Source organism: Providencia sp. 2024EL-00732, from assembly GCF_044006275.1.
Classification (GTDB): Bacteria; Pseudomonadota; Gammaproteobacteria; order Enterobacterales; family Enterobacteriaceae; genus Providencia; species Providencia huashanensis.
Genome location: NZ_JBIPDG010000008.1, coordinates 1 through 115,343 on the forward strand (window position 1 = coordinate 1; position 115,343 = coordinate 115,343).

General features: G+C 41.4%; 89 protein-coding genes (1 of these 89 running past the window's edge). 22 read left to right on the forward strand and 67 right to left on the reverse strand.

Annotated features, from left to right (window positions below; translation table 11 throughout):
• Positions 1-137: 137 nt before the first annotated feature.
• From fre to pepE, 3 genes are all read right to left on the reverse strand, one after another.
• A complete protein-coding gene (gene fre / locus ACHB7C_RS13310; protein ID WP_131680254.1) occupies positions 138-839 on the reverse strand; it encodes an NAD(P)H-flavin reductase in 702 nt (233 codons plus the stop codon).
• A 10-nt stretch (positions 840-849) separates the two neighbouring features.
• A complete protein-coding gene (gene ubiD, locus ACHB7C_RS13315; RefSeq protein ID WP_042848820.1) occupies positions 850-2,322 on the reverse strand; it encodes a 4-hydroxy-3-polyprenylbenzoate decarboxylase in 1,473 nt (490 codons plus the stop codon).
• Between the two features lie 112 nt (positions 2,323-2,434).
• Positions 2,435-3,160 carry a dipeptidase PepE gene (gene pepE, locus ACHB7C_RS13320; RefSeq protein ID WP_042848821.1) on the reverse strand — a complete coding sequence of 242 codons (726 nt, stop codon included), beginning with the start codon at positions 3,158-3,160 and terminating at the stop codon, positions 2,435-2,437.
• 164 nt (positions 3,161-3,324) lie between these two features.
• On the opposite strand from pepE, the gene rfaH reads away from it, so the two are divergent.
• Positions 3,325-3,819 carry a transcription/translation regulatory transformer protein RfaH gene (rfaH, locus tag ACHB7C_RS13325; RefSeq protein ID WP_042848822.1) on the forward strand — a complete coding sequence of 165 codons (495 nt, stop codon included), beginning with the start codon at positions 3,325-3,327 and terminating at the stop codon, positions 3,817-3,819.
• An 81-nt stretch (positions 3,820-3,900) separates the two neighbouring features.
• Here rfaH and tatC read toward each other — a convergent pair whose 3' ends face one another.
• The 17 genes from tatC to ltnD all read right to left on the reverse strand — a co-directional run bounded on the left by tatC (position 3,901) and on the right by ltnD (position 19,767).
• Complete coding sequence (gene tatC / locus ACHB7C_RS13330; RefSeq protein WP_042848823.1) at positions 3,901-4,662, reverse strand: Sec-independent protein translocase subunit TatC; 762 nt, start codon at positions 4,660-4,662, stop codon at positions 3,901-3,903.
• A 3-nt stretch (positions 4,663-4,665) separates the two neighbouring features.
• A complete protein-coding gene (gene tatB, locus ACHB7C_RS13335) occupies positions 4,666-5,208 on the reverse strand; it encodes a Sec-independent protein translocase protein TatB (protein ID WP_042848824.1) in 543 nt (180 codons plus the stop codon).
• A gap of 3 nt (positions 5,209-5,211) precedes the next feature.
• The gene (gene tatA, locus ACHB7C_RS13340) at positions 5,212-5,493 is read right to left on the reverse strand and encodes a twin-arginine translocase TatA/TatE family subunit (RefSeq protein WP_042848826.1); all 282 of its coding nucleotides are present in this window, start codon (positions 5,491-5,493) and stop codon (positions 5,212-5,214) included.
• 113 nt (positions 5,494-5,606) lie between these two features.
• On the reverse strand, positions 5,607-7,241 hold the full coding sequence (gene ubiB, locus ACHB7C_RS13345; RefSeq protein WP_042848827.1) for a ubiquinone biosynthesis regulatory protein kinase UbiB: 1,635 nt from the start codon (positions 7,239-7,241) through the stop codon (positions 5,607-5,609).
• On the reverse strand, positions 7,228-7,881 hold the full coding sequence (locus tag ACHB7C_RS13350; protein WP_042848828.1) for an SCP2 domain-containing protein: 654 nt from the start codon (positions 7,879-7,881) through the stop codon (positions 7,228-7,230). The genes ubiB and ACHB7C_RS13350 overlap by 14 nt, the downstream gene beginning before the upstream one ends.
• A gap of 1 nt (position 7,882) precedes the next feature.
• Positions 7,883-8,638, reverse strand: a complete 756-nt coding sequence (ubiE, locus tag ACHB7C_RS13355; protein WP_042848829.1) for a bifunctional demethylmenaquinone methyltransferase/2-methoxy-6-polyprenyl-1,4-benzoquinol methylase UbiE — start codon at positions 8,636-8,638, stop codon at positions 7,883-7,885.
• A gap of 75 nt (positions 8,639-8,713) precedes the next feature.
• Positions 8,714-10,069, reverse strand: a complete 1,356-nt coding sequence (gene rmuC, locus ACHB7C_RS13360) for a DNA recombination protein RmuC (protein WP_048608629.1) — start codon at positions 10,067-10,069, stop codon at positions 8,714-8,716.
• A gap of 112 nt (positions 10,070-10,181) precedes the next feature.
• Positions 10,182-10,712, reverse strand: a complete 531-nt coding sequence (locus ACHB7C_RS13365; RefSeq protein WP_042848830.1) for a DedA family protein — start codon at positions 10,710-10,712, stop codon at positions 10,182-10,184.
• Between the two features lie 149 nt (positions 10,713-10,861).
• Positions 10,862-11,644: a tyrosine-protein phosphatase gene (locus ACHB7C_RS13370; protein ID WP_166685925.1), complete on the reverse strand. Its 783-nt coding sequence runs from the start codon at positions 11,642-11,644 to the stop codon at positions 10,862-10,864.
• Positions 11,645-11,921: 277 nt separating this feature from the next.
• Positions 11,922-12,680, reverse strand: a complete 759-nt coding sequence (gene udp / locus ACHB7C_RS13375) for a uridine phosphorylase (protein ID WP_042848832.1) — start codon at positions 12,678-12,680, stop codon at positions 11,922-11,924.
• 290 nt (positions 12,681-12,970) lie between these two features.
• The gene (locus ACHB7C_RS13380; protein ID WP_042848833.1) at positions 12,971-14,347 is read right to left on the reverse strand and encodes a GntP family permease; all 1,377 of its coding nucleotides are present in this window, start codon (positions 14,345-14,347) and stop codon (positions 12,971-12,973) included.
• A gap of 10 nt (positions 14,348-14,357) precedes the next feature.
• Positions 14,358-15,317: a D-erythronate dehydrogenase gene (gene denD, locus ACHB7C_RS13385; RefSeq protein WP_042848834.1), complete on the reverse strand. Its 960-nt coding sequence runs from the start codon at positions 15,315-15,317 to the stop codon at positions 14,358-14,360.
• 63 nt (positions 15,318-15,380) lie between these two features.
• Positions 15,381-16,148, reverse strand: coding sequence for a DeoR/GlpR family DNA-binding transcription regulator (locus tag ACHB7C_RS13390; RefSeq protein WP_042848835.1), 768 nt, complete (start codon positions 16,146-16,148; stop codon positions 15,381-15,383).
• A 12-nt stretch (positions 16,149-16,160) separates the two neighbouring features.
• Entirely contained in the window at positions 16,161-16,940 is a 780-nt protein-coding gene (gene otnI / locus ACHB7C_RS13395) for a 2-oxo-tetronate isomerase (RefSeq protein WP_042848836.1), read from the reverse strand.
• Positions 16,941-16,950: 10 nt separating this feature from the next.
• Positions 16,951-17,592 (reverse strand): aldolase, encoded by a 642-nt coding sequence (locus tag ACHB7C_RS13400; RefSeq protein WP_042848837.1) that lies wholly within the window; start codon positions 17,590-17,592, stop codon positions 16,951-16,953.
• Entirely contained in the window at positions 17,585-18,862 is a 1,278-nt protein-coding gene (otnK, locus tag ACHB7C_RS13405; RefSeq protein ID WP_395347564.1) for a 3-oxo-tetronate kinase, read from the reverse strand. Before otnK ends, ACHB7C_RS13400 begins: the two co-directional genes overlap by 8 nt.
• A complete protein-coding gene (gene ltnD, locus ACHB7C_RS13410; RefSeq protein ID WP_395347566.1) occupies positions 18,859-19,767 on the reverse strand; it encodes an L-threonate dehydrogenase in 909 nt (302 codons plus the stop codon). The genes otnK and ltnD overlap by 4 nt, the downstream gene beginning before the upstream one ends.
• Positions 19,768-20,159: 392 nt before the next feature.
• Between ltnD and ACHB7C_RS13415 the strand changes: the two genes are divergently transcribed.
• Complete coding sequence (locus ACHB7C_RS13415; RefSeq protein ID WP_048608635.1) at positions 20,160-20,549, forward strand: YidB family protein; 390 nt, start codon at positions 20,160-20,162, stop codon at positions 20,547-20,549.
• 61 nt (positions 20,550-20,610) lie between these two features.
• On the opposite strand, the gene ACHB7C_RS13420 is transcribed toward ACHB7C_RS13415, so the two are convergent.
• Complete coding sequence (locus tag ACHB7C_RS13420; protein WP_349483869.1) at positions 20,611-22,302, reverse strand: carboxylesterase family protein; 1,692 nt, start codon at positions 22,300-22,302, stop codon at positions 20,611-20,613.
• Between the two features lie 172 nt (positions 22,303-22,474).
• A complete protein-coding gene (gene metE / locus ACHB7C_RS13425) occupies positions 22,475-24,748 on the reverse strand; it encodes a 5-methyltetrahydropteroyltriglutamate--homocysteine S-methyltransferase (protein WP_166687283.1) in 2,274 nt (757 codons plus the stop codon).
• A 108-nt stretch (positions 24,749-24,856) separates the two neighbouring features.
• On the opposite strand from metE, the gene metR reads away from it, so the two are divergent.
• On the forward strand, positions 24,857-25,813 hold the full coding sequence (gene metR / locus ACHB7C_RS13430) for an HTH-type transcriptional regulator MetR (protein ID WP_042848842.1): 957 nt from the start codon (positions 24,857-24,859) through the stop codon (positions 25,811-25,813).
• Here metR and ACHB7C_RS13435 read toward each other — a convergent pair.
• From ACHB7C_RS13435 to ACHB7C_RS13445, 3 genes are all read right to left on the reverse strand, one after another.
• A complete protein-coding gene (locus tag ACHB7C_RS13435) occupies positions 25,698-26,597 on the reverse strand; it encodes a carboxylate/amino acid/amine transporter (protein WP_166685921.1) in 900 nt (299 codons plus the stop codon). The two genes, metR and ACHB7C_RS13435, sit on opposite strands and share 116 nt — an antisense overlap.
• Positions 26,598-26,654: 57 nt before the next feature.
• Entirely contained in the window at positions 26,655-28,304 is a 1,650-nt protein-coding gene (locus ACHB7C_RS13440; protein ID WP_048608641.1) for a Na+/H+ antiporter, read from the reverse strand.
• A gap of 260 nt (positions 28,305-28,564) precedes the next feature.
• The gene (locus tag ACHB7C_RS13445) at positions 28,565-29,911 is read right to left on the reverse strand and encodes an NCS2 family permease (RefSeq protein WP_042848844.1); all 1,347 of its coding nucleotides are present in this window, start codon (positions 29,909-29,911) and stop codon (positions 28,565-28,567) included.
• A 662-nt stretch (positions 29,912-30,573) separates the two neighbouring features.
• On the opposite strand from ACHB7C_RS13445, the gene ACHB7C_RS13450 reads away from it, so the two are divergent.
• Positions 30,574-32,262, forward strand: coding sequence for an ArnT family glycosyltransferase (locus ACHB7C_RS13450; protein WP_395347569.1), 1,689 nt, complete (start codon positions 30,574-30,576; stop codon positions 32,260-32,262).
• 45 nt (positions 32,263-32,307) lie between these two features.
• Here ACHB7C_RS13450 and ACHB7C_RS13455 read toward each other — a convergent pair whose 3' ends face one another.
• Positions 32,308-33,504 (reverse strand): MFS transporter, encoded by a 1,197-nt coding sequence (locus ACHB7C_RS13455; RefSeq protein ID WP_048608645.1) that lies wholly within the window; start codon positions 33,502-33,504, stop codon positions 32,308-32,310.
• A 193-nt stretch (positions 33,505-33,697) separates the two neighbouring features.
• A complete protein-coding gene (locus ACHB7C_RS13460) occupies positions 33,698-34,450 on the reverse strand; it encodes a sulfite exporter TauE/SafE family protein (protein WP_042848847.1) in 753 nt (250 codons plus the stop codon).
• Positions 34,451-34,660: 210 nt separating this feature from the next.
• Between ACHB7C_RS13460 and ACHB7C_RS13465 the strand changes: the two genes are divergently transcribed.
• Positions 34,661-35,218 carry a helix-turn-helix transcriptional regulator gene (locus ACHB7C_RS13465; protein ID WP_042848848.1) on the forward strand — a complete coding sequence of 186 codons (558 nt, stop codon included), beginning with the start codon at positions 34,661-34,663 and terminating at the stop codon, positions 35,216-35,218.
• On the opposite strand, the gene ACHB7C_RS13470 is transcribed toward ACHB7C_RS13465, so the two are convergent.
• The 4 genes from ACHB7C_RS13470 to ivbL all read right to left on the reverse strand — a co-directional run bounded on the left by ACHB7C_RS13470 (position 35,215) and on the right by ivbL (position 38,254).
• Positions 35,215-35,877: an alanyl-tRNA synthetase gene (locus ACHB7C_RS13470; protein ID WP_042848849.1), complete on the reverse strand. Its 663-nt coding sequence runs from the start codon at positions 35,875-35,877 to the stop codon at positions 35,215-35,217. The genes ACHB7C_RS13465 and ACHB7C_RS13470 overlap by 4 nt on opposite strands.
• A 199-nt stretch (positions 35,878-36,076) precedes the next feature.
• The gene (ilvN, locus tag ACHB7C_RS13475) at positions 36,077-36,361 is read right to left on the reverse strand and encodes an acetolactate synthase small subunit (RefSeq protein WP_042848850.1); all 285 of its coding nucleotides are present in this window, start codon (positions 36,359-36,361) and stop codon (positions 36,077-36,079) included.
• A 2-nt stretch (positions 36,362-36,363) separates the two neighbouring features.
• Complete coding sequence (ilvB, locus tag ACHB7C_RS13480; protein ID WP_042848851.1) at positions 36,364-38,061, reverse strand: acetolactate synthase large subunit; 1,698 nt, start codon at positions 38,059-38,061, stop codon at positions 36,364-36,366.
• A 103-nt stretch (positions 38,062-38,164) separates the two neighbouring features.
• Positions 38,165-38,254, reverse strand: coding sequence for an ilvB operon leader peptide IvbL (gene ivbL, locus ACHB7C_RS13485; RefSeq protein WP_105880933.1), 90 nt, complete (start codon positions 38,252-38,254; stop codon positions 38,165-38,167).
• Positions 38,255-38,600: 346 nt separating this feature from the next.
• On the opposite strand from ivbL, the gene ACHB7C_RS13490 reads away from it, so the two are divergent.
• Together ACHB7C_RS13490 and ACHB7C_RS13495 are read left to right on the forward strand one after the other, a co-directional pair.
• Positions 38,601-39,773 carry an MFS transporter gene (locus tag ACHB7C_RS13490; RefSeq protein WP_349488765.1) on the forward strand — a complete coding sequence of 391 codons (1,173 nt, stop codon included), beginning with the start codon at positions 38,601-38,603 and terminating at the stop codon, positions 39,771-39,773.
• Positions 39,774-40,011: 238 nt separating this feature from the next.
• On the forward strand, positions 40,012-40,419 hold the full coding sequence (locus ACHB7C_RS13495; protein ID WP_198861122.1) for a helix-turn-helix domain-containing protein: 408 nt from the start codon (positions 40,012-40,014) through the stop codon (positions 40,417-40,419).
• Positions 40,420-40,664: 245 nt separating this feature from the next.
• On the opposite strand, the gene ACHB7C_RS13500 is transcribed toward ACHB7C_RS13495, so the two are convergent.
• Positions 40,665-41,189, reverse strand: a complete 525-nt coding sequence (locus ACHB7C_RS13500) for a single-stranded DNA-binding protein (protein WP_042848855.1) — start codon at positions 41,187-41,189, stop codon at positions 40,665-40,667.
• A 460-nt stretch (positions 41,190-41,649) separates the two neighbouring features.
• Between ACHB7C_RS13500 and uvrA the strand changes: the two genes are divergently transcribed.
• Together uvrA and ACHB7C_RS13510 are read left to right on the forward strand one after the other, a co-directional pair.
• A complete protein-coding gene (gene uvrA / locus ACHB7C_RS13505; RefSeq protein ID WP_042848856.1) occupies positions 41,650-44,484 on the forward strand; it encodes an excinuclease ABC subunit UvrA in 2,835 nt (944 codons plus the stop codon).
• Between the two features lie 412 nt (positions 44,485-44,896).
• Positions 44,897-46,099, forward strand: coding sequence for a hypothetical protein (locus ACHB7C_RS13510; RefSeq protein WP_166687583.1), 1,203 nt, complete (start codon positions 44,897-44,899; stop codon positions 46,097-46,099).
• Positions 46,100-46,163: 64 nt separating this feature from the next.
• Here the strand turns inward: ACHB7C_RS13510 and ACHB7C_RS13515 are convergent, their stop codons facing one another.
• The 10 genes from ACHB7C_RS13515 to dnaB form a co-directional block, all read right to left on the reverse strand.
• On the reverse strand, positions 46,164-48,725 hold the full coding sequence (locus tag ACHB7C_RS13515; RefSeq protein ID WP_349483872.1) for a fimbria/pilus outer membrane usher protein: 2,562 nt from the start codon (positions 48,723-48,725) through the stop codon (positions 46,164-46,166).
• 58 nt (positions 48,726-48,783) lie between these two features.
• On the reverse strand, positions 48,784-49,476 hold the full coding sequence (locus ACHB7C_RS13520; RefSeq protein WP_166685914.1) for a molecular chaperone: 693 nt from the start codon (positions 49,474-49,476) through the stop codon (positions 48,784-48,786).
• Positions 49,477-49,549: 73 nt separating this feature from the next.
• A complete protein-coding gene (locus ACHB7C_RS13525) occupies positions 49,550-50,260 on the reverse strand; it encodes a molecular chaperone (protein WP_349488763.1) in 711 nt (236 codons plus the stop codon).
• A gap of 10 nt (positions 50,261-50,270) precedes the next feature.
• Positions 50,271-50,804: a fimbrial protein gene (locus ACHB7C_RS13530; RefSeq protein ID WP_198861120.1), complete on the reverse strand. Its 534-nt coding sequence runs from the start codon at positions 50,802-50,804 to the stop codon at positions 50,271-50,273.
• Positions 50,805-50,812: 8 nt separating this feature from the next.
• Entirely contained in the window at positions 50,813-51,391 is a 579-nt protein-coding gene (locus ACHB7C_RS13535) for a fimbrial protein (RefSeq protein ID WP_166685911.1), read from the reverse strand.
• Positions 51,366-52,079 (reverse strand): molecular chaperone, encoded by a 714-nt coding sequence (locus ACHB7C_RS13540; protein WP_395347575.1) that lies wholly within the window; start codon positions 52,077-52,079, stop codon positions 51,366-51,368. The genes ACHB7C_RS13535 and ACHB7C_RS13540 overlap by 26 nt, the downstream gene beginning before the upstream one ends.
• 94 nt (positions 52,080-52,173) lie before the next feature.
• Positions 52,174-52,734, reverse strand: a complete 561-nt coding sequence (locus tag ACHB7C_RS13545; protein ID WP_166685909.1) for a fimbrial protein — start codon at positions 52,732-52,734, stop codon at positions 52,174-52,176.
• 427 nt (positions 52,735-53,161) lie between these two features.
• Complete coding sequence (locus tag ACHB7C_RS13550) at positions 53,162-54,358, reverse strand: amino acid aminotransferase (protein ID WP_042848857.1); 1,197 nt, start codon at positions 54,356-54,358, stop codon at positions 53,162-53,164.
• 65 nt (positions 54,359-54,423) lie between these two features.
• Entirely contained in the window at positions 54,424-55,506 is a 1,083-nt protein-coding gene (gene alr, locus ACHB7C_RS13555) for an alanine racemase (RefSeq protein ID WP_042848858.1), read from the reverse strand.
• Between the two features lie 423 nt (positions 55,507-55,929).
• Positions 55,930-57,342 (reverse strand): replicative DNA helicase, encoded by a 1,413-nt coding sequence (dnaB, locus tag ACHB7C_RS13560; protein WP_042848859.1) that lies wholly within the window; start codon positions 57,340-57,342, stop codon positions 55,930-55,932.
• 213 nt (positions 57,343-57,555) lie between these two features.
• On the opposite strand from dnaB, the gene ACHB7C_RS13565 reads away from it, so the two are divergent.
• Positions 57,556-58,539 carry a quinone oxidoreductase gene (locus ACHB7C_RS13565; RefSeq protein ID WP_042848860.1) on the forward strand — a complete coding sequence of 328 codons (984 nt, stop codon included), beginning with the start codon at positions 57,556-57,558 and terminating at the stop codon, positions 58,537-58,539.
• Positions 58,540-58,605: 66 nt separating this feature from the next.
• On the opposite strand, the gene dusA is transcribed toward ACHB7C_RS13565, so the two are convergent.
• On the reverse strand, positions 58,606-59,607 hold the full coding sequence (gene dusA / locus ACHB7C_RS13570; protein WP_395347579.1) for a tRNA dihydrouridine(20/20a) synthase DusA: 1,002 nt from the start codon (positions 59,605-59,607) through the stop codon (positions 58,606-58,608).
• A 266-nt stretch (positions 59,608-59,873) separates the two neighbouring features.
• Positions 59,874-60,083 carry a YdgH/BhsA/McbA-like domain containing protein gene (locus tag ACHB7C_RS13575; protein WP_042848863.1) on the reverse strand — a complete coding sequence of 70 codons (210 nt, stop codon included), beginning with the start codon at positions 60,081-60,083 and terminating at the stop codon, positions 59,874-59,876.
• Positions 60,084-60,329: 246 nt separating this feature from the next.
• Between ACHB7C_RS13575 and cbrC the strand changes: the two genes are divergently transcribed.
• A complete protein-coding gene (gene cbrC, locus ACHB7C_RS13580) occupies positions 60,330-60,917 on the forward strand; it encodes a PF03691 family colicin E2 tolerance protein CbrC (RefSeq protein ID WP_226693416.1) in 588 nt (195 codons plus the stop codon).
• 46 nt (positions 60,918-60,963) lie between these two features.
• Here the strand turns inward: cbrC and ACHB7C_RS13585 are convergent, their stop codons facing one another.
• The 5 genes from ACHB7C_RS13585 to ACHB7C_RS13605 all read right to left on the reverse strand — a co-directional run bounded on the left by ACHB7C_RS13585 (position 60,964) and on the right by ACHB7C_RS13605 (position 66,824).
• Positions 60,964-61,758 carry an inositol monophosphatase family protein gene (locus ACHB7C_RS13585; protein WP_395347582.1) on the reverse strand — a complete coding sequence of 265 codons (795 nt, stop codon included), beginning with the start codon at positions 61,756-61,758 and terminating at the stop codon, positions 60,964-60,966.
• 103 nt (positions 61,759-61,861) lie between these two features.
• Positions 61,862-62,335 carry a DUF6882 domain-containing protein gene (locus ACHB7C_RS13590; protein ID WP_048608753.1) on the reverse strand — a complete coding sequence of 158 codons (474 nt, stop codon included), beginning with the start codon at positions 62,333-62,335 and terminating at the stop codon, positions 61,862-61,864.
• 3 nt (positions 62,336-62,338) lie between these two features.
• Positions 62,339-63,274 (reverse strand): nucleoside hydrolase, encoded by a 936-nt coding sequence (locus tag ACHB7C_RS13595; RefSeq protein ID WP_042848868.1) that lies wholly within the window; start codon positions 63,272-63,274, stop codon positions 62,339-62,341.
• Positions 63,275-63,378: 104 nt separating this feature from the next.
• Entirely contained in the window at positions 63,379-65,538 is a 2,160-nt protein-coding gene (locus ACHB7C_RS13600) for an ornithine decarboxylase (RefSeq protein WP_042848869.1), read from the reverse strand.
• A gap of 272 nt (positions 65,539-65,810) precedes the next feature.
• A complete protein-coding gene (locus ACHB7C_RS13605) occupies positions 65,811-66,824 on the reverse strand; it encodes a mechanosensitive ion channel family protein (RefSeq protein WP_042848870.1) in 1,014 nt (337 codons plus the stop codon).
• Between the two features lie 153 nt (positions 66,825-66,977).
• Between ACHB7C_RS13605 and ACHB7C_RS13610 the strand changes: the two genes are divergently transcribed.
• Positions 66,978-67,385 carry a DUF2750 domain-containing protein gene (locus ACHB7C_RS13610; protein WP_048608818.1) on the forward strand — a complete coding sequence of 136 codons (408 nt, stop codon included), beginning with the start codon at positions 66,978-66,980 and terminating at the stop codon, positions 67,383-67,385.
• Between the two features lie 51 nt (positions 67,386-67,436).
• On the opposite strand, the gene ACHB7C_RS13615 is transcribed toward ACHB7C_RS13610, so the two are convergent.
• The 3 genes from ACHB7C_RS13615 to rbsK all read right to left on the reverse strand — a co-directional run bounded on the left by ACHB7C_RS13615 (position 67,437) and on the right by rbsK (position 70,867).
• On the reverse strand, positions 67,437-68,453 hold the full coding sequence (locus tag ACHB7C_RS13615; protein WP_042848880.1) for an aldose 1-epimerase family protein: 1,017 nt from the start codon (positions 68,451-68,453) through the stop codon (positions 67,437-67,439).
• A 69-nt stretch (positions 68,454-68,522) separates the two neighbouring features.
• Positions 68,523-69,830: an L-fucose:H+ symporter permease gene (gene fucP, locus ACHB7C_RS13620; RefSeq protein ID WP_042848871.1), complete on the reverse strand. Its 1,308-nt coding sequence runs from the start codon at positions 69,828-69,830 to the stop codon at positions 68,523-68,525.
• A 107-nt stretch (positions 69,831-69,937) separates the two neighbouring features.
• Positions 69,938-70,867: a ribokinase gene (rbsK, locus tag ACHB7C_RS13625; RefSeq protein WP_042848872.1), complete on the reverse strand. Its 930-nt coding sequence runs from the start codon at positions 70,865-70,867 to the stop codon at positions 69,938-69,940.
• Positions 70,868-71,035: 168 nt separating this feature from the next.
• Here rbsK and deoC point away from each other — a divergent pair, with 168 nt between their 5' ends.
• Positions 71,036-71,704, forward strand: a complete 669-nt coding sequence (deoC, locus tag ACHB7C_RS13630) for a deoxyribose-phosphate aldolase (protein ID WP_042848873.1) — start codon at positions 71,036-71,038, stop codon at positions 71,702-71,704.
• Between the two features lie 55 nt (positions 71,705-71,759).
• Positions 71,760-72,539, forward strand: a complete 780-nt coding sequence (deoR, locus tag ACHB7C_RS13635; RefSeq protein WP_042848874.1) for a DNA-binding transcriptional repressor DeoR — start codon at positions 71,760-71,762, stop codon at positions 72,537-72,539.
• Positions 72,540-72,579: 40 nt separating this feature from the next.
• Here the strand turns inward: deoR and rnz are convergent, their stop codons facing one another.
• Positions 72,580-73,494, reverse strand: coding sequence for a ribonuclease Z (gene rnz, locus ACHB7C_RS13640; protein ID WP_395347587.1), 915 nt, complete (start codon positions 73,492-73,494; stop codon positions 72,580-72,582).
• A gap of 235 nt (positions 73,495-73,729) precedes the next feature.
• Between rnz and ACHB7C_RS13645 the strand changes: the two genes are divergently transcribed.
• The 3 genes from ACHB7C_RS13645 to ACHB7C_RS13655 all read left to right on the forward strand — a co-directional run bounded on the left by ACHB7C_RS13645 (position 73,730) and on the right by ACHB7C_RS13655 (position 95,587).
• Positions 73,730-76,018, forward strand: a complete 2,289-nt coding sequence (locus tag ACHB7C_RS13645) for an inverse autotransporter beta domain-containing protein (protein ID WP_395347588.1) — start codon at positions 73,730-73,732, stop codon at positions 76,016-76,018.
• 186 nt (positions 76,019-76,204) lie between these two features.
• Positions 76,205-78,379, forward strand: a complete 2,175-nt coding sequence (locus ACHB7C_RS13650) for an inverse autotransporter beta domain-containing protein (RefSeq protein WP_395347590.1) — start codon at positions 76,205-76,207, stop codon at positions 78,377-78,379.
• A gap of 447 nt (positions 78,380-78,826) precedes the next feature.
• Positions 78,827-95,587 (forward strand): Ig-like domain-containing protein, encoded by a 16,761-nt coding sequence (locus ACHB7C_RS13655; protein ID WP_395347592.1) that lies wholly within the window; start codon positions 78,827-78,829, stop codon positions 95,585-95,587.
• 37 nt (positions 95,588-95,624) lie between these two features.
• On the opposite strand, the gene rtcR is transcribed toward ACHB7C_RS13655, so the two are convergent.
• The gene (gene rtcR, locus ACHB7C_RS13660) at positions 95,625-97,205 is read right to left on the reverse strand and encodes an RNA repair transcriptional activator RtcR (RefSeq protein WP_166685579.1); all 1,581 of its coding nucleotides are present in this window, start codon (positions 97,203-97,205) and stop codon (positions 95,625-95,627) included.
• Positions 97,206-97,691: 486 nt separating this feature from the next.
• Here rtcR and ACHB7C_RS13665 point away from each other — a divergent pair, with 486 nt between their 5' ends.
• Genes ACHB7C_RS13665 through ACHB7C_RS13675 form a run of 3 tightly spaced genes read left to right on the forward strand, consistent with a single transcriptional unit; the run spans position 97,692 to position 100,845 of the window.
• Entirely contained in the window at positions 97,692-98,810 is a 1,119-nt protein-coding gene (locus ACHB7C_RS13665; protein ID WP_166685580.1) for a slipin family protein, read from the forward strand.
• A gap of 2 nt (positions 98,811-98,812) precedes the next feature.
• Positions 98,813-100,039 (forward strand): RtcB family protein, encoded by a 1,227-nt coding sequence (locus ACHB7C_RS13670; RefSeq protein ID WP_042848433.1) that lies wholly within the window; start codon positions 98,813-98,815, stop codon positions 100,037-100,039.
• Positions 100,040-100,050: 11 nt separating this feature from the next.
• Positions 100,051-100,845: a nucleotidyltransferase domain-containing protein gene (locus ACHB7C_RS13675; RefSeq protein WP_042848434.1), complete on the forward strand. Its 795-nt coding sequence runs from the start codon at positions 100,051-100,053 to the stop codon at positions 100,843-100,845.
• An 87-nt stretch (positions 100,846-100,932) separates the two neighbouring features.
• Here the strand turns inward: ACHB7C_RS13675 and ACHB7C_RS13680 are convergent, their stop codons facing one another.
• The 5 genes from ACHB7C_RS13680 to ACHB7C_RS13700 all read right to left on the reverse strand — a co-directional run bounded on the left by ACHB7C_RS13680 (position 100,933) and on the right by ACHB7C_RS13700 (position 106,136).
• Complete coding sequence (locus ACHB7C_RS13680) at positions 100,933-101,388, reverse strand: DoxX family protein (protein WP_071547663.1); 456 nt, start codon at positions 101,386-101,388, stop codon at positions 100,933-100,935.
• Between the two features lie 192 nt (positions 101,389-101,580).
• Entirely contained in the window at positions 101,581-102,147 is a 567-nt protein-coding gene (locus tag ACHB7C_RS13685; protein WP_042848437.1) for a molecular chaperone TorD family protein, read from the reverse strand.
• 37 nt (positions 102,148-102,184) lie between these two features.
• Complete coding sequence (locus tag ACHB7C_RS13690) at positions 102,185-103,084, reverse strand: DmsC/YnfH family molybdoenzyme membrane anchor subunit (RefSeq protein WP_042848439.1); 900 nt, start codon at positions 103,082-103,084, stop codon at positions 102,185-102,187.
• Positions 103,081-103,719: a DMSO/selenate family reductase complex B subunit gene (locus ACHB7C_RS13695; protein ID WP_042848441.1), complete on the reverse strand. Its 639-nt coding sequence runs from the start codon at positions 103,717-103,719 to the stop codon at positions 103,081-103,083. The genes ACHB7C_RS13690 and ACHB7C_RS13695 overlap by 4 nt, the downstream gene beginning before the upstream one ends.
• A complete protein-coding gene (locus tag ACHB7C_RS13700; protein ID WP_166685581.1) occupies positions 103,716-106,136 on the reverse strand; it encodes a DMSO/selenate family reductase complex A subunit in 2,421 nt (806 codons plus the stop codon). Before ACHB7C_RS13700 ends, ACHB7C_RS13695 begins: the two co-directional genes overlap by 4 nt.
• Before the next feature lie 192 nt (positions 106,137-106,328).
• Here ACHB7C_RS13700 and ACHB7C_RS13705 point away from each other — a divergent pair, with 192 nt between their 5' ends.
• Together ACHB7C_RS13705 and ACHB7C_RS13710 are read left to right on the forward strand one after the other, a co-directional pair.
• A complete protein-coding gene (locus ACHB7C_RS13705; RefSeq protein WP_105880928.1) occupies positions 106,329-107,102 on the forward strand; it encodes a helix-turn-helix domain-containing protein in 774 nt (257 codons plus the stop codon).
• A 134-nt stretch (positions 107,103-107,236) separates the two neighbouring features.
• Positions 107,237-107,857 (forward strand): flavin reductase family protein, encoded by a 621-nt coding sequence (locus tag ACHB7C_RS13710; protein WP_129466998.1) that lies wholly within the window; start codon positions 107,237-107,239, stop codon positions 107,855-107,857.
• A 59-nt stretch (positions 107,858-107,916) separates the two neighbouring features.
• Here the strand turns inward: ACHB7C_RS13710 and ACHB7C_RS13715 are convergent, their stop codons facing one another.
• The 8 genes from ACHB7C_RS13715 to ACHB7C_RS13750 form a co-directional block, all read right to left on the reverse strand.
• Positions 107,917-108,426, reverse strand: coding sequence for an AAA family ATPase (locus ACHB7C_RS13715; protein ID WP_395347597.1), 510 nt, complete (start codon positions 108,424-108,426; stop codon positions 107,917-107,919).
• Between the two features lie 201 nt (positions 108,427-108,627).
• The gene (locus ACHB7C_RS13720) at positions 108,628-109,293 is read right to left on the reverse strand and encodes a hypothetical protein (RefSeq protein WP_395347599.1); all 666 of its coding nucleotides are present in this window, start codon (positions 109,291-109,293) and stop codon (positions 108,628-108,630) included.
• Between the two features lie 52 nt (positions 109,294-109,345).
• The gene (locus tag ACHB7C_RS13725) at positions 109,346-110,992 is read right to left on the reverse strand and encodes a Na+/H+ antiporter (RefSeq protein ID WP_131680239.1); all 1,647 of its coding nucleotides are present in this window, start codon (positions 110,990-110,992) and stop codon (positions 109,346-109,348) included.
• A 295-nt stretch (positions 110,993-111,287) separates the two neighbouring features.
• Positions 111,288-111,776, reverse strand: a complete 489-nt coding sequence (locus tag ACHB7C_RS13730) for a MarR family winged helix-turn-helix transcriptional regulator (protein WP_048608822.1) — start codon at positions 111,774-111,776, stop codon at positions 111,288-111,290.
• A gap of 73 nt (positions 111,777-111,849) precedes the next feature.
• Complete coding sequence (locus tag ACHB7C_RS13735) at positions 111,850-112,605, reverse strand: Asp/Glu racemase (protein ID WP_395347602.1); 756 nt, start codon at positions 112,603-112,605, stop codon at positions 111,850-111,852.
• Entirely contained in the window at positions 112,602-113,633 is a 1,032-nt protein-coding gene (locus tag ACHB7C_RS13740) for a carbon-nitrogen hydrolase family protein (RefSeq protein ID WP_048608766.1), read from the reverse strand. The genes ACHB7C_RS13735 and ACHB7C_RS13740 overlap by 4 nt, the downstream gene beginning before the upstream one ends.
• Before the next feature lie 9 nt (positions 113,634-113,642).
• On the reverse strand, positions 113,643-114,554 hold the full coding sequence (locus ACHB7C_RS13745; RefSeq protein WP_042848451.1) for a fumarylacetoacetate hydrolase family protein: 912 nt from the start codon (positions 114,552-114,554) through the stop codon (positions 113,643-113,645).
• Between the two features lie 96 nt (positions 114,555-114,650).
• Positions 114,651-115,343, reverse strand: the 3' portion of a protein-coding gene (locus ACHB7C_RS13750; protein ID WP_042848452.1) for a cupin domain-containing protein. Its footprint extends 435 nt past the window's final position; the window shows 693 of its 1,128 coding nt (coding positions 436-1,128); its start codon lies off the right edge, out of view — the gene reads right to left on this strand; its stop codon occupies positions 114,651-114,653.

Consider the following 115,343-nt stretch of genomic DNA (forward strand, 5'->3'; position numbering starts at 1 on the left):
AGATACCAGACGAGTTTAACCCTCATAGTTCAGATTGTAGGTAGGCGGCAAGTGAATGAGACCCTAGGAGCATACATAAGTATGTGACTAGGGCGAATGAGCGAAGCCAACACCCCTACAATTTGAACTAGGACGGGTTAAATGAATTCGTAAGCGTCACCGAACAACTGCTCGGCCCTAGCATTGCGTTCATTACAGAAACGATCCCTAGCAATTTTCGCCATTTCAAAACGCCCTGCAATATAGATATCATGACTGGATAAATCACCGAAATCTTCTAACACTGCGCTGAGAACAGTGCCTGTTCTACCACGCCATAATTCATCAGGTTGCTCTACAACAGGGGTGATTTTCAAATTAGGGTAGCTTTCACTCAGTGCTTGTAATTCACCAAGGTCATACAGGTGCTCCAACTGACGCCCTCCCCAATAGAAAGTAATGTCACGATTAGGATTTTCAGCTAATGCAGCAAGCAGTACTGAGTGGGTATAAGAGAACCCTGTCCCCCCTGCAATTAAAATCATGCCATTGCTGCTGTTTTCGCGAAACCAAGCTTTACCGTGAGGAATATCAATATCGATGCGTTTTTGTTCTAAAATCCTGTCCATAACAGCCATAGCATACAGGTTGATTTCAGAAGCTCCGATATGTAATTCAATCGTTTCTTTATTTTTTGGGGTAGAAGCCATTGAAAATGGCCGTTTGTCTCTTTCGTCCATTACGACCATTAAATATTGACCTGCTTTAAAATGAAAAGGACCATCTGGCAACAATATAACCCGATAAACCGTATCCGTAATCGATTCGACAGATGTAACTTTACAGCTTAGAGTTGCCATGGTTCCCCTCTTATTTTTCAAAAATATTTAATTGTTCCCAAATGTCATCAATACGGGATTTTACGTTATCTGTCATAACAATAGGACGTCCCCATTCGCGATCCGTTTCACCTGGCCACTTATTGGTTGCATCAAGCCCCATTTTTGAACCTAACCCTGATACAGGTGAAGCAAAATCTAAGTAGTCTATCGGCGTATTTTCCATCATAACGGTATCACGGGCAGGGTCCATTCGGGTTGTAATTGCCCAGATAACATCTTTCCAATCACGCGCATTAATATCATCATCACAAACAATAACAAATTTAGTGTACATGAATTGGCGCAGGTATGACCAGACTCCCATCATTACTCTTTTTGCATGCCCCGCATATTGTTTTTTCATTGTTACGACAGCAAGCCGGTATGAACAACCTTCAGGTGGAAGGTAAAAATCGACAATTTCTGGAAATTGCTTTTGTAGGATAGGTACTAAAACTTCATTTAAGGCTTCACCAAGTACCGCTGGTTCATCAGGTGGCCGCCCTGTATAAGTTGAATGATAAATTGCATCGCGGCGCTGAGTCACATGAGTAATAGTAAACACAGGGAAGTTATCTATCTCATTATAATAACCTGTGTGGTCACCATAAGGCCCTTCAGGTGCCATTTCACCCGGTTCAATATAGCCCTCAAGAATAATTTCGGCACCCGCCGGAACTTCGAGATCATTAGATATACATTTTACGACCTCTGATTTATTACCACGTAATAAGCCTGCAAATGCATATTCTGATAACGTGTCAGGCACAGGGGTTACCGCCCCTAAAATTGTTGCCGGGTCAGCCCCCAATGCTACGGCTACCGGAAATTTTTCACCTGGATGAGCTTGGCACCATTCTTGAAAATCAAGAGCACCACCGCGATGAGACAACCAACGCATGATAACTTTGTTTTTACCAAGTACTTGCTGGCGATAAATACCTAAGTTTTGCCTTTCTTTATATGGCCCTTTGGTGACAGTTAGCCCCCATGTTATTAACGGTGCCGCATCTTCTGGCCAACAATGCATAACGGGTATTTTGGTGATGTCTACGTCATCACCGGCCCAAATTTGTTCCTGACAAGGCGCTGAACTTAAGCGCTTTGCTGGCATATTCAATACTTGTTTGAATTTTGGTAGCTTATCAAAAAGGTCACGAAAACCTTTCGGAGGATCAGGCTCTTTTAAAAATGCGAGCAATTTACCTACATCATGTAAGGCTTTGATATCTTCTTGCCCCATCCCCATAGCAACGCGTTTTGTCGTCCCAAACAAGTTGCATAGGACAGGCATGTTATAACCTTTGGGATTTTCAAATAATAGGGCCGGTCCCCCTGCTCTTAGTGTACGATCTGCAATTTCAGTCATTTCCAAGTAGGGATCGACTTCCATTGTAATACGTTTTAGTTCGCCCTGCTTTTCAAGCTGCGCGATGAAATCTCTAAGGTCACGATATTTCATTATCTTCTTTTACTGTTACAGAGGGAGTCCCATTATAAGACGTCCGGCCAAGGTTACAAGTTACTGCCTAAAACACTTAATAATCAATCTTTTTCTGGTCAAGTATACCATTTTACTGGCAATCAAAAGGGACTAATTTTTCTAATAATAATGTATCAAACTGCTCTGAGAATGTTTTGTTGTGCTGAAATAGTTTAAAACCTTGATCTTTTCCACTGAAATAATGAAGTTCATTACCTTTGATCTGCATCCCACTCCCTTCTCGCAGAGCAACAACAACCTCATGAGGATTAATTACACAAAATTCTTGCAACCTTTCATCACGCGTTTCGCCCATGTGCCCAGAAATATGAGCATCAATATAATGGGGGTTGATTTGTAAAGGGAATAACCCTAGAGAAGGCATAATTACAGCATTACTTACGGGCATATCATTAGTAGTACGAATACTTGGAGTCGCAACGTTACACCCCGCACTCCAACCTATGTAAGGGACTCCTCGTTCTTTAACAGCGCGCTGAATAGCAACAACCAAGCCATTTTCATGTAAACACTTGTTGAGCCACCAAGTGTTGCCACCACTCACTAAGATACACTCAGCTTGTTCAATCGCCTCTACTGGGCTCGCAAAATGCTCAATGGAAGTAACATTTATCCCTAAAGCTTCCGATAGTTGCTCTGCTCTTTCATCATGTGAGCCACGAAGGATCGCATAAGGAACTAAAACAGCTGACTTTACATTTTTACGTGTAATCATTTCTTTGATACGAGGTAGAGCATAGCTTAGCCATACAGGGTTACCTGGCAGCTTACCATTACTCAACAAAAAGATATCCATCATGTCTCCTACTGATTTGCTTTTTATATTACAGTTACCTAAAGTCCATATTCGATTAATATAAGCTTCAGAATACCAATAATATTGTGCTGCTACTCAATAGTCACACTGTTATGTCGTAATTTGTTATCATAAACATAATTTTGTCATGCGAGATTCGAAAAATGGAAAAGTGGTATCTGCTTTATTGCAAACGAGGGCAAATTGAGCGTGCTATTGAGCATCTAAATAGGCAGAGTGTTATCTGTATGACGCCCATGACAGAAATGGAAAAAGTGGTCAGAGGAAAAAGAACTAAGGTGCAAGAAGCTTTATTCCCTAATTACTTGTTCGTAAAGTTTGATCACAACGAAATTCATACTACGACTATCCAATCAACTCGTGGGGTCAGCCATTTTATTCGGTTTGGCCAATTACCCGCTGAAGTCCCTGATGAAATCATTAAGTTATTACAACAAAACCCTATTAGTCATTCCATAGCCCCTGATATGCCAAAACATGGAGATCAAGTCACAATTACTGAGGGTGTTTTTGCGGGAGTTCAAGCTATCTTTGATGAGCCAAATGGAGAATATCGTTCAATTCTTCTACTGAATATATTGAACAAAAGTGTCCCTAAAATTGTTGATAATACTCAATTTAAAAAATCAACTGACTAAAAATCGTGCTCATAAAAAACCCTTCAACAATGAAGGGTTCTCTATGGGCTGTCATTAAGCCTAATATGACCTAAAACCTACTTACGACTCTTCTTCCTCAGTACCTTCTTCTTGTCGACCTCGACCTTTGCCGACATAAAAGTTAGACAGTAATACCCCCAACTCGAATAGCAAATACATTGGGACTGCTAGTAAAGTCTGAGAAAGGACATCTGGTGGGGTTAAAAACATCCCTACAACAAATGCCCCAACCAAAATATATGGACGTTTACGTTTTAATGATTCAGGTGTAGTTACCCCAGTCCAACACAGTAAAATAATTGCAATTGGTACCTCAAATGCAGCACCAAAAGCCATAAATAATGTCATGACAAAACTAAGATATTTACTGATGTCCGGAATAAAGTTAACGCTGTCTGGTGTTGTTTTTACAAAAAAGCCAAAAGCTAATGGGAAAACAACAAAGTAAGCAAATGCCATCCCTAAATAAAACAAAAAGCTACTTGAAACAAGCAAAGGCAACATGAGTTTGCGTTCATGCTTGTATAAGGCCGGCGCTATAAATGCCCAAATTTGATAGAGAATAACTGGTATCGATACAAAAACCGAAACCATCATCGTCAGTTTAATAGGGGTAAAGAAGGTTGACGCCACATCCGTCGCACTCATTTGAGAGCCCACTGGCAACTTATCAATCAAAGGGGCTGCTACCAGCCGGTAAATATCATTTGAAAAATAAGCGAGCGCAGCAAAAACGATCAAAACTGTAATTAAACAGTTCATTAGCCGTTTACGGAGTTCAATGAGGTGGCTAATAAGTGGTTGTGTATCATTTACAGCCATGTGTTATTTTTCACTTTCAGTTTGATTAGAGTTCTTTACTTTAGCATCGAGCGGCTCAGCCGTTTTCACTGTTGTAGGAGCTTCAGGTGTTTTATCCTCAACAACCGCTGCCATCTTAGCTGCATGCTCAGGGTCAGGATCTGATTCTTGGGCCTCTGGGGCCTTGTTTTCAGCATCCTTAACAGCACTATCATAACTGTCAGTGATCTCTTTTGCTTTATTTAACTCTGTTTCGATATCGCTGGTTGTTGCTTGATAGCCGCTTTTCAATGACTGTGCTGCTGTACGCAGCTCTTCCATGGACTGCTTAAGTTCCGGGGAAAGCGCTTCTAAGTTAGCTTTCTCTTCTACTTTCTTCAGAGTGTCTTGCAGCTCTTGTAATTTCAGCTCTTGTGATAACTCATTTTGTACATTCGCTGCCATTGAACGCATAGCACGTATCCACCCAGCGACAGTTCTCACTGCCACTGGTAAGCGCTCAGGACCTAAGACTACAAGACCAATAACTGTAACAAGCAACAGCTCACTAAAACCTATGTCAAACACGGTTTAACCCTGCTCTTTGTTTTTGCTCTCAACTGGGCTTTCTTTTTTTTCAGAAGCCTGTTGTTCAGTAATGTTCTTAGTCGCAAAGTCGGCATCTTGCTTATCTTGCTCAACTTTTGCCTTTTCATCATCACTCATCGCTTTCTTGAAACCTTTAAGTGATTCACCTAAATCAGAACCTAATGAACGTAATTTTTTGGTGCCGAAAATTAAAATAATAAGCAAAGCAATGATGATTAGTTGCCAAGGACTACCGAAAGCAGCCATTGCAATAGTTGATTCCATTGTTAATACCTCTATAGTTTTGGGATCAATTGTTGTTATATCTATTATATACAACCAACACTAAATACGGAAATGTTCACAGCCTTATAAACTTGTCGCAAAACAAAGTTTACTTAATTATCGCCCGCTTTACACCAACCAATTACCCAAGATAGGGCACCCGCCGCCATAAATACGACCGCAAGCCGTGTAAAATCAGAAATAAAAAATAAGCTACCACACAAAATAAAAGTCGCCCCCACACCTAGAAGATAATGGGATTTACGCTGTTTATTGCGCTGACTTTTCAACTGTTGTGTTAACTGGTCTATATTCGATTGTAAAAACTTATGTTGTCGCAATGCGCCATATATTAAATCAGGAATTTCAGGCATCTTTTCTGCCCAGTAAGGCGCTTTTTCTTTCAATGCCTGAGTAATGGCGGGTAGCCCCACTTGGCTGTGAACCCAATCTTCTAAGAATGGTTTTGCCGTTTTCCACAAGTCAAGCTGAGGGTATAACTGACGCCCAAGCCCTTCCACATACAGTAATGTTTTCTGTAATAATACCAACTGTGGTTGTACTTCCATATTGAAACGACGTGCAGTATTAAACAAGTTTAATAAAACATGCCCAAATGAAATTTCGGCCAATGGTTTTTCAAAAATAGGTTCACAAACTGTACGAATAGCAAACTCAAAATCTTCCACATTTGTATCAAGAGGCACCCATCCTGAATCAACATGTAGTTCAGCAACCTTGCGGTAGTCACGGTTGAAAAAGGCAATAAAGTTTTCTGCAAGATACCGTTTGTCTTCTTTATTTAGTGAACCCACTATCCCGCAATCGATACCAATGTACAGGGGGTCTTCAGGGTGCTCATAGCTAACGAAGATATTTCCGGGATGCATATCTGCATGGAAGAAACTGTCTCGAAAAACTTGGGTGAAAAAAACCTTTACCCCCCGCTCTGCTAGCAGCTTCATATTTGTACCCTGAGCTTTTAGCGCTGTAATATCTGATACGGGGATGCCATAAATACGTTCCATGACCATAACGTTTTCACGGCAATAGTCTGGGTAAACTTCGGGAATGTAAAGCATGGAGCTATTTTCAAAATTACGGCGTAGCTGGATCGCATTGGCCGATTCACGTAGTAGGTTTAGCTCATCAATTAACGTTTTTTCATATTCACGCACTACTTCTTTGGGCCGTAAACGCCTACCATCAGGTAGTAAAGGAACCCAGTTAGCAATACGGTACATCAACTTAATATCGGCTTTAATGATAGGCAGAATATCAGGGCGAATTACCTTGATAACAACATCTTTGCCATTTTCTTTTAGCGTCGCAGTGTGAACCTGAGCAATTGAAGCTGAAGCTAAGGCTTGCTCATCAAAGTCATCAAACCACTGTTCTAGCGGCCCACCAAGAGAGTCCTCAATGTAACCTCGAGCTAATTTCCCATCAAAACTAGCGACTTTATCTTGTAGCAATGAAAGTTGGTCTGCGATTGCTGGCGGGAAAAGGTCACGACGGGTTGATAACATTTGCCCAAACTTGATCCATACGGGCCCTAGCTCTTGTAATGCAAGGCGAAGCCTTTCGCCTAATGGCCTATCTTTGTGCTGATTTCTAATCCAAAAAAAGCCTAAACGCCCAATTCTTAGAGGTAACGTAAGCTTAATTTTGGGGATTAACTCATCTAGTCCATAAGAGAGAAAAACCCGAATAATGAAGTAAAGTCGTTTTATTTCACCGGGTGTCATTCTTCTCCTCCAACAGACTTAACCTTTGTTCGAGCGTATTAATTGAATGTTCTACTTCCTCAACTTTGTCATTAAAATGAGCAAGTTCGAGTTGGCTAGGTGCCATTTTCCATTCTTCAATTAATGCATCTTTCACATACGTTTTTTGCCTTTTAACTAAGTGAGATGCGAAGCAAACGCCTTTATTCAAGAGTTTACTAAGCCCTTCAGCAGCGACATCACCAATATAAGGTGAAAGATAATGTGCCGGGTTCCAAATTGCTAAATCGAGCAATGAGGACCAATGCTGAACAATCTGCATATCCCCTTCAATCACGATGTCACCACGATTGATTAGCTGAGATAACTGCTGTTTATCTTTCAATTTAATTAAAGTAAATAATGATGTTTTAATTGTACAGTCTGCGGGTTCAACCCATTCGCTTAATACATCAACATGATTTTCAGCAAAAATAAGTGTTAGCGTTTTATTGAGTTCTTTAAGCTCAATAGCCATCACTTTGCCTGCTAAACGCACCCTAGCAGGCTGTAATACTTTTTCTTTGAACAACATATGGTTAAGTGAGGTTTCCATCAATGCTGTTATCAAAGAGTACAAAACTGTATTTTGATTTTCGGTATGTGTTGATGGTGCTTCCATCTTAGAATTTAAACCCTTTATGCAATGCAACAATCCCACCAGTCATATTGGTATAAGAGACTTGCTCAAACCCGGCGTTTTCCATCATCCCTTTAAGTGTTTCTTGGTTAGGGTGCATACGAATGGATTCCGCTAAATAACGGTAGCTTTCTGGGTCGTTCACAATTGCCTGACCAATACGAGGCAATATGTGAAATGAATACGCATCATACGCTTTATTCAATGGCTCAATAATAGGCTTTGAAAATTCTAATACTAATAGACGCCCACCCGGTTTTAGAACACGAAACATCGAACGCAGTGCTTTGTCTTTATCCGTAACGTTACGCAAACCAAAAGAGATAGTAATGCAATCGAAGTGGTCATCTGGAAATGGAAGTTCTTCAGCATTAGCTTGAACATAATTTACATTACCAACAATGCCAAGATCACGTAATTTTTCGCGCCCCATCTTCAACATTGAGTCATTGATATCAGCAAGTATGACTTCACCTTTTTCGCCCACAAGACGCGAAAACTTAGCGGTTAAGTCACCTGTTCCACCAGCAAGGTCAAGTACACGCTGATTACGGCGGACACCACTTGCTTCAATAGTAAAACGTTTCCAGATACGATGAATACCAAATGACATTAAGTCATTCATTAAGTCATACTTTGATGCTACAGAGTGAAAAACATTCGCTACTAGACCGGCTTTATCTTCTTTGCCGACAGTACGGAAACCAAAATCAATGGTTTCTTTAGTTGGTTCAGTCATTTCTCTTATGCCTGCTGATAGTTCAAACTTTTGTTAGAAGTGTAACAGTCTTTGAGGTAAAACCCTATCAGAAGTCTAAGATTCCGCACAATTAGATGCCTCTGAGCGCTCAATAAGTTGAGGCGCGATAGGTTGTTTAATTTCTACCCCTAGCTCTTTAAAACTTTCCGCCTGACTAATTAAATTACCTCGCCCTTGTGCAAGACGTTTCATTGCCGACAGGTAAGTATTATTCGCTTTATCAAGACTGGAGCCTAAAACCTGCATATCATCCACAAACAAGCGTAGTTTGTCATACATTTTTGCAGCTCTTTCTGCAATTTCTTGGGCATTTTGCCCTTGTCGCTCATAGCGCCAAATATTATTGATAGTTCGCACAGCCACTAATAACGTGGACGGGCAAACCAACATGATATTCTGTTTTATTCCTTCATCAAGTAGTTCAGGAGCTTCCTTTAAAGCAAGCAAATACGCAGGTTCAATAGGAATAAACATTAGAACATAGTCTAAAGAGCGTATTCCGGGTAACTGATGGTAATCCTTTCGGCTCAACATACGCATATGGTTGCGTATGGATGCAACATGATTTTTTAGCGCTTGTTGTTGTTCGTGCGGGTCTTCGCTATTGAAATAATGTTCATAGGAAACCAATGACATTTTTGCATCAACAACCACATCTTTACCTTCAGGAAGATGAATAATAACATCGGGTTGATAGCGAGTATTATAACCTGTATTGACACTGACTTGGGTTTCAAACTCGCTTCCCTCCCGCAGACCGGAAACCTCAAGAATGCGAGTGAGGATAGTTTCCCCCCAATTACCTTGAATTTTATTATCCCCTTTAAGTGCCCGGGTTAAGTTAACAGCTTCTTTGGTCATCTGATTGTTAAGCTGCTGCAACTGCCTTATTTCATACGCTAAGGTATGCCTTTCTTTCGCTTCTTCACCAAAACTTTGTTGAACTTGTTGGCGAAAACCTTCTAGTTGTTCACGAAAAGGCGATAACATTGCCAATAAACTTTTTTGTTGCTGTTCCGACGCCCTACGTTCATTTTGTTCAAAAATACGGTTTGCTAAATTTTCAAACTGCGCAGTCAATCGTTGTTCACTGTTTTGTAAAATACGTTGTTTTTCTTCATTTGCGAGCTGATTTTGTTCAAAACGGGTAATGACTTCACGAAGTTCGGCTTCTTGTTCCCGATTGATATCCCGTTGTGTGCGCAATTCTTGGTCAAGCCTGTCGTACTCTGCTTTCCATTGAGCAAGATGAATACTTTTTTCGTCACTTGCCGCCAATTGCCGATTGATTTGTTGTAGCTCTTGATCTTTGTGAGCTATTTTTTGAGCAATAGAAAACCACGTTGCTAAGCCACCCACTAAAATGCCACTCAACACACCAATAACTGCATATAAAAGAGAGGTATCCACGATTACACCCTTACTTTACAAAACCCAGTGTAAGGTAATTGGATACTGTATAAGTGTCCAGAGGTAATTACATATACTGAGAAAATTTTGCGAAGCATTTCGCAAGCTTTGCTTAGCCTACCCAACTTGCAAACCACTTCAGACCGAGTGCACCCGGTGCCAAAATGCCAAATGCCCAGATCATCGCAGAAGCAATATTTGCCAGTTGAAAATGACGCTGTGGCATCGCGCAAATCCCTGCCACAAGGGGAACAACCGCACGTAGAGGGCCAAAAAATCGCCCAAAGAAAATCCCCCATACCCCCCAGCGGTCAAAAAAACGATGCCCTTTATCTATCATTTGCGGGTTACGGGAGATCGGCCACATTTTGCGAACATTCTCTTTATAATGAAAACCAAACCAATAAGAGAGCCAATCCCCAAAAAATGCCCCTAAAGCGGCAGCAAGCCATATTGGCCAAAATGTAATATTACTTTCACCAATTAAAGCGCCTAACCCTAATAAAATGACTGTTGCAGGTAAAAGTAGCGATAAAAATGCTAATGACTCACCAAACGCGAGAAAGAAAATAATAGGAAGAGCCCATATTTCATTTTCACGAGTAAAGTCGGTTACAAGGGTAACGATTTCATTAAGCGTCAAAGCAATCCCCTATCATCATTGATTTACTTTATTACAGTAACGAAAATGTGATAAATCAAGGTTAAACGAAGCAAAAAATCCTTATCAATTAACCGAGTTATGGAATTTATAAGGCGCAATTTCCACAACTCGTCGTCACTTAAGATAGATCAATCAAGAAAATGACTTTGCAGTGCTTCCCGCTGGCCAGCCCCCAATCCAAAATCTTTCTCTAGCCATTTATCAACATTGCCATAGTGACTTTCAATACTCTTTAAGGCAGTCATTAGAAAGTCTTCGCGCACGGAATAAACATACTCAAACTTTTTAACGATGTTTTCATTCATCGTTTTTGCATGCTCTGCTAAAAGATGTTTGCGATAAGGTGCTAGCGTTTCGTTGGTCAATAAATAATCTTCCATAACGGTTTCCAAATCGGCCCCGAGCGCAAAGAGGACTAATGCTGAACCGACGCCGGTACGGTCTTTCCCGACAGCACAATGTTGGACTATTCCACCTTTCTCTGGTTGTTGCAGTAAGTTCACCAGTTGATGATAAGCTGGGTTATTCAACGGTAATAATTCATACAGACGGAACATAAAAGCTTGTGGGTCAAATTGTTCTAATATTTCTGGGGTCAGTTTATCTAAGTTAGCCGAAACCTCCTTAGCTAAAGGATTCGCTGGCGCATGAATATAATGAGCCCCTTCCCAGATCACATCAGGCTTATCTAAAATTTCAGCTTCATCACGGTAATCAATAATTTGAAAAAGATTTTGTGAATGTAAAACGGATTCATCTTCTTGAGTTAAGCGGTCTAATGACCCCGAACGAAATAGCATACCAGGTTTAATTTTGCTGCCATTAGGAAGTTTTTTCCCGCCAAGATCGCGGAAGTTAATCCCCCCTTTAAGAGGAAGTACTGAAGGGTGAAGATAAGGTGTTGTCGACATAATAATTCCTTTTAGCCCCACAGCTTTTATTCAGTTCACAAAAATAAATGCATCCTGAATAATTTGAGGGCACATAATATTGATAATTGTTTTTATGACAATAACAGATCTACGAAATAAGGGGGATCAGATTATTCACTGTAAATTGTTAGCAATTACTAAATTTATAGGAAAAATATAAATGAGGGAATACAGGAAGAAAGTGCGGAGACTAAGCTCGCCTACTTTACATCCACAACCGAGTGAAATTTCAGTAAGCGAGCCAGTAAATTATTGACTATAGCAGACGACGAGCAGCCTCAACGACAATGCTTAGTACGTTACCTTCCGTTTTTTTCAGTAACGCTTCGTTTGGAATTTCTTGCTGGGTCCGGTTAACAATAACGCCTGCAACCATACCTGCACGTAAGCCTTTGCTACTGGAACACATAGTGAGCAATGTCGCCGATTCCATTTCATAGTTCATTACCCCCATGTCCTGCCACTCTTTCATTGAACCTCTGAAATGGCGCATAACACGGCCGGTATAAGTATCGTAACGCTCTTGGCCTGGGTAGAAGGTATCTGAAGAAGCCGTCACCCCAACATGTACTGTCGCACCTGCATCTTTTGCCGCAGCGTAAAGAGCATTAGTACAATTAAAATCTGCAACTGCTGGATATTCTAATGGCGCAAAGTGTTGGCTAGCACCGTCTAAGCGTACTGCACCTGTTGTGACTAATACATCACCAACATTAATATCTTCTTGGATTGCGCCTGTTGTACCAATACGTAAGAAAGTACGAATGCCTAGCTGAGCGAGTTCTTCAACCGCAATAGATGTTGACGGGCCGCCAATACCTGTTGAGCACACAATAACCGCTTTTCCATCGAGCTCACCACGCCAAGAGGTATATTCACGCAATGATGCAAGGTGTACAGGGTTATCCATCAGACGTGCAATTTTTTCAACACGGTTAGGGTCCCCAGGAACAATCGCTACAGTTGCACCCTGTAAGTCACTTTTCTTTAAACCTAAGTGGAAAACGTCAGACATTTCAAACTCCTTTACACAATGGCATCATTAAATCAGTCATCACTGATTAATCGTAACTAGTAATATAGCGAGAAAACCATTAACTTTTAGTGATAAGCGTCACTTTTAATGAAAACAATAAAAACTTGATTTCATTATTTAGTGATATCCATCACAAATTAACATTTGCGCTATGTCTATTTAAAATCCGTTGATACCAGTATAGATGAAAGTTTGTCATAACCACAAAAAGCGCCCCTAATAGCTGGGCGCTTTGATTATTTGGCAGAACTAAAAATAATAACGCTATGTTAGAGAACTACATCAAGGATAAGGACACCAACTAAACCTATACCCCACGCAATAGTGGTAGGGATAGACCAAACAATAATTTGTTGTTTAACGTCCTTTATTCCCATCATTCTGTTCACAACCCAATATAGGCTGTCGTTGAAATAACCGAAGAACAGAGACCCCATTGTTGCCGCTTGCGCCGCAACTAATAAGTTAATATCGGGTATTTGGCTAATGATCGGCGCAGAAATAGATGCTGCTGTGATCATTGCAACTGTACCAGAGCCTTGGATCAAACGAACCAATGTCGCGATAATAAACGGAATTAATACAGGTGTAATAGGCAAGTTAGCAACATGCTCAGCAAGAATGTTCCCTGTTCCGCTATCACGTAACACCGCACCTAATGCACCACCAGCACCAGTAACTAATAGGATGATCCCCGCCGATTGCAAGCCTTCTTCCATACGGTCAATGACTTCTTCTTTCGTTGCTTTTGGCATTAATGTGTATACAGAGATCAATACACTTATTGATAAAGCAATAATCGGCGCACCTAAGAATTCAAAAGTCTGGAAATACCAATTGCCTTCCATACCTTGGAATGGTGCTGTTTTCAAAATCAAGCCATTAATTGCATTAATAAAGATCAGCAAAATTGGCGTGATAATCGGTAATAATGATAAAAATAAGCTTGGTAATGGTTTATTTGCTTTTTCTTCCATGTAACGGGCATGAACTTCTTTTAAATCTTCGCTGCCCGTTTCATCTGGCATAAACTCAGGATATTTAGTGCCTAACCATTTTGCGTAAAAAACAATACCAATAACACAGGGGAGAGCAAGGCTCATCCCAGCAAGGATCATCGCCCCGACATCAACACCGAAAATACCTGCAACGCCTAAAGGACCTGGTGTTGGCGGAACAGTATGGTGTGTAACAACGAGCCCACCAGCAAGTGCAACTCCTAATGTTAAGATGCTGCGCTTACCGTTTTTTGCCAGTGCTTTTGCCAATGGATATAAGATGACGAAAGCAGAATCAACAAAGATAGGGATACTGACAATATAACCAGTAATTGCCAATGCCCACTCTTCGCGTTTTTTACCTAACCATTTGATAAAGCTATAGGCTATCTGTTCAGCGGCACCGGAAACTTCCAATACCCTTCCCATCATTACCCCGAGTCCGATAACAATACCAATGCTACCGAGTGTTGACCCAAAGCCTTTCGTAATTACTGTCACTGTCTCTGCTGCTGTCAATCCACCAGAAATACCTGCGATTGCAGCAGCAATTAGCATCGCTAACAGCGCATGAACACGCGTTCGTAATACTAAAAAGATCAGGACAAATATGGCCACCGCGAGGCCAATAACAGGAATATAGGACATAGTTTATCTCCTACTTGGATGCGCCATGGTGAGTGATAAACGAGCGTATCGCATCACTGAAAGAGCCATCTGCACGGAAGCCAAGTTCCAAAGCACGGCTGATATCAAATTTACCCGGCCAGCTAGCCACAATACGATTAATAGCTTCATCTGGTTCAAATCGGATAAGATCAACAGCGTCTTGCCCTGCAACTTCACGCAGTGCATCAATCATGCCTTGTACAGTAACGGTGATCCCCGGCAGATTGACTGTGCGCGATTTACCAAATTTTTCTGCTGGAATACTGACAGCATGGATAAAATTATTGATAACTGTTTCAGGGCTGGATAACCATAAAGCGAGATCAGGAGAGACAGGGCAAACACTTTCAATCCCATTTAATGGCTCACGAATAATGCCACTCGCGAATGAAGAAGCGGCTTTATTTGGCACACCTGGACGGATACTAATGGTTGGTAAACGCATAACACGCCCATCCACATAACCTTTACGTGAATAATCATTGACCATCAGCTCGCACATGGCTTTTTGGGCGCCATAAGAAGATTGAGGATTAACCACACATAAATCAGTGATCACCTCAGGTAATTCTCCGCCGAACACTGCTAGCGAACTGGTGAACATAAATTTGATTGCTGGGTTTTTGGCACGTGCAACTTCCAATAATTGGCGAGTTGCTTCGAAGTTAACCTTCATACCCAAGTCAAAATCACTTTCAGCGTGGCTACTGACGATAGCTGCTAGGTGGAAAACCACATCAGTTTGCGCATCAATCAGTTTATCGGCCGCACCTGGCTGTGTTAAATCTAACGCAACACAACTGACTCGTGCATCCTCAATGGGTGCTGTAGGGCACTGAATATCGGCTAAAACAAGGTGGTCAAAATTTAAGCCCTGAGTATTTTTAAGCAAAGCAGCGGCTAGCTGCTGGCCCAGAAAGCCTGCGCCACCAGTAATAATAACTTTCATTGTAATTCTCCTTGCTATAGCCTTTTAACTGGCTATGCAGTTCTAGGTAAGATTATTTATGTTTTATGTCTTGATTAAATGAAGTTTTATGTTTTGTTCTGTTATCCGTTGCACGACATCCGTTGGCAGTTGGTCATCGCAAATAATGTCGTGCAATTGATTCAATGGACAAACACGGAACATGCCATATTTGCCGAACTTACTACTATCTGAAACCAGCACGCAACGGCGAGCAACATCAAGTAGAGTCTGTTTTATCTGAACTTTTTCTTCATGTGGGGTCGAAACCCCATGCTGTATATCCCATGAACTCGTACTGATAAACGCAATGTCCACATTTAACGTTTGCAGCATCATTGCCGCGGTATTGCCTACGCAAGAATGGTTACGTTTATCTACCTGCCCCCCGGTGTGATACAGGTTTAACTGTGACTTATTCATCAGATACTGCATGATAGAAAAATCATTAGTGACAATAGTTAAATTAAAACGCTCACCGAGTACTCGTGCAATTTCAAAGGTCGTCGTCCCTGCATCGAGATACACAACTTGCCCATCTTCAACTAATGAGCTAGCAAACTGCCCAATTTCACGTTTATGACGGTGATGCAACCGTGCTTTTTCACTCCAAGGGAGCTCTTGGCGTAGTGCATCATTTAATTTAACGCCACCACTAACACTGGTTACTTTCCCTTTTTCTTCCAACATACGGATATCACGTCGTACTGTCATATGCGAAACATTCATTAGCTCAACTAAATCACTAATTGAAACAGTTTGGTGCTCATGCACATAACGATAAATAAAATCACGACGCTCAGAAGGAAGCATAGGTTTTCCTCATTATGAATTTGCTTGTTTTAACCAGCCTAACCCATCTTCGGTACGGCCAGCAGGGTGATATTCACATCCTAACCAACCTTCGTAACCCATTTCATCTAATTTTTTAAAAATCCATGGGTAATTAACTTCACCACTATCCGGTTCATGGCGATATGGCACTGACGCTATTTGAATATGACTAAACTTGCCCCATAAACGCTCAATCGTTTTCAATAAATCACCCTCCATAATTTGGCAGTGATATAAATCTAACTGGATAAAGACATTTTCACGGTTAATTTCAGGTAATAGCGCTTCGGCTTGCTTTTGAGTCGTTAAAAAATACCCCGGCATATCACGAGTATTAATCGGCTCGATCAGTACACGAATACCGTGTTCTGCCATAACATCCGCAGCATGTTGAATGTTTTTGATAAAACACGCTTTTTGCTGCTCAAGTGTGAAGTTTTCATCCACTTTACCCGCCATTGCATGCACTTGCTTGCAGCCCAACGCTTTCGCGTATTTCAATGCAGTTTGTACGCCTTCAGCAAACTCAGCCTCACGACCCGGAATAGAAGCCATACCGCGCTCTCCCGCTCCCCAGTCACCTGCTGGCATATTAAATAAAGCCTGAGTTAAATTGTATTTTTTGAGTTCACCGGCAATCGCATTAGCATCTTCTTCGTAAGGGAAAAGATACTCAACACCTTTGAACCCTGCGTTCGCTGCACTTGCAAAACGTTGCATAAAAGGCACTTCGTTAAACATCATGCTTAAATTTGCCGCAAATTTAGCCATTTCTGTTTCCTTACTTTTGTGGATAACGACTTTCGAGCTGCTCAACTTGCTCTTGCGTTAATGTTGTAAAGCCGTGTGGGCGTAAGGTGATGTACAGACGAGCAGTATCTTCTAATTCTTCAGTATTAAAGAATGCTTGTCTTAATGTTTTCCCTCCCACTACGGGGCCATGATTCGATAACAATACCGCGTTATGGGTCGGTGCCAATTTGGCAATTTCCTCACCAATACGGTCATCCCCCGGAGGTAGGTACTCAATTAATGGTAATTTACCTACTCGCATCACGTAATAAGGGGTGATTGGCGGTAAGCAGTTTTTAGTATCCAACCCCGGCAAACAAGATAATGCGGTCAACCAAGGGGAATGAAGATGGACAACCGCTTGGCAATCAGGGCGTTGTAAATACATCGCCATATGCATAGACACTTCTTTCGTTGGTTTATCACCGTCTATCCAGTTACCTTCGGCATCTAATTTGCTCAATCTGTTTGGGTCTAAATCGCCAAAGCTTGAATTTGTGGGTGTTACAATAATGCACCCATCAGGTAACCGAGCACTAATATTTCCTGCACCACCGCTGCTATATCCACGGTTAAACATTGACTTAGCCCAATCGACTAGTTCTTGGCGCAGCGCCTTTTCATCACTCATTAAACATCTCCTGTGCAAACTGGAAGAAATTTTCTTGGCCGAAATTACCTGATTTCAGCGCTAACCAGCTACCGCTTGCTAAATCTTGTACCCATGGAACACCAGGGGCGATTGGTGAACCAATACTTAATTGTTCTGTACCTAGGCTTTGAACTACTTTCCCTGAGGTTTCACCACCAGCAATAATAAAGGTGTCATACCCTTGTGATTGAAGTAACTTCACAACCTCTCCAAACACATTTTCAACTGCTGCGCTGGACTCTGCTGCACCGTATTTTTCTTGCGTTTTTTTCAGTAATTCAGGTGGTTGAGTGGCATATAATAAAGGTGCTAACCCTCCACCTTGCTGTTCTTGTACCCAAGTAGCTAAAAACTTTGCATACTCAGGATTAGCTAAACATTCACCAACATCTAAGGCCTTTGCTGGGGCAACTTTTTGATAAGCCTGTACTTGCTTATTAGTCATAACCGAGCAACTGCCTGATAAAATAACCGTTTTCCGAGTTGTTCCCGTTGGCTTTTCACCTCGAGCGCTGTTTTCACCCCATGCACATTGGCTATCAATGTTTGCTAATGCGGCGCCTAAACCGGACCCCCCGGTCAATAGAGGCATAGTCTTTACTGCCTGTGCGATAGGTAACAGATCATCCATCGTCAAGGTATCAACAATGGCGTAATTCACCCCTTGTTGGGCTAATTCAGTTAATTGTGACTTAACGGCTTCGCTACCTTGTTGGATGTCAGCAAGTTTGATTAAACCCGCCTTACCTTTTGACTGTTTTTCCATCACCCGTAATAAATTTGCATCAGTCATTGGTGTAACTGGATGGTGCTGCATACCGCTTTCATTGAGCAATTGACCATTAACAAACAAGTGGCCATGAACTACGGTTCGACCATTAACGGGCAGCGCAGGACAAACTAATGCGAGAGTCGTACCGAGTTGTTTCATCAATGCATCAGTGACTGGGCCGATATTTCCTTTTTCTGTCGAGTCAAATGTCGAGCAGTATTTAAAGAAAATTTGTTGGCACTGGGCTTTTTTCTTCAACCAATTGCATGCATTCACTGAGGCATTGACTGCTTCATCCACTGGGCAAGAACGACTTTTCAAGCTAACAACAATTGCATCAACACCTTGTGGTATCACTGTGTTTTCATCAGGTTCATTCAATAATTGAACTACCTTCCAACCGTTTTGCACCATAAAACCTGCAATATCAGTTGCACCGGTAAAATCATCGGCGATCACACCTAACTTCACTGTCATGCTTTTTTCTCCGGTAAAGTAATACCTTTAAATGTTTTGATCACAGCACTATCATCTTGCTGCCCAAACCCCTCACTGCTAGCTGAAATAAACATTTGGTGAGCTGTGGCTGCCAGTGGTAATGGGAAATTTAGCGCCTCCCCCGTTTCCATTACTAACCCTAAATCTTTCACAAAAATATCGACGGAGGATTTCGGGGTATAATCACCGTCTAATACATGTTGCATACGGTTTTCAAACATCCATGAATTCCCAGCCGCATGAGTCACAATGTCGTACATTACCGCTAGGTCAATACCCGCTTTGGATGCTAAGGCCATGCTTTCCGCAGCAACCGCAATATGCACTCCAGCCAATAGCTGGTGGATCGTTTTTACTGTTGAACCTAAACCGACTTCGTCACCCACACGATATAGACGTTCAGAAATTGCTTCGAACACGTGTGATAGTTTTTCAAATAATACAGGTGCTCCTGATGCCATAACGGTTAACTTGCCATCCGCTGCTTTAATGGAGCCCCCTGAAATCGGCGCATCGACCAGAGGTAACTGGTATTCAGCAAGGCGTTGAGCAATGCTTTTGGTTTGCTCAGCCGCTAAGGTGCTGTGTAAAACAATGATGGTGCCTGGACGTAGCTGCTCCACGAGTGGTTTTTCACCCGAAAATAAAATAGCCTCAACCTGACGACCATTAACAACGACCAGTAATAAAGCATCAATGAGATGAGCAAATTCTGCTGCATCTTGCCCAACGCCTTTTGCCCCTGTGCGAAGAAGGCGTTGGCAAGCATCTTGGTTTAAATCAAATCCATAGGTAGAAATATTATTTTTTATTAAAGATTGGGCTATCCCCATTCCCATGGAACCAAGGCCAATAACGCCAATATTATTAACGAAATTTCCCATAATGACCCCTGATGTTGTTAATCTTCGTGACTGTTGTGAATTTTCACACAATAAAATTCACAAACACATGACTAACGTCACATTAAGAATAATATAAAAAATAAACAAAATAGACGTAACAACTTGAATAACAATAAATTAATGATTTAACATCACTACAAAGACATTCACAGAATAATGTGATAAAAAATGTGATGCTGGTTGTGTTTATTTGTTCCACTACAATATGCTGAAAAATATATTTTTAGGCTAAGTTGTCCTCAGTACGTTATTTTTATTGACCTTAAGGCTAAATCGACCAAAATAACCCGCTACTTTTTTAGTGTCATGTTCCATACTAGGGTTATATCTATAGCTGTTAAGCATTAGCTGACATATTGTGAGGAGTTAAAATGGGTTTATTTGAACAAGTAATGGGAATGGTTGCTGGCGATAAAATGCAACAATTTCAATCAGTCATCGATTGGCTTGAAAACCAAGGGGGCTTAAGCGGTGTTGTTGAAAAGTTTAACGAGCAAGGGTTAGGCGGTGTTATTGCATCTTGGATTAGTGAAGGTGAGAACTTGCCTATCGATAATAACCAGCTAATGCAAGTATTTGGCAATGTTAATATCCAAGAACTCGCTCAAAGTGTCGGCCTTGATGCACAGTCAACTTCAGATTTAGTGGCAAAATACCTTCCGCAACTCGTCGATAATGCGACACCAAATGGAGAAATCCCAGAAAACTTGGATCTTGCCTCCATTGGTATGAACCTTCTGAAATCAAAACTCTTTGGTTAAGCGTTAGCTGGTTGATAAACCTTATTTTAGGCTTATCAACCATTTTATGGACAGCAAAACGCTATTGCGTTTCTTTGTGAGAAAACTGTTTATCTAAAGGCTCACTGAACCAACGCCCATTAAGTACTTGCGTTATTATTTGCTGTTTCTCTTCTGGGGTTACCGTATTATCTTGCTCAATCAAAGCAACAACATCATCGTATTGATATGGTTTATTACTCATATAAATAATTGATTTTATTTTATTTGCATTAATAACAAGTAATGATTCCCCTGCTTGTTCATTTTCTGGTGACCAAGGCTTCCATTCAATTTGGCCTTTATTCGATGGTACACCATTCAATAAAAAATTAGCTAAGTAGCCATTAAATTTCTGTCTGACATCTTTCGTCCCCTCTAATTTAACCAATTCTTGAGTGAACGGGCTAAACTTTGTTTTATCCCACAGTGCCAAAAAAATACCATGGAAAGAACCTAATGGGGCAAGTTGGCTGCCCGTCACAACTTCATCACTACCCAAACTAAATTCCACACCATAAATCGGTGCCTTGTAATGAGGGTACATCTTTTGGGCCGATTGATTCACATTAAACAGGCTATAAAACAAACTGCCATATTTATTCGCAAAATCATATTGATTCAAAAGGCGAGTATTCGTCGCTAATGAGCCATCTGCTATTGCCCCCGCAAAGCGCTTATCACCTCGAGCAAATAAAGAAAACTCCCCCTGCCCAGTGACCATGATAATGGGGACTGAGTGATATGCGTTTGTTTCAAAACCATTTTTAGGTAGCACAACCCCATCTCGATACAGGTGTGGAAACTGTGACATTCTAATGCCAGCATCGCCAAATAACGTCGCTAGGTCTGCGGCTGGGAGTTGATAAAGATACGCTTTAACATCTGATGAGCCGCTTAAAAGCCACTCTTTCGCTAAATCTAGTGTTGGTTTTTTATTATCTCGAACCACTAACTTGGCTAATCGGTCAGCAAAAATTTGTTCTGCTTGGTTTTTATTTGCCGTTGTCATTCCTCCGCTAAATACAATCGCTTTATTGAATGAGTTCTCAAATATTGGGGAGATCAGCATTGCCATAACATCTCGTCCCCCCGCAGAGAAACCGGAAACGGTAATGTTATTTGGATTTCCACCAAATGCAGCAATATTTTCTTTTACCCAATCCAGTGAAAGCTTAATGTCTAATAACGCGTAGTTTCCAGAGTCTTCTATCTTATCCCCTGTGTTAAGTGCTTGAAGAGGGTTAAAACCGAGTGCGCCAAGACGATAGTTGACGGTAACGATCACTGCATTTAGTTCCGTTGCAACCAACTGAGGGTTAAATTCGGCTGAAGTCCCTGTTTGGTTATTTCCACCATGTAGGTAAAACAAAACAGGGAGGTTTTTCTGATTATCGTCAGGCCTATAGATATTAAGATTCAAACAATCTTCAGTACCTATCGCCCCTGATTGGCTAGTTTGAATACAATTTTGAGCAGGCTTAGTCGCATCAAACGTTTCAGACCACTGGCTCACTGGTTCTGGTTTTTTCCAGCGCAACTCCCCTTGAGGAGCTTTACCATAAGGAATACCAGTCCATGTGACTAACGACTGTTGTGTACTACCTTGGACTTTTCCATTTGTTGTTTCAATAATGTGGTCAATAGCATAAGCCGATGAACTCCAAATAGAAATTAATAAAAATACCGCTGTACTTGTTTGTAACAATGATTTTTTCATTGGTATTTTAAACATATTGTTTTCCCTATTAATTTGGCAAAAAATCGCATTCACATTTAGTTTTATTATCAACAAAGAGTAACTGAAATATATAACCGCATTTTTAAATTATTAAAGTTAAATTTTGTGCTAATTTTATAAAAAAGGGCAGGTTCCCCCTGCCCTTTGTCACTTACTGACTTTATTTTTAGTGCTCACTTCTCAGTTGTTTTGCTGCTTGAACCATATTGGCTAAGGCTTGACGAGTCTCTGACCAACCGCGGGTTTTTAATCCGCAGTCAGGGTTAACCCATAAACGTTCAACAGGAACACGTTTTTCCGCTTTTCTCAGCAACGCGACAATCCATTCCACACTTGGCACATTTGGTGAGTGAATATCATACACCCCAGGCCCAATTTCATTTGGATAATGGAAAGTCTCAAATGCGTCTAGCAAGTCCATATCCGAACGTGATGTTTCAATGGTGATCACATCCGCATCCAATGCAGCAATGGAATCCATGATGTCATTAAACTCGCAATAACACATGTGGGTATGAATTTGAGTATTGTCTTGTGCAACTGCAGCACTGAGTTTGAATGCATCAACCGCCCATTTTAAGTAATCTGCCCACTCGTCTCTGCGCAGTGGTAAACCTTCTCGTAAGGCAGGCTCATCAATTTGAATAATGCCAATCCCCGCTTTTTGTAAATCATCAACCTCGTCACGTAATGCTAACGCAATCTGTTTCGCAATCGTTTCACGGCTAACATCTTCACGAGGGAAAGACCAACAGAGGATCGTCACAGGGCCTGTCAACATCCCCTTAACCGGTTTTTCTGTTAACGATTGAGCATACTTTGCCCATTCCACTGTAATCGCCTCTGGGCGGCTAATATCGCCAATAATGACAGGGGGTTTCACACAGCGCGAGCCATAGCTTTGCACCCAACCATTTTGGGTGAAAACATAGCCGTCAAAATGTTCACCAAAATATTCAACCATGTCATTACGTTCTGCTTCACCATGAACTAGCACGTCAATATCTAAAATTTCTTGTTCTTTAATCGCTTGTTTAATGTGCTCGCTAATATTGGTGCGGTAATAAGTTTTATCCACATTACCTTTTTTAAAATCTAAGCGTAATGTTCTAATTTCACTGGTTTGAGGGAAAGAGCCGATGGTTGTTGTTGGCCATAATGGCAGGTTAAAGCGCTCACGTTGACGCTGTGCACGCTGCGAATACGGGCTACTACGTTGTGTATCACCATCACGAATAGCCGCTAAACGTTGTGCTACCGCCGCGTTATTCACCCTAGTTGATGTTTTGCGAGCTCGGATTGGCGCACTATATGTTTCTAGTGTAGCAATATGATTTTCTGTTGGTTGATTTAGCGCTTTTGTCAGTAAAGCGAGTTCTTCACATTTTTGTATTGCAAAAGCAAACCAACTTTTCACTTCTGTATCTAAACGGGTTTCATCATTCAGGTCAATGGGGCTATGCAGTAATGAACATGAGGTGCCAACCCACAAATTACGCTGACCTAATAACGGTTTCACCCGTGAGAATTTTTCACCTAAATCGGCCTTCCATACGTTACGCCCATTGATAATACCGAGTGATAATACCCAATCTGCGGGTAGCGCTTTATGTAGCTCTTCAATATCATCAGCGCCTGCCACAACATCAACATGTAAGCCTTGAACAGGGAGGCTTTTAATTAAATCTAAATGGTGGCTAATACCATCAAAATAGGTGGTTAACAGCAATTTTGTGTTACCCGATAGCGCCTGATAAGCCTGTTGATACGCTTCTTGCCATTGCGCAGGTAAATCTAACACTAAAGCAGGTTCATCAATTTGTACCCATTCAATACCTTTTTCTGCGAGACGTGAAAGAATTTCCTGATAAACAGGCAATAATTCATTTAGCAATGATAAACGGTCAAAGGCTCCACCTTTAACTTTCCCTAACCATAGGTAAGTTATAGGGCCAATAATCACAGGTTTTGCTTTATGACCTAACGCTAATGCCTCATCCACTTCATCAAATAATTGCGTCCATGATAATGCGAACTTTTGCCCTTTTTGAAATTCTGGCACGATATAGTGGTAGTTGGTGTTAAACCATTTAGTCATTTCCCCTGCTGGGGCTGGTGTTCCCGTTGGTGCACGACCACGAGCGACACGAAATAGTGTATCTAAATCAATTGAACCATCTTCATTTTGGTGACGCGGAGGCACATTTCCTAATAGTAAGCTGGTTGTCAGTACTTGGTCATACCAAGCAAAATCACCAACAGGTAATAGCTCAACTCCCGCATTTTTTTGTTGTTCCCAATGGCGAACGCGTAATACGTGACCGACGTCTAATAGAGCAGCTTGGTCAATCTTGCCTGCCCAATAATCTTCTTGTGCACGTTTTAATTCTCTTTTTAGTCCAACACGTGGAAACCCAAGCGTATGATTTATAACAGACATATTGACCCCTTAAAATATTTAGCCGTCTAGATGTTTACACATCTATAATCAACAGGTACTGTATAAAGCACAAGCGCAAATTATTCATTATCACGGTGAAGGTTTTTCATGATCGAATTAAAACACTTAAAAACATTGCAAGCGCTCAGCCAATACGGTTCATTAGCTGCAACGGCGACCCACTTGCACCAGACACAGTCGGCCCTGTCTCACCAGTTTAGTGATTTAGAGCACAGACTAGGTTTTCGGCTATTTATTCGCAAAAGCCAACCATTACGTTTCACACCACAAGGCGAAGTTTTGCTGCAACTCGCACAGCAAGTCTTGCCATTAGTGAAAGATGCGATCCGCGTATGTAATGAACCTGGCGTTTGTGCATTACGTATTGCCATTGAGTGTCACAGCTGTATTCAGTGGTTAACCCCTGCTTTGCAACAATTTCGGCAAACTTGGCCACAAGTCAGCGTTGATTTTAAATCAGGTGTCACTTTCGACCCCCAGCCGGAGTTACTCTCAAGGGAATTAGATATCGTGATGACATCTGACATATTGGCAGAGCAAGGCCTACACTACACACCTATGTTTGACTATGAAGTGAAACTGATTGTCTCCAATGACCATCCGTTAGCCAAAAAGCCGTATATTGAGCCCCATGACTTGGCAGACGAAACCCTGCTCATCTACCCAGTACAACGGGATCGCTTTGATGTTTGGCGTCATTTTTTACAACCAGCTGGGGTCTCACCCAATGTAAAAAATGTAGATAACACATTAATTTTAATTCAAATGGTTGCAGCAAAAATGGGGATAGCAGCGCTCCCTCACTGGGCGGTTGATTCCTTTGAAAAACAAGGTCTGATTAAAACAAAAACACTGGGGAGTGGTTTATGGAGCCGACTGTACGCTGCTTGCCGTGAGGGGGAGCAGCGCCAGCCAGCCATTGAGGCTTTTACTGCGACCGCGACGGATCATGCTGTGGAGAACCTGTCTTATGTAAAGGGCGCGAAAGGATCCAACGCCTATGCACCCAAAGAGAAGCAATTATCAAGCTCGATCCTATGGTAAAGCTCAACCAATCAGGGTGCTGTTGCCAAATAGCAAAATTCACTAATAACCCTGCTGGAACCATCATGTTATTCATTATAGCAAGGGTTCCAGCATCAACTTTTGTGGCACCATAGTTCCACATAAAGTAGCCAATTCCTGACGCCACAATGCCAAGCCACAATAATACCCCCCATTGAAGCGTTGTCGTTGGCATCATTGATTTATTGCCAAATAACAACCAGCCAATCAGTGCAACTAGCGTAGCGCCCAGATAAAACCATGAAAATGCCTGATGTTGAGGAATAGGGTGTATTTCCATCAACCGCTTATAACCTACCTGCCCAATAGCAAAAAAGATATTTGCTAACTGCACGAAGAGTAAACCTAACCAAAAAGATTCACTTAAGTGATCATAACGTATGATAGCAGCACCAATTACAGCGAGTAGTGAGCTAAATAAGTAACCTTTACGGAGTGGTTGTCGTTCTAACAAATCATAAATCAACGTCACATATAACGGCGTTAATACCGTAAAAAGTAAAAACTCAGCTACCGTTAGGTATTGATAGGCATGGAATACAAAAAGATACATCACCCCAAGTTGGCAAGCACCTACCGCCATATACAGAGCAATCACCTTGAGGCTAAATTGACGCCAACGTAAGAAAGGTAAGAAAACTAACGAAGCAAGTGCAACACGCACCAATACCGAAAACCAACTGTCAACTTGGCCAGCAAGGTATTCGCCTATAAGACTAAAAGACGCTGCCCAAAGCAGCGTCGTAATAACAAGTAACCACATAATGCTGTATTTTGTCTCAAACTTAAGGGGTGTGAGTAGAATACTCGTTTTTTAGCCTTAATGCTCTTTTTCGATCAATACAGCTTCCAATAAATCCAAGTCAACCAGTAAAGATTGTAGCGTTTCGTTGCTGATTTTCTTCGTCGCACGTAAGTGATAGAGCTCACCGCGTTCCGCACGAAGCGCGGTTAAACGGAAACGACGCTCCAAGTCTTCAATCTGCAAGCTGTGTTCTATTTCATCCTGCCCAGCCGTTCGGCGCCTTAAATACCCCGTCACACGGGATGCCACCTCGCTAATATCTTCGGAATCTAGCTTTTCCTCGACATCCGCAGATAAACGCTCTTGCATTTTATTTAAGCTGACAATCGCGACTTCAGCCATTGCGGCTTTAGCCATACGAATTTCGTTAGCATCGGCATCCTTATCACCCACTTTAAAATTACGCAGTAATAAGGGTAAAGCGATAACCCCAGCAAAAATAGAGAATAGAATCACCCCCGCAGCAATAAAAATTAACTGGTAACGAGCAGGGAATGGAGAGCCATCGGTTAAAAATAGAGGGATTGAAAGCACACCCGCTAAAGTAATTGCCCCACGAACCCCTGCGAAGGAAGCAAGCCAGAGTTCACGCACAGTATAATTGGCAAATTGCAGTGGTTTTTTCTTTAAGAACAACCGGCTAAACCTTTTCATTAGCCACAGCCAGCAGAAACGGAGTAACAATAAAGCAAAGTAAATCACGGCTACCGCTGCAAATAGCATCCACGTTTCTACACTAGGGTCAAGTTCTGCTTGGATAACTGACGTTTCCCAGATACCCGGTAGCTGTAGCCCTAACATAATGAAAACTAAACCGTTAAAGACAAACTCAAGCATTGACCAAACGCTATCTGCACGTAACCTCATCGCTAATGGAGCGTTACGGATCACACCTGATTTTGTGATGGTCATCCCTGCTGCAACTGCCGCTAAAATACCTGAAAAACCAATATGCTCTGCAATCATATATGATGCGAATGGTAACAAGAGCATAAACACAATTTGTGTTGCTGGGTCGTCACCACTCCAACGGCTCATAAGGCGCAATGATTTACTGTATAGCCAAGTAACGATAATCCCCGACAGTAAACCACCCACAGCGACTTTGAAGAACTCAATGGTGACACCTGAAGTGCTAAACACCATCGTGCCCATCGCAATTGCGACGGCAAATTTTAATGCAACCAGACCGGAAGCATCGTTCATCAGAGCTTCACCTTCAAGTACGCTCATCATCCGCTTAGGAATTCGCCCTTTCCCAACAATGGAAGATAACGCTACGGCATCTGTAGGTGACAATACCGCGGCAAGCGCAAAAGCGGCAATTAAAGGTATACCCGGCATTAACCAGTAAATTAAATAGCCAATGCCGATTACAGTCACTAACACCAAAACCAACACTAAAATAAAAATTTCTCGGCCATTTTGGAAAAATTCACGTGTTGGTGTCTTCCAACCATCAACAAACAGCAAAGGTGGGATCAGTAGAACCATAAATAGTTCAGGGTCAAAAGTGACATGCAAGCCAAATTGAGGCCATGCAAGTAATGCACCGATAGCAATTTGAATGAGGGGAAGCGGAATTCGAATAGGTAAAACTTTAACGGCAACTCCAGAAATAGAGACCGCTAAAATCAGAATCAAAATAGTAAAGAAAATTTCCATGTTGCCCTTACTGATTAACCAGACGACCAAAGTCTAAAATTTGCCTGCCGCCGCATAGTAAGAGATAGCACCGTCCAGACCATGATTGTTCAAATCGAGCCAGTAACGAGTGGAAACTATGGACTTCCACTTGGTTCACCGCCTTATATCTATTTTATCCTTAGCAATTATTTTTCGGGGAAAAAATTACCATTTTGCGATTAATCGATATAAAACGTTAAATAAGGCGATAAGATCGCCTTATTTAAATATTATGAACCTTAAATAGCTAATCCTGAGGCATAAAATACCACTAAAAGCACCGCAATAATCACAGTTCCCACATTCAGTTTACGCCATTCACCCGCACAAATACGGCCAATCACCAATGCGGCGAAACCAAGCATAATACCAGTCACAATATTACAAGTTAAAACAATAAACACCGCACACAGTAAACCTGACATTGAATCAACAAAGTCATCAAAATCAAGTTTAGAGACATTACTTAGCATCAACAGGCCCACATACATCAATGCAGGTGCTGTCGCATAAGCAGGCACTAAATAAGATAATGGTGATAAAAATAAAATTAAGAGGAAGAGTACCCCAACAACCACAGCCGTTAACCCTGTACGACCACCCGCTGCGGTTCCTGCTGCTGATTCAATATAGACTGCGGCAGGAGATGCACCGATCGCACCAGCAAAAATACTACTCACTGAGTCGGCAGTTAGCGCCTTACCACCATCAATAATTTGCCCATCTTTATCTAAAAGGTTAGCTTGCCCCGCAACAGCACGAATTGTCCCTGTTGCATCAAAAACAGCTGTCATCACCAACGCAAGTAAGCTTGGTAATACCATGGGTTGTAAAGCCCCCATAATATCCATACTAAATACTAGAGATAGCCCATCGTCACCCAATGATGGTAATTTAAAGAAACCTTGATATTGGACAGCGGGGTCAAAAATCAACCCAATAATTGAAATAGCGATAATCACCAGTAGAACGCCGCCCGGAACACGACGTTTTTCTAAACCAAAAATAACCGCTAGCCCAACGAGTGACATTAACACAGGGAAAGAGGTAAATTCCCCCAGAGCGACGGGTAAACCTGCATTTGGGTTTTTGATCACTAAACCAACACCATTTGCTGCGATTAGCAATAAAAACAAACCAATACCTATCCCTGTACCATGGGCAATCCCCATTGGCATATTACGTAAGATCCAGCTACGAATACCTGTAACAGAGATAATGGTGAATAAACACCCCATTAGAAAAACGGCGCCTAGTGCCACGGGTATACTAATTTTTTGCCCTAAAACTAAGCTAAATGCAGTAAAAGCTGTCAATGAAATCGCACAGCCGATGGCCATTGGCAAATTTGCCCATAGCCCCATCAGCAAAGAACCAAACCCCGCCACTAAACATGTTGCAATAAAAACAGCGGTTGGAGGGAAACCAGCCTGCCCCAGCATACCAGGCACAACGATGACAGAATAAACCATCGCTAAGAATGTAGTTAGCCCTGCAATGATTTCACGGCGAACTGAAGACCCGCGTGCTGTTATCTTAAAAAATGAATCCAATTTACAGTTGGATGACGCCTGTTGGCCTGACATGGTGTACCTCTGCTGTTAATAGTAAACGAATACTCTCAAATAGTGCTGACGCCTAACGCATACGTTGACGTAAACGATTACGTTTTCAAAAAATAAAACCAATTGAGAATAAATTCTCTATAAAAACAGTTACGCAATCGTTTGGCTTTGAAATTAGAATAAAACGTATTGTGAGGAGGGCAATTATCGTTCTAAAACGGGCTAATGATCAAGTGTTTTTAGCATATCCCCCTGATATTCCCCCTTTCGTATTCAACAAAGGCTTATCAGTTTTTTTGCTAAGTACTTCCTTAAGGATAAAAAATATCTATTCCCCTCTGAGCCTTAAACGGACTTTCTAAAATTCCCTTTATTTTCATCGTAGTTATTTTAAGTAAAAATAACTAATTACTTTTCATATAGCGTTTGTTTAAAGAGAGTGATTATTTTTCTTGGTATAATCACAGAATATTTTCTTACAAAACGAACAACTTAAAAAATATTTATTTATGGTAGAATAATTTTCATACAAACCATTAAACATGCTTTTTTACGTTGTTTTTATTGAGAAAATAAAACATACATGGAGTGAATATAATTCATATATATATACACTCAATTATTGTCAACCATAGTTATAATTCTGATTTATTTATAATAACGAACACAAAAAACATATTAAAATGTCAAATAAGAATACATCAATAATCACTTTACAACGGGGTGTTTTACTACTTTTTATTTGTTTCCTCGCAATGTATTTATTACCGGGAATATATAGCCATAGCCCTTGGAAGCAAGATGAAAATTATAGCTTTGGCATTATTCAAACCATGTATGAAACTAATGAATGGTTAGTCCCAACAAATGCGGGTGAACCATTCATGGAAAAACCTCCGCTTTATTATTGGGTTGCTACTATTACATCCCATTTATTTTCTGGTTTTATGCCCCTTTATGATGCAGCTCGTAGTGCAACTTTGCTGTTTTCAGCGCTCAATTTCGCTTTCTTTTTATGCTTAGCGCGCCGCTTTTTCCAAGCTAAAGACTTTACGGATACACGCATTTGGTTAGCTTTCGCACTCTATGCCTGTGCCCCAGGGGTTCTGCGCCACAGCCATGATATGTTCACAGATGTTGCTCTTATGGCTGGGGCAACTATCGGCCTTTATGGGTTACTCGGGCTAATACAGCAACAGAAACTGTTGATGTCTAGCCTTTGGTTATCCCTAGGGACGGTAATCACAATGCTCTCAAAAGGGGTTTTCATCCCCGGCGTTTTATGGATTTGCTTAATTTTATCCCCTATTTTTATTCGCCAATGTAGAACCAAGCAATTCTGGCTATTCAGTTTATCCGCAGGGTTAATCGCCCTTGTTGCTATTTTACCTTGGCCTATCCATTTATACTTGCAGCATCCTGACTTATTTATGGTGTGGTTTTGGGAAAACAATATTGGTCGCTTTTTCGGGTTTTCTGTCGAAAAATTAGGTGCAAAAGCCAATTTAACACGTATTCCAGCTGCCGTTTTATTGTTCGCCTTTCCTTCGGGTCTACTAGCTACAGCATATTTTTTAAGGCACCCTATCAAGCGGTTATTCAATCAAAACCAATATTTACTCACCCTATTTCCTTTATTAGGCATTGTTTTTTTGCAGCTTTCAGCTTCAGGTCGTGCCTTGTATTTGCTCCCATTTATTGCCCCAATGGCGATTTTAGCAACACAAACACTCTTAGCTGCTCCAGCGAAAATTTTACGTTATATTTCATATTTCGCGGCAATATTCTGGTCATTACTGATTCTATTTCTTTGGGCCTGTTACCTAATAGCATTAACAGGCCACCAGCAAGAATGGCTCAGCCCTTTTAGTCGCTGGCTACCGATGAGCTACCAGATGCCATTTTCCTCAGTGGCTTTTGTGAGTGGCTTAGTCATTACCTTAGTTTGGTTTTTACGTAATAAAATCATCGCTAACCCTATTTCACCTGCATTTCAGATGATGAAAAATTGGTTACTTGGGCTATGTTGCGTCTGGGGCGTGATTTTAACCTTATTTCTCGGATGGGTTGATTACACTAAAGGTTTTGAGGGAGTTTTTGTCGATTTAAATCAACACTTAGCAGGCCAATTTACTGCAACTGACTGTATGGCTTCAGATAATATTGGCGAATCAGAAGCACCCATGCTCTATTATTACACTGGTATCTTACACCAACGCCAAGATCGTTTTGAGCGCCCCGCACAATGCCGTTGGTTAATTGTACTATCAAAAGAAATTAAACCGGCCCCACAAGGTATGAAGTTATTTTGGCACAATCATAGGCCAGATGAAGATCGTGAAAACTTAGTGGTATATAAAGCTATTGAGTAATCGATAAGCGGTGTACTCCCTACCTGTAGTGCACCGCTAAATTAATTAATTTGTTAATTGTTCAATAGATTGAGCACTGTACTTCTCACGAGTAAACCATAAAAAGATAGCCGCAGATAAAATCAGTAACACTGGTAGGCCTGAAGGTGAAATAGATGTAGCAATGCCCCCTAACAGCGGCCCAGATAAATTACCGATCCCCCACAGCATAGCGGCAGCAGCATTCGCTACAATTAATTCATTCCCTTTAAAATACTGGCCTATCTGGACTAATGCGATGGTGTAAATTGCCCCTGCTGTTGCCCCTAAAACAAACAACAACCCCCAAATAAGATAAGGTTGGTCTATCAAAAAAGGGAGTAAAAAACTTGCACCTAATGTCACAACACCACAAATTCGATACAGTTTTTCTCTATTCATATGGTCAGCTAGCCAGCCAAACGGCAGTTGCATAATCGCATCACCGGCTAAAATTGCGCTAATCATTAATGCAGCAACAGCCTCTGTGTGGCCCATCCCCATCCCATAGATTGGAAACATAGATAGAATAGTGCCATCAAAAAAAGCAAAAAATAAAATCCCACCGCAAATACCTGGGGCAATTTTTACAAACTGAATAATAGAGAAATTAGACTTCGCGGCAGCCTCTGCGGAATGATCACCAACTTTTTGATCCATCAAAAGAAATAACGCCACCGAAATTAAATGGATCAATGTACAAATTAATAATGGTGATTTGTCTTCCACGCCATAATAAGCAATAAATGATGGCCCGAGTAATTGGCTCACTGTAAAAACAGTCGTATAAATCGCCAATATGCGGCCCCGCTTATTTTCTGGGGATAGTTCATTGATCCACGTTTCCCCTAAACAAATCATCACACCACTAGCCAAACCAGTAACGAGCCGCAAAGGAAATAATAACCACAGCGGTAAGGTACTGAGTAATGGCAATAAACTCACAGCAGAAATGATGGTTGCCAATAACATGGCCTTTCGCTTACCTGACCATAACACAATACGTTGGACTACAGGCGCGATTAAAAACATCCCTAACGCAGGTGCTGCGGAAATAATGCCAATATACAATTCATTGACACCATAATTATGTAACCTAAGCGCGACCATCGGTATACTTAACCCGATCACGATACCAATAACAGCAATACTCATGGTGATCGTAAAAATAGCGAAAAACGGGGAACGACGACAATTTTGCAAAAACTGATTATCAGAGCTCATTTTGAACTTAACTCGTTTCCTCTTCAAAAGAAACAGGTTTTAACTCCATGAATAAATAACTATTTAAAATAAAAAACCAATAAGCCACTAATGAAAACTATAGTTAGCTCATCAATTGTAGCATGACTAATATATTCCGCTATTTATCTCTACAAAAGCAGATTGTATTATTTATTTTAATGCCTTAGTTGAACTAAAGAACAAAAAAATATCGATATAACAATGCGATTCCTGAGACTAAAATAACAATATTAATAATTTTCAAAAATGCTTCACGGGAAATTTTTAAGGTAATATGCCTACCCGCCCAAATACCGATTAACATTGCCGGGGAAAATGCCAAAGCAATCAATAAAATATCAATATTTAGATAAACACCCATAACCAAGAATATGATTACTCTGGTAAGAGTACTAAAGCCAATCAGTGTCATCTGAGTGATACGAAAACGTTGTTTATCTTCAATTCGGCTCGATAAATACATCGCATAGATAAACCCACCACTACCAAATAAGGCACTGAAAATACCGCCTATTAAACTGAATGGAACAACAAGTGCTTTGGAAAATGGTGTTTTCACTTTCTTGGAGAAGAAAGTGTTTAATACATAACCGATCACGAACAAACCCAGTAATAATACTAAAATATCCGGTCGCGTTTTTAATAAAATAGCGGCTCCAATTAAACTTCCTATTACCATTAGTGGAATTATCCATTTTATCTCTTGATAATCGGCTTTTTTCCCATCTCTAAATAAATTTAAAATGGCCGCAGTTAAATCAATTAGCGCTAATATTGGGACAATCATACTTAAGGGCAAATACATAGCCAGCACAGGAGTTGCGATAAGAGCTGAGCCAAACCCCGCCATACCAAAAACCAAATAAGCGAAAAGTAAAGTCACAAAACAAATCGCCATCTCTGGCGTTAATAACCCAAACGGCATACTGATTTAACTCCTAAAATTTTTGATACTCTCACTATAAATTTTTTAGGACAGATTAAATAGCCTTATTTTTTTGTGGGTAAATTTTAAAACTATATCAAAAAATAAAATAACCTCTTTAAATACAATATAAGATGGAGAATATGTGATTAGTTCTACTGAGTCATGTAGAATTAGCATAATGAATTGGAATTTAGGGAAAGCCATATTGTGGATAAAAAAATTAATATAAAAATTGGTCAAAAGATCCGTTTACTTAGGCAAGCTAGAAACCTTTCGTTGAATGAACTATCTCGCCTATCTGGGATCTCAAAAGCCGCATTATCCAAATTAGAATCCGGCGATTCAAACCCACGTATTGATACATTAGAATCGATTGCCATCGCGCTGCGTTTTCCGCTTAGCGATTTATTTACACGCCAACATGAAGCTTATCCCTACTTTGTCAAAGGGTCCTCGAGTGAAGAGGAATATTCACAGCAATTTAAATTCCGTATTAGTATGGGGAATATCTCCGAAATCTGGCAATTAACCATGAAAAGAGGGGCTATTATTAATAGCCCTGCGCATATGAGTGGAACCCATGAGCACATTATGGTGAATTCAGGTTCACTAATGTTGCGTTTGCATAACGATCAAAACATCATTCTAGAAGCAGGCGATTTTTATGCATTTAGCGGTGATTTTCCACATTCTTATTTATGCATAGAGGGAGAATTACAAGCGACTGTAGTCATGACTTACTCCCATATCAGCGAAGGTGTTTAAACCGAGGCATGTTGTGCATCATAGCTAATGCGCAACGTCCCTTTTTTATATTTCATCGACTTAATTGAAAAATGCGTAATGCTATCCAATGAACCAACGTGCGTTCCTCCGCATGGCATTTCTTCAGTTTGGTCGATATAACTGATCCTCAGCTCGTCGTTTTGTTTTATTTCAACTTTCCGGCCACTGCTAATGCTTTGATTAACAATATCTTCAATATATTGACTATCCAGTTTTTCAAACGGCACAACCTCACCATCCATCATACAAAACTCGACTCGAGATTCATCAGGAAAATGATGCCCTTTTTGTGCAAGCCAGCCAAAACGCCGTAATTCCCAGTTTAACAAATGCCCTGCGGTATGTAGTGCGGCATATCGTTGACGTTTTTCTCCGTCAATGGCTGCAACAACGGTGCTCTCTAAATTTAAATTTATCCCATCAGGGAGATAAGCAACAATCAAACCGTTCAGGTGTTTCTTAATACGAACGGGCTCATTATTAACCCAAGCAGTATCGGCGGGTTGCCCACCACCTTGTGGATGGAAAATGTTATCTTGTAGTGCAACCCAGTGCCCTTCCTCGTCACTACCTTGTTTTAATAGAACTGTTTCTACTTCATATTGGTAAGTATTGGTGAGATAAATGTTGTTCTGCATAACTTTCGTACCTTTTATTATTCAATTTAGCAGAATGTATTCGCTTTTCATTCCCTAAACTATTTCTATAACCGCTTAAATTTATACCACCTTTGTTCGCTTTAGGAAACCCTTATTTATGATACTACGTTGAAAATTAATCATGATAAAAAAAGCCCACACGCATTGTGTAGGCTATTAAAAAAGGTGCTGATAAGCATTACTGCAAATAATTCTGCATGGTTTCGAAGAGACGTAAATCGTCACTGAAACGAACTTCTCTCACATCTTCAAGCTTTTCAACTTGATTAATCATTTGTGATAGACGCTCGTCTTTTTGCACCAGCAGCCATATCCGGCTTTCATCTTTATTTTTAATTGGCATACAAAGAATGCCATCAACGTTAAAAGCTCTGCGTGCGAATAAGCCACATATATGTGACATCACGCCGGGATGGTTACGAACAATTAACTCTAAAGCTATTGGGTGATGTTCAAATGCCATAATTAAGCTCCAATCATATCAATGTTAGCTGCGCCTGGTGGAACCATTGGATAAACCTTCTGGTTAACATCAATTAAAACATGGATCAAACAAGGGCCTTTGGTATTCATCACCCTTTCCAGTGCCATTTCAGGATCTTCTTCATTATTTAAATCACACGTTTGTAAGCCAAAACCTGCCGCTATCTTAATAAAATCAGTTTGATAAGGATAAGCTGCCGCAAATATACGATTCTCAAAGAACAGATCCTGTTGTTGATGTACCATTCCCAACGCTTGGTTATTCATCAAAACAATTTTTATATTTAATTGGTGCTCGGCGGCTGTCGCCAGCTCTTGAATATTCATCATCAAGCTGCCATCACCCGAAAAACAAACAACCGTTTTGTCTGGCTCTGCTAATGCGGCTCCAATCGCCGCTGGTAAACCAAACCCCATGGTGCCTAAACCTCCAGAAGTCAGCCATTGGCGAGGGCGCGATAATGGATAAGCCTGAGCTGCCCACATTTGGTGTTGCCCAACATCAGTTGTGATAATCGCATCTTCACCCGCAGCCCGCGCAGTAGAAAGAACTAATCCATAATGATTTAACGGGTTGTCTGCCTCGCGGAGATCCAATGGGTATTTATTTTTCAATTCACTAACTTGATTAACCCATTCAGTACGTTCATTACGTTCAACTAAAGGTAATAATAGTTCCAAGATCTGCCCTGCATCTGCGTGAATGGCGATATCTGGTCGTTTAATTTTACTAATTTCCGCTTTATCGATATCCACATGAATGATTTTTGCATTAGGGCAAAACTTCTCTGCCTTCCCGATTGCTCTATCGTCAAAGCGTGCGCCAATAACAATTAATAAATCAGACTCTTCCATGACCATATTTGTGCTAGCAGCAGCATGCATGCCTAACATACCTAAATATAATGGGTGTCGCATAGGGATAGTGCCAAGCGCCATTAAGGTCATCGTCGTCGGTAATGAGGCTTTTTCCGCAAACGCAATCGCTGTTTCTGTTGAATCAGAACTAATAACCCCACCACCAAAATACAGTACTGGGCGCTTCGCATTATTAATCATTTCAGCTGCTTGCAGAACTTTTTCCATATCAAATGCTGGCGCTTTATCTTTCGGTAATACTTCTGGTATTTCAGTCAGTTCAATAGTGGCAGTTTGAACATCCTTTGGAATATCAATCCAAACAGGTCCCGGACGCCCTGACTCTGCTATACGAAAAGCATCACAAATAACTTGGGGTAATTCATTGATAGAACGAACTAAATAATTATGTTTAGTGACAGGAATAGAAATACCATAGGTATCAACTTCCTGAAATGCATCGGTCCCAATCATTGATGAGGAAACTTGAGCTGTAATACAAACTAGCGGGATAGAATCCAGTTTTGCATCCGCAATGGCGGTCACTAAGTTGGTCGCGCCCGGACCACTTGAAGAAATGCAAACGGCCGCTTTCCCTGTAGTACGCGCGATCCCTTGCGCAATAAACCCCGCACCTTGCTCATGACGAGCCAAAATATGCTGAATTTGCTTACTTTTACCTAAAGCATCATAGAACGGTAAAGCCGCCCCGCCAGGAATGCCCGAAACAATAGTAATACCATGTTTTTCTAATAAATAGACGATTAACTCTGCCCCTGTAAAACAGGTTTTATGTGGTGATGTAGTGCCCGATCCGCTCATCATAATTATCCTTTGCTAGCCTGCGACCCCAAGCGGAAGGTAATAAAAAACCCCGCTCGGTTTGCGCCGGCGGGGTTTCTAAATCTGCGTTGATTTGTACCCGTTACGGCGCTAAGCCCACGACCACCACCACACGCACGACCACCGCGGCACATGGCGCGGTTAGTAGTAGGTTTGAGTGATTAAAAGTCATGTTCACGGGGTTTTCCTGTTTAGTTTATTTGGTTTAACTTATTTGATTATTGTTCTTGCTTTCTTTAAGAAAACATAAATTTCTGATGATGACAATCATTTTTTTGCGTTTTAATTTCTACTAATCTCAAATGAGATATACATCACACTCCTCCTAAACCAACGAATAAACTGGGTATATCAATAAACTCAGAATTAAATTTTGATTAAATTTTCCTTTTTTACCCTGCATTAAGACTTGACTTAAAGTCAACTTGAAGTAGTACCTTATGTAATATTCTACAGAATTACCCTATTAAAAACATCTTATTACTTGATTTTAATAACTTTTAGTTGAGAGAGGGCTTATGCCAAAATCCGTTTGGTGGTTAACAACGACGCTTGCATTGTTTATAACCGGAAATGCCATTGTACTTTCTGTTGCTGTCGTGGTTGGAGAAAAATTGGCAACAAACCCCACTTACGCAACGCTCCCATTATTAAGCCAGTATATTGGTTTGATCCTCGCAACCATCCCAATTGCCTATGTAATGCAAAGGTACTCAAGAAAAATAGGATTTATTATTGGCAACATTGGCGGGTTAATTGGTGCTGGGTTATCTATACTTGGCGTTTTAGAAAGTAGCTTAATTTATTTTTCTATCGGGCTATTTTTCACTGGTATTGCAATAGGCACTGCACAACAATTTCGTTTTGCGGCAATCGAGGAAGCTCCTGTTTCTTTGCGAGCTAAAGCTATTGGGCTTGTTATGAGTGGGGGCATTGCTGCTGCGTTAATTGGCCCAACCCTAGCGGTTACCACCCAAGGATTTTTTGCAGAATACCCTTTTGCTGGCCCATTTATCATATTAGGCATCATTTATCTTATCGCTTTGCTTTTATTATTAATTGTCCCCTTGAAGAAGACTGTTAAGTCCACAACAGACGAAACCTTAGTTAAACGTAGCTATAAGGCTTTGTATTTACAGCCAATTTTAATGCTGATTGCAATTGTTAGTGCTGCAGGTTACGCCATTGTTGTCTTTACTTTTGCCTCAATTCCTTTATCTATGAAGCAACATGATTTCCCCTTTTCTTCAATTGCAATTGTATTTCAGTTTCATGTACTTGGCATGTTCGCTCCATCATTCTTTACGGGCACATTAATTCATCATTTAGGCGCAAAACGCATTATTTTCTGCGGTATTGTTTTATTAATTTTATCTGCTGTCATGAACTTACTCGCTAACCATTTTTATAACTATCTTTTCGCGGGTATTTTTGTCGGTGTAGCATGGAATTTAATTCTTATCAGCACGACCAACCTGCTACCACACACCTATGAAATACATGAACGTGCCAAAGTACAAGGAATGACGGATTTTCTTATTTATTTTTTTGGGGGAATTGGCAGCTTAGCTGCGGGTATGTTGTTTTTCACTCTAGGGTGGCAAGTGATGAATATCTTATCCGTTGTTATATCCATCGCAATTTTGGTCGGTTTTTGGCAGTTAAAAAGATATATTCCAACGCACCAATAAACCATTTAATACTCACATCTTAATTCTGTGCTTATGGTGTAAAAACAAGTTCATGATAGTTTGTTGCTCCATAAATATATCACCATAAGTCAAACAACACTGGTTGAGTACTAATTAAAATTTTGCATTATTGTTATTTCACAAATTAACAGCCTGTATTTATATCTGTTTATCTTTTATTTATTGGTAATTTACATAATCAGAGATATGATTAAAAAGTAACTAGTAGGAAAATATTATGTATAAAGAAATTACTGTTCCCTACCAAGGGAAATACACGGAATTTCAATCTACAGTTGTCAATGAGATATTAGTTTGGATTGAAATGAACTTAACCAATCGTCTATTACTCGACGATATTGCACTAAAATCGGGATATACGAAGTGGCATTTACAGAGGGTATTTCGCAAAGTTGTTGGGATACCTTTAGGTGAATATATTCGCCGAAGGCGGATATGTGAAGCAGCAAAGGACCTCTGCACGACCGACCTTCAAGTTATTGATATAGCAATAAAATACCAATTCGACTCCCAGCAATCATTTGCAAAGCGGTTCAGAGCATATTTAGGTACATCACCGTCAATTTACCGAATTTCCGGTGAAAGCCAAAATGACCCTTTACTACTGGAACCCAAAGTTGCCTGATACGCAATATGAAAATAAAATTTGTATATTCTTTTATTCAACCTTCAATACAAAGCTCCATGTAAGTTAATTACTGGAGCTTTTTCTATTATTACCTTAAGAAAATATTAATTTAAGAAACTCTTAATTTAAAATTAATAATCTCTTAAGGTTTAAAGTTATTATTTAATTTATTAAGATAAAAATAAAGGCCTCACAAGGAAGCCTTCATTATATTTAATATATTCCTCTAATTATATTGATAATTAGAATGGAATATCATCATCGAAATCCATTGGTGGCTCATTAGTTTGTGGTGCTGGTGCTTGTGAACGAGCTGGCGCACCACCGCCACTAAATTGTTGAGCAGCTTGAGCTTGTGGCTGCTGAGGCTGACCCCAACCCCCCTGACCGCCTTGCCCTTGTGATGACGAATCACCACCACGACCACCTAGCATTTGCATTGAACCACCGATATTAACAACAACTTCAGTGGTGTAACGGTCTTGACCGCTTTGATCTTGCCATTTACGGGTTTGCAAAGAACCTTCGATGTAGACTTGTGAACCTTTTTTTAAATATTCACCCGCAACCTCAGCTAATTTGCCGAAAATAACCACGCGGTGCCATTCTGTTTTTTCACGCATCTCGCCGGTTTGCTTATCGCGCCAACTTTCAGAAGTTGCCAGAGTCAGGTTTGCCACAGCCCCACCGTTAGGCATATAACGGATTTCTGGATCTTGTCCTAGGTTACCGATAAGAATTACTTTATTTACGCCTCTGCTGGCCATTTATTACTCCTGATGCATTGAATTTTAATCTCTGGATTAGCCGAGAAGTTTACCACGACCTCGCTGATTTGCACCACGAAATTGAAACTCCCCCTCGAACTTGCGAAACACTTTCCAAATTTTAGTGTAATTTCTGAGTGCAATTTCAGTATAGACACAAAATAATTCACCGTTTCCCCTTCGACAAATTCGTTCTTCCCTTGAGCTTATGTATAATTGTACATTTTTAAGACTAAAACTCCCCACTCTAGACTGTTTAATTCATAGCTAGGCGGCAAGCGAAGGCATTACAAAGGTATATATAAGTATGTAACTACCTAGCCAAGCACAACCAACAGCACTAAGAATTTAAATAGGAGTAGTAGAAAAATATGGCAAGTACTGTATATCCATTCAGCCATAATTATGTGATAATGATCGCTTGCGATTGTTCAATATCAAATCATCCGGGAAGTGGTAAATGGATAATATCGAAGTACGCGGCGCACGCACGCATAATCTGAAAAACATCAATCTCGTTATCCCTCGTGACAAACTGATTGTTATTACGGGTTTGTCTGGCTCTGGGAAGTCATCTTTAGCTTTTGATACCCTATATGCCGAGGGTCAGCGCCGCTATGTTGAGTCCCTATCCGCCTATGCACGCCAGTTTCTTTCTTTAATGGAAAAACCGGATGTCGACCATATTGAGGGGCTATCTCCAGCCATTTCGATTGAACAAAAATCGACTTCACATAACCCACGGTCAACTGTCGGGACAATCACTGAAATTCATGATTATCTACGTTTATTATTTGCTCGTGTCGGTGAACCTCGTTGCCCTGATCATGACATACCACTAGCAGCACAAACAGTTAGCCAAATGGTTGACAATGTACTAGCGCAGCCTACCGACCGCCGGATGATGTTATTGGCTCCTGTCGTTAAAGAACGCAAAGGCGAGCACGTTAAGTTACTTGATAACTTAGCAACACAGGGTTATATCCGAGCAAGAATTGATGGCGAAGTCTGCGATCTTTCTGATCCTCCAAAGCTCGAATTACAAAAAAAACACACGATTGAGGTTGTTGTCGACCGCTTTAAAATTCGTGATGATATCGCCCAACGTTTAGCCGAATCCTTTGAGACCGCACTCGAGCTTTCCGGTGGTAGTGCTATTGTTGCCGATATGGATGACCCAAGTGCAGAAGAATTGGTTTTTTCTGCTAATTTTGCCTGTTCGGTGTGTGGTTACAGCATGATGGAACTTGAGCCACGGCTGTTTTCCTTTAACAATCCAGCGGGGGCTTGCCCAAGTTGTGATGGCTTAGGTGTTCAGCAGTTCTTTGACCCTGAACGGGTTATCCAAAATACAGAAATATCCCTGTCTGGCGGGGCTATTCGTGGCTGGGATCGCCGTAATTTTTATTATTTTCAAATGATAATGTCATTAGCAGAACATTATAAATTTGACGCAGAAGCGCCATACAGTTCATTAAGTCCTGCTATCCAAAAAATTATTTTATACGGTTCAGGCAAAGAAACGATCGAATTTAAATATCGTAACGACCGTGGCGATGTCACTGTTCGTCGTCACCCATTTGAAGGGGTGCTCAATAATATGGAGCGCCGTTATAAAGAAACAGAATCCACTGCGGTACGTGAAGAACTCGCCAAATACATAAGCAATCGCCCTTGTGTTTCTTGTCACGGAACCCGTTTGCGTAAAGAAGCGCGCTTTGTTTTTGTTGAGAATACAACATTACCTGAAATTGCTGATTACAGCATTGGCCACGCAATGGCGTTTTTCCAAAATCTAAAACTCACGGGTCAACGTGCGCAGATCGCAGAAAAAGTATTAAAAGAAATTGGCGAGCGGCTGAAATTCTTAGTTAATGTGGGGCTTAATTACCTTAGTCTTTCACGTTCTGCGGATACCTTGTCTGGTGGGGAAGCTCAGCGTATTCGTTTGGCAAGCCAGATTGGGGCTGGTTTAGTCGGGGTGATGTATGTTCTTGATGAACCTTCAATCGGCTTACACCAGCGTGATAACGACCGCTTACTCGAAACGTTAATCCACCTGCGTAATCTTGGTAATACTGTTATCGTTGTAGAGCATGACGAAGATGCCATTCGCGCCGCTGATCATGTGATTGATATTGGGCCTGGGGCCGGTGTACATGGTGGGCAAGTTGTCGCTCAAGGCACATTAAATGATATTGTCACGAACCCAGACTCTTTAACCGGTAAGTATTTAAGCGGTGAGCGTAAAATAGAAATCCCTCAGCAACGTGTCCCTATTAACAAAGACAAAATACTCACTGTATTTGGTGCTAAGGGTAACAACCTAAAAAATGTGACGCTAAAAATCCCTGTTGGTCTATTTACTTGTATCACAGGGGTATCAGGCTCTGGTAAATCAACACTAATTAACGATACTTTATTCCCTATAGCTCAACGCCAACTAAATGGTGCAACAACCATTACTCCAGCCCCTTATTTGGATGTAGAAGGTATAGAACATTTCGATAAAGTTATCGATATTGACCAAAGCCCTATTGGCCGTACGCCTCGTTCAAACCCTGCCACCTATACGGGGGTGTTTACACCAATTCGTGAGCTATTTGCCGGTGTTCCTGAGTCAAGAACACGTGGTTACAACCCGGGGCGCTTTAGTTTCAACGTCAAAGGTGGGCGCTGTGAGGCATGCCAAGGTGATGGGGTTATTAAAGTAGAAATGCACTTTCTGCCTGATGTGTATGTCCCTTGCGACCAATGTAAAGGCAAACGCTATAACCGTGAAACGTTAGAAATCAAATACAAAGGGAAAAGTATTCATGAAGTCCTCGATATGACAATCGAAGAGTCTCGTGAATTTTTTGATGCCGTCCCAGCACTCGCTCGTAAGCTACAAACCCTGATGGACGTAGGTTTATCCTATATTCGTCTTGGCCAATCCGCGACCACATTATCCGGTGGTGAAGCCCAACGAGTAAAACTCGCCAAAGAGCTATCTAAACGGGGTACTGGGCAAACTATTTATATTTTAGATGAACCAACAACGGGTCTGCATTTTGCTGATATTCAACAGTTATTAGCTGTTTTACATCAGTTACGTGACCAAGGAAACACCATCGTTGTCATTGAACATAACCTTGATGTGATTAAAACGGCAGATTGGATTGTCGACTTAGGCCCTGAAGGTGGTAGTGGTGGTGGTGAAATTTTAATTTCCGGCACTCCTGAAGAAGTCGCTGAGTGTGAAAAATCACATACTGCAAGGTTTTTAAAGCCTATTTTAGAGCGCGGTTATTAAAAACTAAAGGCACAGGGAAAGCCGCCATGGCTTTCCCTTCATATCATCTGTATTCTTTCTAACCTAACGAATAACTAGTTATTAATACAATAATATCAATTAAATCAGTTTATTGTTCATCCGTCCTCAACAATGAACCTAAATCGCATATGGCTTTCAGTGGATAGCTATTAGAACCAGTTTCTGACGGGGTAGCTCATACTTATTTATATCTGACTGCCGAAGAATTATTATTATTGTCTTCAGATCTTTTGTGTTTTATTTGATATTCTGATGTTTTATTGATATTAGCATCGTCATACGACGAATAAATTAAACTGGCGTCGATTATACTGAGTCATTCCTTTGTTGTGAGTTTGGGGTAGTAAAATTACAATGCCCTCTTCCTCTTTTCTGTGGTCGAGATATAACGATGATGATGAACACAAAAATACCGAGAAAAAATACTTATACGCGGCGAAGCCTCATCCCAATTTTATTTCTTGGCATGTTAGGAGTATCTCTTTCATGTGAGTCAGCGGTTGTCGGTACCGCAACACTAAAATTACATGGAGTCATCGATCTCACATCATCGGATCGGGTCGCACAAGAAGTCCAAGGAACCTTAACTGGGGATACCGTCTTAAATGTTGAACCCATTTACGATAATACTGACAGCAAATATTGGTTAGAAACGCTACCATTACTGGGGATCAGTAATAGCCAATCGGGATGCGATTTATCCGGTTTTGGGAGGATACCTTATATGCTTAACGTTATTTATGGTGCCCCATTAGTTAATAGCCAAGGGGGAGTTAACGCGTATCTGGTGCCACAATTGGATTATGATTTAATTATTAGCAAATATTCTAATCGGCTAGAGCCTTCTTACCATGGTACTTTTTTTACCAGAGATAATAGCCCAAAACTCAGCGAAATTTCGAAATCAGGAATCACTGGAGCGTGCTTTTATCCATCAGACAGTTACCGAGCGGTACCTAAAGGTGGGCGAAAAAACCTGACATTATCTGTTTCTCGTCCCCAATTATTATATGTTGATAGTAATTTGCCATCAGGAAAGATGCAGTACAGCAACAATATTCCATTGTATTTTATGACTAGTGGATATAATGCAGCAAGAAGTGCCATTCGTTTAAATATCGATGCTGACATCACCATTTTGCGTTATTGTGAAGTAAGTAATGTGACTAATAGCCAAATTAAACACTCCTTTTTAGATGAAATGCAGTCACTGCATAAATCGTCATTAACAGTCACCTGTAATGGTAGTAAACAAGACACCATCAGAATGATAGCGAAAGCAAAAGACACTGATTACGATGCATCAAACCCCAAAAAATTACTCTTAAAACCTGTTGATAGCACTATGAAATCAGAGGTTTTACCTTGGGTTATTGGTAGCATTTATGAAACTGGAAAATCTATAAATTTAAATTGTAATGACTCCACAAACTCAAGGCTAATGAGTTTCAACGGAGAAGAAATAGACCTTGGTGTAAAGAATACGCAGAAAACCATGTTGTTTGATATTTCTTGGGCACTGTGTCGAACGCCCGAGGTTGCAAGTGGCGAGTATCAAGGTAAAGCAGATTTAGAGTTTTTTATTAAAAGTTAATCGCCATAAAACCAGTTGGAAAGAAGACGTGACGATATTAACGCACGTCTTTTTCATTTTTATTTCAATGAACGCACTTTAATGAAAGTGTTCTGATTGGGTTATCGGCTGTTGGCGGAATATTTTGTAAATCACTAAAATTCACATTACATGATTGCTTATTTTGCGTTCCCCATTGAACACGTAACATGCCAGCATTCGGCAATCCACTCATATACAGCAGGCCGTCATCCCCTACCAACCCAGTATTTTCTTGTGCTAAAGAGTCATCAATTAAAGTGGCAACAGCACCAAATGGAATAATCCCTTTATCATTATTTAGCTGGATAATAGCTTGATAACCAACTCGGGTATCAAAGTTCACTTTCACAATTGCCCCTGCAGTTGGATAAATGTTTTTCGATGTTTGTGTCAATGTCACATCATCTGGGAGAGAATTAACATCTAAACTCACACTGTTTTTTGAGTATTCAGAAAGATAGGGATAAATTGCTTGACCTCTGGAATTGATTTGCGCATTCCCTATAGTTAAGAGAGTTCCTTCTGCACCTTCTGCTTCAACAATAGCAAAACTGTCACTCATACTGCGCCCAAATAATACTCCTCCCGAATAAATTACTAGGCCACCATTAATACCAGCATTCACAGAATTATAACTATTTGAATAATTATATCCTGCTGAAACCGTTCCTTTAGAACCCGCATAATTGGTATAAATACTACCGGAGCTACTTTGGTTTTGATTCCCCCAACTTTGCGAAACCCCATAAGTTAATTTGGAATCTAATAAACTTCCACTTACCCCTACTTGCTGAGTTGTTTTACCTTTATTATCGTGACTAATAGAATAAGTACTGCTGATATTACGTGCAGAAGGTGAATTCGAAAATAAACTAAAAGGTACACTAAGGTTAAAACTGATTTGGCGATTTTCTGGCCACTGTTCGCTATTTTTAGTTCTATCAATGCTGTAATTAATACTGTAGGAAATCCCTTTAATACTCGTATTATAGCCCGCAGAAACTTGAGTCACATTTTGCTCATCATTCCAATACTCATTACGACTTCCAGAAAAATAAAGGTTACCGTAGTTCCCTAGCGGCTGAGAGAGTGATGCAGAATATTGTCGGCGTTCCTGTATCCCCGTCCAAGGGGCGACATCCTCAATATACCGATAGTTGTAATTATTAAAATTATTAAAAGTGTAATAATCCTTCGATGTATAATGTGTCCCTGACAAATCAATAGACGTATTCGTCATCGCAATATTTTTTGCGTAACGTAAACGATAAGCTTGTGCTCGATGTGTTTGGTGATCTAAAGTCGCCTGTGCATGGGTAATATCGGCAGAAATCGCACCAATATCCCCCATTGAAAAGCCTATCCCAGAAATACCGGACCAATAATCTTGCGCCGCAATAATTCCCCCATAAGCCGTAATATTATTTGGCAGGCCATAGATGCCGCTTGCCAAAAGAAAATCAGATTCTTTTGACCCTACGGTCACGCCGCCATCATAGCGACCCGTAGTAAGTTCATACTGCCATCCGCCAGGGCGTTGCATAATCGGCAAAGAAGAAAAAGCGACAGTAAATGTCCGCTCAGAACCATCTTCTTCTTTTACCGTGACATCTAGTGCGCCAGAATTACTCCCTGTAGCGAGGTCTTGAATATTAAACGGCCCAGGAGGAACATAGGTTTGGTAAACAATATAACCATTTTGGCGAACAGTGATTTGGGCATTTGACTGTGCAATCCCTTTGATATCTGGAGCAAAACCACGGAGGCTACTCGGTAACATCTGGTCATTAGAGCTTAATTGTACACCTTTGAATGGAATCGAATTAAATAGCTCGCCACGTGTGCTACTTTCACCAACCAAGAATTCTGAACGTATACTATACAAGCTGCGAGAAACAGCTGTATTTGAAAAATGAGTTTTTGTTTGGTTTCTTCTGGTGCCGTTACCATGCTGCCGGTTATCCGTATGAGCAAGGCTAGAACGAAGCCGCCATGCACCGACGTTAAAACCACTATTAAGGTTAATAAATAAGCTATCGCTCTTTTGCTTTCCCGATGAAGAGTGGCTATTTGTTGAATGATTTCCCGTTATTATATAGTTCGTTTTTAAAGCCGTAATACCATCATCAAGTAATTCTTGGGGAATATAGCCTTCCGCCGCATTATCCATCGCAACTTGAGGAATACTGATGTTCACACTAAGTGCTGATAACTGTGTATTAACACTGGCACCCTCAATATAATCTGCAAGCTCTGTAATAACATAATCCTGAGGCAACCCCCTTAATTTAGGGATAGCATCAATTTTTACACCGAAAGAAGATAGCAATTCAATGGTTAATTCAGGTACCACATCATTATGTTTATTTAAAATGAAGTTAAGAAGGCGCTCACCTTTAGGTTGCTGATTAACGAAAACTTGTAAAGTATATTCACCCGTAGGAACGCTATTTTCTTTTGAAAATTGACTAAGATTGACATCATTTACATCAATGCCAAGCTGTTCATTGAGTAGATTGGGGTCAAAATACTCATCACCGAAACTCATAACAGGTAATAGAATTAACGAGGATAATAAACCAATTTTAAAATGAGGTAACGTCATGATAAATCCATCGTATGTGTGCCGCCATTGAGCCATTAGCAATGGTAAAATTTAATAATTATTTTAGTAAGCTTGTTTTTTGTTTTGTTGGTAATAAATACTCATCTAAAAGTGCCCATGAAATAGAGCCTGATGGTAAATTACTATAATGAAATCGTTGTTCTGAAAAAGGCGGAACAGAAAGAAAAAGTACCTCTTCATCAAAACGATGTCCATTTATTGACAAGTTATCAAAAGTCGCATAAATAGGGCTATTATTTCTAACGATTAATGTATTCTTTTCGCGTTGAAATGAGAGTTTTTCAGTAACCTCTTCTAATGTAATGCTTTTTAGGTGTTCTGGTCGGTAATACACTTTAAATAATAAAGAACGCGTAACGGTAAACTGCAAAGATTGCTCACTCTGCCGTTCCGTTGATGGGATCGCCTTTAATTGAACTAAAAAAACACTCTCCCGATCCGATGGTAAACTCTGGGTTTTACCAGTAAACATAACCCGCCAGCTATAATATTCATCACCATTTAGTTTATGTAGGGGCGGGGTGACAATAAAAGGGATTTTTTCATTTTTATTGAGAATATTAATACCTGTTTTTTCATCAAGCCACTGCATATTAGTCTGGATTAAATAAGGAAAAGTACTGGTATTGCGTAAACTGATAGAAATACTTTTATCACCAGCAATGTAAGTGAGCCGCTGTAGTGAAAATTTCAAGTTATCAGAATCAGCTTTAAGCGAAAAATGGGTCATAAAGCCCATAACCAAAATTAAACAGCTCAAAAATTTTAATCGTTTGAAAATATATTGATTCTGCAATCTCATATTACTTCACCGATGAAAGAGCTACAGGATAATAAAAAACATCAGATAACCCACCGAAATCGTTGATCATTTGCCAACTAGCTGTCTTGATTTTACTGTCAACACCTTTAATAGTTGTTTGGTTAAATGGCGGTAATATCAGGCTTTTTTTATAATCTTGCTGGTTTATTTTTATATTTACAGCAGTAAGGTAATACGGTGTTGGGTTATTAAACTGCCACTCATTACCTTTTGCTACCAACTTCACCTGCTTAAATATATCTGAGTTCGGGACAGCTAAATGATTGGGCCGATATAAGACCTTAATGATGATATTAGTAACAAAGGTAAGTTTTGCATTGTTTTTTTCAGCATTAGGCTGTTGTGTTGAAGGAATTGCTCGAGTATAAAGATAAAAAAGTGATTCTTTATCCGTTGGTAATTGTTTCTTATTATTGACCAATATTTTTGCACTAAATTTGCTTTTTGCATCTAAGCGAAATAATGGCGGTGTTACGATGAAAAAAGGTGACCTTTCTCCTTCTAATTCATTCGTGATAGCTGTTTGAATTAAGTATGGTGAATTATCATCATTAAGAATGCTAAAAACTTGACTAGTACTATCACTGTTTATAATAACCCTCGTTTGGTCTAAACGAATGCCTGCCCCAAGAGCCGTCTGGCTTAAGCATAATGTAAATACCAACAATAACAGTGCAACTAATCTCTTCATATTATCTCAGTTAATCCACAATAAAAGAAAATGTGATGGTAGATTGAAAATTACCGACTTGTGGCTCACAGAGGCCATTCGATGCACATCTCACATACGTATAGAGTGTTTTATCGAGTTTATTCGCATCGATTTGAGTCCAAACATTCGATTCTTTTTCCACAAAATCACTAATATTCATTGAATTTGCAACATTGTCATTTTCAGAAAAACTAATCCCAAACCCTTTCATAGGGTCATCGATAAAGGTTACTGTATCAAGATAATTCTTCGGTGAAATTTTCACATAAGAATTAGTAAAATTTTTAGTTAAACAGTCAGATAACGATATTTTTATAGGAATCGGTTGGACTTTGTTAGTTTGAATATCTGAGTATGTTATGTTACCAAAATCAACTTCATTGGTAGATGTACCAACAACTGATATTTTACACATCTGTGAAATAATTTTCACATTAAAATCAAATTCTGCATTATTATTCGATAATGCAGAATTTGAAATTAATAACAGACTAAATAGAACAAAGTTAAATATTAATTTCATTATTCTTCTCATGGCTGCAAAAAGGTAAAAACAATAGCAGCGCTGAGTTTTCCTGGTTGTATAGCAGCGTCACCTAATTTAACAACTTGAGCTTCAAAATGTTTTTCATTGTCCCCATTTTGAATCGGAAAATTAATAACACTTTCTTGGTTCGTAAAATTAATTGCCGTACAATTTTTTTTCACACTATCACATTGTAAAAAGCTAAATGCCGCATTTGTCGTATTATTTTTGGGTGAAAGTTTACCATCAATGATCTGTGATTGGTTATCTGCCATCATTGTGACCTGTAGGTCAGGTAGTACTTCAGTATTATAGTCTTGGCATTGGTACTCGACTGAAAAAGGTTCAACTGGCGTTGTATTACCTATATTACTAATATCTTTTACTGTCAGCGCCCTAGAAAAATTGACTACTTTATGACTAAAAGTAAATGCGCATGTCCCTTTCGAAACATGACCTTTGACGATAAGGTCAATATAAGTGTCTTGTTCTGTTATCGAATAAGCAGAGGTATATACCGCACTCAAAGAAAAAGTACAAACGCAGCAAATTATACATTTAAGGAAACTGTGCTTTAAACTCATTCGTTCCACCTAAATCAGTAATAGCGCGCCAAATAACAGTCCCTTTTTGCATGTGAGATGAAATAGGGTAAGTTAATGATGAATATGGAGCGATCGTGGTATTTCCTTTTTCCATACTCATATCAACTCTTTGCTTATTAATAGTAATTTGTGCAAGGTTAACATAATAAGGAGAGTCGTTAATCACTTTTAATTGATTTCCCTTAGTTTGAAATGCTAACTGCTTTTGTGCCTCATCCGAGGTTATCTTCAAGTTTTTTGGGCGATAAAAAACCTTAATGACATGGTCATAACCAATATTTAAGCCGTCACCATCTACTTTCCCAGTTTGACCTGCAATCATTGTGGCATGAAAAAAGAATAGTGATTCCCTATCGCTAGGTAGGTTATTGCTTTTTTCTAAAACCCTAACTTCATGTCGAGAATTTGGCGATATTTTAAATACAGGAGGTGTTGTTTCAAATGGTACATTTCGATCATTATTTTCAGAGGTAATAAAAGTTCGTGTTAAATATGAAACTTGGGATTGACTGTTTTTTATAGCTATAGATACGCTTTTCTCCCCTTGAGGGTAAACAATACGTGTTGCATCTAAGCTCACTCCCTCCGCTAAAGACAATATCGGAGCTAACAATAAGAATAAACTCAAGCTAAATGAAGTGGAGAGGCGGCAAATTTTTAGTTTCATGTTGTTACCTTAATAGACAAAGTCCCAAAAAGGGACCTTGTGAATATCGCTATATCTAATTTAGCATAATATTAAGTATTTTTAATCTGTACTTTTAATTATAAGATACAGTAAAGGTAACAGGGACTTTTAAGCTATCACCCTCAGTTGCTTGATTAACCATAATCAGTCGCGCTTGCATTGGGATATTAGCAAAACCATCTTTAGCTATAGTATCTACAACTGTCATTTGGGTTTCTTTATTTGGTAAAATATCCTGAGCTTTATTATCTGCATCTAATGCTTTTAATTCAACAGCAAGAGATTTAGCCGCCGAGTTAGCAAATAATGAAGGGTTAAATGGTGATGCTGCTCCTGATGCATGAACAAATACAGTTGAATCACCCGCGTCTGCAGCCGAACATTCTGTTAATGTTAAATGGAAGTTTTTAGTTTCACCAATTGCATTTCCTTTAGTTGCATTTGCTAAATCTTGGGTTGTAAATACCCCCCAATTAACCATAGCACCTTCCGTTGTTGATGATACATTGCAGCTTGCCGCACGCACTAAGGCTTCAAATGTGATGGTCGCAGCTTGGTTTTCAGCAAATGCAGCTGGTACAGCTAATGTTGATGCAATGATAAGTGCTGGAGCAATTTTATTTAATAAAGTCATGTGTGTGTCTCTCATATTAAAATTTAATTCGGAATAGTCTTAAACGCTAGTTTTTAAATAATTAGCAAACATAAAAACCAGAAATAATAATAAATATGGTTTATATCGCTTCATTTGATGGGATTATAATACGAATGTTGTTTTCGAAAATAAACGTGAAGTGTGTAAGAAAGCTCAGATTAAGTGTGAATAATTTTTAAAAAAAACAAGTAATCAAACCCAAATAAGTAAATTTTATCAATACATTACCAAAATTGAACTGAAACATCTGATCACATTTAGTGAGTAAATACTTAAGAACTACTCATATATGGGACACTATTTTTCGTCTCAGTGATCAGGTAATGGCTGTTATTACAGATAAAAGATAAAAAAAACGCAGGGCTCAGCCTGCGTTTATTGAATAACTTCCTTTATGGGTAAATAACTATTGGCTAACCGCAGCAAATGCTTCGACAATGCGTTTCACATTATGACGATTGACCCCAGCCATACAAACACGGCCAGTTCCCACTAGATAAACTGCAAATTCGTCTTTTAGGCGAGTAACCTGTTGTTGTGAAAAACCCGTATAGCTAAACATACCGCGTTGTTTTAACAAATGGTCAAAGTTTTGCTCAGGTAAAGCTTTCTTCAGTTCATCAACCAGCACTGTACGCATATCTAAAATACGTAAACGCATTTCTTCCACTTCCGCTAACCATTTCGCTTTTTCTGCGCTGTTGGTCAATACGGCAGCCACAATTTTGGCACCATTTGATGGAGGACTTGAATATAGACGGCGCACGCCTGCTTTAAGCTGACCTAATACGCGGTCACGCTCATCTGGGTTTTCGCAAATAACTGATAACCCACCCGCACGCTCACCGTAAATACCAAAGATTTTAGAAAATGAGTTGCTAACAAATACAGGTAACCCTGCTTTGACCATAGTTCTAATCGCGTAGGCGTCTTCGTTGATACCTTCGGCAAAACCTTGGTAAGCGATATCCAAGAATGGGATTAGTTTATGTTCAATCGCCACTTTAGTAACTTCATCCCATTGGGCTGGTGTTAAGTCAGAACCCGTTGGGTTATGGCAGCATGGGTGCATTAAAATGATGCTATTTGCAGGCAATTTTTTGAACGTTGCCAACATTTCATCGAATTTAACACCTTTGGTTTTTTCATCGAAATACGGGTAATAGTGAACTTTTGTGCCAGCACCGGAGAAAATAGACGCGTGATTTTCCCAAGTTGGGTCGCTGCACCAAACCTCTGAATCAGGATAGTACTGGTGTAGGAAATCCGCACCAATTTTTAATGCGCCAGAACCACCAATAGTTTGCACGGTTGCAATACGCTCTTGAGCGATCAGTGGGCAATCTTCGCCAAATACTAGTTTTTGCAGTTCAAGGCGGTAATCTTTCAAGCCTTCCATCGGCAAATACAACGACGCACTGGCAGGGAGTTTGTTTAATGTAGCTTTCGCAGTACCAACAGTACCCAGTTCAGGCGTTTTACCTTCACCATCGTAGTAAAGACCGATACTCAAGTTAATTTTATTTTCACGAGTATCTTTATTAAATTCATCCATCAACGACAAAATTGGGTCGCCCGGATACGCATCAACATGTTGGAACACAGGACATCTCCTAATCATTATTTAGCATTATTTCGTTTTGTTGTTTGAAAATAACCCTTTGCTAACTATTCGTCTACATATTCCATCGCAACTCGTGAGGTTAATTTTGTGAGTAACTCATAGTTAATGATGCCTGTTTGTGCGGCAATTTCTTCAACTGGTAGACCATTGCCCCACAAAATAACGTCATCCCCCACTTTATCTTCGGCATTTGGCCCTAAATCCACGACAGTCATATCCATAGAAATACGCCCAATAATTGGTACTTTTCGTCCATTAATTAACACTGGCGTGCCAGAAGGGACATTACGCGGATAACCATCACCGTAGCCGATTGCGACAACCCCCAACCGTGTATCCCTATCGCTACACCATGTTTCACCATAACCGACGCACTGACCAGCAAAATGCTCCCTAACCGCAATTAAAGATGACTTTAATGTCATCACTGGTAATAAACCGAAACTATCTGCACTTTTCCCCTCTTGTGGGGATGCCCCGTACATCATGATCCCCGGTCTTACCCAATCATAATGCGCTTCTGGCCAGAGTAAGATCCCTGCGGATGCAGCGATGGATTTTTCACCGTCTTTGCCTGCTATAAACTGTTTAAAGCAAGCTATCTGATTTGCGGTTGTAGAAAGGAGTGGAGCATCAGCTTGGCAAAAATGACTGACGATATTGATAGGAAGCTTAACATTTTTACAACGTTGCAGCCGTTGGTAAAAACCTTCTGCATCTTTTGGTAGCACGCCAAGACGATGCATTCCCGTATCTAGCTTCATCCAAACTTTCAGTGGGTGTGGAAGGTCGGCCGCTTCCAACATTGCCAGTTGCTCTACACAGTGGATAACAGTATCGATACGCTGTGCAGCCATCACAAGCAAGTCAGATTGCTCGAAGAAACCTTCTAATAAAACAATAGGTTTAGTAATACCATGCTGCCTGAGCAATAAAGCTTCATTGAGCCTCGCTACGCCAAAGCCATCCACCAGCTCTTGAACTGCGATACCGACTCCAGCTAATCCATGACCATAAGCGTTTGCTTTAACAACTGCAATCAATTGGCTATTTGGAGCGATGCTTTTCACCCGTTGCAAGTTGTGTCGCAGAGCGCGGCGGTTTATCAATGCGGTTGCCGCTTTCATTATTTCCTCGTTGTTTCTCTCTAATTTGGCCAAAAATTAAGCTGCACGTTGGCAGCTCAATATATTCTCTATTTGTTATACGCTAAAAAATATCAATTTCCATTCGATATTATTTTTATGGATCATTTAATTTTAATACTCTAGCCAATACTCTAAATAGTTTGGGTTGTCGCTAGGCGGCGATTGAGCTAAGCCTAGGAGCGTACATAAGTATGTGACTTGCGTAGCTGAGTGTAGCCAGCACCGCGACAGCGCAAAAATATGACGAGTAGAACTATTTAATCTTAATACTCTAGCCAATACTCTAAATAATTTGGGTTGTCGCTAGGCGGCGATTGAGCTAAGCCTAGGAGCATACATAAGTATGTGACTAGGATTAGGGAATGAAGCCAACACCGCGACAGCGCAAAATATGACGAGTATTTAGTCTTCGTCGTTATACGCAGGCCCCGCGTAATTATCAAAGCGCGACCATTGACCATTAAAGGTCAAACGTACCGTACCAATGGGACCATTACGTTGCTTACCAAGGATAATTTCAGCGACACCCTTGAGTTCGCTGTTATCGTGATAAACCTCATCACGGTAGATAAACATAATCAAGTCGGCATCCTGCTCAATAGACCCCGATTCACGTAAGTCAGAGTTAACAGGGCGTTTATCGGCGCGTTGCTCAAGGCTACGGTTTAACTGAGATAGCGCAACAACAGGGACATTTAACTCTTTGGCTAGTGCCTTAAGGGAACGAGATATTTCGGCAATTTCAAGAGTACGGTTATCGGAAAGTGCAGGAACACGCATCAATTGAAGGTAGTCAATCATGATCAAACTTAACCCACCGTGCTCACGGTAAATACGCCGCGCACGAGATCGCACCTCCGTCGGCGTCAGGCCTGAGGAGTCATCGATATACATATTGCGCTTTTCCATCAAGATGCCCATGGTGCTTGAAATTCGCGCCCAATCCTCATCATCTAACTGCCCAGTACGAATACGAGTTTGGTCAACACGGGATAATGATGCCAACATACGCATCATGATTTGGTTACCTGGCATCTCCAAACTGAAAATAAGCACCGGTTTTTCCTCGGTCATTGCCGCATTTTCGCACAAGTTCATCGCAAAAGTAGTTTTCCCCATTGATGGACGTGCGGCAACAATAATTAAGTCAGAGCCTTGCAACCCAGCTGTTTTTTTATCGAGATCTTGATAGCCAGTAGAAACCCCTGTCACCCCATCGTGCGGTTGCTGATAGAGTTGTTCAATCTTTTCAACGGTTTCAGATAAAATGGCTTCGATGCCTTTTGGCCCTTCGTCTTTATTAGCCCGTGATTCTGCGATTTGGAAAACTTTAGTTTCCGCAAAATCGAGGAGATCTTCACTACTACGCCCTTGAGGATCATAACCCGCATCCGCAATATCATTAGCAACAGAGATCATATCACGCACAATCGCACGTTCGCGGACGATGTCAGCATAAGCATTAATATTCGCCGCACTTGGGGTATTTTTCGATAACTCTGCTAAGTAAGCAAAGCCCCCAACACTATCCAGTTCACCTTGTTGTTCAAGGGATTCTGATAAGGTGATTAAGTCAATGGGCTTGCCCTGCTCAAGCAGGATCTGCATTTGTGCGAAAATAGTACGGTGGGGACGGCTAAAAAAGTCGGCATGAGTGACTCGTTCAGAGACGGTATCCCAACGCTCATTATCTAACATTAACCCCCCTAAAACAGATTGCTCCGCCTCAAGGGAATGCGGTGGAAGCTTCAAACCTTCCATTTGGTGATCCCGGGGGGCATCTGTTTTAAAATTCGATGAGGGTTTTTTAGCCATACATTTGCATCCAAGTCTATAATTAACGAACAGCTTCTAGTATACGCCAATCTGATTTTTGTTGTGGCATTCTTTGCACCTTCACGCGAGAGAATTGCCTGATAACGCTTTCAACAAAAAGCACAAACCAATAATTCTTCTGATTGAAAGATGGCGTTATAGTAAACCTATTGATATTGTAAATAAAATGAATAGTCCTTATTGGAGATTGTCATGGCAAAACGTATTGAGTTCGCACAACATGGCGGCGCTGATGTACTTAACTTAGTAGATTATTCCCCAGTAAATCCGGCAGATAACGAAATTCAAATCGAAAACCGTGCTATTGGTATTAACTTTATCGATACCTATGTCCGCAGTGGTTTATATCCTGTCGCTAAACTTCCCAGTGGCCTAGGTACCGAGGCTGCTGGTGTTGTCGTTAAAACCGGAGCTCACGTTACGGGTTTCAAACCGGGCGACCGTGTCGTTTATGCTCAAGGCCCTTTGGGCGCTTATAGCGATGTACATAATGTCCCAGAGAGTGCGGTTGCGCATCTCCCCGATGGGATAACCTTTGAGCAAGCCGCAGCAAGTTCATTAAAGGGGATGACCGTCTATTATTTATTCCATCAAACTTACCAACTTAAGCAAAATGAAGTATTTTTGTTCCATGCCGCAGCGGGGGGTGTGGGCTTAATCGCATGCCAATGGGCAAAAGCATTAGGTGCAAAAATGATCGGTACTGTAGGCTCCGCAGATAAAGCGCTGCGTGCTAAAGAAGCTGGTGCATGGGACGTAATTAATTACCAATCTGAAGATATCGCAGCTCGTGTTAAAGACATCACTCATGGCGAAAAAGTCAATGTGGTTTATGATTCTGTAGGGCAATCCACATGGCTGGCTTCTTTAGATTCACTAAAACGCCGCGGGTTGATGGTAAGTTTTGGTAACGCATCAGGCCCGGTTTCGGGTGTGAATTTAGGGATTTTAAACCAAAAAGGTGGGTTATACGTCACTCGTCCATCACTTGGGGTATATGTCACAAACCGTGCTGAGTTGGACCAAGCCAGCAACGCATTGTTTGACATGATTTTAAGCGGCAATGTGAAGGTAGATGTGCCGCAATCGCAAATTTTTGCTCTGAAAGATGCGCAAAAAGCCCATGAAACAATTGAATCAAGAAAAACCCAAGGCTCGAGCTTGCTTATTCCATAACATAATAAGTAACGCCGAATAGAGCTGAAAAGCACCTTACGGTGCTTTTTTTATAGGTAAAATATGTTACTCACCCCGGGTAACAAACGCCAACGCTTGCTCAACGACCGCTAAATCGGCGCCTTTTTTATGGGCATTCTCACTTAAATGGCGGCGCCATTGGCGAGCACCAGGAATACCTTGAAAAATCCCTAACATATGGCGCGTCATATGACCTAAATAAGCGCCTTTAGTGAGTTCATTTTCAATATATGGATACATTTCTCGTACTGCATCTACCCCATTCGTAATAGGAAAATGCTCACCAAACAATTGGTTATCTACGGCAGTTAAAATCGATGGGTTTTGATACGCTTCACGCCCGACCATTACGCCATCTAAATGTTGAAGATGCTCTTTCGCCTCTTCCAACGTTTTGATACCGCCGTTAATCGCCATAGTTAAATGCGGAAAATCGCGCTTTAATTGATAAACACGCGGGTAATCTAATGGTGGTATTTCACGGTTTTCTTTTGGGCTCAAACCGGATAGCCATGCTTTACGAGCATGGATAATAAACATTTCACAGCCGCCTTGAGTCGAAACTGTTTCAATAAAATCACATAAAAATTGGTAGCTATCTTGCTCATCAATGCCAATACGTGTTTTAACTGTGATCGGAATAGTTGCCGCATCTTTCATTGCTTTCACACAATCAGCCACCAACTGCGCATCCCCCATTAAACAGGCACCAAAACGCCCATTTTGAACGCGATCTGAAGGGCAACCCACATTTAAGTTAACCTCATCGTAGCCACGCTCTTCGGCTAATTTTGCGCATTGAGCTAATGCAGCAGGGTCGCTTCCCCCAAGTTGTAGAGCAACAGGGTGTTCCTCTTCACTAAATGCGAGGTAATCCCCTTTTCCGTAAATAATCGCCCCTGTTGTCACCATTTCAGTATACAACAAGGTATTTTTGCTTAATAAGCGGTGAAAATAACGGCAATGACGATCGGTCCAATCGAGCATTGGCGCAACGGAAAAGCGGTTTAGGTTATGGTAGCCTTGTTTTGGGGTATTTTGATGCATGCTGCTCTTTTGTGTTGATGTTGAAAGCCATTGAATAGCCCCTAACAATGATAAAGGGCCAATAATAAATAAAGGAGAGTATTATAACATAGACCGTTTGGGATGCGATGTATTCGCACAGATATCAATTAAGGCGTGGATGATATAACAATACCCCGATAGGGATTTCTCCGCTATCAGGGGGCATGTCATTTTTCAGTTGCAATCTTTAAGTAAAATCCGAAATTTTGGACAAAATATTTAATTAAGATTAACAACCCAACATATTATTTAGTTTCTGCGCTCATTGTGACAAAATTACCCATACGTGCACTGGTAATGGTGTAGCTATCTGCACCCGCAGCTTTTGCTTTTGCCGCAATAATCGCTTCTGCTGAGTCTAAGGTATCGCTAGTTGCAGTTAAGGTTGCAGCGGAAGCACCAAAAGCCATTACCGATAATACAGAAGCTGCCATTAAAGTTTTAAACATGTTCATAATATAATTCCTTCGTTCGTTATAGGGGGAGGCAACCCGTGTTGCCTTCGATGGAGGTATCATATCGCCAAACCGTATTTAAGTTAAAGCTAATAATATCGCTGTTCATATTCAAATTATTTGAATAATAAAAACGCAATTAAATAAACTCGTTGAAAGAGAATTAAAGTGACCTATCACGTTTTGTGATAGCCTGATTAAATCGTCATTCAGGGTAATAACCCCCCTATTCCATAGGATTTTTATATGTCACTTGGTAATCGAAAACTTCCTCATTTTAAATACCACCCAAACCCTATTGAAACCAAAGCGTTTCTCACTGACAAAACTGTCACCTGTGATTGTTGCCAGCAACTTACAGATATTTATTATGAAAGCCCTTTTTACTCCGTTGAGGATATCAACGCATTTTGCCCTTGGTGTATCGCAAATGGCTCTGCTAGTGCAAAATTCGATGGGGAATTTCAAGACCCAGAATGTGTGGAAGGGATCGATTGTGAATATGATAATAACGGCGAGTTTTTACAGACTATCAACCCCTATCCAAGCGAAATGTTTGATGAGCTAATCAAACGCACCCCTGGTTATCATGGTTGGCAGCAAGAGACTTGGCTGGCTCATTGTAATGAACCCTGTGAATTTATAGGTTACGTTAGTTGGAAAGACATCAAAGATAGGCTCGACGAGTTTGTTTCCCTTGCTGACGATGTGGCTGATTATGGTTTTTCAGTAGAAGAGCTAGCCACTATTTTAGATGAAGATGGAGCCGCACAGGGCTATTTATTCCGTTGTTTACACTGCCAAAAATTACGTTTGCATTTTGATTTCAGCTAATCAATAAAAAGGGCTGCACGAGGCCATATTGGCCTCGCATTGACCTTTAAGGAGCCATCAATTCTACGATTTGCTCTGCAAGCTCTGGGGTTGCAGTAGAGAGCAAGCTCCCTGCAAACATGGCTTGTGTGCGTTCACCATTCAGCCCACAAACCTCACCTCCTGCCTCTCGAATACAAGGAATGAGGGCAGCGCTGTCCCATGGTTTCATTATGGTATCAATCGCACCATGAATACGACCAGATGCAACCATAGCATGTTGGTATGCATCATTTGCAAAAATAAAATCACGCGCTTCGCCCACGATGGCATCAAGATGATAAATTTGCGAGCCTTCAGAAGAATTATAATGACTGCTGTGGATCCCAGATGCACTGATTACAGCTTCTGATAATGATTTAGGGGATTGTTCGCCCAATTTCAGTTGCCGTAACGATTGCCCTGAGCTTTCCAACCAGCAACCTTCCCCTTGAGATGCATAGAACATCATTGATATAGCAGGGAAACTAATGACACTTAGGAGTGGCTCCCCATTTTCAACATAAGCAATTAACGTACTAAAAAGCGGCACACCATAAATAAATGCACGCGTTCCATCAATTGGGTCGATAACCCAACCCGAACTAAACTTTTGCTCACCTTCAAAACCAAATTCTTCACCTAAAACTAAGGTATTAGGTGTACGCTTCGCAAACAGTTCCCTGATTTCTTCTTCAACTCGGATATCCGTTTCAGTCACTACCGAGCGATCGGGTTTATAGTCAAATTTCCCCGCGCTATAGAAAGCTTCTACCGTCATTGTTTTGACTAGTTTAGCGGCTTCAAGTGCGATATCTAACATGAGTATGCTCCTGATTGAAAAAAGAAAACCAGTATAACTGACAGGTCACTCAACCAAAGAGGGTTTAAATGCCTTGTTCACTGCTGAATAAGCCATTCCCGAGCTAAATTTGTTGTAGTGAAACATCACCAAAAGTCATAAAAACCAACGTGTGACCCGCGACACCTCGGTAAACACCTTGCTGGTTGTTTAATTCGCAAGCTAACGCGGTGAGCTGCCAAGCGTCATATTCTTCAATGTCGCTCACTCGTGCGGTCAACAACGGGTTATCACTGCGCTCACCATAGGCTTTAACTGCAATGGCATCATGTGTAAGCGCGGGTTGGATCGAACTATTTGCCCAACTCCACATCCAACTACCTTGGTTTTGGTCATATGTTCCAACGATTTGTACCGGTGCAGTCGCCATTACATTGTCTGGAGCGTGAAAAATAATCGTCCCTTCGTCTTGGTCTACCGACCAATCGGCTTGGTCCAATTTCCACGTGTCACAATGAAACTGATTTTTAGCTTGTAAGGCATTCATACTGCGTTCAATAAGCGCCTCGTAAGGCATTTGTTCTAATTCGTTATTCATGAGTTACCTAATATTTTTTAACGCATTGATGACCAACTGCCAAAATTTATGGTGGTCTAACTTAACTGCGACCTGTGTATGGCAGTCAGCTGGTGCTGGGTGACGGAAATCAGCTACCGTCATACCTAATGTCAATGACCCTGTTAATTCGATATCAATAGGAACTTTTTGTGTAGTAATAACTGAAGGATCAATCACATAAGCTACAGCGCAAGGGTCATGAACCGGAGGAGCATCAAAGCCTTGAGCTTGTTTGTACATTTTCCCGAAAAAATCCAGAAGTTCCACAACAAATTGCGAACAATCACTACCTATCGCTGCAATTTCATTTACAACATCCGGGGTCGCGAGGGCTTGGTGCGTCAAATCTAACCCCACCATGGTCAGTGGCCATTTTTCATTAAAAACAATATGGGCAGCCTCTGGGTCAATTTTGATATTAAATTCCGCGACTGCGCTCCAATTCCCCACATGGTAGCCACCGCCCATCAGCACCACTTCCTTCACCCGCTCCACAATGCGGGGCTCTAGACGAGCAGCAAGCGCAATATTGGTTAATGCCCCTGTTGGTACTAACGTTACCGTTTTAGGGGGGTGTGACATAATGGTATCAATAATCAATGAAACAGCATGTCTTTCATCTAATTTAAGTGTGGGCGTTGGTAAAATAGGGCCGTCTAACCCTGAGTCCCCATGTATGTCTGGTGCAACTTCGCTATTACGCACTAATGGGCGAACAGAGCCCGCGGCAAAAGGAACCCCCGTGATCTTAGCCATTTCAGCAATCGCTAGAGCATTATAAGTGACTTTTTCGAGGGTTTGGTTACCTGCAACGGTTGTTACAGCCAATAAATCAATGTCTGGGTTGCCGTAAGCCAGTAATAATGCAATTGCATCATCATGACCAGGGTCGCAATCAAGAATTATTTTTTTGCTCATACCTTACCTTATCAATAAATGAGGAGTCAGCTATGACTAGTCTGACCCCAATGTAACGAGCTAATAAGGTAAAATCTATGCTTACTATCTGAATAACTACAAAATTACTTTAAAACATGTGCATAGACACGTTTTTTCTCACCTTCATTCTTGGAAATATAAACGCCTTGTAATTCAGGAGCAAAACCCGGTAGAGCGTTGATCCCAGCTTCAAGAGCTTTGAAGTAACGCAATACAGGGCCTGACCAAACTTCCCCCGGCACAACACACAATACCCCAGGAGGGTAAGGCAAGGCTCCTTCAACGGCAATACGCCCTTCTAATTCATCCAAGGGTAGTAACTCACAGTTACCCCGAATAAATTCAATATGGGCTTGCTGAGGGTTCATTTTTACCTTAGGGAAATGTTGCTTACGGAACATTTCTTTTTGCAATTGCTTAATATTATCGTCAACGCTGAGTTGGTGCATTTCTTGGCACAGACGGCGTAACGTATAACCATGGTAATGGCTTTCATAACGCTGATAAACCGACGGTAATACGTCAACTAATAATGCATCTTCATCGAGTAATTGCTCAAAGCGAACTAAATGAGACACCAGCAATTCCAGTTTTTCGCGCGTTTCCGCCGGTGTTAATAGAAATAGAATGGAGTTTAAGTCGCATTTTTCAGGGATCACACCATGTTCACGTAAAAAATGCGCCAAAATAGTCGCAGGTACACCGAAAGCCTCATATTCACCACTTTCGACGTCGATACCCGGTGTCGTTAACATTAATTTGCATGGGTCAACGAAGTATTGATCCTGTGCATAACCATCAAATGCATGCCAACGTTGCTTAGGGATAAAATTAAAAAAGCGCTGCTCACTCGCAATTTGCTCAGTAGGATAATCCTGCCATAACTTGCCATCAACCATTTCAGGAACAAAGGGCTTAAAGTAACGGCAGTGCTGAAGTATGGATTTTCTGACTTCAATGCCCACTTTTACGCAATCCATCCACATCATATTGCCGGCAGCGCCTTGATGTATACGTGCATTGACATCCAGAGAAGCAAATAGTGGGTAAAATGGGCTCGTAGAGGCATGCATCATAAAGGCATTATTGAGTTTTTTATGAGAAACAAAACGCTCTTGACCTTTGATGTGATTATCTTTTTTATGGATCTGTGAGGCTTGAGAAAACCCGGCTAACTGCTTATGGACGGACTGAGTGACCATAATACCAGGGTCATTTTCAGTTAATTCGAGCAGTAATGGCGAGCACTGACGCATCATTGGTATAAATTGCTCATAACCAACCCATGCAGAATCGAATAAAATATAATCACATAAATGCCCAATTTTATCGACCACTTGTCGTGCGTTATACACTGTTCCGTCATAGGTGCCTAATTGGATCACCGCCAATCGAAACGGCCGTACAGCTTGCGACCGTTCTGGCATAACATCTGTAATTAATTCACGTAAATAAGTTTCTTCAAAGCAATGTGCATCAATACCACCGATAAAGCCAAATGGGTTACGCGCCGTTTCAAGATAAACCGGTGTCGCCCCCGCTTGGATCAATGCGCCATGATGATTTGATTTGTGGTTATTACGGTCAAATAATACGAGGTCGCCCGGTGTTAATAAGGCATTTAATACCACTTTATTCGACGATGAAGTGCCATTTAGGACAAAATAGGTTTTATCTGCATTGAACACTTTAGCCGCAAATTTTTGGGCTTCTTTCGCAGCACCTTCGTGGATCAGCAAATCCCCCATCGCAACATCTGCATTGCAGAGGTCGGTACGAAAAAGGTTTTCACCATAAAATTGGTAAAACTGCTCCCCCGTAGGGTGACGACGGAAAAATTGCCCCCCTTGGTGCCCAGGGCACGCAAAAGTCACATTATGACCCGCAGCATAATCCATCATTCGAGCAAAAAATGGAGGTAATAACTGCTCAAGATACTGATTAGCAGCATCAAGTAATTGGCGGCTATTTTCTTCACGCTCAGCAGGTGCTGGCGGCAAAATGGCCGTTAAATAAGGAGGTAATTTTTCATCCGTTGGTAGCTGTTTATCACTAATGATAAACAGCGGAATACTGAGCTGACTCTCAGCAACCCTTTTCCACAGCCCTTGGTTGGCATCTTGTTCAGATAGCACAACAGCAGCAATATTGTTTAACTGTGCATCGCGAATATCTACCCACTGAAATTCACCAGTAAAATAGATAGCGACCCCCTGGCTACATGCCACATTGATTTTATTCATAACAGTCTGGCTCTTAGTTAGCTGAGGAAAAGAGGCGGTCAATATACTTGATAGGTAGGGGAATTGGAATGACCTGCGCCTTGGCAAAAAAATCAGTAAAACAAAAAGTCGATTATTTTTTATAAGCCTCTGGTTAATAGCATAAAAATGCTAACAGCTAGCAGCTCAATGACCGAAATTTTATTTTTACATTTCAAAGATATAAAGATAAACCGACTAATTAATTAATAATTAACAATCAATTAGTCGGCTAATTTATCATGTGCGGAACGTTAGTTGTTTTTTTCCACATACAATGTTTGAGATGGGAATGCGAAGTCAGCATTATGACGTTTTACGATATCGATTATCTTTAAATATACCGCTTGCTGCGCAGCTAACCACTCTGCCCATACGGTTGTTTTCGTAAAACAATACACCATAATATTTAACGAAGAATCGGCAAAGGCATCAAAATATACTAATAATGTTTGCCCTGTATCGATATTTTCATCTTGTTTTAGCATCGTGCGTATCTCATCAACAATCGCACCAATTTTGTCAGCGTCTTCATAACGCAAACCAATTTCTGTTTTAATACGTCGATTAGTCATACGCCCAGGGTTTTCCACACTAATTGAAGAAAAAACTGAGTTCGGTATGTAGAGAGGTCGATGGTCAAAAGTAATAATTTTTGTGATCCGCCAACCAATTTCGACCACGGTACCTTCAATATTTCTATCTGGTGAACTGACCCAATCACCAATATTAAAAGGACGATCAAAGTAAAGCATTAACCCCGAGAAAAAGTTACTGAGAATGTCTTTACCTGCCATACCAATGGCGATACCACCAATACCACCAAATGCCATCAGCCCTGATAAGCTCATGCCAAAATGTTCACCAAAAAGCAGTACAATGATGACAAAAACTGTCGTTTTAAATACCCTAGCCACAATACGTGCTGATGTAGGGTCACTCCCTTTTTGAATTTGTTTCTTTTCTAATCGATTCGCTAATTGAAACAATTTTCGCATTAAAATTAAGGCGATAGCTGAAATTGTTAAAAAATTAACTAAAGACGTTGAAATAAAACTTAAATCAAAGTCTGTTGCTGCCATATCCACATACTGGGCCAATACAATCACAATGCCACAGAGTACAACTGTTTGAATAATATGGATAAGAATGCTTTTATTTTTGTGCTTATGCCTTTTATGAAGCACTTCAAAAACGACATACAGTGCAAGGCATGCTGCAATCAATGTCATTCCAATCGCATATTTTTCAAGTAACGCTTCTATCATCTCTAACCGCCCTAAAATTTAACCGATAGGTATTATTATTGTGAGTTAGTTCATTTTTGCTGCATGTTGTTATCAATTCATTTTGTTATTAAGATAACAATAATAAATATAATTTTCCCAATAATTATCAATTACTTTTTCGATAATCCAATAATGAATAACACACTATTTTCCCCTAACGAAAAAGAAATCTGCAACGTCCAGAAGCTGCGACCACAACAAAAATACACGTATTTTGTAGGCAAAATAGCCGATTGGGAGCAAGTTTGGGCAATCAGTGATGGAAATAGCCTTATTACAGTAAGAAACGGTATGCATGACCTTTCCCTCCCTTTATGGCCAGCTAAAGCATACGTAGAGCAGTGCTTAACCGGCGAATGGGCTCATTTTTCACCCATATTATTTTCCCTTGAGCATTTGATGACGGAAGTATTACCAGATATGCATGAAGCAAATATTAAAGTTGCAATAATGATGCAACCTGAAAGAAAAAACATACTACTTTATGATGCAGCGAGGCTACTTTCTGATTTACAAGAAGAATGTCAACAATATGAATAAGGCAGCGAATCGCTGCCTTTTATCAAAGATCCCCTGAAAAATCGTCAATGACTATTTTTCAACCCCCGTTGTTACGGTAAATTGACGTGTTTCACCCGCTTGTAACCAAATTAATGTTTGGTTATTTTTTGCCGCCATAAAGCCTTCTGGCCGGCAAGTTGCAGGGAGTACAAACGCGCCAACCTTTTGGTCTCCATTATATAAAATCCAGCGGGTGGCATAATTAAGTTCATTCGAGTTAAAACGTGTGATGAACGTATTCCCATCTGGCGATGTCATCCTGAACTCTGGCTCGGTAGTATATTGGCTCAAGTTATCCATAAAGAAAACAATTTCAGGGTCACACATGTCTGGTTGGTCAAGTTGATTTAACGTCACTTTGCCTGATTTTAAGGACTCATTAAACTCAAGCCACTGCTCGGTTGGATGTACATGACCCGGTATTGATTCACGCAGCTTAATCGCATGTTCTGGGATATTTTGCGTCAATGTTGCCTTATCTACATAAGCATAATTCATATGGCACATATACTGGAGTGGCATAGGAACAGACGCCAAGTTTGTCACTGACATTTGTATATCAAATAACGTACTGTTTTCCTTTAATAAAACTGATGGGGTAGCGCGATAATGATGACCAAAACCCATCACATACTCATATTCACCGACAATTTTTAAGCTATCTTCTGTCAGCTCAAGCCAACTGCTATCCATTGATGCACAAGGCATTTCTCCATGCAATGGGTGAGTATCCTCTGGTGAAGGGCAGCCATTACTGATTAAACCTGAGTGAAAAGCAAAGCAACCATACGTTTCTACGACTGTTGGGACACGTTTCGGGGCTGAAAACATATTTTCCATTTTCAGATTTTGGCCACAGAATTCAGCATCCCAAATCATTTGCCCTAAAAAAGGTAAAATAGTTAAATAACCTTGCTGATTTTCAATACGTAAACCTTCTACGCCCGTTTGATAACGGAAAGCTGTCGCAGAAAATTGGTCATTTTGTAAAATAAGGGTCGGTTTTTCCGTAAATAAGCTTCTGTGAAGTGGTATTAGTGTATTCATTTTCATACTCACGGTTTGATTAAATGGATGGAATTGGGTAGCTCACACTACCCAAATTGATTCGCTGAATTATTTTGCTTCTTGTTTTGCTTTAAAACGGCGTTCACCAACAAAGTAAATACCAACATAAACAAAGCACAACATAGAAACCAAGAATGAAAGCTGTAAAGAGTGCAACATATCAGCGACATAACCTTGTACCGCAGGGACAACTGCAGCCCCAACAATCGCCATCACAATGACCGCACCCGCCATTTCAGTATGTTCATTATCGACTGTATCCAAAGTGCCCGCATAAATAGTCGCCCAGCAAGGTCCAAATAAAATGCTCACCATTACAGCGGCGTACACCGCGGTAAAACTTGGAATAAATGCAACATAAATCAGGAACAGAGCACCAATCACAGAATAGATAATTAATACTTTTTCTGCGTTAAAACGAGTCATTAAGATATTGGCGATAAATTTACCAATAAAGAAACACGCAAAGCTATATACCATGAAGTTCGATGCATCACGTTCGTTAATATCGCCCATTTCCAACGCTAAACGAATAGTGAATGACCAAACAGCAACTTGCATCCCAACATATAAGAACTGAGCAATAATCCCTTTTCTAAAACGGCTATTTTTGGCTAAATACTTTAACGTATCGATCGCAGAGGGGCGTTTGTGATCCTGAGTTTCTGCAACTTTACATTTAGGAAACTTAGTAATTAGGAATAAGATCATCACCACGACCAATACCATGATCATATAACGATAGGGTTCGAGTGTATTTTCTAACATCGCTAGGCGGAATTCATGAATTTGTTCCGCATTCATTCCCGCCATTTGACTTTGCAGGCTATCTCCTTCGGAGAAAACGAGATATTTACCCAGTAAAATCCCCCCAGCCGCACCGATAGGGTAAAAGGTCTGGCTAATATTCAAACGAAGTGTAGCGTACTGTTTTGGACCAATCATCGAACTATAGGTATTTGCTGCGGTTTCAAGGAAACTTAAACCAATAGCAATCGCGAAAATTGCCGCCAAAAACATCGTATAGGTTGCCATATGTGAAGCTGGGAAGAACAAACTACACCCTGCGATGTAGAGGATTAGCCCCACCATAATAGTGTATTTATAGCTGGTTTTTTTGATCACCAAAGATGCAGGGATCGCAATCAAAAAGTACCCACCATAAAACGCACTTTGCACCAAAGCTGATGCAAAGTTACTAAGTTCAAAAACACTTTTAAACTGTGTGATCAAAATGTCATTTAATGCCGCTGCACAACCCCAAAGAGGAAAAAGGCAGGACAGTAGGATAAATTGAAATAGAGGAGTCTTACTCAGGTAGCCATCCGGTAACTGAGTGATGTTCTTAATGTTCATAGTAACCCTTATAATTTTATAATTTATACCCGATGACTTGCTATTCAGTTCTAGTGACTGATTAATACATCAAAGGGTATACAGCTACGTTGACTATTATTATTTAGCTATTTGTTAACTGTGTTGATTTGCACAAATTCCGTAAATTGCTCAACACTTGGATAAGAAGATTGAGTCCCTTTCCCTGTCACACTAAATGCAGAAAACATCACTGCTTTTTTCAGTGCTTCTTCAATATTCCCGGTGTGTACATAATAATGAGAAAAACAGCCAATAAAGGCATCTCCAGCGCCACTGGTATCAATGGCATTTACTTTGATAGCAGGTATATACAACTCACTATCGCGCGTCATCCACAAAGCCCCTTTATCACCAAGTGTGACAATCAGGTTTTTTAGGCCCTTATCCAATAGTGATTGTGAAGCTCGGCGGATGTTGTCCATCGTGTCGACTGGCATATTGGTTAGAATTTCTAATTCCGTTTCATTGGGTACAAAGAAATCACAACGGCAGGCAAAATCTAGATCGAGCGTTCGTTGAGCGGGGGCCGGGTTAAGTAATACGGGTATCCCATGCTTGTTACCAAAAGCGATCGCGTGATACACCGTTTCGAGTTGGACTTCTAATTGTAGGACGATCAGTTTGCATTTTTTTAGATCTTCAGCAGCCCGATCGATATCCTCTGGTGATAAAAACTTATTCGCTCCTTTAACGATCAAAATACTATTAGACGAATTTTGATTAACAAAAATTGGCGCGACACCACTTGAAGTACACGGAACTTTTTCCACATAGCGCGTGTTAATCCCGTAAGATTCAAGATTACGGATGGTGTTATCTGCAAAGATATCATCGCCGACTTTAGTTAACATAATCACTTTAGAATTCAATTTAGCCGCAGCAACAGCTTGGTTCGCACCTTTACCGCCGCAACCAATTTTGAAAGCTGGCGCTTCTAGCGTTTCGCCTTCTTTTGGCATTTGATCGATATAAGTGATCAAATCAACCATGTTTGAACCAATAACTGCTATATCCATAATGTCCCTCGTGTTAAATAAATCACATAATGCTATGATACTAACATTATCATGTTGCAAAAATATCATTTGTGATTAGGATCTCGAATAACGAATGATCAAGTGTTACATCTACCACATTTCCTCATTCTTTGTTGTCTTATCCACATTTATATAGGAAAGTTGAAAATGCAAGACTTAGCAAAATATATTGATCACACTTTACTCGCTGCTAATGCAACTGTTAGTGATATCACAAAATTATGTGCAGAAGCGGCAGAGCACCATTTTGCCTCAGTATGTGTCAATACAGGATATGTGCCTTTAGCCAGTGAGCTGTTAAAAAACAGCGACGTTAAGGTTTGCTGTGTGGTAGGCTTCCCTTTAGGTGCATGTTTAACTGAAGCTAAAGCTTTTGAAGCGGCTGAAGCCGTGCGCCGTGGAGCTGATGAAGTTGATATGGTCATCAACGTCGGGATGCTAAAAAGTGGTGATTTAGACTTTGTTCGTCAAGATATTGAAGCTGTTTTTGCCGCTTGCGGTAACGCAACACTCAAGGTTATCTTAGAAAACTGCCTACTAACAGATGAAGAAATTACACAAGTTTGTGAAATTTGCCGCACAATTAAAGTTGGTTTTGTGAAAACTTCAACAGGTTTCAGTACAATGGGGGCGACTGAACACCATGTTGCTCTAATGCGTAAAGTAGTCGGCAACGAAGTTGGTGTAAAAGCGTCTGGCGGCGTTCGCGATCGTGAAACTGCCATTAAAATGATTGAAGCTGGTGCTAACCGTGTTGGCGCTAGTGCAAGTGTTGCAATAGTCACGGGGAATAATGACCAGCCAAGTGACTACTAAATGCTGGGGCGCGGTCTGACCGCGCCAATTTTATGTATTACAAAAGGACTGTAGGGTGATAGAAACTAAACAAAAAGAACGCCTTCGCCGCTTAAGTGAATGTTTAAAACGTTCAGGACGCATTCATTTAAAAGAAGCCGCTAGAATACTCGAAGTATCAGAAATGACCATTCGACGAGACCTTAGCGCAGATACCGAAGGCCCTATCCCAATGTCGCTACTTGGTGGCTATATTGTTTCTGTTACCCAACCCGCCAATTTAATCGCTCAAGAACAACAAGCGGATATTTTTACCCCAGACCAAACCGAAGCACTGTATATTCCAAACCTTGCCGCGAGTATGGTTACTGAAGATGATGTGATTTTCTTTGATAATGGTATTGAAATGGCAACATTGATTTCTCTTATCCCAGAGGAGATCAGTTTCACTGGAATTTGTTACTCACATAACGTTTTTTTAGCGTTAAGCCAGAAGAAAAATGCCACCGCCTTGTTATGTGGTGGTGAATATCGGCCAAAAAGCGATTCCTTTTACAACCCTTCATTACCTTCACTACTCGATTCAATTAACCCCAAAAAAGCCTTTATCTCTGCGGCTGGCGTACACGGGAACTATGGTGTGACTTGCTATAACTTGGATGATTTACCCATGAAGAAAAAAGCCATGGAAAAGTCCATTCGTAAGATTTTATTAGCGCCCTATAACCTATTTGATGAAGTTGCTACCGCCAATATGGGGGAATTGTCACAATTCGATGTGATAGTCACCAATCGCCAACTTTCCGATGAATACGAAACTTACTGCCGCAATGGTTTTGTGAAAGTGATTTTTTAAAAAAATTATCATTAAGCGGGCCGTTTATTACCCGCTTAAATTAAATTTTCACGGTTAAATAATCCTCTGCCATTATTGTGGCTGGGAATATTGCTTGGCACTCAGCAAGTAACCTTGGGATATCATGAGTCATATAACGCCCACTCAAATGGGTTGCAATAAAGCGTTTTACCCCAGCAGCACGAGCTAATCGAGCCGCTTGTTCCGTAGTTGAGTGCCCGCGTTCATTGGCTTTTTCCGCAAATGCTGCTTCTAAAGTGGTTTCATGCACCATAACATCTGCATTTTTAGCGAGTGCTAGCCCCTGGTCGGTTGGCTTAGTGTCACCAAAAATTGCAATCACTTTACCAGAGATAGGTTCGCCTAAATACTCCGCGCCATTCACAGTTCGACCATCTTCCAAAGTGATTGTTTTACCCGCTTTTAGGTCTTGCATCCACGGCCCCCGAGGGATGTTATCTTGCGCGAGTCGCTCTGCATCTAAAGCCCCGCTCTTTGCATGCTCTTCAATACGGTAGCCGTAGCATTCCACTCGGTGGTCAAGGGGGTAAGCCGTCACAATCAATTCGCCATCATCAAATAACTGCCCAGCTTGAATTTCAATGATGTTGAGTGGATAAGTCATATAAGACTCACTCACACTCAAAACGGTTTCAACATATTGTTTCAACCCTTTCGGACCATATAGCGTCAAAGGTTCTGTTGCGCCCCCCATTGAGCGGCTGCATAACAAACCCGGTAGCCCAAAAATATGATCGCCATGTAAATGTGTAATAAAGATCTTGTCAATTTTTGGCGTTTTAAATGGGCTATTTAAAATACGGTGTTGTGTGCCTTCCCCGCAATCAAATAACCAATAGCTTTTTCGAATACCGACCAAATTTAATATCATACTGGTGACATTACGCTCTTTCGTTGGCACACCAGCACTGGTTCCTAAAAATGTAAGCTCCATACTACCCTCATCTAATCCATTGTTTTTATTATAGTAAGATTTTTTCCAATGACAATTTTATTGATTTTACCCAGTCACTTATTCGATATTTTTCAATTATCAATAAACGCGGTCATTCCAAATAATTCCAATATAAAAACCGCTTTTCCATATTATTCCAAGTAATTCCCAAGCGTTTTTCTCAATACTTGTTCCAAAATAACGGAAATGAATATCCAATCTAGGAATGTATTTAATGAATTGCCCTAAAGACAAACGCTCTCATCCTTTAGCCTTATTTATGGCAGCTTGGTCATTGACCATTATGCCAATGTTGCCTAGCTATGCAAAAATGCTCGAACCGAAAGAATTACCGCTTTTAGGCAGCACAGTAGAAAACCCTGAAAATAGCACCATGGAACGTGACTTAGCACAATACAGTAAAACAACTGCAACACTGCTATCTCAACAAAAAAATAGCAATGATATCGCTGAGATGGCACAAAGTTACGCGTTTAACCAAGCCGCTAATGTTGCAATAGACGAAATTACCCGTTGGTTATCAAAAGCCGGTAATGTCAAATTAAGCCTAAATGTTGATAAAAAATTATCCCTTAAAAGTAGCCAATTTGACTGGCTGATCCCTTGGTATGAACAGGCTGATATGCTGTTATTTACCCAACATAGCATTCATAATACCGATGGAAGGTTACAAAGCAATAATGGTATTGGGTTACGTCAGTTCAACGACCGCAACACAGTTGGTATCAATGCTTTCTTTGACCATGACCTTTCCCATTATCATTCCCGTTTAGGCATCGGTGCCGAATATTGGCAAGACTATTTAAAACTCACGGCGAATAGCTATTTACCTGTTTCTGGATGGCGTAGTACATCGGCATTATCTCAAGCCTATAATGCACGCCCTGCCCGCGGTTGGGATGTACAAGCAGAGGGGTGGTTACCTGCTTACCCTCACCTCGGCGGTCATCTTAAATTTGAACAATATTTCGGTCAGGATGTTGCTCTTATGGGGAAAAATAAACGCCAAAAAGACCCAACAGCAGCCTCAGTTGGTGTCAATTGGACCCCAATTCCCCTAGTCACCTTGAGTACTCAGCATAAAGTCAGTAGTGGATTACATGATACCAGTGCCAAAATGCAGTTTACTTGGGCATTTGATAAAGCATTCGCTGAGCAAATGGACCCATCGAAAGTAGGCGACTCCCGTCGAGTGTCTAGTAACCGCCACGATTTCGTTAATCGAAATAACAATATTGTTCTAGATTACCAAAAGAAAACCGTTATTCAGTTAAAGCTCCCAGAAAAAATACAAGGTGAAGCAGGCCAAGAATTACAACTTGTACAATCAGTTACAACTCAATACCCCCTTAAAAAAATTGTCTGGAACTCCCCTGAATTATTCGCTGCTGGGGGTGTTATTAGTTCATCAGGTCAAAATGCTAGGTTAAAATTGCCAGCATATAAAATGGCCTCAACCCCTTCAGAAAGTAAAAAATTGAACCGTTATCATTTAAGTGCCGTTGCTTATGATATTAATGGGAATACATCATCAACAAGTGAAACACTGATTGAAGTCACGGATACCATCGCCACAGCAACCAGCCCAGCACAAATACAGGGTATTAATATCAGTAAAACAGCATCATTGGCGGATGGCAAAGAAGCCAATATAGTTTCCGTTTATATTACCGATGCTAAAGGTAACCCTATCGCAGGGAAAACCGTCAATTTTAGCGCCACGCTAGGTAAAATTGACGCTCATGGTGTGACAAACCAACAGGGAATGATTGACATGCCCCTGACCAGTATGATGAGTGGTATCAGCGAAGTTACCGCATCTGTCGATGGTCATACTGAAACCGTTGCCGTCTATTTTATCAGCGGTCATTTAAACAAAATTAAAATTCTTAACACCAGTACAACCTATGCTGGTGCAGAGACGACCATTTCACTCAGACTCATTGATGAAAATGACAACCCTATTTCTGGTGCCGATGGGGTCATTATGATCAATATGGGTAATAAACAAATCCCAGTAGAAATCGAAGAAAACTCCGCCAACCTAGGTGAATATAGTGGAATACTTGCAGGGCAAATGGAAGGTGATTACACCATAACTGCTTCTTTACAGGGAAAAACGTCACCAGAGTACACTTTAACTGTAAGCTCACCACTCACCGTCGATGCGCTCAACCCTGACGGCAGCGGCCCTCAAGGTCAGTTAGGTGTTGTTGCGCATGTAGAAATCACCACAAGAGCAACCAGTAATTTGAACGTCGGTGATGATTTACTACTTACCGTTACCCTCAGTGATGCATTTGGTAATACACTTGAAGGTATAGACCCTCGTAATATCGACCTTGGAAACCATAACGCTAATCTTGTCGGTTGGTATGAAGAGCGCGATGGGGATTATTCTACCTACTTAACATTAACAGCAGCCGGTAACCTTGATATTGCAGCCTCAATCAATGGCCACTCAACACAAACAACGGTCTCAGTAAGCCAAGTAACACCTTAAACACCCTATTTCCCCCCGTATATAGGGGGGAATGAAAAAACCTTACTAATCAATTGGTAACCATACCATTCCAAACTTTTCCACTACGCTAACTTAATTTCCGTTTAAGTCCAATAAATTCACAAGCATATACACCACTCCCCCCTGACAATAGCAACGTTAATATTGATATCAGGAATAAGTTCGATGGCTCCCCTTTCGTCAAAATTGAAACCAACGTTCTCGAATCGCTTGGCGCTCACCGCTGCCATTGGGTCTATCGCCATTATGCCGGCCATACCCAGTTACGCCCAAATACTCAGTACGGACAACTTACCTACATTGGGATTGGGTAGCGATGCCTTTCAATTTGACCCACTTCCCTCCTCTGATGGTACTGAACGCTTTCTGGCTAAATATGGGCAGAATGCGGCAAACTTGACCTCTGAGGAAAACAAGACTAAAAACCTCTCGGAAATGGCACAGGACTATGCTCGTCAAAAAGCAGCTGATGTTGCCACCGATGAAATATCTCACTGGCTGTCAAAAGCTGGTAATGCTAGGCTCAATATTAACCTTGATAAACAACTGTCGATTAAAAATACCCAATTGGACTGGTTGATACCTTGGTATGACCAACCCGATTTGTTACTGTTTTCCCAACACAGCATTCACCGAACTGATGGCAGGCTGCAAACTAATCACGGTATAGGGTTACGCCACTTTAACCAAAATAGCATGATGGGTCTGAATACCTTTTTTGACCATGATTTATCCTATCATCATTCCCGCTTAGGATTTGGCCTAGAATACGCACAGGATTACGCCAAAATCAGCGCTAATAGCTACTTAAGGCTATCTTCTTGGCGCAGCACATCAGAATTAAAAGATGATTATGATGCGCGCCCTGCCAATGGGTGGGATATTCAAGTCGAAGGGTGGCTTCCTACTTATTCAAACTTAGGCGCTAACTTAAAACTAGAGCAATATTACGGTGATGACGTCGCTTTATTTGGTAAAAATAAACGTCAGAAAAACCCTATGGCCACCACTGTTGGTGTGCATTGGACCCCTTTCCCATTGCTGGGTATTAATGCAGAGCATAAAATAGGAAATGGCAATACCAACGAAACTCGTGTAAACCTCGGTTTAACTTGGCTATTAGGCAAAAATCTAGCGCAGCACCTTGACGCTTCAGCAGTCGATGCAACTCACCGTATTTCCAGTAACCGTCATGATTTTGTTAATCGCAACAATAATATTATTTTGGAATATCAAAATAAAAACTTAATTTTGCTGTCATTACCTCAGGTTATTCAAGGCGTGACCGGCGAAGAAGTGTCTATTATTCGCAACTTAATCTCAAAGTATCCTCTCGAAAAAATTATTGTTGAAGCCCCTGAGTTGGTAGCGGCAGGTGGTAGCATTACGCTAAATGGTCTCAAGAGTTCAGTGAAGTTGCCCTCTTACAAAATAGCGGAAAATGACGTTAAAAACCAACAACTCAACCGATATCGCCTAACAGTAACCGCTTATGACATTAAGGGGAACATGTCACCACAAGCTGAAACCTTAGTTGAAGTGTCCAATACTGGCTTGCTCGCTATCATCCATAAAAATGGTACAAAAAAGAGTAATGTTATAGCAAATGGTCGAGACCCAAATGTATTCACTGTAGTTATTAAGGATTCGCTTGGACATACCGTCCCAAATGCAAAAGTGAATTTTACCCTACCCGCTGGGCTTACCTCGTTCAATCAAAAAAATACAAGTTATTATTCGTTATTTAACCATTTTATGTGGAAAGCACAGGTCGCAAAATCCGCTTCAGAACAAGAGTTCGCCATTATCGCTAATAGCAAAGGAGAAGCTTCTATTCAATTTACAGCTTCGGTATCAGGGAGCTACGCCTTAAAAGCCAGTACGCAATATGGTGCAGAAATTAACGAACAGTTTAACTTTAAACCCGATATTGATCAGTCGTTTATCGGCAGTATAGAGATTATGAAAAACAATGCGTTGGCAGATGGGAACAGTAAAAATAAAATTAAATTTCATATTGTGAATAATAGCCGACAAAGTATCGCAGGTGCACAAGTGCATTTTAGTGGTAAAAATGTCGCTATTTCACCGACGATACCTACCGATGAGCAGGGAAATACCGAATTAGAAATCAGTAGCTTAACTGCTGGAACAACAGAAATCATTGCCACTCTTAATGGTGATAGCAGGGTCATACCGGTTAACTTTATAGACAAAAATGCCACGTATCACAGTCAAGAAAACCGTATCGTTTATAAGGGGGCCTTATTTAGGCAGCCCACTCATAAACCTGCCCCCCAAACAGACTCATTGTGGCATTTATTCGGTCAATTATTTTAATTATATGGATACCCCTCACTTGAGACCACGCCATAAAATAAAAATAGTGGTTTAACTCTTAGCTCATTATTACCCCTTAAATGGGGCTTTTTTTTATTTTTTAGTAACGAACTGATGACGGCCACAAACCGCGACTAAATTTAATATTATTCCAATAAGAATAGCGTTTATACCATCTATTGATTAATTTGAAATGCATAATTTCCAACCCATTATTTCACCCTTTAGATAACTGATTTTGTTCAGGTAAGATTAATTCTCAAGCAACATAAATAGCATTTACTCGCGTTATAAACGGTCGCTTTTTATTAGCAATAAAAGCCACTCATCCCCCATTTTTTCGCCTTGCAAATTCCGCTTCTGTTTAAGTCAAACTAATTCACAAGCTCTTACCTTTATAAGCATTCCACAATAGCAAAGTTAAAATTAAAACTAGGAATGAATTAAATGAGCCCCACTACATCAACAGCAAAGCCAACATTGAGACACAGACTCTCAAATGGTTTTGTGATATTTACTGCTATTTGGTCTTCGGCTGTTATGCCTGTTATGCCAAGCTACGCAAAAATGTTAAGCCCTGATGAGTTGCCAACACTAGGTGGTGATTCACTCCCTCTTGATGACAATAAAACCGAACAGCTTATTGCTGAGTATAGCCAAAGTGCCGCTCGTTTTATTTCGGATAAGAAAAAAGCTGCAGACCTCGCTGAGCTAGCACAGGATTACACGCGTAATAAAGTTACCAACGCAGCAACAAATGAAATCAACCATTGGTTATCCCAAACGGGGAACGCCAAATTTAGTGTTGACGTAGATAAAAAATTAAAAATTAAAAATACCCAGTTAGATTGGTTAATCCCTTGGTATGACCAACCTGATTTATTACTGTTTACCCAACATAACGTTCATCGTACTGATGGCCGCTTACAAACCAATAATGGTGTTGGCGTCCGTCACTTTACCCCGGATAGTATGGTAGGCACGAATGCCTTTTTTGACCATGACTTATCTCGTTATCACTCTCGTGTCGGTTTTGGGGTTGAATACGCACAAGATTTCTTAAAATTGAGTGCCAATACTTACCTGCGTACCTCGTCATGGCGGGGGGCGTCTGAATTAAAAAATGACTACAATGCTCGCCCAGCTAACGGTTGGGATTTGCAAGCTGAGGGCTTTTTACCATCATATCCGCACCTTGGTGGAAACCTGAAGTTTGAGCAATATTTTGGGGATGATGTTGCTTTATTTGGCAAAGATAAGCGCCAAAAAAACCCACTGGCAACCACAATTGGTATGAGTTGGACCCCTTTCTCACTGGTAACCTTAAGCGCAGAACAGAAAATAAGTGGAGGATTGAGTGAAACCAATGCCAAAATGGAATTCACTTGGACATTGGGTAAAAGCTTAGCTGAACACCTTGACCCGACTAAAGTCGTTGAGTCGCGCCGTCTATTAGGTAGCCGATATGATTTCGTTAACCGTAATAATAATATCGTATTGGAATATCAAAAGAAAACCTTGATATCGCTTTCTCTTCCTGACATGGTCCAAGGAAAAACAGGGGATATACTCCCTATCATCAATTCCCTTAGTACCAAGTACCCTTTAAAAGACATCACAGTCCAAGCCCCGGAGTTTTTAGCTGCTGGCGGAGAGATCTTACTTGATGGTGCAAAAACAAAAGTTAAATTGCCCACCTACAAAGTGGCAATGACCAAAGAAGAAAGCAAGAAAAATAACCGCTATCGATTCACAATAACCGCATCTGACCACAATGGAAATCACTCTCCACAAGGAACGACATGGGTTGAAGTTACCGACTACGGCGTATTATCAATTAACCCAAACGAGGTCATCAAACAAGGTAACGCGATAGCTAATGGCCAAGATATCAATACATTAACCATAATTGCCCGGGATGCTTTAGGAAATATCGCACCGGACTCCGTCGTGACCTTCACCTTGCCTGCTGAGCTCAAACTGGCTACGCCAAAAGCCACCTCGTCACAAATGGCTTTTTCTAATCTATTTAAAAAAATGCAGGCGGCAAAATCAACCACCCAAAGCAAATATCGCGTTATCACCAATATGAAAGGAGAAGCATCGATTCAATTTACCTCTCTCGTCACAGGTAAGCACCGAATTCAAGCGACTGCAAACGGCGGCGTACCGGTTGAAGCGGCTTTTTCCTTTATTGCAGATACCCGCCAAGCGCATATTAATCATTTTAATATCCTCAGTGATAATGCGGTTGCAGATGGAAAATCTACAAATAAAATTCAATTCCATATCACTGATAACCATGCACACCCAATTCAGGGTGCCATGCTGCAACTTGATGCTGAAAATGCCAATGCCACACAGCTAAGCCCAACCGATGAGCAGGGTAACACTGATGTTGAAGTGGACAGCAAAATAGCGGGAACAACTAAACTGTCCGCAACACTCAATGAACAACGCGTTGAAGTAAAAGTGAATTTTGTATTTGGTCAGCTAGCCAATGTCTCCATTTTAGACCTTGAGAAAACAGCCGCGGGTACAGATAGTATCATCATGATTTCTTTAACTGACCAATATAACAACCCAATTTCTGGGGCTGATGGTAGCGTAATAGCCAACATCGATGGTCAACCAACCCCCATCACAATAAGTGAAACTTTTGCAGGTAGTGGCGTTTATATCGGCACATTACCGGGACAACAAAGCGGTACACCAAACGTAACGGTGACTATTGGTACACACACATCTTCCCCAGAAGTTCTAATCGTTGAGTCTCCGAAGCCAATTACTCCTCTCACGCCAGATGGGACAGGAAAAAAAGGGGAAAAAGGTGTTGTTGATAATATAACTATAACGCCTAGTTCTCCCTACTCTTTGCAATCTGGGGATACGCTTGATGTTACCGTCACCATTAAAGATGCCTTTGGTAACGGCTTAACAGATTTAAACAGCAATAATATCAATATTGGCAAATACCAAGGCGATACATTGAAATGGATTGATAACGGTGATGGTTCATACACCACCTCTTTACCATTAACCGAGGTCGGTACCAATGATTTAACTGTTTCTGTTAATGGAACAATGAGCCCAGCCACTAAAGTCGAAGTGGGCAACGCCACAGGCACTAAAAATGTCGATAACGTGAAAGTCACCAACATCAGTAAACCCGCAGCAGGTGAAAATGGTACCGTGACTTTCCAGTTAAGTGATAAACACAACAACCCCATAGTCGGCGAAAAAGAAATTACCGTTAATATTGATGGTCAGCCACACACTTTGCCAGTAACAGAAACCTCCCCAGGTACTTATGAAGCTATTATTCAGGGGCAAATTGCAGGCAACCATTATATTTCAGTGGTCGTTAACGGGAAAGAGTCCCCCAAAGAATTGCTAATTGTTGATAAGCCACAACCTATCAAGCCTAAAGACCCGAGTGGTATAGGGCAAAAAGGTGAGCAAGGCGTCGTCGATAATATCGCCATCACCACAGGTGATACCAGCCATCTACAATCTGGCGATAAGCTCGAAATCACCGTAACCATCACAGATGCCTTTAACAATGGTTTGTCAGGGCTAGACACTAATAATATCAACATTGGTAAACACAAAGGCGATACGTTGAAATGGGTCGATAACCAAGATGGCTCATACTCTACCAATATTGAATTAACAGAAATTGGCAATAATGACCTCACTGTTTCTATTAATGGCTCTACCAGCCCACAGAAACAAACCCAAGTTAGCCATGCCAAAGGAAAAGACAAAGTTAGCAAAATCGTCATTACCAATCCCCCTACCCCAGCAGCGGGCGCGCAAAGCACACTGACTGTCAAATTAACCGACAAAAATGGTAACCCTGTGGTTGGTGAACAGGAAATGGTGATTAAAATTGATGGCAAACCCTACACTTTACCTGCAAAAGAAGGAAAACCGGGTATTTATGAGGTCACATTGCCAGCGCTACAAGCAGGCAAACATGATATTCATGTTAGTTTGAATGGCACCACATCAATTAAAGAAAAGTTGCTGGTTGAGCAGCCAAAATCAATTTCCCCGAACAACCCAAACGGAACGGGCCAACTAGGCGAGAAAGGTGTTATTGACAAAGTGGCTATCACGGTTGATCACACTCACCGTTTTGAATCCGGTAATCCTCTTGATGTCACCGTAACGGTGTCAGATGCCTTTGGTAACGGTTTAGCTGGTTTAAATACCGATAATATCGATGTCGGTAAACACAAAGGGAATACCTTAAAATGGGGAGACAATGGCGATGGCTCTTATACCACTACCTTGACCTTAACCGAGGTTGGCAGCAATGATTTAACCGCCTCAGTCAATGGTACCCGCAGCCCACTCACAGAAGTACAGGTTAATAACGCCACAGGGGCGTCCCATGTCGACCAGGTGAAAATCACCAAAACAGAAAAACCAGCGGCAGGCTCAAATAGTATTGTGACTATCGAGTTAACCGATAAACATGGCAACCTAGTGGCCGGTGAAAAAGAAATAACTATCAATATTGATGGTCAAGCCCATAAACTGCCAGCGAGAGAAAGGAAACCGGGTATTTATGAGGTCACGCTACCAGCACTGCAAGCGGGTAATCATAGCATTAGCGCGAATGTGAATAGTAAGGTCTCAACTGAAAATACAATCGTGGTCGCGAAACCAACACCAATAAAATCGAATAATACCGGAAAACTTGGGGAAAAAGGTGTTGTCAACAACATTGCCATGACAATGGGCGATACCAGCAACTTACAATCTGGCGATCAGCTTGGGATCACAGTGACTATCACTGATGCCTTTCATAACGGTTTAACCGAGATCAATACCCATACTATCAACCTTGACGGGTTTAACGGCAAACCAGTCTGGAAGGATGAAGGCGATGGTTCTTACACCACCACCATCACATTAACAGAGATTGGCTCAAAAGATTTAACCGCCTCAATTAACGGTCAAAAAACCCCTGCGACGGCCATTCAAGTCAGCAACGCTTCGGGTAAAAATAACGTCAGTAAAGTTGAAATTACCAAAATAGAAAAAGCAGATGCAGGTTCTAATAGCACACTGACTGTTAAATTAACCGATAAAAATGGTAACCCTGTGGTTGGTGAACAGGAAATAATTATTGAAATTGATGGCAAAAAACACACACTACCCATCAAAGAAATCGCCCCTCAAACCTATGAGGTTATTCTTCCAGGGCAACACGAAGGTAAGCATAGTATTATCGCGGAAGTGAATAATAAGCTGTCAGGCGTAAAAACACTGGTAGTTGAGAAATCAAAACCCATTAAATCAATAAACCCAACTGGCAGTGGTCTGCAAGGGGCAAAAGGTGTTATCGATAAAATTACCATGACCACCGGTAGTGTAGCCAATCTGCAATCAGGCGACGCACTCCATGTGATGGTAACGCTAACCGATATCTTTGGTAATACATTAACAGGGATCGACACCAGTAATATTATTCTTGATGGCTATAATGCTGGAACACTACAATGGATTGATAACGCTAACGGAACTTACTCAACCACCTTGCCATTAACTCAAATAGGAGACTATAAATTAACCGCTTCAATTAGTGGTCATAAAACACCTCACACACCAATTAACGTCGCTAATACGACAAATAGTGCCAAAGTGAGCAATATCATCTTTGACGCTATCCCCTCTAGTGCAACAGGTGACAATAGAGTTATTACACTAAAAGTGACTGATGCTAATCAGCATCCTGTGACCCAAATAGCAAATGAAATACAAGTCACCATTGAAGGGAAGACAAACACTTTACAATTAGCAGAATCAACAACAAACAAAGGCACCTACATGGCTGTTTTGCCGGCGCAAATGCCTGGCACTTACATAATTAATGCCAAAGTTAACACGAAAACCGAGACAAGGATCTGGGTGGTAGGAGCAGCAAACACTATTACCGCCTCCCCGCAAGGCCAATTAAATGAACGCGGCACCCTCAACACCATTGAGTTTCAAATATCACCCCATAATGGTCTAAAAGTTGGCGACACCCTAACCCTAACCGCGACCATGAAAGATGCGTTTGGTAATACCTTAACTGGTGTTGATACAAAATTAATTAACTTACTTAAAAGCAAGAATAAAAATGCGCCATGGCAAGATAATCAAGATGGTTCTTACCGTTCAAGCCTACAGTTAATTCAGTTTGGAAAAGCGTCATTAAAGGTTGAGGCCAATGGCATCCAAAGTAATGAAGTGGCTATTGATGTGGCCTATAGCGAGCAAGTCAGCCATATCACCGCATTAAGTTTAGAGCCTATTTCCAATAGCGAAGCAGGTAATCAACCCACTATTACGGTGAAAGCTATTGATAATCAAGGTCATGCAATTACAAATATTGCAAATGCCATCACTGTAGCGGTAAACGGTCAAAAAGTGGCTGTCACCTTGACTGAATCTACACAAAATAAAGGCTCTTACATTGGCACCTTGCCAGCAATGACGGCAGGGAAATACACTGTCGAAATCAAAGCTGGTAACCAAACACAATCAAAAGAGTGGACTGTCAATGGCGCAACCACTATTACAGCCAATCCCAAAGGCCATACTGGTGACCGTGGTGTCGTTAACAATATAACACTCAATACGTCGTCAATTACCGCACTCAAATCTGGTGACTCTCTAAAGCTAACAGTCACCGCAAAAGATGCATTTAACAACCCCCTTAAAGGGATTGACCTGAACAGCATTACGCTAACGCACAACCAAAAAACCAACGTGACGTGGAAAGACAACCAAGATGGCACTTATACCACTGATTTATTGCTAACCCAACTCGCTAGCGACACAGTAAAAGTGAGCATCAATGGGCATGCCCAAAACGTCAATATTGTGGTGAATAATGCGATAGAAAGCACAAAAATCACCCATGTTGTACTTGAGCCTATCTATGCAAGTGAAGCAGGTGAAACTCAAACTATTACAGTAAAAGTTACTGATAATAATAAGCACCCGGTTACTGCAATTGCTAACCATATCACTGTTAAGATCAACAAACAGTCTCGATCAATACCTTTTACTGAATCCTCAACCCACAAAGGCATTTACACCGCCGCATTACCTGTAGAAAAAACAGGAGATTATACTATTGAGGTGAGTGCTAACCGTCACACATCAACAAAAACGTGGCAAGTAAAACAGCCTACGACCATTAAAGCGACAGCAAAAAATGGGAGTGGCGCAGAAAATCAACGTGGTGTAGTTAAAACTGTTAAATTAACCTCTTCGTCGCCCAACGGTCTCAAATCAGGGCATTCGTTACAATTAACCGTAATACTAAAAGATGCCTTTGGTAACACCCTTGAAGGTGTTGATAGCTCAGCTATTCAATTGCGGAACAAGCAAGCAAGCACTGTCAGTTGGTCAGACAACCGCAATGGAAGCTATACCATTATTTTACCGTTAACCGCTATTGGTGAAGATCAATTAATGGTTACCGTAAACAAGAAAGACAGTTCACCGCTGAAAATTAACGTCGATAATGCGACGGGTGCAACTCAAATTCATAAGGTCGAAATTAACAAGCTACCTAGCCCAGCAGCAGGTAAAAACAGCACCATCACGATTGTATTAACTGATGCAAACTCCCTGCCTGTCACAGGAGTGAACGGTAGTGCAATCCTTTCTATTGATGGTGTAGAAACGTTAATTAATATCACTGAAAAAACCAAAAACACGGGGATCTACACCTCATCGCTTTCAGGTCAAAAATCCGGCGATCATAAAATAAAGGTTACGGTTGGTGGTATTCATTCAACAGAATCAACCTTACACGTCAGCGCACCAAACGCCATCACCAACAATAAGCATGGCGCAGAGGGTGAACATGGCGTGGTAAAAACCGCTGAGCTCACAATCGCACCGGCTCAAGGCTTTAAATCAGGGGATAATGTAACACTGACACTGACGTTAAAAGATGCGTTTGATAACACACTGGTAGGGGTTGATACCTCAGCAATTAAGCTTACCCATAACCAACGACTGACTCCAGTTTGGACAGATAGAAAAAATGGCACCTATACCGCGGCATTAAAGCTGACAAAATTAGGTCAAGACCAGCTCTTTATCGCCGTGAATAAAGAACAAAGCCAGAGCGTTTCCATTTATGTCTCCGCGCAAGCAGACAACAAGGCTATCCAACAAATCAACATTACTGATGTTACCCAAGTTGCAGCAGGAGCAAACAGCGCCTTTGTGGTTGCATTAATCGATGATCAGGGTAACCCTGTCAATGGCATCGATGACGTAACGGTGAAAATCGATAAGCACCCACCAATCTCTGTTTCAGTCACTCAACAAACGGATGGCAGTTACACAGGAACATTACCGGGGCAACTCAGTGGTGCTCATGAGGTGGTTATTTCTACCAATGGGCTAAAATCCAAGCCAAAAACGCTAAACGTGGCACAAGCCGATACCGTTACCGCAACGGCAGATGGCAGTGGCATAAAAGACAAGCAAGGTGTTGTTAGCAGCGTGGTACTAAGTGCATCAAAAACAGCGTTAACATCTGGCGCGAATGTGCAACTGACCGTCAGCTTAAAAGATACCTTCCACAACCCACTCAAGGGAGTTAGCAGTAAACATATTGCGCTACAACATAGCCAAATGGGCAGTGTGGCATGGGTAGATCACAATAACGGCAACTACACAGCAACATTGCCGTTAAATAAACTGGGGCCTGATACACTGAAAGCCACAGTAAACTCAATAGCAAGCCAAGCTATCACTGTTCACGTACAAAATACCAACCAAGTGACGCAAATTAGCACACTGGAGCTTAGCCCTATTACCCCAACAGCTACAGGTCACTCGCCAACACTGACAGTGAAAGCCGTTAATATCAATAACCATGGCATCACGGGTATTGCTGATAACCTTAAAGTTTCACTTGATAGTGCGTCACAGCACCTAACTTTCACTGAAGATAGCCAACAACTAGGGACTTATACCGCCACCTTACCGCCTAAAAAAGCCGGTAGCTATACAGTTGAAGTTCGTGCGAATACACACACAGTAACACAAACCTGGGTGGTAAACGCTGCAACGGTCACCAAAGCAGCCCATCACGATGGTTCTGGGGTTCAGGGTCAGATAGGTGTGGTTAATACCGCTGAACTGGCCATAAAAACCACCGCCAACCTCAAATCAATGGATACGATAAAACTAACGCTGACCTTAAAAGATGCGTTTGATAACACACTGGTAGGGGTTGATACCTCAGCAATTAAGCTTACCCATAACCAACGACTGGCTCCAGTTTGGACAGATAGCAAAAATGGCACCTACACTGCGGACTTAATGTTAACGGCATTGGGTGAAGACCTCTTAGTCGCCAAAGTTAACAGCACGCAAAGTGATCCGGTTAAGATTGACGTGAAAAAAACACAAGGAGATAAACACATCAACAAGGTTGTTATCACCCATATAACCCCTTCTGTAGGCGCAGGGGCAGAAAGTACCTTAACGTTTACCTTAGCCGATGTTCAAGGGAACCCGGTTGACGGCATCCAACAGGTTGAGGTCGCAATCGATCAGCTTAAACCGAAAAAAATTAACGTCAATCAACAAGCGGATGGCAGCTACACAGGAACATTAGCGGGGCAACTCAGTGGTGCTCATGAGGTGGTTATTTCTACCAATGGGCTAAAATCCAAGCCAAAAACGCTAAACGTGGCACAAGCCGATACCGTTACCGCAACGACAGATGGCAGTGGCATAAAAGACAAGCAAGGTGTTGTTAGCAGCGTGGTACTAAGTGCACCAAACACAACGTTAACATCTGGCGCGAATGTGCAACTGACCGTCAGCTTAAAAGATACCTTCCACAACCCACTCAAAGGAGTTAGCAGTAAACATATTGCGCTACAACATAGCCAAATGGGCAGTGTGGCATGGGTAGATCACAATAACGGCAACTACACAGCAACATTGCCGTTAAATAAACTGGGGCCTGATACACTGAAAGCCACAGTAAACTCAATAGCAAGCCAAGCTGTCACTGTTGACGTACAAAATACCAACCAAGTGACGCAAATTAGCACACTGGAGCTTAGCCCTATTGCCCCAACAGCAGCAGGTAACTCGCCAACACTGACGGTGAAAGCCCTTGATATCAATCAACATGGTGTCACGCAAATTGCTGATGACTTTAAGGTCACGCTCAATGGTGCACTGATAGACGCCATTTTCACTGAGTCCTTAACTTCAAAAGGGGCTTACACCGTGACCTTGCCACCGCAAAAAATCGGTAAATATACGGTTAAAGTGACTGCCTATAAACAAACCGCACAGCAAACGTGGGAAGTTAATGTGGCTTCTGTCATCACGGCAACCAACACCTCGGGAACGGGTACGCAGGGTGCACGCGGCGTGGTCAAAACCGCCGAGCTCACAGCGGTATCAACTCAAAACCTGAAATCAGGGGATAGTGTAAGACTGACGCTGACCTTAAAAGATGCGTTTGATAACCCTCTAAGTGGTATTGATGTTAAAAACATCAAATTAACCCACAACCAAACCGGTAATGGGCTTTGGGTTGATAACAAAGATGGGACCTACATTGCGGACTTAATGTTAACGGCATTGGGTGAAGACCTCTTAGTCGCTAAGGTTAACAGCACGCAAAGTGATCCGGTTAAGATTGACGTGAAAAAAACACAAGGAGATAAACACATCAACAAGGTTGTTATCACCCATATAACCCCTTCTGTAGGCGCAGGGGCAGAAAGTACCTTAACGTTTACCTTAGCCGATGTTCAAGGGAACCCGGTTGACGGCATCCAACAGGTTGAGGTCGCAATCGGTCAGCTTAAACCGAAAAAAATTAACGTCAATCAACAAGCGGATGGCAGCTACACAGGAACATTAGCGGGGCAACTCAGTGGTGCTCATGAGGTGGTTATTTCTACCAATGGGCTAAAATCCAAGCCAAAAACGCTAAACGTGGCACAAGCCGATACCGTTACCGCAACGACAGATGGCAGTGGCATAAAAGACAAGCAAGGTGTTGTTAGCAGCGTGGTACTAAGTGCACCAAACACAACGTTAACATCTGGCGCGAATGTGCAACTGACCGTCAGCTTAAAAGATGCCTTCCACAACCCACTCAAGGGAGTTAGCAGTAAACATATTGCGCTACAACATAGCCAAATGGGCAGTGTGGCATGGGTAGATCACAATAACGGCAACTACACAGCAACATTGCCGTTAAATAAACTGGGGCCTGATACACTGAAAGCCACAGTAAACTCAATAGCAAGCCAAGCTATCACTGTTGACGTACAAAATACCAACCAAGTGGCGCAAATTAGCACACTGGAGCTTAGCCCTATTGCCCCAACAGCAGCAGGTCACTCGCCAACCCTAATGGTGAAAGCCCTTGATATCAATCAACATGGTGTCACGCAAATTGCTGATGACTTTAAGGTCACGCTCAATGGTGCACTGATAGACGCCATTTTCACTGAATCCTTAACTTCAAAAGGGGCTTACACCGCCACCTTACCGCCTAAAAAAGCCGGTAGCTATACAGTTGAAGTTCGTGCGAATACACACACAGTAACACAAACCTGGGTGGTAAACGCTGCAACGGTCACCAAAGCAACCCATCACGATGGCTCTGGGGTTCAGGGTCAGATAGGTGTGGTTAATACCGCTGAACTGGCCATAAAAACCGCCGCCAACCTCAAATCAATGGATACGATAAAACTAACGCTGACCTTGAAAGATGCGTTTGATAACCCTCTAAGTGGTATTGACGTTAAAAATATTGAATTAACCCACAACCAAACTAGTAATGTGCTTTGGGTTGATAACAAAGATGGGACCTACACTGCGGACTTAATGTTAACGGCATTGGGTGAAGACCACTTAGTCGCTAAGGTTAACAGTTCGCAAAGTGATCTGGTTAAGATTGATGTCGGGCATGCTGAAGGGGATAGCAAGGTTTCCCAGATTAAAATTCTGTCGTCCATGCCTGTACCTATGTTAGCGGGCGTAGGCGGTACACTGGTGCTTTCCATGACAGACAAAAACGGTCACCCAGTCGCCAATATTAATCAAGTGTCATTTGACATCATAAATAATATTGGGACTACCTTCAACGTCTCTCAATTGGCTAATGGTAACTATATTCTCACATTACCAACCCTACAGGCAAAGAAATACACCTTTAGTATTAAAATTAACAAAATATCCGACACTATAAGCCTCACAGTGGAAAAACCAAAAGCTATTCTCGCAGATAAACCTGATGGCTCGGGGGCGACAGACTCACGCGGCGTGGTGAAGAACGTACAATTTGACCCTATACAGATAACTCATCAGCAAGCCGGTAATAAACTAAAACTCACAGTCACCTTAACTGACCATTTTGATCATAAGCTAATCGGTGTTAGTCGCGGCATTATGACCAAGACAAAACAAGCCAGCTCTGTAAAATGGCAGGATAACGCAGATGGCAGCTATTCCACGGAGTTGTTGTTGAGTAAAGTAGGGACAGATACGTTACAAGTAACCGTCAATAACATTTCCCAATCACAAACCATTCAAGTTAATGCCCCAGAAGGTAAATCTGCCGTTCACAGTGTGGAGTTAAAGGAGACTGGCAAGACGTTTATGGTCGGCGATTCCGTCGAATTACAATTAACATTGACAGATAGCCATGGTAACGGTGTTGAAAAGGTACAGGCTAGCGATATTCGATTAGAGCATAATAATACGCTTATCTCTGCACTCTCTTGGCAAGAAATAGGCACAGGGGTTTACACCACCACACTCCCGTTACATAAACAAGGGAGAAACACTTTTGTAAGTCGAGTTAACAACCAAGCAAGCACACCACTTGCCGTTAGCGTCAACGCACTAACCGGCCCAACACAGGTAAAAACCGTTCAGCTTAACGCCAGCACTAACCAACTGACAGTGGGAAGTAAAACAGAACTGACTCTGACATTATTAGACCAATGGAATAATGGTGTTGGCGGGATCACCGCTAAAGATATCACCATTAATGATGCGCATATTAAGAAAAACCTAACGGGTTTAATCTGGACGCCACAAGGAAATGGTATCTATACTGCACCAACAACGGTTTCTACCGTAGGGGTCCACTCGCTGAAAGCAACCGTTAATCTAATAGAAAGTCATAATGTATTGGTTGATGCGCAGCCGTCAACCAACCAAAGTCATATAAATAAAGTTAAACTAACAACAAACTTAAGCACCATTACCGCAGGCAGTAAAGTCACGTTATCGCTAAAAATAACTGATATAAATGACAATCCAGTTATTAAACTCGATAATCATAAGATCACGCTGACTGAAAGTAACAACACCATACCCACTGTCTGGGATGAAGATCTCCATGGCTTAGGTATCTACTCCACCAGCATCAAGCTCACTAAGGTTAAAACACATAAGCTAAAGGCTGAAATTGGCCAGTTTACAGATATAACAAATGTCATGGTCAATTCACCATCGGGTAAAGATGCGGTGACGGCAATCGCCATTTCACCGATAGCCAGAAGTGAAGCAGGGGAAGCATCATCGTTCTTAATTCACTTAACTGACCAATATCGAAACCCTGTTAACAATGTCCTGAGTAGTGATATCACCGTGAAAATTAATGGGCAAAAACAGAACATTATATTTACGGAAAAAAATATATTGAACGGGTATACAGCTCACCTTCCTGCCGCTAAAGCTAACAGTTATCAGATAATGGTGGAAGTTAACGGGCTATCAAAAACTGCCGAATGGGTCGTTAATCCCCCTATAGCGGTCCCAATCACTTCTTATGATAAAGATGGGTTAAGGCGCTCATTAGAGACGATTTTTATTACTCACAACGCTCAAAGCACCACAATAAATTCAGGTGATAAAGTCACTCTAACTGTTGCGCTAAGAGATAAGTTCGATAACAAACTCACTGGTGCAAAAAACGCATTGAATTTACTGACTAATCTACAACCAACTACCGCATGGATAGAAGTCAGCGATGGGCTATATACTCAAGAAGTCATTATGAACAAGCTACACAAGCAATCAATTCAAGTGGTGGCAAATAAAATGCTCAGCGATAAGCTTGAGCTAACCATTTCACCTGCCGAAGGGGTAAGTCATGTCCATAAAACCCGACTTGAAACCAAAGAAGGCACCATTGAAGCAGGTAAAGAAGTCACCTTAACATTAACCCTAACCGATAGCGTTGATAATGGGGTTATCAAGGTCGATACTAACGATATTCAATTCACCAACAACCAAAAAGCCGTCAAGACGACATGGGCTAACATACAAGATGGCGTGTATACCACCAAACAACGGTTAGAAACCATGGGTAATTACCAGTTCAAAGCGGTTGTAAACAACCAACCAAGTCGTATACAGACCGTGGAAGCCACCTATCCAAGCGGAAAGAATGTGGTAAAAACAGCGGACATATCAGCAAATACCAGCATGGTTAGTGCAGGTGAAAATGTTGAGTTAACCTTAACACTGAAAGACCAATACCAAAACTTGGTGACTGGCGTCAATGGCTTGGATATTACTTTAGTCGATAACCATAGCAAACAAAAAATTGATAGCAGTAGCATTGCTTGGAACATGGAATCAGCGGGGGTTTATAAAGCCAAAGTTCCACTGACATTAGTCGGTAAGCATACGTTAACAGCCACCGTGAATACGGTATCCGCTCCAACCAACGAAATTACGGTGAACTCCCTAACAGGTGCTGCGAATGTGAAATCTGCGACACTTTCAACATCAGCAAAATCAATCATGCCGGGTACTAATGTAGCACTATCCTTAACCCTAAAAGATAAATATGACAACCCGGTCACCAAGGTCGACACAAAGGATATTCCCTTAACTGATGCGTTCGCGACCTTGCCTACAGCAAGCGTAACGTGGAATAGCTCGCAAGATGGTGTTTATACAACTAACGTCCAGTTAAATAAGGTAGGAAGCCACACATTAACGACCTCAGTTAAGAATGTGCTGTCTAATGATACCGTGAAAGTTGAATCATTCAGTGGCACTCGCCATGTGAATAATGCAACATTGGCTCTGGACAATTCAACAATAACCGTTGGCAATTCAGTCACATTAACCCTATCACTTATCGATATGTATGGTAACAACGTTAGTCAGGTGCCGGACGGTGACATCACCATAACTTATGGTAATACGACACTCAGTCCAAACTGGTCATCTTCTACGAATGGAACCTATACTGCATCGCTGCCATTTAACAACGTCGGCACTGGGTCATTGCAGGCAAGGGTGAATAAATACTATAGCCTTGCTCAAACCCTGACAGTCGCTCATCCAAGTGGCCAAGATAAAGTAGCAAAAGCTAACTTAACGGTAAAAACAACGTCACTCAAGGCTGGGCAAGACGTTGAATTAACCTTAGTGTTAAAAGATAAGCACGATAACTTTGTGATTGGCGTCAATGGCTCGGATATTGCTTTAATAGATAGCCATAAACAAAAAATTGATAGTAGCCGTATTGCATGGGGCATGGCATCAGATGGCGTTTATAAAGCCAAGGTTCCACTGACATTAGTCGGTAAGCATACGTTAACCGCCACCGTGAATACGGTATCCGCTCCAACCAACGAAATTACGGTGAACTCCCTAACAGGTGCTGCGAATGTGAAATCTGCGACACTTTCAACACCAGCAAAATCAATCACACCGGGCACTAAGGTAACACTGTCCTTAACCCTAAAAGATACATATGGCAATCCTGTTACCAAGGTAGATGCAAAGGATATCACCTTAACTGATGTATTAGTGACCTTGCCTACACAAACCTTAATGTGGAATAGCACACAAGATGGCGTTTATACGACTGATGTCCAATTAAATAAGCTAGGAAACCACTCGTTAATAGCAGAAGTTAATAATGTACCATCTAGCCATACAGTAGCAGTTAAGCCATTAAGTGGCCCTAGCCATGTCAAAACAGTCAAGTCAACTGTACCCAAGAAGGTTAAAATGAGTGAAAATACATCAATAACAGTAACCTTAGCTGATATGTATGGGAATGGCGTTATTGGCGTCCAAATGGCCGATGTCACTATTTCAGATACGCAAAATAATACCTCCCCTTCATCTTGGACAGATAATAAGGATGGTAGCTACACAGCAAACATTGTATTTAATACCCTAGTGACAAAGAAAATTAAAGTCAGTGTCAATTCACTCTCACACACCCAAGATGTAGAGGTAGCCGTTGGTGTCCCGGTATTTAGAACTGGTCGCAGTGAGTTCTCCGTTGTTAACCGCGATATTGATAAACGTGGTCACTCTATAGCCACTATCCAATTAGTGCTAAAAGATGCTGCTGGTAGCCTGATTACCGACCAATTCCCTACAATTAAGGTAAAAGGTGCGGCTTTGTATAATGATAACATGAAGGAACTCTCTAATTCCAAAGGGACTTATATCATTGATATATCCAGTGACAAACAAGGCACAGCGATTGTTGAAATAGATAAAGACTCCATCGGTGCAACAAACAGACCACCGACATTCACCTTTACCGCTTATGGAAAAGTACAGCTGGAGACTCATATTAACCCACATACTTTTGAATTCAACAGTGGTTTCCCTAAATTCGGATTCAAAGATGCAACCTTTACCATTAAGGTACCTGTTGGAAGGCCATCGGATTATAACTGGCAGGTATCTAAAAATTGGCTCACAGTCAATAACAATGGCGTAGTCACTTTCAACAAAAAACCAAGTTCTTCTTGGACGGCAGAAATCACAGCTCGTGCAAAATCAGGTGTTGGCCATGATGGGGTTGTCAAATTTAGTATTACCCCCCACATTTGGTTGGATCTCCGCTCATCTAAAGCGAGTACGCCTGAAGAGCACTGTAAAATCAACGGAGGAACTCTTTCCACTGTTACTGATTTTGCTTCAAACTTCGCAAGACAAACAGGTTCAATCATCCCTGAATGGGGGAACCTACAAAGATATCAATCCAGCATCTTCGCAATTCCGTATATCGTAGTTAAGCATGACCAAAGTTCTACCCATGATCGTACTTTGCTATCTATTGTAGATGGTGGCCTACTACCTTTTAACAGCAACTCCGGTGTAAAAATTTGGGACAATAGCGCTGTCTGCACCTTTAAACCTTAACTCACCCTCCCCCCCGCCTCGGCGGGGGTTTTTCTTTTTATCCCTTTCTCACCTCATCCCAATCTAACCCAAACTTTGCCAAATATTTTCGCAGCCTATCTGCATCATTTGGCTGTTTTTTATGTTGCCGTGAAATGGCAAACAGCTCACGCCCCGCTTCTGACAAAGAAGATGAACGCCGGCAAACTTCCAGCACGGTTGCTAACTGTTGCTGGTCGAATAAATCAATTTCACCAATTTGCTTTGGTAATGCATTGGTTGATTTTGACTGCCATTGAGCTTGCAAACGGCCAATTTCCTCTTCGGCTACCGCTTTGGTAATACGCCCGCGTTCAGCAAACGTTGCCATTCGGTTAATGGAGGCACCCAACTCACGGAAATTTCCACGCCAATGGGCTTGAGGGGAACAGGCAAACTTCACATAAACGTTTCGAGCTTCGCTATCAAAACGAATTTGGCTTTGTTGGTCTTGGCAAAATTTGGCTAATTCATAATCAATATTCGGTTCAATGTCTTCACGGCGGTCACGTAAGCCCGGTAAGGCAAATGTCCACATATTGATACGGGCAAATAAGTCTTCACGAAATTTGCCCTCTTCCACTTGCTGCGCCAAATTACGGTGAGTCCCTGCAATTAATTGAAAGTCACTGTGAATTTCTTCATCTGAACCATAAGGAAAAAAGCTTTTCTCCTCAATGGCTTTCAATAGCATTGCTTGTTCATCTAGCCCAAGTTCCGCAATTTCATCGAGAAATAAAATACCGCCATCCGCTTCTTTCAGTAACCCACGCCTTGGGTTGATTGCCCCTGTGAACGCCCCTTTCACATGACCAAACAGCGTCGACATAGCGTTATCACCACGAAGCGTAGCACAGTTTACTTCCACAAATCGCCCTTTAACTTGATGGCGGCTTTCACGCAGTTGATAAATTCGCCGAGCTAAGAAAGACTTCCCCGCCCCCGTTGGCCCATTGAGTAAAATCGGGGCTTTAGAGCGTAGTGCGACGCGTTCGATTTGCTCAATCATGGTATTAAATGCCGCGTTGCGGGTGGCAATACCCGATTTTAAAAACGAAACCTGCTGTTGCTGCTCTGTTTGGAAACGGCTGGTGATATGGGCGTAACGGCTAAGATCAAGGTCTATCACCGCATGAATACCGGCAGGGTCTTTCTCCCGCCCCTTTTGGCTTGGGGAGGTTTGAATTAACTTCGCAGGCAGGTAATGAGCCTCGGTTAATAAGAACCAGCAAATTTGCACCACATGGGTACCCGTAGTGATATGTACCAGATACTCTTCATTATCAGTATCAAATTGATAATGCGAAGAAAAATCCAGTAATGAGGTATAAACCTCTTCAAAATCCCACGGGTCAGCAATATCCACCTCATGCAGTACCACTTCCGTATTGGGAGAAGCTTGTTCAATGTCCTCTTTCACCCGGTGCGCCATGCCATAGTCATTCACCTGATGCAGTAATTCAAAACGACCAATATCCAAATTAGGCTGTTGGCAAAGGCCAACCGTTGGCCGCCATTTTGTCCAGCGATTGGCTTTTTTGCCTCTTCTATCGAGTACTGTGCCCAATACACCAATGACCACTTTGCGTTTCTTATTCATGATGAGTTTATATAAATTTATAAAGTACGATATAAAAAGATAATAAATAGCCTAATTCATTTCTCTTGGTAATGTTAGTAAAATTTAACCAGATATATTTATTTGTTATTTTTCAATAATATAAAATTTTTTAACTTACTTTAATAAAAGTTGGCACGCTTCTGGCAATTATATCTTCATCCACTGCCGGAAATTGTCTGAACTTCGAGTTCAACCGGTGCAGACATGGTGACTCAGTCACTACATGGTCTGTATGCCGCCGTCAGTAAGATACCTTGGTAATAGCCTAGCTATCAGGTTCGACTCCTGAAAAAAATACAAATCCAACTGTATAAAACTAAGCAGAAGTTAAGCTTGAAACCGCCACTCGAGAGCTTTGCCGAGTGATGAGCAGAAATTTAGACAGCCAATTTTGGCACTCTACTTTTCCCCTCACCACTTCGCTTTTTTCTTCAGTGCCGGATAAATATTGAAAAAGGAAAAATAATGAAAAAAATAAATATCGCTCAAGGACAAATCGCATTGACCGCTAAAAATGGGGATTTTAAACAATTACTGACTGCGGGTGAGCACCGTTTAAACGATTGGTTTAATCAATTGACGGTGTCATTGTTCACACTTGATAACGAACCTATTGATGAAAAACTGGCAGACCACTTACGCCAATTTCACCCTGATTGGGTTGATGATCACTGTATTGACATCGCTTTGACTGATGACGAGATTGGTTTTATATACTTGCACAATAGTTTGACAGAAATACTGCCACCAGCGAGCCGTCGGTTGTATTGGAAAAATAGCAATAATTTAAAAGTGGAGCCGCAGTCGCTAGAAAATAGCGTTATTGACTCTGTATTCGTTGCACGTCTGATGGGTAAAAAACGCATTAAAGGCAATGAGTTGGCCTTAATTAGCCAAGTACCTGCATGGCATGTCGGTATGCTAAAAATTGATGGTGAGATACAAGATTTATTACAACCGGGAACTTACGGTTATTGGAAAATCAACCACAAACCGGAAGTTGAGATAATAGACACTCGCTTACAATCATTAGAAGTTAGCGGACAAGAGATTTTAACCAAAGACAAAGTCACATTACGCATCAACCTGTGTGCCAACTGGCGCTATCACGATGTTTTGCTGGCCTTCTCAAAACTGAGCCAGCCTGTAGAGCATTTATATCGTGAATTGCAGTTTTCAATACGAGAAATCGTGGGTACCCGAACCTTAGATGAACTTTTAGAAAACAAGCAGTTAATTGATGAGTTGATGTTGATTCAAGTCGCGCAGTGCGTCGTTGAGTTTGGCTTAGAAATCGATAGTATCGGTGTAAAAGACATCATTTTGCCGGGGGATATGCGCACTATTTTATCTCAAGTCGTTGAAGCCGAAAAATCGGCACAAGCTAACGTGATCCGCCGCCGTGAAGAAACCGCCGCGACTCGTTCACTGTTAAATACCGCAAAAGTGATGGAAAACAACCCAGTTGCGCTGCGTTTAAAAGAACTTGAAACCTTAGAAAGTATCGCACATCGAATCGACCAAATTTCCGTTTATGGTGGGTTAGATCAAGTATTAAACGGATTGGTAAAAATTAAGGAATAACAATGAATAACAATAACTTTAATCAATTAATTCAAGAAAATGGCGTGCCTGTAAAAATGTGGACCAACGGCGTGCCTGTAGACCCGAAAGCGGTAACACAACTACAAAACACCGCTAAAATGCCGTTTATTTTTAAGCACCTTGCGGTAATGCCTGATGTACACGTTGGAAAAGGTTCGACGATAGGAAGTGTTATACCAACCAAAGGGGCGATTATCCCTGCGGCAGTTGGCGTGGATATTGGCTGTGGGATGATTGCCGTGCGTACATCATTAACAGCGGCTGATTTACCAGATAGCCTGCAAAATATTCGTTTCGCTATCGAAGCGGCGGTACCACATGGTCGAACAACCCACCGCCATGGACGTGATAAAGGGGCTTGGTATCGTACACCGGATATTGTCGATACCCACTGGGCGCACTTGGATGAAGAGTTTAAACGTATCTGTGATAAATACCCAAAACTACGTAACACTAATCATTACAAACATTTAGGGACATTAGGAACGGGGAACCACTTTATTGAACTGTGTTTAGATGAACAAGACCGTGTATGGGTAATGCTACATAGCGGGTCACGCGGGGTGGGAAATGCGATAGGTAACTTGTTTATCACGCTGGCACAAAAAGATATGCAACAGCATATCGCCAATTTGCCGGATAGAGACCTTGCTTACTTTGAAGAAGGTAGTGTGCACTTTAATGACTATATGGAAGCAGTGGGTTGGGCGCAAGACTTTGCTCGCCATAACCGTGAAGTAATGATGCACCGCGTATTGGAAGCACTATCACGTGAAATTCCAAAGCCGTTTATCACAGAACAAGAAGCCGTAAATTGCCATCATAACTATGTGCAAAAAGAACAGCACTTTGGTGAAGAAGTACTGGTAACCCGAAAAGGCGCGGTATCTGCACGAAAAGGCCAAATGGGGATCATTCCAGGGTCAATGGGGGCGAAAAGTTTTATTGTGCGCGGTTTAGGTGACGAAGAAAGTTTTTGTTCATGCAGCCATGGTGCAGGACGGGTCATGAGCCGGACAGAGGCTAAAAAACGTTTCTCTGTAAGTGACCAAAAAATAGCGACAGCCCATGTTGAGTGCCGAAAAGACAGTGATGTGATTGATGAAATACCGATGGCTTATAAAGACATTGATGCGGTGATGGCTGCGCAGTCCTCACTGGTAGAAATTGTTCATACCCTACGCCAAGTAGTGTGTGTAAAGGGATAAAAGGAGAAAGCATGGAAACTAGCCATGAAAGTATATCCGTGCTGATGAAAGAACGGATAGGTAAAACACTTAAAGAAATAGAAGAAACTCACCACGTTAAAATACTCTTTGCGTGTGAGTCGGGTAGTCGCGGTTGGGGCTTTGCCTCCCGCGATAGCGACTATGACGTCCGGTTTATCTATGTTCACAAACTTGATTGGTACCTAACATTGGATAAAAAACGCGATGTGATAGAGAAACCAATTGATGATGAGTTAGATGTATCGGGTTGGGAGCTTTCTAAAGCATTGAAATTAATGCGAAACTCAAACCCCGCATTAATCGAGTGGCTACACTCACCCATTGTGTATTTTAAGGATGAGGCATTTTTTACTCAACTGGAGCAACTAGCTGCACAATTTTATTCGCCACTAAAATCACGTTATCATTATTTATCAATAAGTAAGCGCAATTTACATACTGATTTTAAAGGCAAACAAGTTAAACTGAAAAAATACTTTTACCTATTGCGTGCTGTATTAGCATTACACTGGATAGAAAAAAGTAAAAACATGCCTCCAATGGCATTTTCAGAATTGGTGACTGCAACAGTCTCAGATAAATCAGTACGATTAGAAATTAATGAGTTGTTGGCGATAAAAAGCCAATCTGACGAAAGTCATTATGGTGCGAGACGGCCAGCTATAGACCAACTCGTATCAGAGACTATGACTAATGCAGAGCGAATGCAATTCCCTGAACCCGCTTGCCGTGATAGCCGTTTACTAGATAGTTTTTTCCGTACAGTTGTATTAGAAAATAACTAGCTATTGGTTATTCAAAAAAATAGACCATCAGAATATTTTTGATGGTCTTTCTTTAAAGGCAATGTCAAACACTTAAGAAAAATAATATTACCGCCAGCATGGGTTCTTCATAATTGAGAATTTCCCTGCGCCCATAAATGCCAATGCAATCGAGCTTAAGAAGAAATAAACAATACTTTCGATAGCCCAAGCGCCGGTTTTATCGAGTAAAAAAGTTTTATCCAAACCAATCATTAGCCATGCAACAACCATGGTAAACGCCACTAATAAAGCTGATGGACGCGTTAAAAAACCTAAAATAATAAAAATTGGGGCAACCACTTCACCTAAAATAGTCCCATAGGCAATAAATTCAGGTAAACCGTAAGAAGCCAGCAATGCCTTAATACCACTAGCCCCTGTTAATAATTTACTCATACCATGGAACAGCATTAGCCCACCAACCGAAAGGCGTAATAGCAACCTTCCTAAATCTTCATGAGACAATAAACGATTACATAGATTGACCACTTTATACCCCCTTAGAATATTTAAGCACATCATTAAGTAGTATGACTTAAAAACGTATTATGGCTTAGAAATATAAAGTAAGAATCATTTTAATTTGCATTTCTTATAACTAAATCAATTTTCATTTAATTATAATTTATTAACCTTTAACTCGTTCAAATATTACGTTTAATTAACGATTTAAACATCAAAAATACTGATCAATTAAGCCTAACATTAAAAACTTTATGAACAATTTTTTACCGTGACCAGAGCAAGCTCAGTCAACGCATTATAAAAAAGGCTCTGGTTTGTTCGATTTAATTGCTCAGAAAACTGTGGTAACCAACTTTCTAAATGTTCATGCAATAATTCTTTTAATGCCTCTTCTCTCACTTGTGAAGCTAAAACCGCCGCTTGAAATAACATTAAACCAACATGGTCTGACGGTTCTGGATAAGGTGTTTGTACCGTCAAACGCTCACGTTTTAAAAAATCACTTAACGCCGCTGTTGATGAGCCTTGCAATACCCCTTCAGGGTCTAAATATACCGAGCCCCATGGTGGGGCTGGTAATGCATTTGGCCCAATAAATAGCGCTGTCCACTGAGTATTTAACGTCGCGATATCTATTTTAAGTGACTCCGTAATACGGCGGCTAAGCTGAGAACTTATTTTACAGGGCCACTGAGAGGCAAAATCATCGAGCTTGAAAAAATGAATAGCATAATCAGCTGCGTCGTCCTCTGGTGAAAATAAATAACAAGTACCCAATATATTAAATGCTGCTGCATAGTGTGAAAAATGGATCATACAACGGGTTATTTCCTAGGTAATAGCGGTTATTCATTTAAAGATGAATAGTATAAAAACAGTAACGTAACAGAAATTCAGCAACAATAGCGGCAACACAGCCTACAGCAAAATAAACCTGACTCGCTGATGCATGAATACCCAGCGTTGTTTGCCGAACTTGGCGATAAACCCCATACCCTAAAACCACGATAGCCAATATGCCAATTAACCAACTCCCTATGCGTAATGACCAAATTCCTTGATAAGCACGGATAGAATCAATAGGAAAAGTAATAGATTCATTATGATAGCCAGTGTGTAATAAATAGCTTTCGTATGCAGGCTGATAAACTAAACGCGCTAATAAGCTAAGAGCAATAACTGCCCATAATATCCACAACCCTCGGACTGGAATTTGCACATCAAGTGAACCAACATTAAAACGCAATAACATATTGATGAGTAAATAATACCCCGCAGCTCCCGCGGTAAGCATCGTGCCGTAAAACATCAAATAGGTGTTATCATTCATCCAAGTTAACATTGATGTATACCGATAAATTGACGCCATAGCATACACATCACAGAGCCCAGCAATAATGGCTAACCCTAACAACAGATATGACAATTCCTTTTTGAACCATAACCATAAAAAAGTCAGCCCAAGAAAAGCAAAGTAGCTTGCAGTGAGTACCACTTCACGACTTAACCAAGACGAGAAAATATTTAACAGTGAATTAGGGGCATTAAGTGGCACGCCTAGGTGCGTAATCGAAGATAACAATCCAACACCAGCAAGCACACAAGCAACCAATAAATACCATAAGAAAAACTGTGAGTTAATTTTCCCCGCTAACGCCGTGGATAATTTTTTCGCAAAGACCCCCAACATCACACTCAGCCCAATGGATGTTTGCATTAAAAATGTGAATAACAATAATGGCCATTCATTCATTTGGCATCTCCTTGTAAGTCTTGAGTACGACCCGCCCCTTGATGTGGGTGGATCACTAAATTGGGATGGGTAATTGAGGAATCTGGTAACCCACGGACATCCGCTTGGTCCCCATACTGTTTTCTCAGTTCATCAATGGGGCCAAACTGAATAGCTCCTAACGGGCAAGTCGCGACGCAGACGGGTTGCTCCCCTTTTAATTGCAAGTCGATACAAAAATCACATTTCGACATTTGCTTAGTTTCAGGGTTCATTTGAGGAGCACCATAGGGGCAAGACCAAGCACAGGTTCCACAACCAACGCATTTGTCAGTGTTAACCATGACGATGCCGTCCCCTTCACGTTTATGCATAGCCGTCGTTGGGCAATTCTTTACACACATCGGGTCAGCACAATGGTTACATGAAATGGATAACGTATAAGCAAACACATTATTCACCAGCCCTCCTGTGCCGTTTTCAATAAATTCTCCCCCCGTTACTTCGTAAACACGGCGATACTTACGCCCCACATCAAGGTTATTTTTATCTTTACAGGCCACCTGACACGCTTTGCAGCCTGAACAGCGCGCCGAATCAATATAGAACCCTAACTGTTTGTTACTGACAGCGGGATAAACGTGGAATTTACTCATGCTTTAGTTACCTCCACCAATAAAGTTTGATGGGCATTACCATGTGCCATTGCTGTACTACGTGCCGAGGTTAAAACGTTAGCACAACCACCTTGGTCAACCCCGTTCTCATCGGGCTGCCACCATGCTCCGGCCTGCAAGGCAACAACACCCGGCATAATGCGCTGAGTTATTTTGGCAGGCACTATGGTGACACCACGGTCGTTATTCACCTTGACGCGTTCTCCATCTGTAATGTTTCGTCGTTTAGCATCAATCGGGTTGATCCACAGTTCTTGTCGCTGTACTTCTTGTAACCACGGGTTAGCAAATTGCGTTGAATTGGCACGATTACGGCCTTTCCATGTAATTAGTTGCAATGGATAACGAGTCGTGAGGGTATCTTCAGGCCCTTCAATGGCAGGCACGTAATGTGATAGTGCTGGAATATCCGCATCCTGACGCTCATAAAGGCGTTTAGAGAAAATTTCGATTTTCCCTGATGGCGTTTCAAACGGGTGGTTTTGTATATCTTGGATATTTTTCTCAAAAGCAACATGCCCCACATGCGGCTGATGCTTTAATAGATGACGGCGTTTTACCAAGAGTTCATCAAAGCTAGGAATATTATCTTCTGGGCGTTTTTTGTGCGCATCATTCACCAGATGTTCTATCCATTGCTTTTCTGTTCTACCTTCACTGAATACGTCACCTACTCCTAACTTTTCTGCGACTTCACATAACCATTCATAGTCACTACGGCGTTCAAATTCAGGCTCGATGACTTTTTCAGATAAAATGATGTAATTACCCGTCCCCCATGTGCCCCCGACGTTCCAGCGTTCTAAGAAACTGGTTTCAGGAAGCAAAATATCGGCATATTTAGCACTCGGTGTCATATATAAATCGCTGTAAACGATAAATTCGACTTTGCTTTCATCTTCCAGCACTTTAGCGGCATGCAAAATATCCGGATTCTGATTAGTCATATAATTACCCGCTAATGAAAAAATCATTTTGATTTCGGTATCGAGTTTTTCTGCATTTTTCAAACCGTTATCAGGGGTCACTAAATCTTTATTTTCACAGGCTTGAACCCAATTAGTGATATTGATTTTTGCTTTCACTGGGTTCTCAAATAAACTTGGGCCCGCTAAGGTTTTACGTAAATCAGGAGTGACTGCCATACCGTAGCCAGCAGCCCAACCGCCTTTACGCCCCACATTACCGGTAATAGTCGCCAACAAAGTCGCCCCTCTCGCTGAGCGCTCACCACAAATATGACGTTGAGGCCCCCAGCCCTGCATTAAGGCGGCAGGTTTGGTATTAGCATATTCACGAGCGAGTTGGCGAATAGTCTGTGCAGGGACCTTTGTAATCGGCTCTGCCCATTCAGGGGTTTTCACAATTCCATCTTTTTTCCCCATTAAATAAGCTATTAATGACTCGTTCTCGGGGACACCTTCAGGCATCTGATGTTCATCAAACCCGATGGTGTATTTATCAATAAAGGCTTGATCATGCAGGCCTTCGCTGATGATCACATACATCATCGCATCCATCATCGCGTTGTCTGTGGTGGGTAAGATAGGAACCCATTGATCAGCTAAGGATGATGCGGTGTCCGAATAACGCGGGTCGACAACGATAAATTTAGTGCCATTCTTTTTCATCTTTTGGAAATAATGATTTGAATGACCAAAAATCGTTTCGTTAGGGTTGTGCCCCCATAAGATCACTAAAGGCGTATCTTCTAAGGTATCTAAGGTACTACCACTCGCTGAGGTGCCATAAGTATATGGCGTGACTGCCATGGTATTGCCATTACTCACTGAATGGTAATTTTCCAGAAAGCCCCCCGTTAAGTTAAATAAACGGCGTAGCATGTTGGCACCAGAAAAAATACCGCCTGTTACCCCCGTACTCAAACTGACAAAACGCGATGCTGGGCCATATTGCGTATTAATACGCTGCATATTATCTGCAATTAACGTCGTCGCTTCTTCCCAGCTAATACGTTCAAAACGCCCTTCACCACGTTTACCAACCCTTTTCATTGGGTATTTCAAGCGATTTGGATGATAAACAAATTTTCGATAGCTACGACCACGTACACATGCACGCATGATCGGCATCTCTTCATCAAGGTCGGCATCAGGGCGTGTACTTATGCGTGTAACGACCCCCTCTTTGACATGTGCTCGAATATCACATTTTCCACCACAGTCAAAACTACTACAGGTTGATACGATGCGTTCCGCTGAGTTTTGAATGAGCTTAGTAGGGATGATCTCTGAGTCTTCTGGTGTTGAGGCAATGGTTTTAGCAGCAATAAAGGGGACAGCCATGAGTGCAGAGCTGCCTTGAATAAACCGACGGCGGGTTAGTGGTTCGATCAGATGTGTTTGGCTATCATTCCGATCTGGGTAATTTTTCATAGTAACTCTACCTCTGGCGTACATTAGGTTGCTGCGATAGAGTAAACATTTCCCTCTTAGCCAACTTTCGAAAAATCGCCAAACACATCGGAATTTCAGCCAACCATATAAAACATGTGGTTATATCAATAAAAATTGCCTATATTCATAAAACTAACAACAATATTTGAATCTCAGCCAACAAAATTGCCTATGCGAAATATTCCACTGAAAACAATTGATGCGACGCCTCGTGATGTTCTCGCCATTGGAACCGATTACTTACCGAATGTACTCTTGAGCTCTCATGTTCACCGTCGAGCTCAGTTTCTCTATGGTGCTACCGGGCTAATTGAAGTCAGCACCGCAGATGGCGAATGGGTGATCCCACCAGATAGCGGAGTTTGGATCCCCTGTAATACTCCCCATGAAACACGTATGCTGAATGTCAGCACTCGTAGTTTATATATCGAGCCAAAAGCAGCGCCGCGTAGGGGGAATCGATGTGAGGTATTACGGGTATCTCCATTACTTCGTCAGCTATTACTTGAAGCCGTTGATACCCCGCTCGAATATGACTTAAATGGTCGTGATGGCGCAATGTTCCAACTTATTTTACATGAAATAGCACAAGCGGAGCCGCTTCCTTTCTATGCCCCCATCCCCCGAGATGAGCATTTAGCAACACTGTGTCGTGAGTTTTTGAAATCACCACAAATTACCTCTCTTCCCCAAGAATGGGCAGCAAAACTCCATAAGAGTGAGCGCTCGTTTAGTCGTTTTTTTGGAACTCAAACAGGGTTGTCTTTCTCTGATTGGCGGCAACAAGCTTGTTTGTTAAGTGCAATCACCCATATTTCTGCTGGGAAGTCGATTACTGAAGTGGCATTTGATTTGGGCTATAGCAATGTGGGGTCATTTTCAACCATGTTTAAAAAGTGGTTAGGGCAAAGCCCATCAAGTTTTATTCAACGAATTTCTGGGTAAGCTTGCCTCAGATAGTGCTCAATCCTGAGCACTATCCACTGACTGCTAACTTTATACATTGATTGCCTTTTTCATTTTTTACTCTTACGCCTCCTAATATTATCCGTTAGGATAAAACAAAAAAGGAGCGTGCAATGACCACTCAGTTTTATAGTTATCAACCCACAAAAGGCCACGGGCTTCCTCATGACCCTATCCCATCGCTCATTGGCCCCCGACCAATTGGTTGGATTTCAACTTGTGATAGCCAAGGAAGAACAAACCTCGCACCTTACAGTTTTTTCAATATTTTCAACTACTCCCCTCCAATATTGGCATTTTCAAGTGTTGGTAAAAAAGATTCCGTCACCAATGCGATTGAAACGGGAGAATTTGTTTATAACCTCGCAACACTGGCGCTTGGTGAACAAGTGAATATGAGTAGCGCGACTCTGGCACGTGGTGAAAGCGAATTTGCCTTAACCCAACTATCAACATTACCATCCACATTAGTTTCTCCTCCACGTATTGCACAAACACCCGTATCAATGGAATGCATTGTCACTCAATATCAACAACTTAAACGGGCTGATGGCCAACTGTTAGATACTTGGATGGTAATGGGTGAGGTCGTGATGGTGCATATTGATGAATCAGCCCTACAAGATGGACTATATGACTGTGCAGGGCAAAAACCTCTGCTACGAGCGGGTGGCCCAGCAGATTATTATTGGATAGAACAACAGCAGAACCTAAAAATGTATCGCCCTAAATAACTTAAAATTAGAGTGGTCAATATTGTCTGGCTATTAACCACGTTAGTCCCTTCCCTTTATCAGTAGAACTTACACACTAGTTGCTCACTGCTATCTGGATAGGAAAAGTGCGCCGTAATTAAGTCAAACTGTGCTTCAGAGGTTTGAAATGGGTTTTCCCCTGTTAAATTACGCGCTGCTAACCTTGCTTTACACTTTTGATTATCAACGTTTAATACATGAAAAACATAAGATGCACCAGATGATTGCGCTAAAAATTTCAACCATTGGCGCTGGGTAGGCGTGTTTGCAGGGAAATCCATCACGACGGTATTACCCGCAGCAACAAGGTGCTGAATATGCTTTTCTAGCACTTTTTTCACTAAAGCACTTTTTTCAATATAATCAGATAGTTCTTTAATTTCATTAGGATATAGTGCAGAAAGCCATTCGTCTTCGCACAATAAAATAGTACGAGGCTGTTGCGATAGTGTTTTCGCTAAGGTGGATTTGCCTGATGCGATTTTCCCACAAAGAAAATGCAACTGGGGTTCACTATTAGGCTGTTGAGGGGCTTGTACTGAGTTCATCATAAATTCCTTGTTGGTCACTAACCAGACAAGAACAAAAAACCCGCCTTGTCTGGCGGGTTTAGTATGTAGCTTACCCCCACCACTATGTGATGGTAATAATAATGCTTAAGCCTGCTACAACCGAATACATATTTTTTACTAACCTAGAAAGAGGGACAGGCATAGTATCAACCCCCTTAAATAAATCAACAAGGTGATTTATTCTAAAAACGAAAAAGGTAATGTGACTGCGGAAACTAAAATACCAAACCCGCTCTCCACAGCGTCAGCCACACAACCAACTGTATCCCATGCAGTCCAACCCTCGTCATCTGTTTGACCTAGCAAAACAAGTTCCTGCATGTGGCCTAAATTGATAGGTAGCATTTCCCATTGCGGTGAGTTAGTTAAATCCTCAGAAATATCAACCAATACCACACACCAGCCAAATGGGCTTGTCAAATCGCCATATTGATGACGACCAATCCACTGACCAAAAATATCAACCCGATACCCTTTTTCTTCATTCGCCTTCGAGTCTATTTGACCGCATAGCCATAAGCTATCACGTTTTTCAGGAGCGATATCTTCAAGAGGTAACATCTTCAGTTTTAATTTTTTCTTTTCAGAGTCTAGTTCTTGTTTCTTTACAAGGCGCCAGTGGCACGGAATATAATCACTAATATCAAACTGTTCAGTACTGTTTTTAACCCTCAATAATGACCAACCATATTCACTATTAGGGTTACCAAATTCACTACGACGAATCCATTGACCATGCTCATCTTGGCGAAAGCCCTTATTGTCATTCACATGGGAAATAAAAATAGCTTCATCCCATAGTAAGTTTAGTTCTCTTTCCGTCAGTTGATATTTTTTTATCACGCTATTCCTTTTGAGCTAAAAATGGCCCAAGTTTTTACTTGGGCCATTTAAATTAATGCTTTCCTTTTTTATGATGATTAAGAGTTTCTTCTTTTAAATCAAGTTCATCACGTAAACGATGGTAAACACGTTCATTGATATTTTTATTTTTGCGCATTAGGTAAAGCGCTTCACGTTTGGCTTTGAGCGCCGATTTAGACATATCGCGCTCCATTTCAATCATTCTATGTAAATCATAAACATCCGATTCACTTTCATCTGAATTATCAAGTCGCCTACCGTAGATTTCGAGTAGTTGAGCACCAACTTCAGTTCGCATCGCGATTTCATCCACATCTTCTGAAGGGTGGTTCATTAGGTCACGTAAATGTGCCATTGCGGCTTCGTTTAATGCTAAACGAGCACGAATTTCGTCGTTATCGTACGGTAAATCCTGTACTAAGCCTTTGGTCAAAATTGGCAAGGCAATGCTGGCAATTAATAGTGAACATAAAATCACCCCCATTGCTAAGAAAATAGCCACATCACGATTTGGAAATAAGGAACCATCTGGCATCAATAAAGGTAACGTTAAAATACCGGCTAACGTAATCGCTCCGCGCACACCCGCTGTCGCCATTACTGCCATCATACGAATATGCATAACATCTGCTTCTTTACCGCGACGGCGTTTATGGAAGACTGTTAAAGTCATCGAGATCCACACCCAAGTAAAACGCAGAATCGCCAATGCAATTGTGATCACAGCAACATACACAAACAACATCCAAGGGTGGCTAGCACCTGCGGCTTCTGCAACTTCAGGCATATTGGTCCACATACCAGGCAACTGTTCGCCAAGTAAAATGAAAATCATCCCGTTTAATGCAGTTTGAACGGTATCCCAAACCGCTTTACTTTGCATACGAGTCGCTGCTTGCATTCGGCCTGCTATTTTCTCATAGTGCATCGCAATACCGGCAACAACCGCAGCTAAAATACCGGAAACATGCAGATGCTCTGCCAGTAAGTAAGCAGTAAATGGCATTAGCAAGCTAATCATTATCTGAATTGCCGGCTCTTCCCCTGTGCGTTTAACTAAGAATTGATTTAGCCAACCAATCGCCCACGCAACTAGCAGGCCTATTAAAATCCCACCAAATGCCACAAGTACAAACTGCCCAGCCGCAGAAGCTAGTGAGAATGTCCCAGTTAACGCCGCTACAACCGCAAAGCTAAAACAAACTAATCCAGTGGCATCATTCAGTAATGATTCCCCCTCAAGGATATGCGCCATACGTGAAGGCAATGGGGAGTTCACTGTCATTGCTGACACTGAAACTGGGTCCGTAGGGGACAAAATAGCAGCTAACGCGAATGCGACGGCTAATGAAATGGCAGGGATTAACCAATGAATAAAAAAGCCCATACCAATAACGGTGACAACAACTAAACCTATGGCTAGCGACATTATCGGTTTAATTTCTTGAAATAAGGCTTCTTTAGGGATACGCCATCCATCAAGGAATAATAAAGGAGGAATAAATAAAAATAGAAATAGATGAGGTTCAAATTCAACGGTAAAACCATATAAAGACAAGCCAGCCCCTAGTGCTATCTGGATCAAGGGTAATGGAATAATATCTTTGAGCAGTCGTGAAACAAAAACGCTCACAACAACGGCTAATAAAAAAACGAGTACAAGTGTCACTACTGACATTAATTGCTCCATGTTTAGCTAATCATTAATTATCAGTAATGCAGTAAATAGATAAATTGAATCAATGTAAAGTAACTATTAATTATCAGATACAAAAAAAATAAAATTGGGAAATCGCCTAACAATCATTACGTTACAATTTTATTATTTTTTATACCACCTCTTAATATCGCTAATTATCTATTTGATAGATAAAAATAAAAAATGCACACCATAATAAGTTAAGTATTAATATAGAAAATATACCTAAACCATCATTATTAGACTATTGACTGTTCTTTTAAAGATACTTTGTTTATTCACTAGTTTTATCTGTATGACGTTTATCTATATTGTTCCCCTCAAAACTATGGCGCTCAATCAGCTCCCGCAATATTTGCTTAAGCATTTTACTTTTACGAACACCTAGCGGTGCTAAAACAGCTTCTTCATGCTGCTGTGCTGCGATAAGGAGATCATCAACTAATGACATCCCGCTCGATGTCACGCTAACTAATGTTATTCGTTTATCACTACCATTATGGTTATTATGGCGGATCACATGCCCTTGCTGTTCAAGTCGTTGTAGCACACGTGTAATTGTTGGCTGCTTACTCACTGTTTTTTGCGAAAGCTCAGTGATCCCCATAGACCCATTACCTGCTAATGTGGATAACACCCGCCATTCCAATACAGAAAGTCCTTTGGTTTCCACGGTCGCGTGAAACTCTGAAGAGACCAGCATCCAAGCCTGCCCAAGCAGGGCAGGCAAATAATGATCAACAAAAATTTTTGAATCTGGCATTTGCTCCCCTTGATAAGCACTATGCATTAAATCACCGCCCCTCAAAGAGTAACAGAAAAGAGCAATAATTCAGCTAAAACTTACCATTTAGCAATGAACCAAACCCACTAATACCAGTCTCTAAACTCAACTTTTTCAACATCATATACGTGGTAGCCACCGAAGACGATAATACGGGTAGCCCTACGCGGTCTTCAATAAGCTGTATTGACGGTAACGAAGGCATCTGTACACAAGCGGAAGCCACAATAGCATCCACTTGCGTATTCAATTTTTTGGTGATTTCAACGGGAGCTAGCGGGTTTTGCCGCCCCACATCCAAGTTATCAGGGATTTCTAGTGAAATGCTATCCACCACTTCAATGCCTTCATTTTCTATGTAATCAATCACTAACTGTGTGAGAGGTTTCATATAGGGCGTTAAGATAGACACTTTTTTTGCCCCAATAGCTTGTAACCCTTCCACTAATGCCCCTGCACTAGTTACAACTGGAGCTGGATGGCCATTATCCATGGTACGTTGAAATAAGCGTTTTTCAGAGACCCGATGGTAACCGTTCCCCATGCTCATGATCGCCACTAGGCAAGCATATCCCAGCACATCTACAGCAGCATCTGACAATTCAAGTGCGCAGCGGTCGCTATCTGAATCCATTTTTGCCAATTCGTCTTTGGTGACTTTTTGCATCCTCATACGGCTTGAGTGGAAAGTAAAACGCTCAGCAAATAGAGCTTCCCTAGCCCGTAATATAGCCGGGATCTCCGTTTCCATCGTGGTGTTGGATGAAGGTACAATTTGCCCGATCCGATATGTTCGCACTAAATTCATTGCCCTACCCCCCCAAACGGTTCTTCTGAGCTGGGAAAAACATTTAATTCATCGATATCTTGCCCTTGGTGATTAAAGCGTGCAGCAGTCAGCGGGCGACGATTTACCTGTAAATCAAAAATATCAAACCGATTATAGTGCCCAGTAATATCATGCATTTGCCGTGGCTGAATACAACGATTCAAATCAATCTCACCATACACAATGCCTTCTTTGTCAACCAATGGTTCACCAATCACCCGCCCATCAGGGCCGATAATGCCAGAAAAAGCACTATTAGGCCGCGCCAGTAAGTCACGGGCTTCTGGATGAGAGGCAGACATCGCCTCAATAATTTCCTCTGATACTGTTGAGCAAGCAATAATGGTGAATACTTTGCCTTCAAAACAGTGTGCAGAAGCGCGCAGACGAATAGCATCCGCCATATCGTAATCTTTTGGCGCAACGGGTAAAGCAATATAGCTGGCGATATGCACTAATTCCCCTTGGGCTAATAAAGCAAACCTCGCTAAGGTATTGGTATTTTCCCCACACGCTAGGGCCCCCAATGGCCCAATACTCGTTTGGTGCACTTTTAATGAAGAGGCATCCCCATTGGCCCACGTCAGTTTTTCCGCCCATGTCGGTACCAGTTTGCGATGACGGCCTAAAATTTGCCCCTCATCCGAAATGGTGACTAATGTATTATACAAAGTCGCGATGCCTGTAGGGCTGCGCTCATTGACCCCAATAACAACGTTAATGTGATGGCGTGCCGCAGCTTGCGCGACTTTTTGAATTTCCGGCCCCGGAACTTCGATTGCCGATTTACACAGTTTTTCAAACCACGGACTGCCGTCAATTGGGTTCATTACCCAACTCCAATACGGATAGCCTGCAATAAAAACCTCTGGAAAAGCCACTAATTTTGCACCGTTATCTGCGGCTTCCTCAATTAACCGACACACTTTATCCACAGTTGCGTCAGTGTCTAAAAAGACAGGAGCCGCCTGTACTGCTGCTGCTTTAAAACATTGAAGTTCTAACATGCTTCCCCCTTACACTGACACAACCGGATGACGCAATTCACCAATGTGTTCAACATAGGCCTCTATCACATCCCCCGGCCAAACCCACTCTTGAGGAGAACGCCCCGCACCAACCCCCTCAGGCGTCCCAGTAGCAATAATATCCCCTGGCTCTAACGTAATACCTTGGCTGATATCTTCAATCAATGTATTCACATTGAATAACATATGACGGGTGTTTGAATCCTGTTTGGTCACACCATTCACTTTTAAGTTCAGGTTTAAATTATGGGGATCAGGGATTTCATCAGCAGTTACAATACATGGGCCAAACGGTGCATAAGTGTCTTGCCCTTTAGAGTAAATCCATTGCCCAGCACGGCGGCAATCACGCGCACTCATATCTATCATCAAGCTATAACCAAATACATAATTGAGGGCATCTTTAGCTGCAACCCTTTTCGCACGAGTCCCAATGACCACAGCAAGTTCGACCTCCCAATCTAATTGTTGGGTGATCTGCCCGTTATGTTCGATAGCATCTCCAGGGCCAATTACGGTCGTTGGCGGTTTAGAAAAAATAACCGGTTGTTTAGGCAATTCTTTCGAAGTATCTAAAGTACGACTGGACTCAGCAACATGCTCTACATAATTTAAACCTATGCCAAAAATATTTTTACGCGGACGAGGAATAGGCGCTAAAATTTTCACATTTTGCACTGGCCATGCCGTACCCGCAGGAAATAACCCTTGGTAGATATTAAGCAACTCAGTACCCACGCGTACGCCTTGAGGGCCTAAATCAATAAAATCCAACATATTATCTGGTAGATATTGCCCCTGTTCTTCAGCTAGACGAGCTAAATCCACTACTTGCTGGTCAACAATAGCCCCTAAACGAGCAGCGGCAGTTACATCAGAACGGTAAGTTATTAAGCGCATATGATTTCTCCTTGAGTGCCACTTAGAATTGCACTCAGTTTCACGTAAAATTAGTTAATTAAAACCAGACAAAATTGTTATCAATAACTCAGCCTGTTAAGAGGCCACCTTTTGGTGCCCATCGTTATCTACTAAGGCTTCTTCGTAATACAGGCCTAAAGACTGCATCACGGGTAAATCATTAAAACAAAACAGACATGCGTCATCCGTTTGTGAAATATTGACGTGTTCATGGAACATCCACGACGGTACGCAGAAAATGTCACGCTCTTGCCAATCAAAGCGCTGGCCATTAATCACTGAATAACCTTGACCTTTCGCAACTTGATAAATAAAGCTCCCCGTATGGCGATGGGCTTTGCCCACAAACCCCGGTCGTAGCAATTGCATACTAGCCCCAATTGTCGGCATCACTGCCCCTCCCGTTAATGGGTTGGTGTAGTGCATCAAAATGTCATCAAATACCGAGCCATCCGCGACTTTTGCCGCACGACGTAATGCATCGTAAGTTGGCCCCCATTGATATTTAAATAATGGGGAATACGGTTTATCCCAGCCGATATCATGTGGCCTTAACGCAGTGCCGCCCCACATGCCAACAGGGTAATCAAGTGGGCGTGTCTGTACTTGGTGTAAATCAGGGTGAACTTTATAGAAACCGGCTTCCATGGCATTAACCAATGGAATATCAAGGCCATCTTGCCAAATGCACGGTAAACCATCTTCCGCTACCCCATGCTCATGCCATGTGCCGTTAGGTGTGAGTACAAAGTCGTTAGCTTCTAGCAT

Coding starts and splice junctions, on each gene's coding strand:
- fre (WP_131680254.1), bottom strand. CDS start 839: ATGGCAACTCTAAGCTGTAAAGTTACATCTGTCGAATCGATTACGGAT.
- ubiD (WP_042848820.1), bottom strand. CDS start 2,322: ATGAAATATCGTGACCTTAGAGATTTCATCGCGCAGCTTGAAAAGCAG.
- pepE (WP_042848821.1), bottom strand. CDS start 3,160: ATGGATATCTTTTTGTTGAGTAATGGTAAGCTGCCAGGTAACCCTGTA.
- rfaH (WP_042848822.1), top strand. CDS start 3,325: ATGGAAAAGTGGTATCTGCTTTATTGCAAACGAGGGCAAATTGAGCGT.
- tatC (WP_042848823.1), bottom strand. CDS start 4,662: ATGGCTGTAAATGATACACAACCACTTATTAGCCACCTCATTGAACTC.
- tatA (WP_042848826.1), bottom strand. CDS start 5,493: ATGGAATCAACTATTGCAATGGCTGCTTTCGGTAGTCCTTGGCAACTA.
- ubiB (WP_042848827.1), bottom strand. CDS start 7,241: ATGACACCCGGTGAAATAAAACGACTTTACTTCATTATTCGGGTTTTT.
- ACHB7C_RS13350 (WP_042848828.1), bottom strand. CDS start 7,881: ATGGAAGCACCATCAACACATACCGAAAATCAAAATACAGTTTTGTAC.
- ubiE (WP_042848829.1), bottom strand. CDS start 8,638: ATGACTGAACCAACTAAAGAAACCATTGATTTTGGTTTCCGTACTGTC.
- ACHB7C_RS13370 (WP_166685925.1), bottom strand. CDS start 11,644: ATGTCGACAACACCTTATCTTCACCCTTCAGTACTTCCTCTTAAAGGG.
- udp (WP_042848832.1), bottom strand. CDS start 12,680: ATGTCTGACGTTTTCCACTTAGGTTTAAAGAAAAGTGACTTACAGGGT.
- ACHB7C_RS13380 (WP_042848833.1), bottom strand. CDS start 14,347: ATGTCCTATATTCCTGTTATTGGCCTCGCGGTGGCCATATTTGTCCTG.
- denD (WP_042848834.1), bottom strand. CDS start 15,317: ATGAAAGTTATTATTACTGGTGGCGCAGGCTTTCTGGGCCAGCAGCTA.
- ACHB7C_RS13390 (WP_042848835.1), bottom strand. CDS start 16,148: ATGCTTCCTTCTGAGCGTCGTGATTTTATTTATCGTTATGTGCATGAG.
- otnI (WP_042848836.1), bottom strand. CDS start 16,940: ATGGCTAAATTTGCGGCAAATTTAAGCATGATGTTTAACGAAGTGCCT.
- ACHB7C_RS13400 (WP_042848837.1), bottom strand. CDS start 17,592: ATGAGTGATGAAAAGGCGCTGCGCCAAGAACTAGTCGATTGGGCTAAG.
- otnK (WP_395347564.1), bottom strand. CDS start 18,862: ATGACAGTGAAGTTAGGTGTGATCGCCGATGATTTTACCGGTGCAACT.
- ltnD (WP_395347566.1), bottom strand. CDS start 19,767: ATGGGAAATTTCGTTAATAATATTGGCGTTATTGGCCTTGGTTCCATG.
- ACHB7C_RS13415 (WP_048608635.1), top strand. CDS start 20,160: ATGGGTTTATTTGAACAAGTAATGGGAATGGTTGCTGGCGATAAAATG.
- ACHB7C_RS13420 (WP_349483869.1), bottom strand. CDS start 22,302: ATGTTTAAAATACCAATGAAAAAATCATTGTTACAAACAAGTACAGCG.
- metE (WP_166687283.1), bottom strand. CDS start 24,748: ATGTCTGTTATAAATCATACGCTTGGGTTTCCACGTGTTGGACTAAAA.
- metR (WP_042848842.1), top strand. CDS start 24,857: ATGATCGAATTAAAACACTTAAAAACATTGCAAGCGCTCAGCCAATAC.
- ACHB7C_RS13435 (WP_166685921.1), bottom strand. CDS start 26,597: ATGTGGTTACTTGTTATTACGACGCTGCTTTGGGCAGCGTCTTTTAGT.
- ACHB7C_RS13440 (WP_048608641.1), bottom strand. CDS start 28,304: ATGGAAATTTTCTTTACTATTTTGATTCTGATTTTAGCGGTCTCTATT.
- ACHB7C_RS13445 (WP_042848844.1), bottom strand. CDS start 29,911: ATGTCAGGCCAACAGGCGTCATCCAACTGTAAATTGGATTCATTTTTT.
- ACHB7C_RS13450 (WP_395347569.1), top strand. CDS start 30,574: ATGTCAAATAAGAATACATCAATAATCACTTTACAACGGGGTGTTTTA.
- ACHB7C_RS13455 (WP_048608645.1), bottom strand. CDS start 33,504: ATGAGCTCTGATAATCAGTTTTTGCAAAATTGTCGTCGTTCCCCGTTT.
- ACHB7C_RS13460 (WP_042848847.1), bottom strand. CDS start 34,450: ATGCCGTTTGGGTTATTAACGCCAGAGATGGCGATTTGTTTTGTGACT.
- ACHB7C_RS13470 (WP_042848849.1), bottom strand. CDS start 35,877: ATGCAGAACAACATTTATCTCACCAATACTTACCAATATGAAGTAGAA.
- ilvN (WP_042848850.1), bottom strand. CDS start 36,361: ATGGCATTTGAACATCACCCAATAGCTTTAGAGTTAATTGTTCGTAAC.
- ilvB (WP_042848851.1), bottom strand. CDS start 38,061: ATGAGCGGATCGGGCACTACATCACCACATAAAACCTGTTTTACAGGG.
- ivbL (WP_105880933.1), bottom strand. CDS start 38,254: ATGACTTTTAATCACTCAAACCTACTACTAACCGCGCCATGTGCCGCG.
- ACHB7C_RS13490 (WP_349488765.1), top strand. CDS start 38,601: ATGCCAAAATCCGTTTGGTGGTTAACAACGACGCTTGCATTGTTTATA.
- ACHB7C_RS13495 (WP_198861122.1), top strand. CDS start 40,012: ATGTATAAAGAAATTACTGTTCCCTACCAAGGGAAATACACGGAATTT.
- ACHB7C_RS13500 (WP_042848855.1), bottom strand. CDS start 41,189: ATGGCCAGCAGAGGCGTAAATAAAGTAATTCTTATCGGTAACCTAGGA.
- uvrA (WP_042848856.1), top strand. CDS start 41,650: ATGGATAATATCGAAGTACGCGGCGCACGCACGCATAATCTGAAAAAC.
- ACHB7C_RS13510 (WP_166687583.1), top strand. CDS start 44,897: ATGATGATGAACACAAAAATACCGAGAAAAAATACTTATACGCGGCGA.
- ACHB7C_RS13515 (WP_349483872.1), bottom strand. CDS start 48,725: ATGACGTTACCTCATTTTAAAATTGGTTTATTATCCTCGTTAATTCTA.
- ACHB7C_RS13520 (WP_166685914.1), bottom strand. CDS start 49,476: ATGACCCATTTTTCGCTTAAAGCTGATTCTGATAACTTGAAATTTTCA.
- ACHB7C_RS13525 (WP_349488763.1), bottom strand. CDS start 50,260: ATGAAGAGATTAGTTGCACTGTTATTGTTGGTATTTACATTATGCTTA.
- ACHB7C_RS13530 (WP_198861120.1), bottom strand. CDS start 50,804: ATGAAATTAATATTTAACTTTGTTCTATTTAGTCTGTTATTAATTTCA.
- ACHB7C_RS13535 (WP_166685911.1), bottom strand. CDS start 51,391: ATGAGTTTAAAGCACAGTTTCCTTAAATGTATAATTTGCTGCGTTTGT.
- ACHB7C_RS13540 (WP_395347575.1), bottom strand. CDS start 52,079: ATGAAACTAAAAATTTGCCGCCTCTCCACTTCATTTAGCTTGAGTTTA.
- ACHB7C_RS13545 (WP_166685909.1), bottom strand. CDS start 52,734: ATGACTTTATTAAATAAAATTGCTCCAGCACTTATCATTGCATCAACA.
- alr (WP_042848858.1), bottom strand. CDS start 55,506: ATGAAAGCGGCAACCGCATTGATAAACCGCCGCGCTCTGCGACACAAC.
- dnaB (WP_042848859.1), bottom strand. CDS start 57,342: ATGGCTAAAAAACCCTCATCGAATTTTAAAACAGATGCCCCCCGGGAT.
- ACHB7C_RS13565 (WP_042848860.1), top strand. CDS start 57,556: ATGGCAAAACGTATTGAGTTCGCACAACATGGCGGCGCTGATGTACTT.
- dusA (WP_395347579.1), bottom strand. CDS start 59,607: ATGCATCAAAATACCCCAAAACAAGGCTACCATAACCTAAACCGCTTT.
- ACHB7C_RS13575 (WP_042848863.1), bottom strand. CDS start 60,083: ATGAACATGTTTAAAACTTTAATGGCAGCTTCTGTATTATCGGTAATG.
- cbrC (WP_226693416.1), top strand. CDS start 60,330: ATGTCACTTGGTAATCGAAAACTTCCTCATTTTAAATACCACCCAAAC.
- ACHB7C_RS13585 (WP_395347582.1), bottom strand. CDS start 61,758: ATGTTAGATATCGCACTTGAAGCCGCTAAACTAGTCAAAACAATGACG.
- ACHB7C_RS13590 (WP_048608753.1), bottom strand. CDS start 62,335: ATGAATAACGAATTAGAACAAATGCCTTACGAGGCGCTTATTGAACGC.
- ACHB7C_RS13595 (WP_042848868.1), bottom strand. CDS start 63,274: ATGAGCAAAAAAATAATTCTTGATTGCGACCCTGGTCATGATGATGCA.
- ACHB7C_RS13600 (WP_042848869.1), bottom strand. CDS start 65,538: ATGAATAAAATCAATGTGGCATGTAGCCAGGGGGTCGCTATCTATTTT.
- ACHB7C_RS13605 (WP_042848870.1), bottom strand. CDS start 66,824: ATGATAGAAGCGTTACTTGAAAAATATGCGATTGGAATGACATTGATT.
- ACHB7C_RS13610 (WP_048608818.1), top strand. CDS start 66,978: ATGAATAACACACTATTTTCCCCTAACGAAAAAGAAATCTGCAACGTC.
- ACHB7C_RS13615 (WP_042848880.1), bottom strand. CDS start 68,453: ATGAATACACTAATACCACTTCACAGAAGCTTATTTACGGAAAAACCG.
- fucP (WP_042848871.1), bottom strand. CDS start 69,830: ATGAACATTAAGAACATCACTCAGTTACCGGATGGCTACCTGAGTAAG.
- rbsK (WP_042848872.1), bottom strand. CDS start 70,867: ATGGATATAGCAGTTATTGGTTCAAACATGGTTGATTTGATCACTTAT.
- deoC (WP_042848873.1), top strand. CDS start 71,036: ATGCAAGACTTAGCAAAATATATTGATCACACTTTACTCGCTGCTAAT.
- rnz (WP_395347587.1), bottom strand. CDS start 73,494: ATGGAGCTTACATTTTTAGGAACCAGTGCTGGTGTGCCAACGAAAGAG.
- ACHB7C_RS13645 (WP_395347588.1), top strand. CDS start 73,730: ATGAATTGCCCTAAAGACAAACGCTCTCATCCTTTAGCCTTATTTATG.
- ACHB7C_RS13650 (WP_395347590.1), top strand. CDS start 76,205: ATGGCTCCCCTTTCGTCAAAATTGAAACCAACGTTCTCGAATCGCTTG.
- ACHB7C_RS13655 (WP_395347592.1), top strand. CDS start 78,827: ATGAGCCCCACTACATCAACAGCAAAGCCAACATTGAGACACAGACTC.
- rtcR (WP_166685579.1), bottom strand. CDS start 97,205: ATGAATAAGAAACGCAAAGTGGTCATTGGTGTATTGGGCACAGTACTC.
- ACHB7C_RS13665 (WP_166685580.1), top strand. CDS start 97,692: ATGAAAAAAATAAATATCGCTCAAGGACAAATCGCATTGACCGCTAAA.
- ACHB7C_RS13670 (WP_042848433.1), top strand. CDS start 98,813: ATGAATAACAATAACTTTAATCAATTAATTCAAGAAAATGGCGTGCCT.
- ACHB7C_RS13675 (WP_042848434.1), top strand. CDS start 100,051: ATGGAAACTAGCCATGAAAGTATATCCGTGCTGATGAAAGAACGGATA.
- ACHB7C_RS13680 (WP_071547663.1), bottom strand. CDS start 101,388: ATGATGTGCTTAAATATTCTAAGGGGGTATAAAGTGGTCAATCTATGT.
- ACHB7C_RS13685 (WP_042848437.1), bottom strand. CDS start 102,147: ATGATCCATTTTTCACACTATGCAGCAGCATTTAATATATTGGGTACT.
- ACHB7C_RS13690 (WP_042848439.1), bottom strand. CDS start 103,084: ATGAATGAATGGCCATTATTGTTATTCACATTTTTAATGCAAACATCC.
- ACHB7C_RS13695 (WP_042848441.1), bottom strand. CDS start 103,719: ATGAGTAAATTCCACGTTTATCCCGCTGTCAGTAACAAACAGTTAGGG.
- ACHB7C_RS13700 (WP_166685581.1), bottom strand. CDS start 106,136: ATGAAAAATTACCCAGATCGGAATGATAGCCAAACACATCTGATCGAA.
- ACHB7C_RS13705 (WP_105880928.1), top strand. CDS start 106,329: ATGCGAAATATTCCACTGAAAACAATTGATGCGACGCCTCGTGATGTT.
- ACHB7C_RS13710 (WP_129466998.1), top strand. CDS start 107,237: ATGACCACTCAGTTTTATAGTTATCAACCCACAAAAGGCCACGGGCTT.
- ACHB7C_RS13715 (WP_395347597.1), bottom strand. CDS start 108,426: ATGAACTCAGTACAAGCCCCTCAACAGCCTAATAGTGAACCCCAGTTG.
- ACHB7C_RS13725 (WP_131680239.1), bottom strand. CDS start 110,992: ATGTCAGTAGTGACACTTGTACTCGTTTTTTTATTAGCCGTTGTTGTG.
- ACHB7C_RS13730 (WP_048608822.1), bottom strand. CDS start 111,776: ATGCCAGATTCAAAAATTTTTGTTGATCATTATTTGCCTGCCCTGCTT.
- ACHB7C_RS13735 (WP_395347602.1), bottom strand. CDS start 112,605: ATGAATTTAGTGCGAACATATCGGATCGGGCAAATTGTACCTTCATCC.
- ACHB7C_RS13740 (WP_048608766.1), bottom strand. CDS start 113,633: ATGTTAGAACTTCAATGTTTTAAAGCAGCAGCAGTACAGGCGGCTCCT.
- ACHB7C_RS13745 (WP_042848451.1), bottom strand. CDS start 114,554: ATGCGCTTAATAACTTACCGTTCTGATGTAACTGCCGCTGCTCGTTTA.